The 95748-nt window shown below is 38.3% G+C and carries 104 protein-coding genes, 3 tRNA genes and 1 riboswitch; of the genes, 35 read left to right on the forward strand and 72 right to left on the reverse strand.

The features are described from left to right. On the forward strand, positions 1-399 hold a 399-nt coding region (locus ABS768_RS16395), incomplete at its 5' end, for a T9SS type B sorting domain-containing protein (RefSeq protein WP_408076046.1). A gap of 128 nt (positions 400-527) precedes the next feature. Here ABS768_RS16395 and ABS768_RS16400 read toward each other — a convergent pair. Next, positions 528-1718, reverse strand: a complete 1191-nt coding sequence (locus ABS768_RS16400) for a pyridoxal phosphate-dependent aminotransferase (protein WP_408076047.1) — start codon at positions 1716-1718, stop codon at positions 528-530. A 161-nt stretch (positions 1719-1879) separates the two neighbouring features. After that, on the reverse strand, positions 1880-2308 hold the full coding sequence (locus ABS768_RS16405) for a DUF1573 domain-containing protein (RefSeq protein WP_408076048.1): 429 nt from the start codon (positions 2306-2308) through the stop codon (positions 1880-1882). Between the two features lie 165 nt (positions 2309-2473). Between ABS768_RS16405 and ABS768_RS16410 the strand changes: the two genes are divergently transcribed. Further along, positions 2474-5104, forward strand: coding sequence for a valine--tRNA ligase (locus ABS768_RS16410; RefSeq protein ID WP_408076049.1), 2631 nt, complete (start codon positions 2474-2476; stop codon positions 5102-5104). A gap of 84 nt (positions 5105-5188) precedes the next feature. On the opposite strand, the gene ABS768_RS16415 is transcribed toward ABS768_RS16410, so the two are convergent. The 8 genes from ABS768_RS16415 to rsfS form a co-directional block, all read right to left on the reverse strand. Then, positions 5189-6259 (reverse strand): RHS repeat domain-containing protein, encoded by a 1071-nt coding sequence (locus tag ABS768_RS16415; RefSeq protein ID WP_408076050.1) that lies wholly within the window; start codon positions 6257-6259, stop codon positions 5189-5191. Positions 6260-6382: 123 nt separating this feature from the next. Beyond that, the gene (locus ABS768_RS16420; RefSeq protein ID WP_408076139.1) at positions 6383-7027 is read right to left on the reverse strand and encodes a superoxide dismutase; all 645 of its coding nucleotides are present in this window, start codon (positions 7025-7027) and stop codon (positions 6383-6385) included. Between the two features lie 132 nt (positions 7028-7159). After that, on the reverse strand, positions 7160-7423 hold the full coding sequence (locus tag ABS768_RS16425) for an acyl-CoA-binding protein (RefSeq protein ID WP_035135699.1): 264 nt from the start codon (positions 7421-7423) through the stop codon (positions 7160-7162). Further along, positions 7423-8076 carry a phosphatidylserine decarboxylase family protein gene (locus tag ABS768_RS16430; protein ID WP_408076051.1) on the reverse strand — a complete coding sequence of 218 codons (654 nt, stop codon included), beginning with the start codon at positions 8074-8076 and terminating at the stop codon, positions 7423-7425. Before ABS768_RS16430 ends, ABS768_RS16425 begins: the two co-directional genes overlap by 1 nt. Further along, on the reverse strand, positions 8066-8878 hold the full coding sequence (locus ABS768_RS16435; RefSeq protein ID WP_408076052.1) for a phosphatidate cytidylyltransferase: 813 nt from the start codon (positions 8876-8878) through the stop codon (positions 8066-8068). The genes ABS768_RS16430 and ABS768_RS16435 overlap by 11 nt, the downstream gene beginning before the upstream one ends. A gap of 1 nt (position 8879) precedes the next feature. Next, positions 8880-9482: a lactate utilization protein B/C gene (locus ABS768_RS16440; protein WP_330444057.1), complete on the reverse strand. Its 603-nt coding sequence runs from the start codon at positions 9480-9482 to the stop codon at positions 8880-8882. A 105-nt stretch (positions 9483-9587) separates the two neighbouring features. Next, on the reverse strand, positions 9588-11522 hold the full coding sequence (ftsH, locus tag ABS768_RS16445) for an ATP-dependent zinc metalloprotease FtsH (RefSeq protein WP_408076053.1): 1935 nt from the start codon (positions 11520-11522) through the stop codon (positions 9588-9590). A 12-nt stretch (positions 11523-11534) separates the two neighbouring features. Next, on the reverse strand, positions 11535-11906 hold the full coding sequence (rsfS, locus tag ABS768_RS16450; RefSeq protein ID WP_035135710.1) for a ribosome silencing factor: 372 nt from the start codon (positions 11904-11906) through the stop codon (positions 11535-11537). A 94-nt stretch (positions 11907-12000) separates the two neighbouring features. Between rsfS and ABS768_RS16455 the strand changes: the two genes are divergently transcribed. Then, positions 12001-12729: a biotin--[acetyl-CoA-carboxylase] ligase gene (locus ABS768_RS16455; RefSeq protein ID WP_408076054.1), complete on the forward strand. Its 729-nt coding sequence runs from the start codon at positions 12001-12003 to the stop codon at positions 12727-12729. On the opposite strand, the gene ABS768_RS16460 is transcribed toward ABS768_RS16455, so the two are convergent. The 5 genes from ABS768_RS16460 to pyrE form a co-directional block, all read right to left on the reverse strand. Then, positions 12726-13424: a DUF4241 domain-containing protein gene (locus ABS768_RS16460; protein ID WP_408076055.1), complete on the reverse strand. Its 699-nt coding sequence runs from the start codon at positions 13422-13424 to the stop codon at positions 12726-12728. The genes ABS768_RS16455 and ABS768_RS16460 overlap by 4 nt on opposite strands. Positions 13425-13490: 66 nt before the next feature. Next, positions 13491-14237 (reverse strand): metallophosphoesterase family protein, encoded by a 747-nt coding sequence (locus ABS768_RS16465; protein WP_408076056.1) that lies wholly within the window; start codon positions 14235-14237, stop codon positions 13491-13493. After that, a complete protein-coding gene (locus ABS768_RS16470; RefSeq protein WP_408076057.1) occupies positions 14237-14776 on the reverse strand; it encodes a hypothetical protein in 540 nt (179 codons plus the stop codon). Before ABS768_RS16470 ends, ABS768_RS16465 begins: the two co-directional genes overlap by 1 nt. A gap of 86 nt (positions 14777-14862) precedes the next feature. Continuing rightward, positions 14863-15255, reverse strand: a complete 393-nt coding sequence (locus ABS768_RS16475; RefSeq protein ID WP_408076058.1) for an SRPBCC family protein — start codon at positions 15253-15255, stop codon at positions 14863-14865. Between the two features lie 103 nt (positions 15256-15358). After that, a complete protein-coding gene (gene pyrE / locus ABS768_RS16480; RefSeq protein ID WP_157482476.1) occupies positions 15359-16000 on the reverse strand; it encodes an orotate phosphoribosyltransferase in 642 nt (213 codons plus the stop codon). A gap of 7 nt (positions 16001-16007) precedes the next feature. On the opposite strand from pyrE, the gene ABS768_RS16485 reads away from it, so the two are divergent. Next, positions 16008-16616: an NUDIX hydrolase gene (locus ABS768_RS16485; RefSeq protein ID WP_408076059.1), complete on the forward strand. Its 609-nt coding sequence runs from the start codon at positions 16008-16010 to the stop codon at positions 16614-16616. On the opposite strand, the gene ABS768_RS16490 is transcribed toward ABS768_RS16485, so the two are convergent. The 4 genes from ABS768_RS16490 to ABS768_RS16505 form a co-directional block, all read right to left on the reverse strand. Next, positions 16603-17307 carry a hypothetical protein gene (locus tag ABS768_RS16490; RefSeq protein ID WP_408076060.1) on the reverse strand — a complete coding sequence of 235 codons (705 nt, stop codon included), beginning with the start codon at positions 17305-17307 and terminating at the stop codon, positions 16603-16605. The genes ABS768_RS16485 and ABS768_RS16490 overlap by 14 nt on opposite strands. Before the next feature lie 73 nt (positions 17308-17380). Next, positions 17381-19108 (reverse strand): M14 family metallopeptidase, encoded by a 1728-nt coding sequence (locus ABS768_RS16495; RefSeq protein ID WP_408076061.1) that lies wholly within the window; start codon positions 19106-19108, stop codon positions 17381-17383. A gap of 5 nt (positions 19109-19113) precedes the next feature. Next, positions 19114-19569 carry a pantetheine-phosphate adenylyltransferase gene (gene coaD / locus ABS768_RS16500; RefSeq protein ID WP_408076062.1) on the reverse strand — a complete coding sequence of 152 codons (456 nt, stop codon included), beginning with the start codon at positions 19567-19569 and terminating at the stop codon, positions 19114-19116. A 4-nt stretch (positions 19570-19573) separates the two neighbouring features. Further along, the gene (locus ABS768_RS16505) at positions 19574-20551 is read right to left on the reverse strand and encodes a D-alanine--D-alanine ligase (protein WP_408076063.1); all 978 of its coding nucleotides are present in this window, start codon (positions 20549-20551) and stop codon (positions 19574-19576) included. A gap of 104 nt (positions 20552-20655) precedes the next feature. Between ABS768_RS16505 and ABS768_RS16510 the strand changes: the two genes are divergently transcribed. Together ABS768_RS16510 and ABS768_RS16515 are read left to right on the forward strand one after the other, a co-directional pair. Next, positions 20656-21246, forward strand: coding sequence for a PASTA domain-containing protein (locus tag ABS768_RS16510; protein ID WP_408076064.1), 591 nt, complete (start codon positions 20656-20658; stop codon positions 21244-21246). Between the two features lie 37 nt (positions 21247-21283). Next, positions 21284-22324: an RluA family pseudouridine synthase gene (locus ABS768_RS16515; protein ID WP_408076065.1), complete on the forward strand. Its 1041-nt coding sequence runs from the start codon at positions 21284-21286 to the stop codon at positions 22322-22324. Positions 22325-22522: 198 nt separating this feature from the next. On the opposite strand, the gene ABS768_RS16520 is transcribed toward ABS768_RS16515, so the two are convergent. From ABS768_RS16520 to ABS768_RS16555, 8 genes are all read right to left on the reverse strand, one after another. Next, positions 22523-23053 (reverse strand): YceI family protein, encoded by a 531-nt coding sequence (locus tag ABS768_RS16520; protein WP_408076066.1) that lies wholly within the window; start codon positions 23051-23053, stop codon positions 22523-22525. A gap of 51 nt (positions 23054-23104) precedes the next feature. Beyond that, complete coding sequence (locus tag ABS768_RS16525) at positions 23105-23980, reverse strand: pirin family protein (protein WP_408076067.1); 876 nt, start codon at positions 23978-23980, stop codon at positions 23105-23107. Positions 23981-24100: 120 nt separating this feature from the next. Beyond that, on the reverse strand, positions 24101-24688 hold the full coding sequence (locus ABS768_RS16530; protein WP_408076068.1) for a Crp/Fnr family transcriptional regulator: 588 nt from the start codon (positions 24686-24688) through the stop codon (positions 24101-24103). A gap of 183 nt (positions 24689-24871) precedes the next feature. Next, complete coding sequence (locus tag ABS768_RS16535; protein ID WP_408076069.1) at positions 24872-25249, reverse strand: VOC family protein; 378 nt, start codon at positions 25247-25249, stop codon at positions 24872-24874. Between the two features lie 2 nt (positions 25250-25251). Continuing rightward, positions 25252-25773, reverse strand: coding sequence for a DUF4199 domain-containing protein (locus ABS768_RS16540; RefSeq protein WP_408076070.1), 522 nt, complete (start codon positions 25771-25773; stop codon positions 25252-25254). 121 nt (positions 25774-25894) lie between these two features. Continuing rightward, positions 25895-26371: a response regulator transcription factor gene (locus ABS768_RS16545; protein ID WP_408076071.1), complete on the reverse strand. Its 477-nt coding sequence runs from the start codon at positions 26369-26371 to the stop codon at positions 25895-25897. Between the two features lie 17 nt (positions 26372-26388). Continuing rightward, positions 26389-28602: a redoxin family protein gene (locus tag ABS768_RS16550; RefSeq protein ID WP_408076072.1), complete on the reverse strand. Its 2214-nt coding sequence runs from the start codon at positions 28600-28602 to the stop codon at positions 26389-26391. 26 nt (positions 28603-28628) lie between these two features. Beyond that, complete coding sequence (locus ABS768_RS16555; RefSeq protein WP_408076073.1) at positions 28629-29534, reverse strand: ABC transporter ATP-binding protein; 906 nt, start codon at positions 29532-29534, stop codon at positions 28629-28631. A 113-nt stretch (positions 29535-29647) separates the two neighbouring features. Here ABS768_RS16555 and yaaA point away from each other — a divergent pair, with 113 nt between their 5' ends. Beyond that, positions 29648-30406 (forward strand): peroxide stress protein YaaA, encoded by a 759-nt coding sequence (yaaA, locus tag ABS768_RS16560; protein ID WP_408076074.1) that lies wholly within the window; start codon positions 29648-29650, stop codon positions 30404-30406. Positions 30407-30526: 120 nt separating this feature from the next. Here the strand turns inward: yaaA and ABS768_RS16565 are convergent, their stop codons facing one another. The 5 genes from ABS768_RS16565 to ABS768_RS16585 are packed head-to-tail and all read right to left on the reverse strand — an operon-like array spanning position 30527 to position 35482. Further along, positions 30527-30817 (reverse strand): DUF3861 domain-containing protein, encoded by a 291-nt coding sequence (locus ABS768_RS16565; RefSeq protein ID WP_408076075.1) that lies wholly within the window; start codon positions 30815-30817, stop codon positions 30527-30529. Between the two features lie 20 nt (positions 30818-30837). Next, the gene (locus tag ABS768_RS16570; RefSeq protein WP_408076076.1) at positions 30838-32427 is read right to left on the reverse strand and encodes a DHA2 family efflux MFS transporter permease subunit; all 1590 of its coding nucleotides are present in this window, start codon (positions 32425-32427) and stop codon (positions 30838-30840) included. A 1-nt stretch (position 32428) separates the two neighbouring features. Beyond that, positions 32429-33508, reverse strand: coding sequence for an HlyD family secretion protein (locus ABS768_RS16575; RefSeq protein WP_408076077.1), 1080 nt, complete (start codon positions 33506-33508; stop codon positions 32429-32431). A gap of 11 nt (positions 33509-33519) precedes the next feature. Then, positions 33520-34869 (reverse strand): TolC family protein, encoded by a 1350-nt coding sequence (locus ABS768_RS16580; protein ID WP_408076078.1) that lies wholly within the window; start codon positions 34867-34869, stop codon positions 33520-33522. Continuing rightward, positions 34859-35482 carry a TetR/AcrR family transcriptional regulator gene (locus tag ABS768_RS16585; RefSeq protein ID WP_408076079.1) on the reverse strand — a complete coding sequence of 208 codons (624 nt, stop codon included), beginning with the start codon at positions 35480-35482 and terminating at the stop codon, positions 34859-34861. The genes ABS768_RS16580 and ABS768_RS16585 overlap by 11 nt, the downstream gene beginning before the upstream one ends. A gap of 198 nt (positions 35483-35680) precedes the next feature. Between ABS768_RS16585 and ABS768_RS16590 the strand changes: the two genes are divergently transcribed. The 6 genes from ABS768_RS16590 (at position 35681) to ABS768_RS16615 (ending at position 39792) form a co-directional block, all read left to right on the forward strand. Continuing rightward, complete coding sequence (locus ABS768_RS16590; protein WP_408076080.1) at positions 35681-36679, forward strand: M48 family metalloprotease; 999 nt, start codon at positions 35681-35683, stop codon at positions 36677-36679. 96 nt (positions 36680-36775) lie between these two features. After that, positions 36776-37333 carry a putative glycolipid-binding domain-containing protein gene (locus ABS768_RS16595; protein WP_408076081.1) on the forward strand — a complete coding sequence of 186 codons (558 nt, stop codon included), beginning with the start codon at positions 36776-36778 and terminating at the stop codon, positions 37331-37333. Positions 37334-37389: 56 nt separating this feature from the next. Next, positions 37390-38079, forward strand: a complete 690-nt coding sequence (locus ABS768_RS16600) for an HAD family hydrolase (protein WP_035135767.1) — start codon at positions 37390-37392, stop codon at positions 38077-38079. Positions 38080-38089: 10 nt separating this feature from the next. Then, entirely contained in the window at positions 38090-38650 is a 561-nt protein-coding gene (locus ABS768_RS16605) for a YdeI/OmpD-associated family protein (protein WP_408076082.1), read from the forward strand. Positions 38651-38739: 89 nt separating this feature from the next. Further along, positions 38740-39354: an N-acetylmuramoyl-L-alanine amidase gene (locus ABS768_RS16610; protein ID WP_408076083.1), complete on the forward strand. Its 615-nt coding sequence runs from the start codon at positions 38740-38742 to the stop codon at positions 39352-39354. A gap of 6 nt (positions 39355-39360) precedes the next feature. After that, complete coding sequence (locus ABS768_RS16615; RefSeq protein WP_408076084.1) at positions 39361-39792, forward strand: DUF6526 family protein; 432 nt, start codon at positions 39361-39363, stop codon at positions 39790-39792. Between the two features lie 108 nt (positions 39793-39900). Here ABS768_RS16615 and ABS768_RS16620 read toward each other — a convergent pair whose 3' ends face one another. Together ABS768_RS16620 and ABS768_RS16625 are read right to left on the reverse strand one after the other, a co-directional pair. Next, positions 39901-40137 carry a hypothetical protein gene (locus tag ABS768_RS16620; protein WP_330444093.1) on the reverse strand — a complete coding sequence of 79 codons (237 nt, stop codon included), beginning with the start codon at positions 40135-40137 and terminating at the stop codon, positions 39901-39903. A 36-nt stretch (positions 40138-40173) separates the two neighbouring features. Continuing rightward, positions 40174-40320 (reverse strand): hypothetical protein, encoded by a 147-nt coding sequence (locus ABS768_RS16625; protein ID WP_330444094.1) that lies wholly within the window; start codon positions 40318-40320, stop codon positions 40174-40176. A gap of 304 nt (positions 40321-40624) precedes the next feature. Here ABS768_RS16625 and ABS768_RS16630 point away from each other — a divergent pair, with 304 nt between their 5' ends. Further along, complete coding sequence (locus tag ABS768_RS16630) at positions 40625-41161, forward strand: YceI family protein (RefSeq protein ID WP_408076085.1); 537 nt, start codon at positions 40625-40627, stop codon at positions 41159-41161. Between the two features lie 29 nt (positions 41162-41190). On the opposite strand, the gene ABS768_RS16635 is transcribed toward ABS768_RS16630, so the two are convergent. From ABS768_RS16635 to ABS768_RS16660, 6 genes are all read right to left on the reverse strand, one after another. Further along, positions 41191-41586 (reverse strand): hypothetical protein, encoded by a 396-nt coding sequence (locus ABS768_RS16635; RefSeq protein ID WP_408076086.1) that lies wholly within the window; start codon positions 41584-41586, stop codon positions 41191-41193. A 79-nt stretch (positions 41587-41665) separates the two neighbouring features. Beyond that, the gene (locus ABS768_RS16640; RefSeq protein WP_408076087.1) at positions 41666-42175 is read right to left on the reverse strand and encodes a hypothetical protein; all 510 of its coding nucleotides are present in this window, start codon (positions 42173-42175) and stop codon (positions 41666-41668) included. 1 nt (position 42176) lies between these two features. Next, on the reverse strand, positions 42177-42437 hold the full coding sequence (locus ABS768_RS16645; RefSeq protein WP_408076088.1) for a hypothetical protein: 261 nt from the start codon (positions 42435-42437) through the stop codon (positions 42177-42179). Positions 42438-42537: 100 nt separating this feature from the next. Further along, positions 42538-43317: an ABC transporter ATP-binding protein gene (locus tag ABS768_RS16650; protein WP_408076089.1), complete on the reverse strand. Its 780-nt coding sequence runs from the start codon at positions 43315-43317 to the stop codon at positions 42538-42540. Between the two features lie 12 nt (positions 43318-43329). Next, the gene (locus ABS768_RS16655; RefSeq protein ID WP_408076090.1) at positions 43330-44361 is read right to left on the reverse strand and encodes an iron chelate uptake ABC transporter family permease subunit; all 1032 of its coding nucleotides are present in this window, start codon (positions 44359-44361) and stop codon (positions 43330-43332) included. Positions 44362-44367: 6 nt separating this feature from the next. Then, on the reverse strand, positions 44368-45507 hold the full coding sequence (locus ABS768_RS16660) for an ABC transporter substrate-binding protein (RefSeq protein ID WP_408076091.1): 1140 nt from the start codon (positions 45505-45507) through the stop codon (positions 44368-44370). 48 nt (positions 45508-45555) lie between these two features. Next, positions 45556-45758: riboswitch (cobalamin riboswitch) on the forward strand. 32 nt (positions 45759-45790) lie between these two features. Between ABS768_RS16660 and ABS768_RS16665 the strand changes: the two genes are divergently transcribed. Both ABS768_RS16665 and ABS768_RS16670 read left to right on the forward strand, forming a co-directional pair. Beyond that, complete coding sequence (locus ABS768_RS16665; RefSeq protein WP_408076092.1) at positions 45791-47623, forward strand: TonB-dependent receptor plug domain-containing protein; 1833 nt, start codon at positions 45791-45793, stop codon at positions 47621-47623. Between the two features lie 22 nt (positions 47624-47645). Then, positions 47646-48683 (forward strand): YncE family protein, encoded by a 1038-nt coding sequence (locus ABS768_RS16670; protein ID WP_408076093.1) that lies wholly within the window; start codon positions 47646-47648, stop codon positions 48681-48683. A gap of 75 nt (positions 48684-48758) precedes the next feature. Here the strand turns inward: ABS768_RS16670 and ABS768_RS16675 are convergent, their stop codons facing one another. Beyond that, positions 48759-50222, reverse strand: coding sequence for a S41 family peptidase (locus ABS768_RS16675; RefSeq protein WP_408076094.1), 1464 nt, complete (start codon positions 50220-50222; stop codon positions 48759-48761). A 115-nt stretch (positions 50223-50337) separates the two neighbouring features. Here ABS768_RS16675 and ABS768_RS16680 point away from each other — a divergent pair, with 115 nt between their 5' ends. The 5 genes from ABS768_RS16680 to ABS768_RS16700 are packed head-to-tail and all read left to right on the forward strand — an operon-like array spanning position 50338 to position 52842. Next, a complete protein-coding gene (locus ABS768_RS16680) occupies positions 50338-50853 on the forward strand; it encodes an RNA polymerase sigma factor (protein ID WP_408076095.1) in 516 nt (171 codons plus the stop codon). Continuing rightward, complete coding sequence (locus ABS768_RS16685) at positions 50834-51271, forward strand: hypothetical protein (RefSeq protein WP_408076096.1); 438 nt, start codon at positions 50834-50836, stop codon at positions 51269-51271. Before ABS768_RS16680 ends, ABS768_RS16685 begins: the two co-directional genes overlap by 20 nt. Before the next feature lie 3 nt (positions 51272-51274). Continuing rightward, complete coding sequence (locus tag ABS768_RS16690) at positions 51275-51718, forward strand: DUF4252 domain-containing protein (RefSeq protein WP_408076097.1); 444 nt, start codon at positions 51275-51277, stop codon at positions 51716-51718. A gap of 33 nt (positions 51719-51751) precedes the next feature. Continuing rightward, complete coding sequence (locus tag ABS768_RS16695; RefSeq protein ID WP_408076098.1) at positions 51752-52276, forward strand: DUF4252 domain-containing protein; 525 nt, start codon at positions 51752-51754, stop codon at positions 52274-52276. Between the two features lie 5 nt (positions 52277-52281). Further along, the gene (locus ABS768_RS16700; RefSeq protein WP_408076099.1) at positions 52282-52842 is read left to right on the forward strand and encodes a DUF4252 domain-containing protein; all 561 of its coding nucleotides are present in this window, start codon (positions 52282-52284) and stop codon (positions 52840-52842) included. Between the two features lie 54 nt (positions 52843-52896). Here ABS768_RS16700 and ABS768_RS16705 read toward each other — a convergent pair whose 3' ends face one another. The 8 genes from ABS768_RS16705 to ABS768_RS16740 form a co-directional block, all read right to left on the reverse strand. Further along, on the reverse strand, positions 52897-53340 hold the full coding sequence (locus tag ABS768_RS16705) for a sterol desaturase family protein (protein ID WP_408076100.1): 444 nt from the start codon (positions 53338-53340) through the stop codon (positions 52897-52899). An 11-nt stretch (positions 53341-53351) separates the two neighbouring features. Next, a complete protein-coding gene (locus ABS768_RS16710) occupies positions 53352-54191 on the reverse strand; it encodes a phytoene/squalene synthase family protein (protein WP_408076101.1) in 840 nt (279 codons plus the stop codon). Continuing rightward, a complete protein-coding gene (locus tag ABS768_RS16715) occupies positions 54175-55686 on the reverse strand; it encodes a phytoene desaturase family protein (protein WP_408076102.1) in 1512 nt (503 codons plus the stop codon). The genes ABS768_RS16710 and ABS768_RS16715 overlap by 17 nt, the downstream gene beginning before the upstream one ends. A gap of 55 nt (positions 55687-55741) precedes the next feature. Beyond that, positions 55742-56641, reverse strand: coding sequence for a MerR family transcriptional regulator (locus ABS768_RS16720; protein ID WP_408076103.1), 900 nt, complete (start codon positions 56639-56641; stop codon positions 55742-55744). 411 nt (positions 56642-57052) lie between these two features. Continuing rightward, positions 57053-57721: a hypothetical protein gene (locus tag ABS768_RS16725; protein ID WP_408076104.1), complete on the reverse strand. Its 669-nt coding sequence runs from the start codon at positions 57719-57721 to the stop codon at positions 57053-57055. 117 nt (positions 57722-57838) lie between these two features. Beyond that, positions 57839-59041, reverse strand: coding sequence for a Ca2+-dependent phosphoinositide-specific phospholipase C (locus ABS768_RS16730; RefSeq protein ID WP_408076105.1), 1203 nt, complete (start codon positions 59039-59041; stop codon positions 57839-57841). A gap of 207 nt (positions 59042-59248) precedes the next feature. Next, the gene (locus ABS768_RS16735) at positions 59249-60322 is read right to left on the reverse strand and encodes an NAD(P)H-dependent flavin oxidoreductase (RefSeq protein ID WP_408076106.1); all 1074 of its coding nucleotides are present in this window, start codon (positions 60320-60322) and stop codon (positions 59249-59251) included. 20 nt (positions 60323-60342) lie between these two features. Continuing rightward, positions 60343-60723 carry a nuclear transport factor 2 family protein gene (locus tag ABS768_RS16740; RefSeq protein ID WP_408076107.1) on the reverse strand — a complete coding sequence of 127 codons (381 nt, stop codon included), beginning with the start codon at positions 60721-60723 and terminating at the stop codon, positions 60343-60345. Positions 60724-61022: 299 nt separating this feature from the next. On the opposite strand from ABS768_RS16740, the gene katG reads away from it, so the two are divergent. Beyond that, positions 61023-63296, forward strand: coding sequence for a catalase/peroxidase HPI (gene katG, locus ABS768_RS16745; protein ID WP_408076108.1), 2274 nt, complete (start codon positions 61023-61025; stop codon positions 63294-63296). A 51-nt stretch (positions 63297-63347) separates the two neighbouring features. On the opposite strand, the gene ABS768_RS16750 is transcribed toward katG, so the two are convergent. The 12 genes from ABS768_RS16750 to ABS768_RS16805 all read right to left on the reverse strand — a co-directional run bounded on the left by ABS768_RS16750 (position 63348) and on the right by ABS768_RS16805 (position 72199). After that, positions 63348-64511 carry an FAD-dependent oxidoreductase gene (locus ABS768_RS16750; RefSeq protein ID WP_408076109.1) on the reverse strand — a complete coding sequence of 388 codons (1164 nt, stop codon included), beginning with the start codon at positions 64509-64511 and terminating at the stop codon, positions 63348-63350. A gap of 28 nt (positions 64512-64539) precedes the next feature. Next, on the reverse strand, positions 64540-65298 hold the full coding sequence (locus tag ABS768_RS16755) for a DUF6597 domain-containing transcriptional factor (RefSeq protein WP_408076110.1): 759 nt from the start codon (positions 65296-65298) through the stop codon (positions 64540-64542). A 235-nt stretch (positions 65299-65533) separates the two neighbouring features. After that, complete coding sequence (locus tag ABS768_RS16760) at positions 65534-67099, reverse strand: arylsulfatase (protein ID WP_408076111.1); 1566 nt, start codon at positions 67097-67099, stop codon at positions 65534-65536. Between the two features lie 191 nt (positions 67100-67290). Next, the gene (locus ABS768_RS16765; RefSeq protein WP_408076112.1) at positions 67291-67908 is read right to left on the reverse strand and encodes an alpha-ketoglutarate-dependent dioxygenase AlkB family protein; all 618 of its coding nucleotides are present in this window, start codon (positions 67906-67908) and stop codon (positions 67291-67293) included. Next, a complete protein-coding gene (locus ABS768_RS16770) occupies positions 67895-68140 on the reverse strand; it encodes an Ada metal-binding domain-containing protein (protein ID WP_408076113.1) in 246 nt (81 codons plus the stop codon). Before ABS768_RS16770 ends, ABS768_RS16765 begins: the two co-directional genes overlap by 14 nt. Before the next feature lie 2 nt (positions 68141-68142). Further along, positions 68143-68856 carry a 2OG-Fe(II) oxygenase gene (locus ABS768_RS16775; protein ID WP_408076114.1) on the reverse strand — a complete coding sequence of 238 codons (714 nt, stop codon included), beginning with the start codon at positions 68854-68856 and terminating at the stop codon, positions 68143-68145. An 11-nt stretch (positions 68857-68867) separates the two neighbouring features. Beyond that, complete coding sequence (locus tag ABS768_RS16780; RefSeq protein WP_408076115.1) at positions 68868-69716, reverse strand: bifunctional helix-turn-helix domain-containing protein/methylated-DNA--[protein]-cysteine S-methyltransferase; 849 nt, start codon at positions 69714-69716, stop codon at positions 68868-68870. A gap of 122 nt (positions 69717-69838) precedes the next feature. Beyond that, positions 69839-70513: a hypothetical protein gene (locus tag ABS768_RS16785; RefSeq protein WP_408076116.1), complete on the reverse strand. Its 675-nt coding sequence runs from the start codon at positions 70511-70513 to the stop codon at positions 69839-69841. 4 nt (positions 70514-70517) lie between these two features. Then, positions 70518-71768 carry an AAA family ATPase gene (locus ABS768_RS16790; protein ID WP_408076117.1) on the reverse strand — a complete coding sequence of 417 codons (1251 nt, stop codon included), beginning with the start codon at positions 71766-71768 and terminating at the stop codon, positions 70518-70520. 111 nt (positions 71769-71879) lie between these two features. Next, positions 71880-71961: transfer RNA gene (locus tag ABS768_RS16795), tRNA-Leu, on the reverse strand. Positions 71962-72016: 55 nt separating this feature from the next. Further along, positions 72017-72089: transfer RNA gene (locus ABS768_RS16800), tRNA-Lys, on the reverse strand. 37 nt (positions 72090-72126) lie between these two features. Continuing rightward, positions 72127-72199 (reverse strand) — tRNA-Lys (locus ABS768_RS16805). Positions 72200-72327: 128 nt separating this feature from the next. Between ABS768_RS16805 and ABS768_RS16810 the strand changes: the two genes are divergently transcribed. Beyond that, positions 72328-72843: a shikimate kinase gene (locus tag ABS768_RS16810; protein WP_408076118.1), complete on the forward strand. Its 516-nt coding sequence runs from the start codon at positions 72328-72330 to the stop codon at positions 72841-72843. 2 nt (positions 72844-72845) lie between these two features. Here ABS768_RS16810 and ABS768_RS16815 read toward each other — a convergent pair whose 3' ends face one another. Then, entirely contained in the window at positions 72846-73340 is a 495-nt protein-coding gene (locus tag ABS768_RS16815; protein ID WP_408076119.1) for a phosphoribosyltransferase family protein, read from the reverse strand. A gap of 60 nt (positions 73341-73400) precedes the next feature. Continuing rightward, a complete protein-coding gene (locus ABS768_RS16820; protein WP_408076120.1) occupies positions 73401-73805 on the reverse strand; it encodes an RNA-binding S4 domain-containing protein in 405 nt (134 codons plus the stop codon). A gap of 81 nt (positions 73806-73886) precedes the next feature. On the opposite strand from ABS768_RS16820, the gene ABS768_RS16825 reads away from it, so the two are divergent. Continuing rightward, entirely contained in the window at positions 73887-74786 is a 900-nt protein-coding gene (locus ABS768_RS16825) for an FKBP-type peptidyl-prolyl cis-trans isomerase (protein WP_408076121.1), read from the forward strand. Between the two features lie 164 nt (positions 74787-74950). Here the strand turns inward: ABS768_RS16825 and ABS768_RS16830 are convergent, their stop codons facing one another. Beyond that, complete coding sequence (locus ABS768_RS16830) at positions 74951-75904, reverse strand: transketolase family protein (RefSeq protein ID WP_408076122.1); 954 nt, start codon at positions 75902-75904, stop codon at positions 74951-74953. Between the two features lie 80 nt (positions 75905-75984). Next, positions 75985-76833, reverse strand: coding sequence for a transketolase (locus tag ABS768_RS16835; protein WP_408076123.1), 849 nt, complete (start codon positions 76831-76833; stop codon positions 75985-75987). A 459-nt stretch (positions 76834-77292) separates the two neighbouring features. Between ABS768_RS16835 and tgt the strand changes: the two genes are divergently transcribed. The 6 genes from tgt to ABS768_RS16865 all read left to right on the forward strand — a co-directional run bounded on the left by tgt (position 77293) and on the right by ABS768_RS16865 (position 84720). Beyond that, on the forward strand, positions 77293-78423 hold the full coding sequence (gene tgt / locus ABS768_RS16840; RefSeq protein WP_408076124.1) for a tRNA guanosine(34) transglycosylase Tgt: 1131 nt from the start codon (positions 77293-77295) through the stop codon (positions 78421-78423). Between the two features lie 21 nt (positions 78424-78444). Then, positions 78445-79527 (forward strand): LptF/LptG family permease, encoded by a 1083-nt coding sequence (locus ABS768_RS16845; RefSeq protein WP_408076125.1) that lies wholly within the window; start codon positions 78445-78447, stop codon positions 79525-79527. Continuing rightward, positions 79514-80407 (forward strand): DMT family transporter, encoded by an 894-nt coding sequence (locus ABS768_RS16850; RefSeq protein WP_408076126.1) that lies wholly within the window; start codon positions 79514-79516, stop codon positions 80405-80407. Before ABS768_RS16845 ends, ABS768_RS16850 begins: the two co-directional genes overlap by 14 nt. Before the next feature lie 67 nt (positions 80408-80474). Further along, positions 80475-81428: an acetyl-CoA carboxylase carboxyltransferase subunit alpha gene (locus tag ABS768_RS16855; protein ID WP_408076127.1), complete on the forward strand. Its 954-nt coding sequence runs from the start codon at positions 80475-80477 to the stop codon at positions 81426-81428. A 154-nt stretch (positions 81429-81582) separates the two neighbouring features. After that, entirely contained in the window at positions 81583-83139 is a 1557-nt protein-coding gene (dnaB, locus tag ABS768_RS16860) for a replicative DNA helicase (protein WP_408076128.1), read from the forward strand. A 318-nt stretch (positions 83140-83457) separates the two neighbouring features. Next, complete coding sequence (locus tag ABS768_RS16865) at positions 83458-84720, forward strand: asparagine synthetase B (protein WP_408076129.1); 1263 nt, start codon at positions 83458-83460, stop codon at positions 84718-84720. A 30-nt stretch (positions 84721-84750) separates the two neighbouring features. Here ABS768_RS16865 and ABS768_RS16870 read toward each other — a convergent pair whose 3' ends face one another. From ABS768_RS16870 to thrS, 5 genes are all read right to left on the reverse strand, one after another. Further along, positions 84751-85512 (reverse strand): hypothetical protein, encoded by a 762-nt coding sequence (locus ABS768_RS16870; protein ID WP_408076130.1) that lies wholly within the window; start codon positions 85510-85512, stop codon positions 84751-84753. A 98-nt stretch (positions 85513-85610) separates the two neighbouring features. Then, complete coding sequence (gene rplT, locus ABS768_RS16875; protein WP_035135856.1) at positions 85611-85955, reverse strand: 50S ribosomal protein L20; 345 nt, start codon at positions 85953-85955, stop codon at positions 85611-85613. A gap of 98 nt (positions 85956-86053) precedes the next feature. Further along, the gene (gene rpmI, locus ABS768_RS16880) at positions 86054-86251 is read right to left on the reverse strand and encodes a 50S ribosomal protein L35 (RefSeq protein ID WP_084596089.1); all 198 of its coding nucleotides are present in this window, start codon (positions 86249-86251) and stop codon (positions 86054-86056) included. Between the two features lie 59 nt (positions 86252-86310). After that, entirely contained in the window at positions 86311-86865 is a 555-nt protein-coding gene (infC, locus tag ABS768_RS16885) for a translation initiation factor IF-3 (protein ID WP_408076140.1), read from the reverse strand. Positions 86866-86884: 19 nt separating this feature from the next. Then, positions 86885-88837 (reverse strand): threonine--tRNA ligase, encoded by a 1953-nt coding sequence (gene thrS / locus ABS768_RS16890; protein WP_408076131.1) that lies wholly within the window; start codon positions 88835-88837, stop codon positions 86885-86887. A gap of 219 nt (positions 88838-89056) precedes the next feature. On the opposite strand from thrS, the gene ABS768_RS16895 reads away from it, so the two are divergent. Together ABS768_RS16895 and ABS768_RS16900 are read left to right on the forward strand one after the other, a co-directional pair. Beyond that, the gene (locus ABS768_RS16895; protein WP_408076132.1) at positions 89057-89791 is read left to right on the forward strand and encodes a hypothetical protein; all 735 of its coding nucleotides are present in this window, start codon (positions 89057-89059) and stop codon (positions 89789-89791) included. A gap of 168 nt (positions 89792-89959) precedes the next feature. Continuing rightward, positions 89960-90268, forward strand: a complete 309-nt coding sequence (locus ABS768_RS16900) for a GIY-YIG nuclease family protein (RefSeq protein ID WP_408076133.1) — start codon at positions 89960-89962, stop codon at positions 90266-90268. 170 nt (positions 90269-90438) lie between these two features. On the opposite strand, the gene ABS768_RS16905 is transcribed toward ABS768_RS16900, so the two are convergent. Then, positions 90439-90915 (reverse strand): hypothetical protein, encoded by a 477-nt coding sequence (locus ABS768_RS16905; RefSeq protein ID WP_408076134.1) that lies wholly within the window; start codon positions 90913-90915, stop codon positions 90439-90441. Between the two features lie 141 nt (positions 90916-91056). Between ABS768_RS16905 and ABS768_RS16910 the strand changes: the two genes are divergently transcribed. Further along, positions 91057-91578 (forward strand): hypothetical protein, encoded by a 522-nt coding sequence (locus tag ABS768_RS16910; RefSeq protein ID WP_408076135.1) that lies wholly within the window; start codon positions 91057-91059, stop codon positions 91576-91578. A gap of 15 nt (positions 91579-91593) precedes the next feature. Here ABS768_RS16910 and ABS768_RS16915 read toward each other — a convergent pair whose 3' ends face one another. Beyond that, complete coding sequence (locus ABS768_RS16915) at positions 91594-93582, reverse strand: trehalase family glycosidase (RefSeq protein ID WP_408076136.1); 1989 nt, start codon at positions 93580-93582, stop codon at positions 91594-91596. Between the two features lie 290 nt (positions 93583-93872). Here ABS768_RS16915 and ABS768_RS16920 point away from each other — a divergent pair, with 290 nt between their 5' ends. After that, positions 93873-94355: a hypothetical protein gene (locus ABS768_RS16920; protein ID WP_408076137.1), complete on the forward strand. Its 483-nt coding sequence runs from the start codon at positions 93873-93875 to the stop codon at positions 94353-94355. A gap of 74 nt (positions 94356-94429) precedes the next feature. After that, complete coding sequence (locus ABS768_RS16925; protein ID WP_408076138.1) at positions 94430-95209, forward strand: hypothetical protein; 780 nt, start codon at positions 94430-94432, stop codon at positions 95207-95209. Positions 95210-95748 lie beyond the last annotated feature (539 nt).

The raw sequence follows: 95748 nt of genomic DNA on the forward strand, positions 1-95748 counted from the left end.
ATGTGGCAGAGCAGCAATGTGTTTACCGATGTACCTGCGGGTACCCACACGGTATATGTAAGGGATGTTAAAACGGACTATGCCTGTGATGAGATAGCCATAGAAGGCGTAAGTTTAGTGGACTATCCACATTACTTTACCCCTAACGGTGACGGTTACCACGATACCTGGAACATCATCGGACTGAACCAGCCGGATGCCAAGGTATATATCTTTGACCGTTTTGGTAAGCTGATCAAACAGATCAGTGCTACCGACGATAGTCAGGGTTGGGACGGAACTTACAACGGTAACCCTTTACCTGCTACGGACTACTGGTTTAGTGTAACCTACCGTGAATTGGTAAACGGAGAACCTGTAGAGAAAGAGTTTAAGGCTCATTTCTCACTGAAGAGATAATATCTTTAACAAACTATAAACACAGAAAAGGCAGCCAATTGGCTGCCTTTTTCTTTTGAGTGTAATACATAATTATAGGGTATAAAAAAGGGAGGCTAATGCCTCCCTCTTCTTTACAACTATTATGATTAGCTGTTGTATTGTTTTAGTGCTTCTGCAAGTATTTCTACAGAGCGAACTAAGTCTTCTTTTTTAAGTACGTAAGCGATTCTTATTTCATCTAACCCAACATTAGGAGAAGAGTAGAAACCTGCCGCAGGAGCCACCATTATAGTTTCTCCGTTAAGGTCAAATTTTTCAAGAAGCCATTGTGCAAAATCGTCGGCATTTTTAACAGGAAGTTTTGCTATGCAGTAAAAAGCACCTTTAGGAGTAGCAACCTTTACACCTTTAATCTTATTAAGTTCGGTAATTAAAGTATCTCTACGCCCTTTATATTCTGTAATAACTTCATCAAAATAACTTTGAGGAGTTTCAAGGGCAGCCTCGCTTGCAATCTGAGCAAAAGTAGGAGGGCTTAGCCTTGCCTGAGCAAACTTCATGGCAGTAGCCATTACCTCTTTATTTTTGGAAACAATACATCCTATCCTAGCACCACACATACTGTATCTTTTAGAAACAGAGTCAATCATTATGGCATTTTGTTCAATACCCGGTACATTCATTACAGAGTAATGTTTGTCTCCATCGTAAGTAAACTCACGGTATACTTCATCTGCAATAAGGAAAAGATCGTGCTTCTTAACCAGTTCGGCAAGTTGCTGTATTTCCTCTTGAGTATAAAGGTATCCTGTAGGGTTACCCGGGTTACAAATAAGTATTGCTTTAGTTTTAGGAGTGATAAGTTTTTCAAAATCAGCAATAGGAGGAAGGGCAAAACCTTCGTCTATTGTAGAGATTACCGGTACAACCTTAACTCCCGAAGCAGTAGAGAAACCATTGTAGTTAGCATAGAAAGGCTCTGGGATAATGATCTCGTCACCATCATCCATGGTACTTCCCATAGCAAACAATAATGCCTCAGAACCACCTGTTGTGATAATTATATCGGCTGCATTAACAGATACTCCGTGGTTTTGGTAATAGTCAGCTAGTTTATTTCTGTAGCTTTCAAAACCTGCAGAATGGCTATACTCCAATATTTTAATGGAGTTGTTTTTAATAGCTTCAAGCGCTACATCCGGAGTTTTGATATCCGGCTGGCCAATATTAAGGTGGTATACTTTGTGGCCTTTTTTCTTAGCTCCCTCAGCATAAGGAACTAACTTCCTTATAGGAGACTCAGGCATTAATTGTCCCTTATTTGATACTTTAGGCATTGTATTGAATTTTAATTTTTTTGATGAGCAAATTTGCGACTTTTTTTATAAACTTTATAATATAAAATTCATCTAATTCACAGTTTTGTAATTTATTAAACTAAAACCAATAAAAAAGCCCCGCCAAATGGCAGGGCTTTGCTATATTCTTAATTTGTAGCTTACTGGTTTGGAATTGCTTTTTTCTTTTCCAGTATGTTAACTTCTTCTTTTTTAACTACATTACCTTTAATCTTAAGGGCAACTACTCCGTCAGGGTGGTTAACAGCATTAGACTGTACGGTAATGGTTTTTCTTATCGGGCCCGGGTGCATGTTGTACTTAACCTCTATTTTTCCTGTTTTACCAGGCATAATAGGTTCTTTTGGTTTTGTAGGTACGGTACATCCGCAGGTAGATTTTACATCTTTAATGATAAGAGGGGCATCTCCGGTATTGGTGAATTCAAAAATTCGTAATCCGTCATCGGTTTCTTTACTCACGGTACCATAGTCAATCGTATCCTCTTTGAATTCGATTTTGGCGCCAGACTGAGCATTTGCTGTAATAGCTATAAGCAATACAGCGATTAGTCCTAAAAACTTTTTCATTTGGTGTGTATTTTAGTTTTAGTAATTTTAGTAAAAATAATTAGATTTAAATTAAGAGCAAATATTCACTGCTCTTTTTTTTAATTTGTACTTATATGGTTACTTTTGCATACATTTTACAAAAATCAGACCATAATTTTTTAAATTATTATATTTCAGATAGTTATGACTATACCTGCACAATTTGACGCTAAGGCAGCAGAGAAAAAATGGTACGATTACTGGATGCAAAACAATTATTTTCATTCAGAACCTGATCACAGGACACCGTACACTATAGTAATACCTCCGCCAAATGTTACGGGTGTGCTTCATATGGGGCACATGCTTAACAATACTATACAGGATGTATTAATAAGGAGAGCAAGGCTTAAGGGCTTTAATGCCTGCTGGGTCCCTGGGACCGACCATGCTTCTATTGCTACTGAGGCTAAAGTTGTTGCCAAACTTAAAGAAGAGGGTATAAATAAGAGTGACCTTACCCGCGAGGAGTTCCTTAAACATGCCTGGGACTGGACCGAAAAATATGGTGGCGTAATCCTGGATCAGCTTAAAAAGCTGGGTGCTTCATGCGACTGGGAACGTACTAAGTTTACTATGGATCCGGATATGTCGGCTTCTGTAATCAGGTCGTTTGTAGACCTGTATAATAAAGGCATGATATACAGAGGGTACCGTATGGTAAACTGGGACCCTGAGGCTAAAACAACCCTTTCTGACGAAGAAGTTATTTATGAAGAAAGGCAGGGTAAGCTGTATCATTTAAAATATAAAATTGAAGGTAGCGAGGATTTTGTAGTAATTGCAACAACCCGTCCCGAAACTATTTTAGGTGATACTGCCATATGTATTAACCCTAATGATGAGCGTTATACTCACCTAAAAGGTAAAAAGGCTATTGTGCCTATAGCTAACCGTGTAATTCCTATCATATTTGATGAATATGTTGATATGGAGTTTGGTACAGGATGCCTTAAAGTTACACCTGCTCACGATGTTAACGATAAAGAACTTGGCGAAAGGCATAACCTTGAAATAATTGATATTTTTAATGAGAATGCTACCCTTAACAGTTTCGGACTTCATTATGAAGGTAAGGACAGGTTTGTGGTTAGAGAGATGATTGCTCATGAGCTTCAAACTATTGGTAGCCTTGAGAAGATAGAAAACCACCTTAATAAGGTAGGTACTTCCGAAAGGACTAAGGCTGTTATTGAGCCAAGACTTTCTGACCAGTGGTTCCTAAAAATGGAAGACTTGGTTAAGCCTGCTATCAAGGCGGTTTTAGAGACTGAAGAAGTTAAGCTTTATCCTAAACGTTTTGAAAATACCTACCGTCACTGGATGGAAAACATTCGTGACTGGAATATATCACGCCAGCTATGGTGGGGGCAGCAAATACCTGCTTACTACTATGGTGAAGGCAAAGAAGATTTTGTTGTTGCCGAAACTGCCGATGCTGCTTTAGAGCTGGCTAAACAAAAAACAGGTAACGCAGCACTAACGGTAGCCGACCTGAAACAGGATCCGGATGCACTGGATACATGGTTCTCTTCATGGTTATGGCCTATGGCTGTTTTTGGAGGGGTTATGAATCCGGAAAACGAAGACTTTAAATACTATTACCCTACTAACGATCTTGTTACCGGACCGGATATCCTTTTCTTCTGGGTAGCGAGAATGATTATAGCAGGATATGAGTATGCAGGTGAAAAACCATTTACCAATGTTTATCTTACTGGTCTGGTTAGGGATAGCCAGAGAAGAAAAATGTCTAAGTCGCTGGGTAACTCACCGGATCCGCTTGATTTGATTGAGAAATTTGGTGCCGATGGTGTACGTGTAGGACTACTGTTAAGTGCTTCTGCAGGTAACGACATTCTTTTTGATGAAGAACTTTGTAATCAGGGTAAAGGTTTTACGACTAAGATATGGAATGCTTTCAGGCTTATAAAAGGCTGGGAGGTAAGCGATATAGAGCAGCCAGAGTATGCTAAAAAGGCTATTGAATGGTATGAGGCTAAGTTACAAAAAACATTAGTTGAGATTGAAGACCATTTTGAGAAATACAGAATATCAGATGCGCTTATGGCTATATATAAGCTGGTATGGGATGATTTCTGTTCATGGTTCCTTGAAATGATTAAGCCGGGCTATCAGCAGCCTATAGACAGGGCTACTTTTAATAAGGCTATCGAAATGCTTGAAAACAACCTTAAGCTGCTTCATCCATTTATGCCATTCCTTACAGAGGAAATATGGCAGCATATTGCCGAAAGGACTCCGGAAGATGCACTTATCGTAGCCAAATGGCCGGAAGTTAAAGAGGTAAACGAAAAGCTTATTGCTGACTTTGATCTTGCTGCCGAAGTTATTTCAGGGATAAGAACCATAAGAAAAGATAAGAACATACCTTTTAAAGATACTATTGAGGTTAAGGTGATAAACAATGATAATTCATCAGATTATTTTGATGTTATTGTTGAGAAGCTGGGTAATGTTTCTTCTTTTGAATATGTAACCGAAAAGGTAAACGGAGCTCTTACTTTTAGGGTGAAATCAAACGAATATTTTATTCCGGTATCAGGTAATGTAAATATTGAAGAAGAGATTGCTAAACTGGAAGAGGAACTTAAATATAACAGAGGCTTTCTTAAATCGGTTCAGGCGAAGCTTTCTAACGAGAAGTTTGTAAGTGGTGCACCTGAAAAGGTTGTGGCTATAGAGCGCCAAAAAGAGGCTGATGCTCTTGCTAAAATTGCTACTATAGAGCAAAGTCTTGAAAGCCTTAAATAATTTAAGATATACATCATAAAAAAACGGGAGCTGATAAGCTCCCGTTTTTTTATATACAACCTAAAGTTAAATTAGTACTACTGCTTATGGCAGGTAAGTAATTATCCTCTCTACAACAAAAGTTTCCACACCGTTTATTGATATGGTTTTTTTAGTCCAGTTTCCTTTATCATCATATTCATATCTGTAAAACTTAGAATCTTTAATAGCATTTTTATCATCGGCTACATTAAATTCTGTCATGCTGTTGTGGTCGTCATACGAGTATCCTGCTTTGTATACAATGTTGCCGTCCTGTTTAACAACCATGCCCAGTTTATTGCCATTGTTGTCATAATGGTATTCGGTTACATGTTCAATACCTTCATCACCATCTTTAAGGTATTCAATTATTAAGTTTCCTTTAGTGTCGTAAGTAAATTTTTGAACCCTGCCCAGCTTTTTATCACCATCAATAGTTTCCTTGCTTATAAGCTTATCGCCATCATATTTAGAATTGGTAATGTATTCAATACCTCCGTCTTTATTATAACGTGAAATAGAAGTTACATTTCCGTTCTCATCATACTCATATATGTTTTTAAACTGAATGCTTTCTGTTTTAAGATAAGAATCTTCTTCTTTTACATTACCGTTTTCGTCGTAAATAAAACTAGTCCTGTCCTGTAAAATGTCCTGAGCATTATATTTGGTTACATCAACTACCTTATCTCCTTCAAAACGCTGTAATGTCCTGCTAAGCTGAGTACCATCGGCATTTCTTTTAATTATGTTTGTGTTGTTGCCGTTTTCCCATGTGTAATCGGTTTTAATAAACGGTTTACCTGCCATGTACTGGGTAGTACTTATAAGTTTATCTTTTCCTTCATAAATAGATTCCTCATAAGGAGTATCTCCTTTAATCCATTTTCTTTCCACTACAAGTTTACCTTCGTCATTAAACACAAGGTCGAAATCGTGGCTGTATTTTACCTCGCGTTTATGCTCACCTTTTTCAGATCCGTTAAGGGCATATGACTTCTCACTTATGCTTTCAACATTTCCAAGAAGCTCATAGCTGTCCCAGTCGGCTTTTGATCGGTCTATTACTTTTTTTTCTTCTTTTTGGCAAGAGGCCAGTATTAGTAGTAATGCAAGAGAAAATATACGTTTCATTTTAAGATTGTGTTAAGAGTTTCAAAAGTCTGCTTTTTTTTTCAAAAAGTCAATTGAGGGAATCATTTTTTAAATAAAAAAATCCGCCCATAAGAGCGGATTTAATATTTAGGGCTAAAAATATTATTTAGCTATAGCTGCTTCATATTTTTTTGCAACTGCATCCCAATTAATTACGTTGTAAAAATTAGAGATATAGTCTGGTCTTTTGTTTTGGTAATGTAAGTAGTAAGCATGTTCCCATACATCTATAGCAAGTACCGGAGTACCAGATATACTAACACCCGGCATTAAAGGATTATCCTGATTAGGAGTTTGACCTACAGCAAGTTTGCCTGATGCATCTACATATAACCAAGCCCAACCTGAACCAAACTGAGTTCCGGCTGCCTCGCTAAACTTATCTTTAAAGTTTTCGAATGAACCAAAGTCTTTATTAATAGCTTCTGCTAGAGCACCTGTTGGCTGTCCGCCTGCATTTGGAGCCATTATCTCCCAGTAAAGGTTATGGTTGTAATAACCACCACCATTGTTTCTTAGGGCTTTGTTGTCCATGTCCATGCCTTTAAGAATTTCTTCGATAGATTTGTTTTCTAAATCTGTACCGGCAATAGCTTTGTTTAACTTGTTTGCATATCCCACATGGTGCTTAGAGTAATGGGTTTCCATGGTTTTAGCATCGATATATGGTTCCAGAGCATCGTAAGCATAGCCTAGTTTAACCAGTTGGAATTTACCTTCGGCCTTAACATCGTCAGGATTTCCCATTGCTGGTGCTTCTGCTTTTTCCGGCTCAGGTACCTGCACCTCTTCCAGATTATTTTTTTCTTTGCACGATTGCAGTGAAGCAACCAGTACTAAAGCAGAAAAGAACATCTTTACGTTTTTCATGATAGTAATTTATTTAATTAGAGAATTGATTAAATCGATATAATGCTGCTTGGCTTCGTCTGCGCTTAAGTGCCTTATCTGCATCCATGCATTCATCTTAAAAGCGCTTCTCAAATCGTAGGACTGGTAATAGCTTTTCTTGGCATCGCCAAGAGTTGCCTGTTTATAGTAGGCATAAATTTTTAGCATGACGTCCTGAGGCAAAGCCTGCGTCATATTTGAAGCTTTCTCATAAGCTTCCTGAAACAGAGTATCTAAATTTTTCTCCTGCATTAGGCTTTCTTCGCTATTATGGTTTTACCGCCTATAGCTTTTTGGTTAAGCTCAACATCTATTTCTGTACCTAAAGGTAAGAATAAATCGACTCTCGACCCAAATTTAATAAAGCCTGCATCTGTACCCTGAACCACATGCATACCTTCTTTGGCATAATTTACAATACGTCTTGCCAGGGCACCGGCAATTTGTCTGTATAAAATATCACCAAATATGCTGTTCTCTATTACTACAGTTGTGCGTTCGTTTTCCTCACTCGCTTTAGGATGCCATGCCACAAGGTATTTACCGGCATGGTATTTACTAAACTTTACAAGTCCGTTAACGGCATAACGCGTAACGTGAACGTTAATAGGCGACATGAATATAGATACCTGTAGGCGCTTGTCCTTAAAGTACTCGGGTTCATATACTTCTTCAATAACCACAATTTTACCGTCTACCGGTGCAATAATGGTATGGTCTGCAGCATTTACAGGACGTTTAGGATTTCTGAAAAACTGAAGGATAAGCACTATGAATACCAGTGCAAATACCTGAATAAACTTTAAAAGCCAGTAGTTGACAATAAATTTTTCTGCCAGTAATACAACCGCTACGGTTATAGCCAGCGATCCTAAAATGATTTTAGCTCCTTCTTTATGAAACATAATTGATTATTTGGTAATACAAAAATAAGAAAGGTATCGCAAAAATAATACTATCCAGCCTGTCAAGTATGCCACCGTGTCCCGGCATTATGTTTCCGCTGTCTTTTACGCCTGCTGTCCTTTTAAATTTAGATTCTACTAAGTCGCCTAATGTACCGAATATTACAAGTATGGTACCTCCGGTCATCCAGACTGTTGCCGACTGAAATGTATAAAAGCGACTAAGGATATAACTGCCTATAAGGGCAAAAACCAAACCTCCTAAAAATCCTTCGATGGTTTTTTTAGGCGAAATTTTCTCGTAAAGTTTGTGTTTGCCTATAGCTCTCCCTGTAAGGTAGGCAAAGGTATCGTTAATCCATATTATTATAAATGCACCAATTATAAGGTAAGGGTTGTATTCGATATCAGAAATGAAAGGGTATTTCATTAACAGGGTAAAGGGTATAATAATATAGCCTATAAGTAGTGCTATTTTAGCAGAGTTTTTTAATTGCCCTGTTTGGTTTCCCTGTTTAAATAAATCATAAAGTAAAATTATCCCTATAAAAACTGCACCGCAGTTTAGTATTAAGTTGTTTTGAAAACTTTTAGGAATAAAAAGGGTATATAGCATAAATACTGCTGCCAATAGCAGTGCCTGTATTTTGCTAAATTTTATAAGGTTACAGAATTCTAACACCGAAAGGAACATAAATAGCCCAAATAGTACTATAAAGCTAATTTCGGAATATAGTGTTGAGGCTATTAACAGGATTATATAAACTATGCCTGATAGTGCCCTGGTTAAGCTTTCATTCATTTTACAGATCTTCCAAAAGAAGGAGGTACAGGTTTTTGGCTACACTGCCATAATGCAGGAAATCCTCTTCTTTGGCCTTTTCAAAATATTTAATAGTGGTGATGTTGGTAGGGTATTCCCTGTCGTATTTTCTTTTGATTTCCCTAAGCCCGTCACTCTTGGAATTAAGTATTTGGCTGGTTGTTGCAAAGATTACCATATTGGCAGGAAGCTCGTTTGGTTTTTTCTGTTTTATCTGGTTTGATGAGAACAGAATCGATCCTTCGTCTGCAATAAGGTTTTCACATCCGGCTAATAAGAAACGTGGGTTTTTAGGGGTATCGTAAGAAAGTTTATTTTCTTCCAGTAAGCTGCAAAGTTTTGGTTCAAAACACAAAGCTTCACATTCAAACCAGTCGTTTTCTTCTAAAATGTTCAAAAACTGATCGTGAACTTCAGTTAAATTGTCACAGTATAAAAATTTACCGCCGTTTTTTCTGAAGTTGTGAGTAAACAGTTCATCCGCGGGTACTTGTTTTTCGGGCAAAAACGGACTGGTTTCCATGTTTTTATCCTCGTTTGAATCATTATTGGGGGAACCAAAAATTTTTCTGAAAAGACTCATACCTATTATTTCGCGTTTTTCTGTAGTTTCATTCAAAGATAAAAAAATCTTAATTCAATACAGGTACTGAATTAAGATTTTTACTATAAATTATGAAATTCCGGTTTATGCTTCTGTAACTACTTCTGCATCTGGTCTTCCAAATGGTCTTTTGCCAAAAATATCTTCAAGGTCATCTTTAAAAATAACTTCTTTTTCAATAAGTATATCGGCTAGTTTTAAAAGCTTATCCCTGTTTTCTTCAAGAATTTGTATAGCTCTTTCATACTGCTCTTCTATAAGAACCGAAATCTCTTTGTCTATAACCTTAGCAGTCTCTTCAGAGTAAGGTTTAGAGAAGTTGTATTCGCTTTGTCCTGATGAATCGTAGTAGGTAATATTACCAAGCTTGTCATTAAGTCCGTAAACGGTTACCATGGCTCTTGCCTGCTTAGTTACTTTTTCAAGATCACTTAACGCACCGGTAGATATTTTGTTGAATATTACCTTTTCGGCAGCACGTCCACCCATAGTCGCACACATCTCATCCATCATTTGGTCTGGCCTAACAATAAGTCTTTCTTCAGGAAGGTACCATGCAGCACCAAGGCTTTGTCCGCGGGGTACTATTGTTACCTTAACTAGCGGAGCAGCGTGTTCCAGCATCCAGCTTACAGTAGCATGACCGGCTTCGTGTATAGCGATAGCTCTTTTCTCTTCCGGAGATATGATTTTATTTTTCTTTTCAAGTCCGCCTACAATCCTATCTACAGCATCTAGGAAATCTTGTTTATCTACTGATTTTTTATCTTTTCTGGCTGCGATAAGGGCTGCTTCATTACATACATTAGCAATATCAGCACCAGAGAACCCCGGAGTTTGTTTTGCTAGGAATTCAGTATCAAGGTCTTCTGACTTTTTTAGCGGTTTTAAATGTACCTCAAAAATCTCTTTACGCTCCCTGATATCCGGAAGGTCTACATATATCTGTCTGTCAAAACGTCCTGCACGCATAAGGGCTTTATCCAGTACATCGGCACGGTTAGTGGCTGCTAATACGATTACGTTAGTATTTGAGCCAAAACCATCCATCTCTGTTAGTAACTGGTTAAGCGTGTTCTCACGCTCATCATTAGAGCCGGAGAAGTTGTTTTTACCACGTGCACGTCCTACAGCATCAATCTCATCAATAAATATGATAGCAGGAGATTTCTCTTTAGCCTGTTTGAAAAGGTCTCTTACTCTAGATGCACCTACACCTACAAACATCTCTACGAAGTCTGAACCCGAAAGGGAGAAGAAAGGTACCTTAGCTTCACCTGCAACAGCTTTTGCAAGTAATGTTTTACCTGTTCCCGGAGGTCCTACAAGTAGTGCTCCTTTAGGAATTTTACCACCTATACTGGTGTATTTTTCAGGGTTTCTAAGGAATTCAACAATTTCCTGTATTTCTTCTTTAGCACCTTCAAGTCCGGCAACGTCTTTAAAGGTTACTTTGATGTCATTTTTCTCGTCAAACAGTTTAGCTTTAGATTTCCCTATGTTAAATATCTGTCCGCCGCCACCTGCAGCTCCGCCGCCTGCCATACGACGCATCATGAAAATCCATAAGGCTACAAGTACAACAATAGGAAGAAGGGTAAGGAATAAATCACCCATCATGCTTTCCTCTTCAACAGAGTATTCGCTCAGCTTACCGCTTTGTTCGGCATCATAAAGCTTTTTGTCAAAAATTTCATTTTTAGGCCCCTTGTTTACACTGTACTGAGGTCCTTTTGTATTTAAATTGCCAAAAATATCTTTTTGTACATCCTTGTGTTCATCACTTTTTAGAGCCGATTCTTTAAGGTATATTTTAGCCGAAGAGTTGTTTGTAACAACCTTTTCTATTTCTCCTTTATCAAGATATTCGTAGAATTTTGATATGGAAAGCTTTTCAGGTCCATTTAAAAACGACCCGCCACCTACAAAATTGATGGCAATAAGCATTAAAAAAATTCCGGCATATATAAGCCAGGGGCTTACCTTAAATTTATTCTCTGGTTTATTATCTTTTGACATGAATTTCTTTTATTAGTAGTTGTTTCCTATAGATGTTATCTTGGCATCTCCCCACAGGCTTTCTATGTTGTAGTACTCGCGTATGTGTTTTTGGAAGACATGAACAACAATGTTTACATAATCCATTAGTACCCATTCGCCGTTTTCAGTTCCTTCAACATGCCATGGTTTGTCTTTTAACTCTTTGGAAACTATTTTTTGAACGGAGTTAACAATAGCGTTAACTTGTGTATTGGAGGTACCGTTGCATATTACAAAATAGTCGCATACGGTGTTATCGATTGCTCTTAAATCAAGAATATCTATATCATTTCCTTTAACTTCTTCGATTCCTTTAATGATGTTTGCTAACAATACATCTGTGCTTATATTCTTTTTTGCCATTTAATATTTAATATATTCTACAAAGTTACCATTTTTTGTATTTACTTTTGACTTTGTTAAGTTATTAAAAAAGACTTTATTTTCTATCCTTTTAATGAATATTATCAAACTCAGTGCCATAGCGTCTACTAACGACTATTTAAAATCATTGTCAACCACCCAGTATCTGGAAAACTTTACCATTGTTGTTGCAGAACACCAAACAGCCGGTAAAGGGCAAATGGGTGCAAAATGGGATGTACAGCCCGGTAAAAACCTTACTTTTAGTGTGTTAGTGAAAGATGTACTGCTTGGTATCAATGAAATATTTAACTTAAACGCTGCAGTTGCCGTTAGTATTATTGAAGCTCTTGAAGAAAATAATGTAAAAGAACTTGCTATAAAATGGCCTAACGACATTTTGGCAGGGAATAAGAAAATAGGAGGGGTACTCATAGAGAACAGCATTAAGAACAATGGTGAGATATTTTCGGTTGTGGGTATTGGTTTAAATGTTAATCAAACTGATTTTGAAGGACTTCCCAAAGCATCATCTATAGCGGTGGTTACTGGTTATGAGCAGGACAAAACAGCACTACTTAGGGGTATAGTTGAAAACCTTAAGCGTAATGTTGCTGCACTACTTCACAAAAACGCTGCTCCAATATGGGCTAAATACCATAAAAAGCTTTATAAAAAAGGGGTGCCTATGCCGTTTGAAAAAGACGGACAAAGGTTTATGGGTATCATACAGGATGTGAACAGTAGCGGTAACCTTTTACTATTACTGGAAGACGACACTGTGGCAGAATTTAAGATTAAAGAGCTGCAAATGCTGTATTAATCATAATCTTCCTCCTGGTTGTCTTCAAATTCATTAATAAGGAAATCAATAACCAACTCAATGGTTTCTCCGTTTTCATCAAGTCCCCAATAAGCAGGGTAGTAGCCGTCTCCCCATCCGGAGGCAAACATTATGACATTATTGTCAGACTCCTTGTCAGGACGGTGATCATTCCAGTCACCCAATTCTCTTGAGAATTTATTTTTTGACGAATAGGCCTTAAACTCATCTGCTAATACCTCGTCATAATAATTAGCTTCAGGGTCTTTTTGCTGCAATTCATCCATTTTGGCATTAAGGGAAGCGTTGGTCTCTTCGTCAAGGAAACAAGCAAGTCCAGAGTCTACAGGGAAGCCGAAGAACTCATCATCTGTAAGTTCATTCATTTCCTCTTTAGTAATGTCGTCTGTAATGGCAAGTACCCATTTTGAGGCATCCTTGCTTCTAAATTTAATTTTGGCGTAGGCTATACGGAAATGTTCTTCATCTATTTCGGTAACATATACATAAACGGGGTACTTGTCAGGTAATACCGTGCGTTTAAACGGACGCTGATCGTAGGTGAAAAACGGGTCGGCTGCAATAATTTTTCCGGTAGGCAAATTGAGGTCGCCCACATGAATTTCAACCAACTCATGCATTCCCATATCATCATCCAGATTGTATTCAAATTCAAAGTCGTTTGAGTTTTCCATAATTGGTGAGTTTTTATGGTAAGTTAGTTAAAAACCGTGTGACAAGGCAAAGGTTTTATAAATTTTTTAACCGGATTTTTTTGTGAACCTGTCATAAAAATTAGTTACCAGGCTGGTTTTTATACTGTTTTCCTCAAGAGTAATTATACGATAGGCAAACGAGTTGACATTAACCTCTATTGTAGGGGAGTTCTTTTTTACCTGAAAAGCTACAGAAGGGGTTATATACTGCGTTATTTTCCTGTCAATACGCTTGTCAGGCATATGGTAGTGGCCACAAAACACGGTAACGGGCTGCCTGCTTTCCTGTAAGATTTCGTTAATCATATCGCGGTTTTTAAGCGGATAGGCTGTATCTACTCCTGTAGGGAACCCCAGTACAGGATGATGTATAAAAACGATAATCTTTTTTAGTGTATTTATTTCGGAAGTAAGCCATACCATTTGGGCCTCGCTTATTTCTCCCGATGAGGAGTCCATGTAAATGTATTTATAGAACTCGTCTTCGTGAGTGTAGTAAAGTTCGGTTTCGCTTTGAGAGCGGGTACCGTGGTAGTAAGGAATTACATCTTTAAAAACATCGTGGTTCCCTAACGTAATTTTGAAGCCGGGCTTATAGTCTTCCAGTTTTGAAAACAGCCATTCAAGGTCTTCTTTTACGGCCAAGTCTCCGGTAATAACAAGATCATCAAACTTATCTAAAGCAATGTTTTCCAAAACAGCTTTAAGGTTCTTTTTTGGGTTTGCCCCACGGTCTAAAGCCGAAGGATCCCCAAGGTGTGTATCTGTAATGTGTGTTATTATTTTAGACATTATTCCTGATCGGGTGTTTTTTCATCCGGTTCAAAAACAGGGTCTATTCGTCCCGGAATAACTATTTCGTCACTAAGATTAGGTATAAGCGTTTTCATGGTAGGATGGTTGTATCCTGCTGTGTCCAGGAAATACCAGTTTTTACCCTTGTTTTCAGATATGGCCAATAAACAGCTTTGGGAAGTTAGTTTACCGCCCTTAACCTTCATTTCAATCATTTGTATAAGCGTACACTGCATAGTACCGTCTTCCACCGTTATGATTTTTGAAGGTGCAGAATAGTCTGTTCCTAAAAATGAGACTCCTTCATTTTCAAAACCGTCGAAGCTTCTTTTCAGATTTTTGACCATGTTGTCTTTTCCTCCCATAGCCTTCATAACTTTAGGATGGGTATATGTAGCAAAGGTGTTATAGTCCTTATCAAGGAAAGACTGCCCCATGTCATTAGCCTGCTTTAAAACAGATTGTTCGGGAGTTTGTGCAACAGAAATTGAAACTATGCTTATGGAGAGGAGTAATGTGTATAAAAACTTTTTCATTCAGGATTAATGTTTAGTCCTGATAAAAGTAATAAAAAAAGCCTTTTAGACAACTAAAAGGCTTTTGGTTTTATGCTTTTTCGCAACTACAGCTTGTGCATATTAGCGGCTAATGTTTCAATAAATTTACTGATGGGCCCTTTAACCATCATGGCCATCATGGCGTTAAATTCACCTTCAAACTTTAACTGTACTGCGCTCGAAGCATCAGATACAGCGTCAATATTACCTGTTAGGGTAAAAGGAAGCTTATCGCTTGCAGCACCAAGAACAATTTTGTTTGGGGCTGATTTTTCTTTCATCTTAAGTTTGATTTCAGGCATACCCTTAAGGGCAAAGATGAACGATTCATCTCCTGTTACCTCAAACTTAGCTATGTTTTCGGGCATTAGTTTTTCAAAATTTCTAACATCGCTAAGCGCGTCAAAAATATACTGTGCCGATTTTTCTACTGTTACTTTAGGACTTTCTAAATTCATAGTGGTAGGTTTATGGGTTTTAAGTTTCAGGTTGCCAATTCAACTATTATTGGTTTTGTATTGGGCAATGACTGAAATCTAAAATCTCAATTCTAAAATCTGATTACTGCCCCCAGGTATCAGGGGTTTTTCTCCATTCTTTAAGCGTGTCGTGCTCCTCTTCGGTAATATACTGTTTAGAAACGGCAAGCTCTAAAAGCGTGTCGTAGTTACCAAGAGTGTTTAGCTTAACACCTGCATTAGTAAAGTTTTCTACAGAAACATCAAAGCCATAAGTAAAAATAGCTACCATACCTTTTACGTTTGCACCTGCTTCTTTAAGGGCTTCAACTGCCATAAGGCTGCTTTTTCCGGTACTGATAAGGTCTTCTACAACAACCACGTTCTGTCCTTCCTGAAGGTATCCTTCAATTTGGTTTTGACGACCGTGTTTTTTTGGTTCTGGCCTAACATACACAAACGGAAGCCCCATAACATCGGCAACAAGCATACCTATACCAATAGCTCCTGTTGCAACACCGGCAATAACATCGGGCTTGCCATATTCCTTTTCTATATGTTTTGCAAATTCCTCACGGATGTAGTTTCTAATCTGTGGGAATGACAGCGTAATCCTGTTATCACAATATATTGGAGACTTCCATCCTGAAGCCCATGTAAAAGGATTTTTAGGATTTAATTTAATTGCGTTTATTTGTAAAAGCAATTCTGCTGTTTTTTTAGCGGTATCTGTATTAAAAATCATAGTGCAAATGTATAAAGTTTTTGTTAACGATAAGCCACTTTTTTTAACTAACCAGGTGGAAAAAGAAACCGACTTCAAATTATTTCTTTTAGAGAGTGTTGATATTGAGCAGCTTATTATAAGTATGTTTAATAACAAGGTTAAAAAAGCCTTTTTATATCACCCTGATGAAAAGGAGACTTTAAAGAAGCTTAAAGAGAAAATTCCGGTGGCGAAAGCCGGAGGCGGACTCGTATACAACAAAAAAGGGGAGGTGCTTTTTATTTTCAGGAACGGAAAATGGGACCTGCCTAAGGGCGGAATTGAAAAAGGTGAGGGCATTGAAGATGCTGCTATACGTGAGGTGGAGGAAGAAACCGGCGTAAAAAACCTTAAGATTACCCAAAAACTGCAAAAAACATATCATGTTTTTAAAAGGAATGGTAGCTATAAGCTAAAGGTTACCCATTGGTATGAAATGAAAACTGATTATAAGGGTAAGTTACAGGGACAGGAAAACGAAGGTATTGAAAAGGTTGCATGGCTTAACCCTGAACAGATTAGGGAAGCGCTAACCAACTCATACGAGAACATAAAACTGTTGTTTGAAAACATAAAGGTACCTACGGAAGGATAGCAGGCCCAAGTAGTTTCATCCATAAAGGGAAACCAATAATGCTCCCTGTAAGCCCGGCTACTATAAAAGTGAATCGTTGCTGCTTTGGTATTAATTTTAATACCACAATTAAAAGCAGTACTATAGCTATTGTAGCAGTAATAAGGTTAAGGGACCATGCTGGTAGCCTAAAGTATTCTGATATGTTGGTTTCGTCTCCCTGAGAAGTCCATTCTCCTCTGATAACCAAAAAGTATAGCCCGATAAAAAAGTTGGCTACCTGCCTTGACCAAAAGAAAGCCATAAAAACAAACGACCATTGTAAGAATGTTAGTTTGTTTCCTGTTTTTTTTCGGTTAAACCATAGCAGGAAAAAACCTAAAGTTCCCGTTATTATTGTTTGAATTGGACCACCAAGTGTTACAAGGACATTTGTTTTACGAGCCTTATGCATTAGAACAGAATATTTTTTCATAACAGCCTTGTCTGTTTTGCTTTTTAAAGCCTCTTTGTTTTTAAAATGAAAATCACGAAATGCTTTATAATCTGTATTTTTATATTGCATTGAAGCGTATCTTATTTTTGCTTCATAACCCAGTTTTTTAGCAACCATGTAGTGTCCGGCTTCATGTGTAACAGCACCTATTACGGTAGCAGCAATAAACCCTAAAACGAGATAAATAAATAAACGGAATTGTAAGGTGAAAGTCATGAAACAGTAGTTTCTATAAAAATAAAGAAAAAAGTTTCTTACAAATAAAAAAACAGGCTCAAGGCCTGTTTTTTTATTTTACTTTCCTGTATATAGGGTATTGTAAATGTGATTTTTCGTAGTAAACAGAGTTTCTGTAAATCCAGTCCAGCTGGGCTTCACCACTTTCAGAAAAGGCTTTGTCTTCTGCTTTCTTTTTTTCGAAAGCTGCTTTTAGTGTAGCATCTTCATTTAGTAATTTAGTAGCAGTGTCTTCAAACACATAGGCAGAAAAATATTCCTTTTGCTGTAATATGGCATCAAAAAAGTTCCAGTTAAAATAGGAGTCCGGTGCTTGTGGTTCTAATGTTTCCAGCAGGTATTTAACGCCCGGTTGCTGTGTGTTTATCACAAAGTCGCCTTTATGGAACAGTACCTTTTCGGTAGTTACAGTAACTTGGGTACTGTTATGCGGGTAGTGTCCCTCATAAGCAGTCTTACTTGTTTTGTAATCGGCTATACGATAGCTTTCCACCTCAATTTCGGTATCATTTTCCAGAGGTTGCATTTTGATACCGTTAAGCTGTAAAAGCTCTATAGCGTTCCACCATGTTTTAGGGATAATGTATGCCTCCGGTATTACCACTTCCGTTACCGGATTGTACTCCTGATAATACGGAATGGTCTTTTTAAACGGTTTGGACCTGTCGTAAAATAATCTTGGCTGTCCTGATATTTCACTTGGCTTATAACCACCCTCATACCCTAAAAACTCCAGTTGGGTAACTTTAGTTTTATCCAACTCCCAAAATAGGGTGTACTTCATACCCGGTTTGTAATTGTTCAGGTTATCCGTACGTAGTTTTTTAATCTTTTTATAGTTATGTTCTATATAATCTATAGATGCTACCATATAATCATAAGTAACCTTAACACGCGGAGCATAATCCTTTAGCATATGCGTTTCGGGCATAGACCCTACAGTGTTGAACATGGAGGCATATCCGGTAGAATACCTTGGGTAATCCATAAACTGTTCAAAACCACCATCGGGCTTTTGGTCGTGTATGTTTACGTAAGGAGTAGCTTCGGTTCCCTGTTTTTTCAAATCGGCCAATATAGTAGCCATCATCTCATCTTTGAAAAACTGACCCAGTTCTCCGCCCAGTTTCTGGTGATGGGTAGCTATGTAGGTAAAGGTATATTGGTAGTCGGCACCATTACTAACGTGGTTATCTATAAACACGTCAGGATTCACCTTTTGGAAAATTTCGGCAAAGCTCCTGCTGTTTCGCGTGTCCGATTTCAGGAAATCCCTGTTAAGGTCATAGTTCCGGGCATTCCCCCTAAAGCCATAACTCTCAGGGCCGTTTTGGTTGGCACGGGTATGGGAATTACGGTTAAGTGCACCGCCTATGTTGTACACGGGTATATTAACAATAACCGTGTTTTTAGGAGTTTTTAGTTTCCCTGTGGCGAGGTCACGATACAGCATCATGGTAGCATCAATACCGTCGGGCTCACCGGGATGGATGCCGTTGTTTAAAAGCAGTACTGCCCTGTTTTTATTAATGGTGTTGAAATCAAAGCTTTTCTCGGGGTCAAAAATTACAATATGTAAAGGCTCGCCGCTATCGGTTAACCCCATAGGTAGCATTTGTATGGTTTCAAAGCTTTCGTCAAGCATTTTAAAATAAGCAATGGTTTCGGCATAGGTTGCCGTTTGATTACCGTTTCCTTTTTCATACGGAGTTAAGTACATATTGTTTTTTTGTGCCATAAGCTGAAAACTTATCAGTAAGAGTAAAAGCGATTTCTTCATAATGATTATTTTGTCCTTACAGATTCGGGTACCAAAATGGTGTAGTCTCCGCCATTACGCAGTACGTCCCGAACTATGCTCGAACTGATGTATGATGTTTTTGCCGCCGTAAGCAGGAATACCGTTTCTATTTTAGAAAGCTCCCTGTTAGTATGGGCAATAGCCTTTTCAAACTCAAAGTCGGCAGGGTTTCTAAGTCCCCTTAGTATAAACTGAGCGCCTACTTTATGGCAAAGGTCTATAGTAAGGCCTTCGTAGGTTACAACCTCTACCTTTGGCTGATCTTTAAAAGCCTCTTCAATAAAGCGTTTTCTCTCTTTCAGTGGGAACATGTATTTTTTTTCGGCATTAACCCCTATGGCTACAATAACCTTATCAAAAAGCTTAACGCCTCTTTTAATAATGTCGTAGTGACCTAGGGTAATAGGGTCAAACGACCCCGGAAATACTGCTGTTTTCATATTTTTATTTTTTTGCCAAAGCCTGTTCTATGGCATTATCAAATAGCTGTGGTAAAGTTATGCCTGCCTCGCGTGCCTGTTGTGGCAGTATGCTTTCGGCTGTAAGGCCCGGTACGGTATTCATTTCAAGCAGGTGCGGTTCGTTATTTACGATAATGAATTCGCTACGTGAAAAGCCTTCCATTTTTAATATCTCATACACACGTTTTGCCACGCCGCTTACCTTTTGTGCCATTTCTTCCGAAATGCGGGCAGGAGTTATTTCCTGCGACTTACCAAGGTATTTTGCCTCATAATCAAAAAAGTCATTTTCCGATACTATTTCGGTAATAGGCAGTACCGTAACCACGCCACCGTAGTTAATTACCCCTACAGAAACCTCGGTACCGTCCAGAAAACTTTCAATAATAATCTCGTTATCTTCCTTATATGCGGTCTCTATGGCCGGTAAAAGTTCCTCTTTGGTTTTTACTTTAGATATACCGAAGCTTGAACCCGATCGGTTTGGTTTTACAAAACACGGAAGCCCCACTTTATCAATAATGGCCTGCTCATTTATCTCATCGCCCAGATTAAGGTAATGCGATACGGCAGTTTTAATTCCGTATGGTTTTAAAACCGAGAGCATATCTCTTTTGTTAAAGGTTAATGCCGCCTGATAAGGTTCGCATGAGGTTTGCGGAATGTTTAACAGCTGCAGGTAAGCCTGCATAAGTCCGTCTTCTCCCGGTGTGCCGTGAATAGCATTGAATACCACATCAAACACAATTTTCTTTCCGTTATGTTCAACAGAGAAATCATGTTTGTTAACCAGGTACTCGTTATCATCTTCATCAGCCATTACCCATTTGTCCTTCAGGATGTGCAGGCGGTAGGCATTGTATTTTGTTTTGTCCAGATTTTGGTACACAATATTCCCGCTTTTAAGGGAAATTTGATATTCACTGGAATATCCGCCCATGATAATGGCAACATTTTTCATTCTAACTGCGTTAAATATTAGGTTTTGCTAACACAAAAATATCATTATTTGTGTAAACTTATAAAGTTTAGTATTATTTATATCTTTGCCAAAAATCATAGTAGATGAGCCTTAAAAACTTTTTGACCAGTAAAGCATTTTTAAAGCAGATAATTATAGCCGTTGTAATTACTGTTTTGCTTGTAATTGCCGTTATGAAATGGCTTAATTATTATACCAATCACGATCAGAAAATCCCTGTGCCGGACCTGACCAAACAAACGGTTGATAAGGCAGAAAAAGAGCTTGAGGCGCTTACACTTAACTATGTGATTTTAGATACTGTAGACTACAGGCCTGATTTCCCTCCGTACTCTATTGTACAGCAGGATCCGTTACCTAAGGTAAACGTAAAGGAAAACAGGAAAATATACATTAAGCTTAATGCCGGAGGATATAACGATATTGACCTGCCTGAGCTGGTACAGAAAACAAAACGTTCGGCGGAGTCTATCCTGAAAAGTGTTGGTCTTGAAGTAGGGGAGATAACCTACAAACCATATCTTGCCGAAGATGTAGTACTTGAGGTAAGACAAAAAGGTAAAAGGCTAAGTGCCGGAGATAAGGTCAAAAAGGCATCTAAGGTAGACCTTGTACTGGGTGACGGTAAAACCGGTTACCACATTTCAGATGAAGACAGGGCTAATATGCCATGAACTTCACAAGATAAATAATATACACCAAAAATAAATAATGAGTCAGGTTATAACAGAGCAGGAACCGGAAGATGAGCTATATGAGCACTATCGCTTTGAGGCAGGAAAGGGACAGGCACCGCTTAGAGTAGATAAGTTTTTAATGAACCTTGTGGAAAATGCCACAAGGAACAAAATACAGCAGGCAGCTTCTGCAGGGAATATTTATGTGAACGATGTTCCCGTAAAATCCAATTACAAGGTTAAGGCTAATGATGTGGTTCGCGTATTGCTCGAGCATCCGCCTTACGAATACCTTTTAGAGCCGGAAAACATTCCGCTTAACATAGTGTATGAAGACGACCAATTGCTTATAGTAAATAAGGAGCCCGGTATGGTTGTGCACCCGGGGCACGGTAACTACAGTGGTACGCTGGTAAATGCACTGGCTTACCATTTTGAAAACCTGCCTATGAACAGTAGCGAAAGGCCGGGACTGGTACACCGAATTGACAAGGATACATCGGGGCTTTTGGTTATTGCCAAAACCGAACAGGCGATGTCACACCTAACCAAGCAATTTGCCGATAAGACTTCTGAAAGGGAGTATATCGCACTGGTTTGGGGGAATGTAGCCGAAGATGAGGGAACCATTGAAGGAAATATAGACAGACATTTAAAGGACCGTATGCAAATGGCGGTATATCCTGACGGAGAGCAGGGAAAACACGCTGTAACACATTATAAAGTGCTGGAGCGCCTTGGGTATGTAACCCTTGTATCATGCCGACTGGAAACGGGGCGTACCCACCAGATACGTGTACACATGAAATACATAGGGCACACTTTGTTTAACGATGCCCGTTATGGCGGAGACAAAATACTTAAAGGTACTACGTTTACTAAGTACAAACAGTTTATTGATAACTGTTTTAAAATATTACCAAGACAGGCGCTACACGCCAAGACACTTGGTTTTGAACATCCTACCACAAAAGAGTTTATGCGTTTTAACAGCGAACTACCTGCAGATATGGTAGAATGCCTGGATAAATGGAGAACCTACTCTAAATCGCATACTGCTGACGAAGAGGAATAGTATGGGGTTTGTTAATTTGGTTATTTGTTGATTTACTAACGGATTGTCATTCTGAACGAAGCGATAGCGAAGTGAAGAATCTAAAAATATAAACTCCCAACTATAACGGTTGGGAGTTTTTTATTACAGTAATAAAAAAACCTTCGGTCCCTTTAAAGGGACCGAAGGTTTAAGGAAACATATATAAAAGTAAACTAATTACTGTTTGATAAACTGAAGTTCGATAGCCAGTTTTACTTCTTCACCTACAAGAACACCACCTGCTTCAAGAGTTGAGTTCCAGTTAAGACCCCAGTCTTTACGGTTTATTTTACCTGTAATGGAGAAACCTGTTTTTGTATTTCCCCAAGGGTCTTTAGCTAGTCCGCCAAACTCTACGTCAAGTTTTACCGGTTTGGTAACACCGTGTAAAGTAAGGTCTCCTTTAAGTGTGTATTCTCCTTCATCTTCTTTTGTGAATGAAGTAGCCGAGAAGGTTAACTGCGGGTATTGTGCAGCATCAAAAAAGTCAGCGCTTAAAAGGTGCGCATCTCTGTCGGCACTACCTGTAGTGATTGAGTCAACCTCTCCTGTAAACTCTATTTTAGCATTTTCAAAGTCGTCACCGTTAGTTTCAATGTAAGCATCAAATTTTTGGAAACTACCTGAAACGTTAGTAAACATCATGTGTTTTACTTTAAATCCTATTTCTGAATGTGAAGGGTCTATTACCCATTTTGTTGTAGACATAATTTTTAATATTTAATTGTTATTGATTTTGTATTATTAAGTTACGTAAAATTAAATTGTCATAGGGACTTCCATTAATAATATTTCGGCATCATCGCTCAAAGCCTCAATGGCAATGCTATTGGTGTTCCAAATGCCCAGTCCGTCCCTGTGGTTTAGTGACATATTGTTAAGTTTAAAGTCACCGTTTAGCACAAAAGCATAAACACCGTTGCCTTTTTTCTTAAAGTCATATTTCACAGTTTTGTTTTTGTCAAACTTCCCTAAGTGAAACCACGCATCCTGATGAATCCATACTCCGGCATCATCGGGGTTTGGGGAAAGTATCTGTTGTAGTTTGTTGTGTCTTTCTTCCGCTTTAAGCGTTATCTGGTCGTACCTTGGTGCTACATTCCTTTTGTTAGGATATACCCAAATTTGAAGGAACTTGGTAAGCCTGTCTTTATTTTTGTTGTATTCGCTGTGGTAAATTCCGGTACCGGCACTCATAACCTGTATATCTCCGTTTTTAATAACGGCAGTGTTACCCATACTATCCTTGTGTTCCAAATCGCCTTCAAGCGGAATGGATATAATCTCCATATTATCGTGAGGATGGGTACCAAAACCCATTCCCGGGTCTACACGGTCATCGTTTAAAACCCTTAGTACGCCAAAGTGCATTCTGTCGGGATTATGATAATTGGCAAAACTGAATGTATGGTGGGAGTCCAGCCAACCGTGATTGGCATGCCCGCGGGTATTGGCTTTATGCAGTACGGTACTTTCGTTAATCTTAGCATCCTCGTTAGGCAAATGGTTGTAGCCTATAGGATCTAACGGTTTTATTTCGTCTATATCGTTATTAAGCGTATCTCCAACAGCAGATGAAGCAACGAACATCCCGGTGCCCATCAGTCCTTTTTTTATAAAATCTTTACGGTTCATAGTAGTGGTTGTTTTAATATCACAGTACAAAGTTGCGTAATACTAAAACCCAAAACATTGAACTAGGACAAGAAATACATTTTAACCGAAAGTTATTGGTCTAAAGTTTTAAAGCACTAATTAGTTTTTGGCAATCTTGGCTCTTACCTTGCTAAGGAACTCGGCAGATATGCCCAGATAAGAAGCAATGTAGTGCTGTGCCACACGCTGGGGTAGTGAAGGATAGTGGTCTAAAAACTCAAGGTATTTGTCCATTGCTGTTTTTGCTATGGTATTAAAGAGCCTGTCCTGAGTAACGGCAAGGTTGCGGTACAGTAATATCCTGAAAGCCCTTTCAAAGCGCGGAGCCTGTTTAAAAAGCTCTTCTTTTGTCTCGGGAGAGAAAATAAGCAGCTCACAATCTTCCAGTGTTTCTATAAAGGTATGGCTGGGCCTGTCTTCATAGATACTGAAGGATATATCACTAACCCACGAATTTTCTATGGCAAACTGAAGTATAACCTCGTGTCCGTTAGAGTCAATATAATATTTACGGATGCAGCCCTTAATTACAAAAGCCTCAAAGTTGCACATTTCACCCTCATGCAGCATGATGGTTTTTTTAGGTACTTCCCTGTATTCCAGTAGGGAGTTTAAAATATCCAGCTCTTCCTGGCTAAAGGTTACATAGCGGCTAATGCTCTCGTTAATTTGGGAATACCTATCCATAAATGTGTAGTGTTTACAACAAATATAGATGATTTAGAGGTACAAAAAAAAGAGCTGTCTTAAAAGCGAAATGTAATGTTTTCCATTTTGACCTTGCGGAGAAATCTTTAATCATTATTAGAGATTTTTCGACTTCACTGCGTTTCGCTCAAAATGGCAACACTCCTAAGACAGCACTTTTTTTTAAGCGTCGTCACGCCATTCGTTTTCGGGAGTTGGTTCCCATAGTTCAATTTTATTACCATCGGGATCATATACCCATGCAAATTTCCCCATAGACATTTCTTCACGGTGTTCGTCAATCTTTATACCGTCTGCCTTTAGTGTTTCGAGAAACTCATCCAGTCCATCAACCCTAAAGTTTACCATAAACTGTTGTGGCTCGCTAAAGTATTTGGTATCGGCTTTAAAAGGGGCAAATACTGTAGTACCTGCTTCGGTTTTCCAAACTTCGCCACTGCCTACGGTTTTAATGCCAAAATACTTTTCATACCATTTGCCTAAAGCAACATGGTCTTTTGAACGGAAAAACAATCCGCCTATTCCAGTAACTTTTCCCATAATTATAAAGCTGGTTGTGGTTTCTTTTTAAGTATTGCGGCGGCTAGTAGCGAAAACAGTAATCCTATTGGTAAAATTTCCATGTAAGTATACAGTATTACCATTATAGGATTTTTGTAATTCTCGACTAATATTGCATTTTCAGCTATTTGAGCATTTATTTGTTCTGCTGTTTTTCCTGCCTCTCTCATCTGTTCAACAATCTTATCTCCATACTGTTGGGCAAAATCAGGGAAAAAGTTATATAAGGCTATAAGCCATACAATAACATAAATGGAAGATGTAATTAACGACATAAGTACGCCCATTTTGAATGCACTACCAAATGAAATCACACCTCCAGTCTGTTTGTCCCTGTAGCTTTTAATAGCAACAAAAATTAGGGAGAAAGCAATGAACATTGAGGCAAAGCCAATAATCATGGCATTGGTCATGTTCTCGTGCCCGGTTAGTATAGTAATAATATACCCGATGGTACTTATTACCCCTCCAATTAAACCGTAAGTAAGAATAGTTTTTGTCATACCTGTATTGTTTTTAGTGTTTGTTTATGGTGCAAAAATGGATAATATCACATAAAAAAGCCTCATCCTTTCGGGTGATTTTACTGTCTTTTATAAAATTACGACTTTTGGGTGATATGTGTTAAGGTATGATGCTCAGTGTTTTAGCTTTGTCTACGGCTTGGGTACGCCTTTTTACCTCCATTTTTTCAAAAAGTTTACCCGAATGTGTCTTTATTGTGTTTAGGGAAACAAAAAGCTCGTTAGCAATTTCCTGATTGCTCATTCCTTTTGCCATAAGTTCCAGTACTTCCAGTTCGCGGGAGGTAAGGTTGAGGTTGTCCAGTTCTTTTTGATTACGTTCAAATTGAGGGGAGGGAGTAACATATACTTCTACCTCTTTTTCTATTATAATTGTTTTTGCTTTGGGTTTAAATAGCTTTAGTGCAAGCCATACTCCGAGTGCGGTAAATATAATAGCGATGATGCCAATATAAATATCGAGGGAAGTGCTTAGTACCAAAAAACGAAATTCCAGCCAGCGCAGCAATAAAAGCAGCAACGCAAGGCTGGAACCGTATAGTATAGCACCTTTATGTTTTTTAATTGCCTTGATCATCAGGGCAAAGATAAAAACTATTTTTCTTCTTCAAGGCCTAAGGCATCCCTCAGCATTTTTTCAAAGTTGGCATCTGAAGGGAAAGGAAGCTGTGAGTTAACAAAATTCCCGTCTGGATCAATTAGTATAAAACGAGGTATGCTTTGGGTGTTGTATTCCTTACTGAATTTAGAAATATCATTAATATGTAGCTGTAATACTGATTTAGACCTGTTATTAACCTCTACATACCAGTCTTCTATTCTTCGATCCATACTTACAGCAACAAACTGCACAGGTTCATTTTTGTATTTAATGGCCATTTTCTCAAAGCTAGGGCGCTCCCTTTCACAAGGGCCGCACCAGGTAGCCCAAACATCCATAACTACATATTTACCTTTTAGGTCGTTTAAGGTATATACCTTTTGGTCTTTATCAATAGCTTCAAATTGTGGAGCTGCTTTTCCTGCTTCAAGGCTGGCATAAAGTTTATTGGTGGCATTTAGGTTAGCAACATAATTGTTTTGAGTAAACAAACCACTGTATTTTGCCAGTGTGCTGTTTCTTTCTTCATTGTTAGACGCTTCTTTTACACTTTTGTCTAGTTGCCAGTACAACATTTTATCCCTAAAACTGCCTTTTTCCATTTTTTCTATGGCTTGTAACGTTTTAGTATTTTCATCAACCTCCTCCTTATTTTCGGCAATTATTTGTGTTTTTAAATAAGTAAAATAATCTTCATTACTTAATAACCCTTCATCGTTAAGAGGTACAGTAGCAATCATCTCTTTGATTTCTTCTGTAGGTTCTGTTTTTTCTTCAGGGTATAATGCCTTACGTTTTTTTACAAAATCGTTCCAGTAGTTAAGGTAAGTAATGGTTAACAGCTTTTTATTTTGAAGTTTATAGTCTTCACGCGGAACATAGTTATCAACCGTTTTAAAATTATCCGATTTATTGATGCTTTCTTTCCATTCTGAAATCAGGTGGTCAATAAACTTAGCAGGCTTGTCAAGATTACGGTTTTGGTCTAAGTCATAAGCGACAGAACTCCAAGGTAGGTTTTCCCTTTTATTTTTAATATACTGGTTTTCTGCAATTCGGGTGCCATAGTAATCAATTTCTCCTTTTTCTTTATTAATTCTTAGCTTTACAAAAATACTGTCCTTGTTGCTTAAAATTACATTAGCTATACTTTGACCTATTTTAAGATGATAGATATCAAGGGGGAAATCATTGTTTATTACCTGATGAAATTTACCTTCACTAATATTTATTTCGGCAAGCGTATCGCCCATAAAGTTATCTGCCAGGTATATTTTATCTATAGGTGTAGTACTTTCTATCGTACCGCTAATTACCGTTTTTGAGTAGGGGGACATAGTATTTGAGGTTGTCATATACCAGGTTGCACCGCCAAAAACAATTAGTACTCCTGCTAAAGCTCCTATTCTTGCTGCAGGATTTACAAAAGCTTTTTTTGCACTTTTATATTTATACCACATAAAGCCTATGTACAGTACAATAAAACTGCTTAGTACACTTATAACTTCCGAATAGGTAATCCAATAACCCAAGTCGCTTCCTTTAGGATAAGTTCCTGCTTTTTTTAGGGTTTCCAGCGGGAACCAATCAGGGAATACCTGAAAGTTAACGGCTATCATATATCCTAACAGAAGGAAAAGCCCAATTAGCATAGACCATATAAAGCTAGGTAGTAATACTGATACAGCATATTGTACCGAAGCAAATAGTAAGGCGGCAAGCAACATTCTTACCATAAGCCAAAAGGAAAGCCCAAAATCAAAACTTACACTCACATTATCAGGTATATCAATAAATAAACTAATAAGTACCGAGCCAAGATAGGATGCAGTAATAAAAGCGAGTATAGAAACAAAAGTCACTAAAATTAGCTGAGTGTATTTTGCAAAGTATATGGATGTTTTCTTTAAGGGTTGTGTTTCCATTAGCTGCCAGCCACCGTTTTTATGGTCAAGCTGAGTTAGCCTGCTGGCAGAAATAAGTATTAGCAATGGTAAAAAGAAATCAGTAAAAGATCCTGTTATAATTTCCAGTGTTTTTACATATATGTTATAAGGTAATCCCGGTTTTAGGGTTTCATTCTGAATAATATAGGCTATCGCATATATTAACGGAATAAATGCCCCAAGTATGATGGCGGTAAGGTATATTCCCGTTTTTTTTCTTTTAAGGTGTTCTGCTTTTAGGGCAGTTATAAAATTTTGCATTATTATATGTGTTGGTAAGGTTATAGTTAGTTTACAAGTGCCATGAACCATTCTTCAAGGCCGTCAAGGATTTTAATCTCATAAATCTCGGCACCTTTATTTACAAGTTGTTTTGTAAATGCCGGAATCTCCTCGCGGTTTTGAAGCTCAAGGGAAAACTGAGTATTATTATCCATTTGTACGGTAGGGTTTTCCTTTGTCAGTTCATCATACCAGCGTTGGGCATCTTTTACAGTGATGCGTATTTTACACAATCCTGATTTTTTGGAAAGCTCTTCCATAGTACCTTCAAACTGAATTTTCCCTTTACTGATAATCCCTACATGAGTACACATTTTCTCAATTTCAGCAAGCAGGTGGCTTGATACGAAAATAGTAACCCCTTTTTCCTTATTAAGCCTTACCAGCAGTTTTCGTATATCCTGAATACCGTTAGGATCCAGTCCGTTTACAGGTTCGTCCAGTAATAAAAGTTCCGGTTCGTCCAGTAATGCCATTGCAATGGCCAAACGTTGTTTCATACCTAGGGAGTAAGCCTTAGCTTTTCTTTTAGCATCCCTTTGCAGATCCACCAGTTCCAATACTTCGTTAATCCTGCTTTCAGGAACATTGCGTAGTTTTGCTATGTACTTAAGGTTATCATACCCGCTAAGATGCAGGTATAATGCCGGACTTTCCACAAGCGATCCAACACGGTCAAAAGCTTTGGGTAGCTGCTCATTTAAAGGCTGATTAAAAAGGTAAATGGACTTGTCCTGCTGTGGCAGTATGCCCGTTAGCAGGCGCATGGTAGTTGATTTCCCGGCTCCGTTAGGCCCTAAAAAGCCATATATGGAACCTTTTGGGATGTTTAGAGAAACATTGTCGAGAGCTTTTCTGTTTTTGGAATAATGAAAAGTAAGGTGCTCTGTCCTTATAATGTAATCTGTCATTTTTTTAGTTGGTTAATGGTTTGGCGGAGCATAAAACTACTCCTTTATGTTATACGTATATGTTTTGCCGATAATGTTACAATTACTAACTTTGAAAGATAACAAATTAGTATATGAAAATAGTTATATCTCCCGCAAAATCGCTGGATTTTGATACAAAACTTCCTACAAGAAAACATTCTGATTCTTCCTTTTTATCACAAAGTGAACTGATACATAATGTGTTAAAAGAAAAGTCGCCCGATGAACTTAGTAAGCTAATGAGTATAAGCAAAAAGCTTGCCGATTTGAACTGGCAACGCAATCAGGACTGGCATACGCCTTTTACCACAAAAAATGCAAGACCTGCCGTGTATGCCTTTAACGGAGATGTATACACAGGGCTTGATGCCTATACTATTCCTGTGTCCAAACTAAATAAGCTTCAGGATAGTTTAAGGATATTATCAGGCCTTTACGGACTTTTAAAACCGCTCGACCTGATACAGCCTTACCGACTGGAAATGGGTACTCAAATGCCTGTAGAGGGCAGTAAGAACCTGTATGAGTTTTGGAAAAAGACTATTACACAGGCTCTAAACGATGAACTTAAAGACGACGAATTGTTTATTAACCTGGCAAGTAAAGAATACTTTGATGCCGTAGATACAAAAGCACTTAAAGTCCCTATAATTACTCCGGAGTTTAAGGACTATAAAGACGGTAAATTAAAAATGATAAGCTTTTTTGCCAAAAAGGCTAGGGGGATGATGGTACGCTACATAATAGATAATAACGTTAGATCCCTAAACGGACTTAAAGGTTTTGATTACGAAGGCTATAAGTTTGATGCCAGCCTCTCTAAAGGGAATAAGCTGGTGTTTACAAGGTAACGGTGAAATAAAAACATAAAAAAACTCCGAAGACAGGTCTTCGGAGTTTTTTGTTTGAACACACCAGGCAAAGGTGTAATAACCAAAACAATTTATAAATAATCAAACAATTAACCTTTCTTATGTTGATTTGAGTTTCATCATAAAGGCTTTAAAAGCCGGAGATAGCTCGCTAAACAAAGGGTTTTCCCTGTTTCTTAGCATTACTTCCCCAAACATTTTAAGTCCTATGGCAAACTCGGCTGTTTCACTATCGCTGCTAAAAAGGTTTTTTTCCTGTAGTATTTTTATAATGTTGAAAATGTTATCGTGATTATCAAATTCAACACTAACGGCTTCCTGCAGTTCGTCACCTTTTGGGTTGTGCGTGTGCTCCAGCGTTACTTTATAATGATTATATTTTGAATTCATTTTTTAGCTGTTTTAAAATTTTAGTGCATGGCTTCGCTCATGTCTACCTTGCCTTTACCACGTCTTACAAGCAGTATAAACGGTATACAAAGCAGGAACAGAATACCTAGGTACATAAATACATCCATGTACGACAGTATAGTGGCCTGTCTTGTAACATTAAGGTCCAGTAACTGGTGTGCTTTTGCCAACGCTTCACTGGCAGAAAAACCATTACCCATAAACTTAAGCTGATACTGATGTACACGTTGCTGTACCTCAAAACTGGCTCCGTTTAAGTGGGCTATCAGGTCTACCCTGTGCTGCTGACTGAAACGTGAGATAAAAGTGGTAATAATTGCAATACCAAACGAACCTCCTAACTGACGCATCATACCTGTAAAGGCCGCACCTTCACCAATACTTTTACCCTGTAGGGTAGAAAGCGATAGGGTAGTAATAGGTACGAAAAGTAATCCCAGTCCCATACCTCTTAATATAAGTGGCCAAAACATGTGTTCTGATCCTGTATCGTTTGTAATGATGTTGTGCATCCAAAACGTAAAAAAGAAGAAGATAAGGAATCCTAACGCTACCATGTAAGTTTGTGGAACTCCTTTTTGTATAAGCCTACCAATAATAGGCATCATAAAGGCTGTTGTCAATGAACTTGGTATAAGTAATAAACCGGTTTCGAGTGCCGTCCATCCTAAAACAGACTGGGTATATATAGGTACTATAAATGTAGAGCCATATAAACCGAAACCGAGTATAAAACACATTATCGTACCAATACGCAGGTTACTGTCCTTTAAAACGCTGAGGTTTACAATAGGGAACTTGTATGTCATTTCCCTCCATATAAAGGCAAGTAAACCAAATACGGTTACAACGCTTAGTGTTACTATAGTACCATCGGCAAACCAGTCGTCCTGCTGTCCGTGTTCCAGTACATATTGCAGCGATCCAATAAAGGAGGCAAGGAAAATAATACCCCACCAGTCCACCTGGTTGGCTTTCATCTTTTCGCCATACTTAGGGCTCTTTACATATATCAGGGTAAGCAGGGTTGCAATAATACCCAGTGGTACGTTAATGTAAAATATATAAGGCCATGAGTAGTTATCTACAATGTAACCTCCCAGTGGCGGACCCAATGTAGGCCCCACAATTACTCCCATACCATATATGGCCTGTGCCATACCTCTTTTTTCAGAAGGGTAACTCTCGGTAATAATGGTTTGTGCCGTTACAAGCAGTGCACCACCACCCATACCCTGTATGAACCTGAATAATACAAGTTCCCAGATATTGGTAGCATTACCACATAAAAATGATGCTATGGTGAATACGACAATAGATACGGCAAAATAATTTCGACGGCCAAACTGTTGTGACAGCCAGCTCGTCATTGGTATAATAATTACGTTAGCGATGGCATAAGCGGTAATTACCCAGGCAATATCAGTAAGCGTTGCCCCAAGGCTACCGCGCATTTCATTTAGCGCTACGTTGACAATGGTAGTATCTACAATTTCAAGCAGGGCACACAGTACCGCGGTAATGGTAATAATTACCCGCCTAAAGCCATATTCTACCAGGCTGTCATCCTGTGTTACTGTTGCTGCCATATTATTTTAAGTGTACATCTACTTCAACGTTCATTCCGGGACGAAGCAGGTCTACTTTTTCTTTCTCGTTATTTTCAGTTAAATTGATTTTTACAGGTAGTCTCTGTACTGTTTTTACAAAGTTACCCGTAGCATTATCAGGAGGTAAAAGAGAGAATTTTGCTCCTGTTGCAGGTGAGAATGATGTAATAACACCTTCAAACTCAATATCAGGGTAAGCATCTACCTTAATGCCTACTTTCTGTCCGGCTCTCATTTTGTTAAGCTGAGTTTCTTTAAAGTTGGCAACTACCCATGTTTCGCTGTGATCTGTAATATAAAATAATGCCTGCCCCGGAGCTACAAGTTGCCCCGGTTGTAAATCAACAGCAGATACCTGTCCGTCTACAGAAGCCGTAACCACTGTATACCCCAGGTTAAGTTCGGCGGCATTAAGTGCAGCCTTAGCACGCTCAATGTTGGCAGCAGCAACTTCAGTTTGCTTGTTGGATACATTTGATTTTGAAATAATCGCATTTTTCTGGTAGTTGCTTGCTGCCTGTTGTTGCTCAAGTACTTTCAGTTGGGCTTCAGCCTCCTGCTTAGCAGCCTGAGCCTGCTCAAATTGCTGTTTAGTTATAGAGTGGTTTTTATATAAGTTCTCATAACGTTCAAAGTCGTTATTAGCTCTCCATAATCTTACTTTAGCAGCCTCAATGTTACCTTTTGTAGATTGTAAATTAGCATCAGATACCGATACGTTTGCTGTAGCACTTCCCACATCTGCCTTTGCAACGGCAAGGTTACCTTCGGCAGCCAAAAGAGCGGCTTTAGCTTCTTCCACCTTAACGATGTAATCTTTATCATCTATAACAAAAAGGGTATCACCTTTTTTTACATAATCGTTATCTTTTACATATACCTTAGTGATGTAACCTGTTACTCGGGGTATAATAGGGCTCATGTTTCTTTCTACCTGTGCATCATCGGTAGTTTCGTGAGCAAGGGAGTGTAAATATTTATAAGTACCATATGTAGCACCCACGGCAACAAGTACTATAAGTATGATAAGAAACTTCTTGTTTGTTTTCTTTTTTTCCATGAGGAGGTATATTAATTATTTTGTTGAGTAATGTTGAATGAATTGATTAATTTTCCTGAAACGTTAAGCAGTTCATAGTAACGTTGTGTTATATCTGCTCTGGAGAATGTTTCGTTAAGTTTTGCCTGTAGCTGTTGTACATCGGCCTCTAAAAGGTCGTTAGTATCACTAAGGCCGTTATCATATTTATCTTTTACAATACGGTAATTTTCGTCGGCTTGGGTCACAGCTTCGGTGTATACTCTGTTTTGCTTAATGGCAAGGTTGTAGTTTTCAAGAGATTCCTGCACCTGTACCTTAATCCTGTCGGTAAGCAACTCAACCTGTTGCTTAGTAGCTTCGGCACGGCTTGAAGCCGATTTTACATGTTTGTTGTTTTTAAACAGGTTAGACAGGTCGTATGATACACCCACACCAAAGTTAATGGCATTGGTAACCTGAAAAACATTTTTAATATCAACGGCTGCATATCCTCCTAAAAGTGTAACAGTAGGGTAGTAGTCTGCCTGAGCGACTTTTACGTTAGCCTCGCTTGCCTTTTGTTCCCATCTAAGTGCCTCAAGGTCATTTCGTTGGCTAATGGCCTCTTCGGCAGTAACTGCGGTAACCATCTCTTCAGAATTCTCAAAGTAAGCCGGGTTAGGCTCAACAAGAGTTCCTTCTGGTAACTTTAGCATAGTAATAAGCTGGTAGTTAATAGTTGAAACCGTTTTTTTAGCATCTTCTAACGACAGTTGAATGTTTGATGCCTGCAACTGCGCTTTAAGAAGGTCGTTACGGGCAATAATACCGTTTTGTTCCATAGCTGTAAAGTCGGTAACGCGCTGGTTAGCACTTTTAAGGTTTTCCTCTATAAGTTTAACCGACTCCTGTGCCTTATAAAGGTTAGAATAAAGTACTATGGTTTGCATGGCAATTTGCTCTTTGGTATGGGCAGCATTAAAAGTCTCTGCATTATAAGCATCTTTAGATGCTTCTACACTATTTTTAAGCTTAAAGCCCGAAAATAAAGGCATGCCTACGGTAGCCATACCCAGCATAAGTTGGTCTACTTTTGGAGAACCCGATGCTGTTTCACCATCATTACTGTCGCCGGTAGGTAGTTTTAGTGTAACGTTAGGGTTTGTTAGCCTTTGGTATTGACCCGAAAGTTTTACCTCAGGATAAATGTTGTTCTTTACGCTTTCCATTTCATATTTTGAAGTGGAAACTTTTGTATCGGCAAGATTTGCCTCAGTACTTTGGGTAACTGCCAGGCCTATGGCATCATCAAGGCTTAACTGTTTTTTCTCCTGTGCCTGCAATGTTGCAAACCCCGATATAAACAGTGCAGCTCCCAATAGTAAATTCTTAGTTTTCATGAACTAAAAGGGCTTTAATTGTTTGTTTAATGTGACTCGTTAACTCTTTTTTGATATAATTTTCGTAGGCTTCATCTGTTTTTATTCCCAGTTCTGCCTCAAAAAATGGTCTGTTCATTTGGAAATGCACAAGGGTACCCATAATGGTAGGAGGAATTAGCTCTATGTTTATGTTTGTTTTAAACAGTCCGGTTTCCTGTCCTTCCCTTATTATCTTCCTAAAGGCTGCCATATTTTGCTGCTTCACTTCGGCATACGACTTCATGTCCATCAGTCTTTTCTTTGTAGAAAGTTCAAAGTGCAGAATCTGGTACATGCATTTGTTTTTGTTAATACGCGAAATGTAAAGGTCTATAAGGCGTTCTACCTTTTGAAGCGGAGTAAGGTCTTCTTTAAAAATGTTGTCCAACTGCATTTTCATGTCAGATGTGCGGTGAAGAATAAGTGCTTCAAGCATTTTTTCTTTAGACCCAAAATAATAGGAAATCATAGCAATATTGACTTTTGCAACCTTTGCTATGCTTCTTATTGATGTCCCGTCAAACCCCTCGCTGGCAAACAGGCTCTCTGCTGCCATGAGTATATCTAATTGTTTTTCGTTGTATTCTGTCATTGTTTTGCAATTTCAAAATTCCGGCACAAAGTTAAACGATTGTTTAAATTAAACGTTTGTTTAATTATTGAATTAACATATCATTAACAGAAAACGTTTTAGTACCCGTGGTGTTAAAATTCATACTAACACTCAAAAATATTCCGTTACTATTATGTAGCTGATAACCAAATGTTAAATTTATTTTCTCTCTGGCCTATGAAGATTTTAAAAGCCTTACTACTTATCGTAGCCCTATGTAATGCCGCCGGAGTACATGCACAAAAGGTATTTACATCGGCAAAATATACTCAAATGTGCAGTTATTATGGCGAAAAGGTTACGGGCGATATACATGCCTATAAACCTGATGCAAAAGCCGAAATGGTAATAAAAAACATCATGTCGGTAATTGGGTTAAAAGCCAATTTTGAACTGCGCGCTGCCAATGTACCAAATGCAGCTGCAGTAGTGCTAAAGGGTAAGCGATACATTCTATACAATCCTAAATTCATGTCGAGCATCAATACGGTAAGCGGTAGCGACTGGGCGGCCGTAAGCATACTGGCACATGAAATAGGACACCACCTTAACGGACATACACTTGATAAGGTAGGCAGCAGGCCACAAACCGAACTGGATGCCGATGAGTTTTCGGGCTTTGTACTTAACAAACTGGGAGCAAGCCTTACCGATGCCCAGGCAGTTATGGAAACCATAGCCAGCATAAAGGGTTCGCATACGCATCCGCCAAAAAGAGACAGGTTGGTTGCCATAGCAACAGGCTGGACAAGGGCAAACGGAAACTCTCAGGCTAATACGGCAGCAGTTGCACAGGTGAAAACAACCAGCCCAAAGCCAAAACCGGAAACTAAACCTATAGTAAAAGCACCTACTAAGCCTAAGCAGGTAGAAATAAAAACGCAGCCAACAAGAGCCGATAAAATTCAGCAAAGTGCTAAATACAATAATAATATAGCCAGCGATGCCTACTTTAGTTCAGATCCCAAAGGAGAGTACTACCTAACCAAAAAAGGAAACCTTGTACAGGTGGATAAGGATAAGGTGTATATGGTAGCAAAACTGGTACGTTCTAACAAAGCGGGCTATAAAATGATGCTTACCGATAATGCCGATACCAACCTGTATATAGGTCATGGTGGGGTGTTGATGAACGATTCGGGGAATAAAGTTGGAATTCTAAGGGCAAGGAGGTAATTCTGTGTCTTTTCTCATTGATTATCTGGCTGAAAAATAGTAAATTAGATGCGGTTTTGATACACATGTCAAAACCGCTTTTTAATTTTTACGGTTATGCAGTTGAGTATTTTATGGAAGGGGGTGATGTATGACACAGATGAATACTGTGCCGTAAATTATCATGATGCGAGTATCATGGTACATTCTGAAATTGAAGGCTGGGCGAAAAACAAGCCCGTATATGTTGAATACTGGTTACAGCTTAACAGGGACTGGCAGGTTCAGTCGTTTGAAATAAGTGCCAGTATAGCCGATAATACCTATAAACATGCACTTTCTCTGGATAAAAACGGACACTGGAAGTGTAAAAAGAATTTGCCTCATTTTAATTTTGAGGGCTGTAATTATGTGGATATTTCTATTTCGCCGTTTACCAATACACTTCCGGTAAACGGACTGCAACTTGCCGAGGGCGAAACTACCGAACTGAGTGTTATTTATATTGATGTGCTGCAAAATGAAGTGCGCCGTGAGCGGCAAAAGTATACCCGTTTAGGCAGCAGGCTGTATAGATTTGATAATCTAAAAGACTTTGAGGCGGAGATTATTTTTGATGATAACGGACTGGTAGTGGAGTACCCCGGTATGTTTGAACTTATAAGGGTGAGATAAGTGTGGTGTGATGAGGTTAAAATCTGTAAATTTGTAGAAAACCCTTATCATACGCCATGAAATCCATTAAAGTAATCGCTTTTGACGCCGACGACACCCTGTTTATTAATGAACCCTATTTTGAGGAAACCGAAAAGAAATTTTGCGGTTTGATGGAAAACTACCTATCCCATCAAAGCCTTTCGGCAGCCGTTTTTAAACATCAGGTAGATAATCTTCCGCTTTACGGTTATGGTATAAAAAGTTATATACTGAGCATGATACAAACAGCCATTGAAGTATCAGACGGGACGGTTAGCGTAAAGCACATTCAAAAAATTATAGACCTTGGGAAAGAACTCCTGCAAAAACCTATTGTGTTACTGGATGGGGTAGAAGAGACTCTTAAAGCTTTACAGGGCAAGTACAGGCTGGTTGTGGCTACAAAAGGTGACCTTAAAGATCAACAGCGCAAATTACACGATTCCGGACTGGGGCATTATTTTCACCACATAGAAGTAATGGCCGATAAAAAAGAACTCAATTATAACAAACTGCTTTCAAGGCTTGATATAGAACCACATGAGTTTTTCATGATTGGGAACTCATTAAAGTCAGACGTGCTGCCGGTACTTAATATTGGCGGATATGCCTGTCATGTTCCGTTTAAAACTACCTGGGCACACGAAATGATAGACCACGAAATTGAGCACGATAATTTCTATGAGATTAAAAAGCTTAACGAAATCATACCTATACTTTCTTAATACCGGGCTTATGGAATTACACTTTTTTGAAACTCCGGCCCACTTTAGGGAATGGCTTGAAAAACACCATGAGGTAAAAACCGAACTACTTGTGGGCTATTATAAAAAGGGTACAGGAAAGCCAAGTATCACCTGGCCTGAATCGGTAGATGAGGCTTTATGTTTTGGCTGGATAGACGGGATAAGACGTACAGTAAGTGAAGAAGCTTATTCCATAAGGTTTACGCCACGCCGTCCCAACAGTGTGTGGAGTGCTGTAAACGTTAAGAAGATGGAAGAACAGCTACAGTTAGGAAGGGTTTTTCCTATGGGGATTGCTGCCTATGAAAAGCTTAATGAAGACCGATCTAAAATATATTGCCATGAAAGGAAAGCTCCTGCCGAGTTTAGTGTTGAACATACAAGTATTTTTGAACAGAACGAAAAAGCATGGGCGTTTTTTAACAATCAGCCACCTTACTATAAAAATTTAATGAAACACTGGGTTATATCTGCCAAACAGGAAAAAACCAAAATTTCAAGGCTTGAAAAACTAATGGAAGCCAGTGAAAATGGTATAAGGCTCCGTTAAAAGTATTGTATTTCCTACAGATGTACACAATTTTTTCGTTATTTTTGATGTTGTACTGTATATATAGTAACCATAAAAACCAACTACTTATGAAAAAACACCTTATTAGAAACCTTGCTGCAATGGCAGTAATTGTTTGTTTTGCTTTTGCATTACCGGAAACTGAAACCCAAAAAATCAATGTTGTTATAGATGCTGGTCACGGTGGTAAAGATTTTGGAGCTAAGCATGATGACTTTTTAGAGAAAGATATTGTAGCATCTATCGCCCAAAAAGTAAAGGAGCTTAACGATGATAAAGAAGTGGTAATTCACTTTACCAGAAATAATGATGAGTTTCAGCAACTGACAGACAGGGTTGAAACTATCAATAATATTAAGCCTGATTTGGTTTTATCCCTGCACATTAATATGACCGATAAATCGGATAAATCAGGAATGGAATTTTTTGTTGGTCAGGATGTTGCCCAAAATCAGAAATCAAAGGAATATGCTGCAAAACTATCAGAAGTAATGAGCGACCGATTTGAAGTGACTCCTGTAAAAGAAGCAAGATTTTATATACTTAAAAATACAGAAGCTCCGGGTATATTGTTTGAAATGGGATTCCTTTCAAATGAAAACGACAGGCAATATCTTACATCACAGGATGGACAGAAGGAAATCGCTTCGCGTATTGTAAACTTCCTTAAAGGAATAGAATAAAATAAAATGGAACAGAATTATAAAAACCATGTAAGGTATTATGTCCCACATCATTTTGTATTTTACCCTGTAATGTTATTAGTGATGGGATTTTGTGTGGGGCATTCATTTGATAATGAAAACTGGCTTATATGGGTATTCCTGTTTCTGGCTTTCTTTTCGGTTACCCTATTGTCGTTTATGCTAAGGCAGCACTATGCCTTAACTTTACAGGACAGGATTGTACTACAGGAACTGCGTTACCGCTATTTTGCTACTACAGGGCAGCGCCTTGAACCTTATGAAGATAAGCTAAGCAAAGGGCAGTTGTTTGCCCTGCGTTTTGCCCCCGATGAGGAAATGCCGGCACTGCTGGAAAAAGCAATAGCCGATAACCTCGATTCTAAAGCAATTAAAAAATCAATAAAAAACTGGAAAGCCGATAATCAACGCGTATAATAAAAGAAGCCTGCTAAACAGCAGGCTTCTTTAGAAATAGATAGTTTAGAACCACACAAAAAACTCTCTTATCCTATATCCTATGTTGCAGCCCTTAAGGGCTTTGTATTATTGTTTATTATCAGGGTTGGGCTTTTGCTGTTCCTTCCAGGTCTGTTCGGCTTCGTTATACGTTCTGGAACGTACATCCCTTCCCTGACTTATGTTATGGGCAATAAAAGCCCCACTGTTCATTTGGTCCTTATAATAACTCCTGTCAGCATTACGCCCACCGGCTCTTATAGGTTCGCTTGGCCTGTTTCCCATTTGCCCTGTATATATGTTGTTGCTTTTTTCGGTACTCATAACACTTACATTTAAATATTAATACTGGTTTTAATTTTAATTGTCAGGTTGATTTTCCTTTTTCGAAGCACCCTTTTCGGCATTTTTAAAATTCTTTTTCAACTCAGGAGTTTTCTTCTCGCTCAAATCCTTGCCGCTTGATACTTTAGGTGCCGGAGTTTGATTTTTATCTTTATTACTCATAATATTATTCCTTTAGGTTGATGTATACAAAGTTCAGTCATAACTTATTGATATTGAAGTTAATTAACACTCATTTTTATGCAAAATGTTATAAAAACCTTTAACAAAGTCCTTAACCCCGCTACTGGTAGCCAGTTAGCATTTTGAGAGTTAGCATATATAAAGGAAAGTTTAACAAACAATTCACGCAATGAGTTGTAAAACAGTATACAATAGTGAGTAAATTAGTAGTGTATTATAAGGTATTACTTATAAAAACATCATTTATCACTATTAACCAGTTTTTTTTAAAGCACATATAATTATGAAAACAGCAAAATGGATTCTCGATTTGGCTCACTCCGATATACAGTTTAAAATAAGGCATTTGCTTATTGCTAATGTTACAGGGCATTTCAGGTTATTTTCGGGCACTATGCATGCCGGAAAAGATGATTTTACTGATGCAGACTTTAAGCTGACTATAGACGTATACAGTGTAGACACCAATAATGAACAAAGGGATGAGCATTTGAAGTCGGCCGATTTTTTTAATGCCGATTACTATCCTGAAATGCAGTTCGTCTCAAAATCATTTAACCATATAGATGGCGATAAGTATGATTTAAAAGGGGATCTTACCGTTAAAGATGTTACTAAGGAGATTACGTTTAAGGTATTGTTTGGCGGAGAAGCCAGAGACGGATTTGGTAATATGAGAGCCGGATTTGATATTAGCGGCGAGATTGACCGAAATGATTTTAACATCCATGCCAATGATACTACAGAGGCAGGCGGACTGGTACTGGGAGAGGAAATTCACCTACATGCCAATATACAGTTTATTAAAGAGGAAGAGTAAACAAAAAAGGCAGGTATAACCTGCCTTTTTTAATGTTCTGTATTTCCGCGATCTCTTTTGTTTTCGGGATGTGATGCCGGATAACGGTTTTTTTCAATATCTGAATTGAAATCCCTGTTCTCGGCGGTTTCCTTATCTTCAGTTTCGTTTTTGGTACCACGGTTTTTGTCTACCACTTCACCTTTATCATTCACGGTTTTATCGCTTTGACTAACCGGTACTGCTTTTCCCTCGTTTACATCGCGGGCGCGTTTTTGAAGTTCCTTATTGCCTTCTTCATCTTTTTCGGTTTCAGGATTTAAAAAGCGGCTGCCGGGATTGTAATTATTGGGTAGGTTTTCTCCGCTAAAGCCTTCGTTTTTCTGATGGTTGTCTATCTTTTTTGAACCTAAATCCTTAGGGTTATTTTTTGTTTCCTGTGACATAGCTTTTTGTTTTTTTAGGTTGTTATTATAATATTACTACTAATGAATCATAAAACAAAAAGGTTTAACAAAGCCTTAGCTACTGGTACTTTATAATAAAATTATAGTGTGAGTTCACTATGTCGTTTACTGTTTTTTGCAGGGATTCGTCCAGCATGTTATAACCGTCCTTCAGCTTGCCCGATGAGGTAAAATAATCAGGAAGTTTGTATTCAACCAGTACGTCTCCGTCGGTATAAATATCACCTACTTTAAAGTCAAGAGTGTAGCTGTTAACATGAAAAGTAATGGTCATGGTATAGCGTATTTTGTAAAAGAAAGCCTCGCCACGGTTACGGTAATAAAAGGCGTTTTTCTTATAGGCACTAATGGTTATAGTATTTGCAGTTACATTAGTAACATCCACCGGGCTTTTAAGTCGGTTATATTCATAAGCCCATGTATCGGTCGCTTTTATGAATAACTCAACAGGTATGGAGGGGATACTTACCTCTACAGGATCAAAACCATTTGAGTGTAGTTCCATTAAAGGAGGTTGTGCCTTTATAGTTGTACATATAAATAGTATAAGTAAGGTAATTTTATGCATATTATTTGTCGTTTAAGGCTTTTTCAAACTCTTCCTGTATCCTGCTGTTGGATATAAGCATTGGTTTTTTATCAATGGTTATGGTAATATCATCTCCATCTATACTATAGGAACCCGAGAATTTTCCCAAAGGGGTACTGCCTTCAAAATTTCCGTGCTGGTCGTCTCCGGCAAGATTACCCTTGTCGCCTATAGAACTTTTTATCTTGTTTAGCAGACTTGTTTTATCACCCGGATAGGTTATTGTAAACTGATTAGCCATGATTATTTAGGTATTGGTTTACAGTAAAGTTACAGAATAATAGGCGAGGACTGTGTTTAGCTTTTGTTAAATGCGTAAGAAAAAGCCGAAGTCAAAGTGCTTATTCCTTCACGGTAAAACCACCCTTTTCAGCATCAAAAGTTATGCTGTCATCATTAAATAACCTGTTAAAAACCTTGTTGCTAATTAAATTAGCAGGAGAGTCCTGTATTACTTCCTGTTTAGTCATTACAACAATCTCACTGCTTAACTGCAGGGCAAGGTCTAGGTCATGTGTGGAGTAGAGTATGCATTTATCGGTTTCCTGTGTAAGCTTTTTCAGGAGTCTTAACAGGCTTACCTTATGCAGTAGGTCTAAGTGAGTGGTAGGCTCGTCCAGTACTATAAAAGGCGTGTCCTGTGCCAGGGCACGGGCGATTAGCACCTTTTGTAACTGTCCGTCACTTATTTCATAATACTTTCTGTCTGCGAGATGCTCAAGTTGGGTAAGTTGAAGTGCCCTTTTTACCTGTAGCTTATCTTCTTCGGTAAGTGTGCCTAACCAGTTGGTATAAGGCTGCCTTCCCAGTGCAATAAGTTCATAAACCGTAAGGTTGCTTGGCGGAAGCTTCTCGGTAAGTACCACGCTTAGGTTTTGAGCCAGTTCCTTAGGGTTGTGTTGAGTTAGGTTAATTCCGTTAAGCTGAATAATCCCGCTAATAGGCGGCTGAATTCCGGTTAAGGTACGCAGCAGGGTAGATTTACCTATACCATTGGCACCTATTAATGCGATAAGCGTACCTTTTTTAAGGTTGAGGTTAATATGCTGTGCAATAATAGCTTCCTGTTTTTTTTCAGGATAACCAATACTAAGATTACTTGCCGCTAATACTGTTTCCATCACTTTTTGAATTTAACTGAATACCCCTTTCTTTTTCCTGAACAAAAGCCATATCACTATTGGCGCACCAATTATAGATGTAATACCGTTTATAGGTAATACAAAGCTGCTTCCCGGCCATTGGGTTACCGTATCGCAAATAAGCATTATGGCAGCACCTGCAAGCAGTGTTGCCCAAAATAATACCAGATGGCTACTGGTTTTAAACAGTAGTTTTACAATATGGGGTACGGCAATACCTATAAACGAGATAGGTCCTGTAAATGCCGTAATACAGCCCGTAATAATACTGGTTGCCAGTATGATTGTAAAGCGTGTTTGGCTAAAGTTTATCCCAAGGCTTTTGGCATAACGTTCGCCAAGCAGCATAGCATTAAGCGGTTTAATACAGGTAACGGCTATAGCAAGTCCAAGTAGACTGGCACTCCATAGTATAGTGATGTTTTCCCACGAAAGATTACCTAAACTTCCCAATGCCCAAAACGTATATTTTTGTAGCTGTTCGGCATTACTGAAGTAAGACAGTACACCTACAATGGCCCCTGCAAAACTCCCGAACATTAAACCTACAATTAGTATTGCCATTGTATCTTTTAGCCTTTGTGCTACTATCAATACAGCCAGTAATACCAGTAAACTACCAAGGGTAGAGGCAAGTACGAGTCCGTATGACGATGAGAAAAAACTACCTACGGCAGGTACAATCCCGGCACCTAAAATAACAATGGCTACCATAAGGCTGGCTCCCGAACTCAAGCCTAAAACACTAGGCCCTGCCAATGGATTGCGGAAGAGCGTTTGCATAAGCAATCCGCTTATTGACAGCCCCATGCCCACAATAATTGCAGTTAGCGCTTTAGGAAGCCTGTAGTTGATTATGATATATTCCCATGCCGACTTTGAAGCACCTTTGCCAATAAGGCTGTTAAACACTTCCCTGAGGGGAATACTAACCGATCCCAAACTGATATTAACCAAAAACAGCGCCACAAGGCTAATGCCAAGCAGTATAAAAATAAGTGTATATCGTTTGGTGTACAGCACGGTGGATTAGTTTAATTTTTCAAAAAAGTAAAGTTCGTAATCCGGCAACAGTTCCGGGTGAAATATCTTGATAAGATCTTTTAAAACAAGATCTGGCCTTGTGGCCGAAAGCTCATAATATACATATCCTCCGGTTGGACCTCTTTTAGTACCAAAGGAATATACTTTCTTGTTTTTAAATGACCGGAACTGCCCATAATGCGGGTTGCTTTCAGTCATTTCGTTAAGAGATGTATAGCTGTTTGGTCCAATCCAATATTCGGCATTTTCGGCTTTATCCAATACGGTTTCAAAGGAGAGGCTAAGACTTCCGGTCCCATCTGTATCTTTCCAAAGATAGTCGGCATTGGCATCTTTTAAAAACTGCGCTCCCCAACTTCCTCCCTGTGGCAGGTTCCATTGATCCTGAAACATTGCGCCTGCCATAACAGTAGGTTTTTCGGTAGTGTTTTGTGCTATTTTTTTAGCTTCATTATAATCTTTTACTATCTGTTTAAAAATAATATCGGCTTCTTTTTCCCTGCTGTAAAGTGCCCCGAAAAACTTAATCCATTCGGCTCTTCCAAGCGGGCTTTGCTCGGTCCAGTCACCATTGTATAAAACGGTTAGCCCGCTGTTTTGCAGGGTGTTCATGGATTTGTTGTTACTACTTATACTAAAGCCCACAACAGCATCGGGGGACAGGTCAATCATAATTTCGGTATTCAGTCCTTCGTTTTGACCTACGTCTTTAACCAGTCCCGAATCAATACGTTTTCTTGTCTTTTCGCTTGAAATGAAGTCAGTACCGGGGTAGCCTACTAAAGTGTTTTCCACACCAAGCATTTCCATTGCCGGTATGTGTGTGGTTGAAGTCACCACAATTGATTGCAGCGGTACCTGTACAGTAGTATATTTTTTAAGACTATCGGGCACAACAGCATCTTTTTTCTGCATAACATAAGTGAAGGTTTCCGTAGCATCAGGCCACGGGTTGGTCACTTTTACTATGGTATAACCGGGGTGTTTGTACAACTCCAGTCCGCTGGCGTAAACTATTGAATTCTCTACAGTTTCGGTAGTTTCTTCGTGTGCTTTTTCCTGTTTTTTACAGCCTGTTACTGCCAGTAATAAAAAAAGAAGAATAGGGTAGTGTAAGATTTTCATAACAAATATTAAGCTGCTGCAAATGTATAAATTTCAATATTAATCCTATATTTGCACCCAACTTTAGGTTATAGTGTGCCGGCCGCACACTGTATTAAAAGGGAATCAGGTGCAATACCTGAGCTGTTCCCGCAACTGTAAGCTATATCCCTTTTGGGAGGCTGTTGTTAACTGCGAGCCACTGCCTGTATGGGTGGGAAGGTAAACAACAGTACGCAAGCCAGGAGACCTGCCTTTAGTGTTAACAATTATCGAACCTTCGGGAAAAAAGGTTCTGGAAATTATGACATTTAACAGACTCATCCTTGTATTAACTCTTGTATTGTGCCATCAGCTTTGGGCGCAGCAGGATACTATTGTCCCTTTAAAAGAGGTGATAATATCAGACACGCAATTGCGTGATTTTTCAAATACGCAGCAGGTACTGGTATTAAACGATTCGGTTATCGGGATAAATCAATCATCACTTACTTCATTTTTAAACTACAATACCACCATCTATTTTAAGGAAAACGGACTGGGTATGGTTTCGTCTCCGTCATTCAGGGGAACAACCGCTCAGCAAACTGCTGTGATATGGAACGGTATAAACATAAACTCCCAGTTAACAGGGCAAACTGACTTTAACGTAATAAATACCCGCGACTTTAATGCCATAGATGTTAGGGCAGGAGGCGGAAGTGTTATTTATGGTAGTAGTGCCATAGGCGGGAGTATTCACCTGAACAACGAACTTGAGTATAAAGAAAAATTCACTAACGAGCTTAGGGCAAACTTCGGCAGCTTTAATACACTTGGACTGCATTATGCAGGGACAATGGCTACAAATAAGTTTAGCGCATCCCTTAGCTTTACCAGAAACAGCTCTGATAACGATTATGATTACGTAGGTAAGGAGGGGCATAATCTTAACGGGCAGTATTATAACAACAGTGCCTCGGCTACAGTGGGGTATAAAATCAATCAAAAAAATGTCCTTACCTATTACGGCTACCTGTTTGATGGGGAAAGGCATTTCTCGCTCATATTTCCATCGGAAACAAGAACGAAGTATGATAATTTTGATACAAGGAACATGCTGGAGTGGACAGGCTATTATGGCAGGTTTACCTCAAAACTAAAGGCTGCTTACCTGAGTGAGAAGTACAAGTATTTTGATAATATTTATAAAGACGATTATACCTACGGAAAATCAGAATCTATAATAGGGAAGTACGACCTGCTCTTCCAAATTAACAGTAAAATGAAGCTAAACTCGGTATTGAACTTTACCCAAACCAAAGGGTATGGTTCCAATCTTGAGGGTGCCGAAAGGCATATAGGTTCGGCTAGCGTACTGTTTAGTCATTCGGTTACTGACAAATTAATGTATGAGGCGGGTATAAGAAAAGAGGCTACTAATAATTATGAGAGTCCGTTTTTGTATTCGGCAGGAGCAAAATATCGTTTTTCCGATTTTTACATGCTAAGGGTAAACGGATCTAAAAACTTCAGGATACCTACTTTCCAGGATTTATACTGGCAGGGTAGCGGTAATACCGACCTGAAACCCGAAAGCTCAATACAGGGAGAAATAGGTAATGAGTTTACCGTTAAAAATGCCAGCCTAACCGTAACGGGGTATTATATAAAACTTAAAGATATGCTGCGCTGGCTGCCTACGGGTAGTGTGTGGCGACCACAAAATACCGACAGGGTTAAAACCTATGGTATAGAAACGGTATTTAAATACAATAGGGAATTTAACGGACACAAATTGGGGCTTACCGCAGTTTATGGTTATACCCGTAGCGAAAACGAAGACACCGGTAACCAGCTTATATATGTGCCTTATCATAAAGGATCGGGGACGCTGTCTTACGCATATAATAAACTTACTGCTTACTATCAGTTTTTATATACCGGAGAGGTGTTTACAAGATCGGACAATAACTCGAGGTACAATATAGATGCCTATACTACAGGTAACCTAGGTGCCGAATATACTTTTGGAAAAACGACTACTTATAAACTGGGAGCACAGGTGCTTAATGTTTGGAATGCTGATTATGTTAGTGTAGACAGCAGGCAAATGCCAGGCAGAAACTTTAATTTTTATTTCACTTTAAAACTCTAACTTAAACTTAATAACTATTATTATGAAACTTAAGAATTCATTATTTGCCTTATTGGCCGGTTCTTTATTTTTTGTATCCTGTAGCAGTGACGACGATAACGTATCTGTTGCTTCCGGTGCTTATGAGAACGGAACTTTTGTACTAAACGAAGGTAACAGTAACCCGTCTACAGGTACTGTGTCTTTTATTGGTAACGACGGTACTGTAGAGCAGGATATATTTACTGCTGTAAACCCTGATGCTCCTGCTATAGGTACTTATTTGCAGTCAATGTTCTTTAGTGATGATTATGCATTTATCATTTCGGGTCAGGCAAATAAAGTAACTGTAGTAAACAGAAATACTTTTGAATTTGTTGCAAGTATCGAAACTGATTTCAGTAACCCTCGTTATGGTGCGGTTATTAACGGTAAGGCTTATATTACTAACACATCTAATTATGCAGATCCGGATGATTTCCTAACAGTGATTGATCTTGCAAGCTTTACTACATCTACAGTAGAACTTAACAATTATGCCGAAAGAGTACTTACAGAAAACGGTAAGCTTTACATTACTAACGGATACTACGGCAGCGGAACATCGGTAACTGTATTCAACCCTGCAAACAATACTGTTGAAGCAGTTGTTGAACTTGGTGATTCTCCAAATTCTTTTGACGAAGAAGATGGTGCTTTATATGTAATGGGTGATACTCAAATAAGCAGAATAAACCTGGCAAACAATACAGTTAGCGGTACTATTGAGCTTACTGCTGAGATGTCTGGTGCAAAAAATCTTACAATTTCTGATAATTCTATATACTATACTGTCGGAACTAGCGTTTATAGCTTATCTTTGAACTCAACAACATTGCCTACAGAAGCTTTATTTAGCTATGAGTCAGGTTCTCAATGGGGTGCAATGTATGGGTTTAATGTAAGTGAAGGTAAGGTATACATTGCTGATGGCGGTGACTTTGCTTCAGACAGCGAAATTTATATTTACGGTACTAATGGTACATTAATAAGCACACACGTAGTAGGAGTTGGACCTAACAGTTTCTACTTTAACAATTAAATTACTAGCTAAAATAAAGTAATTTTGTTTATGTTTAAAAAGAAAGGCTTCCCTAGGGAAGCCTTTCGAATTTTATTATGGTAGCTTTTTTATAAGATGACCTAAATTTTGCGGTACCTCTTCAATATACATTTCATCGCCAAATGGCTGCATGGTTTTAGAGGTTTTAAATATTTTATGTTCTCTTGCAGGTTGTTGCGGCATCATTCGTCCGTTAGCTGTAATCTGGCCAATCGCAGTTGCCAGTAATGGTTCGCCAGGGTTTCCTATTGCGCCAAGGTTATCATAATCTTCAGGCATCTCAATATCAGGGGTTATACCTTCCTCATAGTCGCCAAAGTTATTTTTATTTACTATTTTAAGTACCAGAGGCTGCATAGCATAACGGTGACTTGGGTCTACATCATTTTTAGAAAAATCAGCAGAATCATATAATGTAACCGATCCGACATTTTTACCAATGGTAGTAGTACCTATCTGTACTACATCAATATAAGGTTTAAGGCAGTTAATTACCAGTTCACTGGCAGAAGCCGTACTTCCTGTTGTAAGTATATATACCTTATTAAGGTTAAGATGATTAATTCCTGTTCCGTCACTTAACGCTCCGGCAAAGTTATTTACCAGTGCATTTGGGTTATTGTTTTCAAAGTAATCCTGTAGTTTAGGGTTCCACTGTTCTTTAGCCAGTAGCTGTCCTTCAAACTGACCTGTAATCATGCTGGCAAGGTAGGTTGCCGTACGTACCGATCCGCCTCCGTTATAACGCAGGTCAAGCACCAGTTCGTTAACTCCCTGTGCTGCAAGGTTACCAAAAGCAGTATTCAGTTCGTTATCATAGCTGCTAAAAAAACCATTGTACATAAGGTAACCAATAGTTTTACCGCCTTCGTTATATACCACATCGGAAAAATAAACCGGGTTTTCACCATATTGAAATTTGGTAAGGCTAACCTCTTCACCGTTTGGGGTAATAGTCCCGTCATTATAATCGGCAAGATTTAAGGTATAACTTTCGGCAGCTAAAAGACTTCTGTAGTTGGCAGGTGTAAGGGGAGTTCCGTCTACAGCATAAAATATATCGCCACGTTGAATATCTTTAGTAGAAGCATCACTATCGGGTAATATATAACGTACATATCCAAATATGCTGGTTTGTGAAGCATCGGTATACACAAGTCCAAATTCTACTCCGTTACTTTTAGCTACACCCTGTAGGGCAGCTTCCAGTACGTTATAGTCGGGTACTAAAACACTAAACCTGTCGCTTTTGGCAGGGTTTGTTGGATCTACATATAAAAGGCTGTTAAAAAGACTCTCAGGGCTGGAATAGCTTTGTAAAAAGGCATTAAGCTCTCCCTGGTTACCAAACCTGTCGTCTGCAAGGTTTGGGATTTCCGGTTGCCATAAATAATACAGGTTAAGCCCCTTCCATATAAAATCGTTTACCGGAACGGCATTATCGTCCATATCTTCACAGCTTTGCAGGGCAAAAGCAGAAATAAGCAGTAAGCTAAGGGCAATACTTATCTTTTTCATATATAGCAGTTTTAAGTATAAAACGTAAATTTAATATTTTTAATATTATTTGTAACAAAAAACAGGGGTATTCGTCTTCCTATTATAAAACCGCAAACAACGATAGCAAATTATTATGAATCAAACGGAGTTCGTAAATATTATTACTCCTTTTAAAGACCGTGTTTTCAGGCTGGCAAAACGGCTGTTAGTTAGTAACGAAGAAGCCGAAGATGCTACTCAGGAAGTTTTGGTAAGGTTATGGAAAAATAAGGCTAAGCTGGATAACTATTCGAGTGTGGAAGCCCTGGCTATGACAATAACAAAAAACTACTGCCTGGATCAGTTAAAGTCTAAAAGGGCTACCGAATTGCGGTTAGTACACTCAAACTACAGTGACCGTGAACCGGGACTGCAAAAGCAAACCGAAGACCGCGACACATGGGAATGGGCAGAGAAAATAATGAATACGCTCCCCGAACAACAGCGGCTTATTTTGCAAATGCGGGATGTAGAGCAATACGAATTTGAAGAGATTGCCAAAATAATGGAGATGAACGAAACGGCAGTGAGGGTGGCATTATCCAGAGCCAGGAAAGCACTGAGGGACGAATTAACTAAAATGCACAATTATGGAATTAAGAGAAATTGAAATACTTATAGATAAATACTTTGACGCAGAAACCAGTATTGCTGAAGAAAACCAGCTTAAGATGTACTTTTCTTCACACGATGTGGCGCCTCATCTGGAGCAATACAGGCCAATGTTTGGGTATTTTGCCCATGAGAAAAACCAGCGCTTTGAAAAAACGATACCATTAAAAACCAGAAAACGATATGTTGCATGGCTATCGGTTGCTGCAAGCGTGGTGATTTTACTTGGGGTGTTTACCTTTATTGACAGGCAGCCTAATGATAATGACCTTGGTACCTTTGATGATCCCGAAGTGGCTTTAAGGGAAACACAAAAGGCATTAAACTTACTGTCGCAAAATGTAAATAAGGGGGCAAGCACTATAGGATATCTCGAAGAATATGAATCATCAAGAAAAACAATCTTTAAAAAGTAAAAAATGAAAAAGCTTATAGTAACCTTAGTAGTAATGCTGGTACCGGTGCTGTTTTATGCACAGGGAGCATTTGATAAATTTGACGACGTAGACGGTATAGACGTTATTGTTGTTGATAAAAGTATGATAGACCTTGCCGGAGAAATGAAAGTAGGTAAGGATGAACAGAATCTGGTAACTAAATTTACCGAAGGACTAGATAACCTAAAGGTGTATAGTACCGATGTGAAGAAGTATAAAAAACAACTAAAAGCCGCGGTAAAAGACTATCTTAGGGATAATAATATGAAAGCGCTGGTGAGTGTAAAGGATGACGGTGAGGAAGTAAAAGTGTATGCAAAACAAACATCGGGGGCAGATACTTTAGACGAAGTGCTCGTATTTGTTAACGGCGGTGACGATGATGAAACATTAGTTGTTACCTTTACCGGCAAAGTAAAATTGTAATAAAGTACCATAAACTTAATATAATACCACAAAATGAAAAAGCTGATTATAACCTTTGTATTAGTGCTAATGCCTACTTTGTTTTTCGCTCAGTCAATGTTTGACAAGTTTGAGGATGAAGATGAGATAGTATCTATACTGGTTAATAAAAAGATGTTTGAACTTATGAGTGAGGTGAAAGCCGACTCTGGCGATGAGAGTACTAAACAGCTTTTCAGTCTTATAAAAAGGCTGGATAACCTGAAGGTATTCACTACCGAAAATGCTAAGTTCAAAGCTGAAATGAAAAAAACCGTGGATGCTTACCTTAAAAAATACCCATTAGAGGAACTGATGCGTATTAGCGAAGGTGGGCAAACCATTAAGATTTACGTAAAAACCGGAGCAACCTCATCTGAAGTTAAAGAACTGCTTATGTTTATTAACGGAGGAGACGGTGATGATACAGTTTTAATGTCGCTTACAGGTACTTTTGATCTTAAGGAAATATCTTTCCTTACTGATTATATGAAGATACCGGGAGGTGATAAACTAAAAAAAGCTTCAGGTAAAAAATAAAAATTATGAAAACCATCCATTATCTTTTCGGGATCATGCTTGCCCTTATGCTAAGCTTAGTGTCATGTGACTCGGGTCCGTCATTACAAAAGTACTTTGTAGAGAAATCAAACTCTAAAGATTTTCTTGCCTTTGATTTAGGAACCAGTATTATAAAGAGTGATAAATTGAATTTATCACCAAAAGAGACAAAAGCGCTTGATGCAGTTAAAAAGCTCAACATCCTGATTTTTAAAAATGGGAACGAGAATAGCCAACTGTATACAGCCGAAGCTAAAAATGTAAAAGGGCTGCTTAAAACTGGAGGCTATGAAGAACTGATGCGTTTCGGTTCGGGTAAAAGCGGAGGCAGTATAAGTATGCTTGGCGAAAATGATGATATAGATGAGTTTGTAGTTTACCTGCATCAAAACGGAGACAGCTTTGGGGTTATAAGGGTTTTAGGCGACGATATGACTCCCGGTGATGTGTTTACTGTAGTACAGCTAATACAAAAATCAGGACTGGATATAGCGCAGTTGCAACCGGCTCTTGATGCAATGAATATTAATAATAAAGAAGGTTAATTTGATATAAATAATAGTTCTTAAAACGAAAAATCCGCTCTTGTAGCGGATTTTTTATTTTTTGAAATATTTAAACGGAACGATGAGCATTCCAAAACATTCGCCATGTTCTTTCCCTAAATGTTTGTGGTGCATTTTATGTGCTCTCCTTACTGCTTTTGCATAACGGTTATTGGCATTGCGCAAAAACTTAAAGCGCTGGTGTATAAAAATATCATGTACAAAAAAGTAAGCTATACCATAGGCGAGTATACCCAGCCCGATGGCAAGACCAATATCGAGTATCTGGTATTTCCATAAAAGGAAAAAACCAATACTTACCAGTGCATAAAATATAAAAAAGGCATCGTTACGTTCAAACCACGAGTCGTGGTCTTTGCGGTGATGATCCCTGTGCAGGCTCCATAAAAAACCGTGCATAATGTATTTATGGGTAAACCACGCCATAAACTCCATAATGAAAAAGGTTAATATAAATACCAATATGTAAACTAACATGGTTTTGATTTTTATATAAAGTTAAAACGATAATTTAAATAACACTGTGCTAATAAGCCAAACTTTTGATAATTAGGTACCCTTATTCTTCTCGTTTTAATTTCGGGAGATGGGGTAGCTTTTAGTTTTTTGAGTAGTTTTTTGTAATAGGCATAAGCAGTATATACACCAAACTTAGCTTCTACAGGTAGCATTAAAATCCCTTTGTAACCTTCGGCTAGGTCGGCTTCAATTTCCTCTACTATCTGCTTCTTTATATCGTCTGTAATTTCGTTAAGGTTTAGCGAAGGGAAGTAGCTTCTTCCAAGTTCTTCGGTATCAGCCTTAATATCCCTTAAGAAGTTTACCTTTTGGAACGCCGATCCTAATCGCATGGCAGATCCTTTAAGCTCTTCATATCGGGTATCATCATTATTTACGAAAACCTTAAGGCACATAAGCCCCACCACATCTGCAGATCCATAAATGTATTCGTTATATTCGGCAAGTGAACTGTAGTCCTTTTTTACCAAATCCTGTTTCATACTCTTCATAAAAGCATCAATCAGTTCTTTAGGTATGTTGTACTGGTTAGCCGTATGCTGAAACGAATTCAGTACAGGGTTCAGGCTAATTTTGTCACGCAGGGCATTATTGAGGTCTTTTTCAAAAAGATCAAAAAGCTCTTCCTTGTTGTAGTCGTGAAATGTATCTACAATTTCATCGGCAAAGCGCACAAAGCCATAAATATTATAAATATCCTGTCTTATGCGGGGTGACAGCATTTTAACGGCAGAGGAGAACGAAGTACTGTATGACCTTGTTACATTCTTGCTGCAATCAAAGGAAACTTTATCAAATATTGATTTCATAACGTTTGGTAAAAGTTTGTTTGGGTTGTTTGTATAATTGTTTTTCTATGAGTCCCGCTACCAGTTTCCCCGATATTAATGCAGGGGGAACGCCAGGTCCGGGAACGGTGAGCTGTCCCGTAAAAAACAGGTTTTTTACTTTGTTGCTTTTAAGCCCCGGCCTTAAAAAGGCGGTTTGCAACAGGGTATTGGCCAGGCCATATGCATTTCCTTTATAGGAGTTGTAATCGTTTACAAAATCGTTTACACAAAATGATTCTTTAAAAAGTATACTGTCTTTAAGGCTTTGTTGTGTAAGGTTTTCAAGCCTTGTCATTATTTTTTCAAAATATTGCTCTCTTAATTTTGGGGTATCTTCTAATCCCGGTGCAAGCGGAATTAAAAAAGTACCTGCTTCCATTCCCTGCGGAGCTGTGTCGCTATCGGTTTTTGCCGAAAAACTGGCGTAAAACAAAGGCTGCTCGGGCCATTTTGGGTTGTCATAAATATCGGCAGCATGTTGGTCAAACTCCACATCAAAGAACAGGGTATGATGTTCTACATTTTCTACAGGCTTGTTGAAACCAACATAGAATAATAGGGAAGAAGGAGCAAAGGTTTTCCTCTCCCAGTAGCCCTCACTGTATTGCCTGTACTTTTTGTCTAAAAGTGTTTCGGTGTGGTGGTAGTCGGCACCGCTTAATGTGATGTCGCCTGCTATCCTTTCTCCGTTTACAATAATATGTGTGGCACACCCGTCTTCATCCACTTCAATTTTTTCTACATCAGCATTGGTAACAAATTTTACTCCCTGTTCAATAGCCAGTTGTTGCATGGCTTCCACCACGCTAAACATTCCGCCCTTAGGGTACCATGTACCAAGGCCAAAATCGGCATAGTTCATAAAACTGTAAAAGGATGGTGTGTCGCTTGGTTTTGCACCTAAGAACAGTACGGGGAATTCCAGTATTTGTACCAGTTTTTTGTTTTTGAATTCCTTACGGATATCTTTAGAAATGTTGCCGAAAAATTGCCCGAGCTTAGCAATGGTTTGTGGGGTAACCAGCTCTAGTGGGGATAAACCCGGGCGGTATACTAAATCCTTTATGGCAATATCATAGTTACTTTTTGCTTCAGCTATAAATTTGCGCAGTTTCCTGCTGCTGCCGGGTTCTGTTTTATCAAACACACGGCATATTTCGTCAAGATTATCACCAATGGTTATAAAATCATTCATGCCAAAGCAAACGCTATAGGCTGGTGATAGCTTTTTTAACTCATAATAATCTTTAGGACGTTTGCCGAAATCTTCAAAAAAACGCTCAAAAACATCAGGCATCCAGTACCATGTAGGTCCCATATCAAAAGTAAACCCGTCTTTTTTTAACTGACGTGCCCTTCCGCCTATGGTACTGTTTTTTTCATAAACGGTAACATTGCTGCCAGAGCGGGCTAAATAAGAGGCAGCTGCCAAAGAGGAAAATCCTGATCCGATTATGTTTATGGTAGTGTTCATTTGTTTAATAAAAATAGAAAAAGATTAAACATTAACAAAACAAATTTTTGTTAAATTATATGCTGTTGGTAAATTCAGCTATGCTTTCAAACACCTTAATGTTGTTGTTTAAAATATCCTGATCAAGGAATTTTCCGTTCCTGCCAAAAATATACAGTCTGGTGTCGTTATCGTTTACTACCTGCTGTTTAAGGTTGTTTACGTAATTACTTATTTCGTTGTTATCTGGCGCAATAGTGCTATAGGTTATAAACGTAATTTTGTTAAAATAGGTTTTTACATCCCTTAGATTATCTAATGGTACGCTTTCTCCTAAATATACGGTTTTATAGCCGTTAAGTACCAATTCGTAGTTAAGAAACATAAGTCCCAGTTCATGTATTTCGTTTTGAGGCAGGTATAAAACGTAAGTCCTGTCGGTTTTTGAGGGAGGGGTTATTTGTATCTTTTCGGTATTTGAAGCAAGCTTCTGCTTAATCAAATAACTTATAAAATGTTCGTGTGCCGGAGTAATAGTGTTGGTTTGCCACAGATAGCCTATTTCACTAAGTAGTGGTATAAAGAACTCGTGGAATATTTCTCTAAATGACTTTTCCTGTAGTAATGAGTTGTAGGTGTTTAGAAACAGTGCCTGGTCAAAATTCATCATGGACAGTTTAAAGTTGTTCAGTACATGATCTGCAAGATTGTTTTTTGATAAAATCTCTTTAACCAGTACAGGTAACTTTTCGGCTGGCATCTTTGATATAGCCGATATTTTATAGCCAAAGTTGTGTAATGTGGTTATATTGAGTAGTTTCTGTAAGTTCTCAATGTCATAAAAACGTATGTTGGTATCAGTACGCATGGGTTCAAGGATGTTATATCTTTTTTCCCATATACGAATGGTGTGTGCCTTGATACCCGAAAGGTTCTCAAGGTCCTTGATATTGAATACGTTTTTAATTGTGTTCATTGTTTTTATAAAATAGTTAAACAAAATTAGTAAAAATAATTTTAATCTAATCATAAATAAATAAGGGTTACGTATTTTACTTGGTTAGATTTAGTGTTTTCCTGTATTGTAAACCATTTTATAGTATTCGATTTTTGTGCATGTAAACCGACCTACGACGGGTTATGCAATGTTTGTTCTATTATAGCCTGCTTTGGGGACAAAGCGGGTTTTTTTGTGCTCAAAATTTGTGTTACGTATTTTCCGTAATAAAATTCAGTATTTTCCTGTATTGTAAAATTGTAGGGCTAATCTCATCTTTGTATCACAACAAACCAATCGATCAATCTATTAACGCAAGTTTTAGAGATAAAGAAGCCCCGCTAAATCAACGGGGCTTTTTTTATGAACTACAGATAAAGTTTATGAAGTTTAAAATGAAAACTCTTTAGCGCTTACTTGGTTGTCCCACATTACTATACAGTTTTGAGACGGAATAAAATTCAGCTTTTCAGCCTCTGCAGGGGTATAAGTGTATTTACCGTTTTTAAAGGTAATATTTATGTATTGGTGCTCATCCTTCAGTATTTCGGGAGAGAAAAGAATAATATCATTCCAGCCGTTGGTGGTTTTATCGCTCCTGTAAATAGGGGAGTATAAATTTTTAAAAACAGCTATTTCATTCAGGTCATTATCTAAAAGCAGGTAAGTACATCCTTCTGCATTACAAAAATAACTTCCATACAGATGTACAAAATAATCGTCTTTCCCGTCATTGTTAAAATCAGTTTGAAAAAAACTAAATTTTCTGTCGGCTGGTTTTAGTACGTCAAAGTCTTCAAGGTATTTTTGATGTAGAAATGTTTTAATTTTCTGTGCCGATTCCTTGCTTGTTGTTAGTGCAGAATAGTTTTTATTCTCGGAATTACCAAGGGTAGGTTTCAGTATCCCCATAGTGTCTGTAGGAGATTCTTTAGTACCTTTTTCAGTATCAATACTATTATTGTCATTATCGTTTATGGCAGGTTTGCAAGAGTGTAAAAAAAACAGGGATATAATCCCTGTAATGTAAAAAAAATATATTTGTAAGTTGGATGCCATTGCTTGGTTTTGTAAGGATGCAGCAAATATAATATAGTGTCTAATTTATTGAAAAATAAACCGCTATGTTTTCGTTTAAGGGTAAATAAACACGATGAAACAGCTTTTGTTTAGGTGCTATTCCAGTGCAATACCGGTTAGGAAAATTTCGGTATCACCTTGTGAGTCCGATAGTCTCGAAGCCTTTTTTGTAAGGTACTTGCTATTCTTTATGTTTTTAAAATAATAGCCGTTTTCTTCGCCTTCAGCCCTTATGGCAAGCCATAGTTCATCTTCGGTATATCCGGCAAGCGGGATGTAGTTCATCTTGCTGTTAAGGTATTCCTGCGTTTCCTCATTTTTAAGAGCAAATCCTTTTCCGTGCTTTTCAAAAATAAAGGTGCAAACCTCATTTTTAAACCTGCGGCACATTTTACTGGCCTTGTTGGTTCTGTATTCGTTATTGGCCTTATTTTTAAGATATCCCTTTACGGTTATTGCTTTGCGTCTTAAAGGTACAAGGGGAGAGATTTCTGCATCGTCCGATGCATTTAACCTATCGGTAGCTATAACACTAAAGTTATGGGCAATGGCATATTCCCAGGCATCGCTATTGTTTACGTTATATAAACGTGTTATATAATTAGCATCATGATAAAAGCCCAGTTTTTTTTTGAATAGTTCTTTATATGGTTGGTATTGAGAATATATGGTGCTAAAAAAAACAATATTCCCTTTTTCCGGAATCTCCTTTAAAGTAGATATAACACCTTCGCTAAAACAGTATCGTTTTTCAATATCGGTATTGGCATATTTGTCTTTACGGTCAGAATTTCCTGTAAGGCAAAAAATAAATTTTCCCTGCATTTGGGCTAAGGTAGGCCATCCGTAATTTTTTACGTTTTCGGCAAGGCTTAGGCTACCATTTTTAATAAGTTGCCCCGGTTTAAAAATAAGTTCTTTCTTAAAATAACATGTAAGGTAGGTGTCTATTTCATCATGAAAGTTTGCGTCAATACCGTTAAGGCTATTAATGTTAAGATTTATAAGTACAGGATAATGATTTGGTGCGGAATTGTGCCATTCCTGCAGCTTTTTCAAATAAATACTTAATGATGCTCCGTTTATGGTATGGCTTGAAAGGGCAAAAAAGCCCGGTTCTATACTTTTATAAGCAATAAAAGGGGTACTATGCCTCCATGCCACAAATTCAAGACTAAGGCAACCGCAATTGTCGGGTACATTTGGATTAAAAGCCAGTTGTTCCTCCAGTGCTTCTCTGTTTTTACTGCAATTGCTGGAAGCCTTAAAGATGACCTGATTGTACTTTAAGCTTTCCATCGTTAAATATTGGTTGGTTGGTTTATATGGCAAAGTTATGGCTATCCGTAAAGGTTTCCGCGAGTATAATTACCTGTTTTTTTAAACTGCGTAAAAACACCTATTAGTTCTAAAGGTGCGGTTTAACAGGGGTAATAAAAAAAGTCCGCCACATAATTTAGTGACAGACTTTACAGATGTAATTACCTGTTTTTAGTTGTATAGTAATCAGCCTAGTATATCTGTTGTGTCTGCAATAAGGGATTTCATTAGTACATCCGCTTTTCGATGTTTAAGTATGGGGGCTATTTGTCCTCCCCAAAAAAGAACCATATCGTGTTTTTGTTTTTCCAGTGCTGCTTTTCTTAAAAAGGACATAAAAGTTGTTTGCAGGGGGAAAGGGAGTAAATCATTTTCCTTACCTATTAAGTCAAGCCCTAATTTTGTATTGATGCCTCTCCCCAGGCGACCAGTATAGGCACGGGTAAGCATTGTGTATTTTGCGGCATCACTAAATAAGGCTTCTTTATGTGCCGGCAATGCCCCCGATTCTTCACATGCCAAAAAAGCGGTGCCTATTTGTACGGCATCGGCACCCAGGGTAAATGCTGCGGCTATCCCGCTACCTGTGGCAATACCACCGGCTGCAATAACAGGAACATTTACTTTTTCCTTTATGAGTTGTATTAATACAAAAGTACCTGTGGTAGACTGTTCTGCAGGGGCAAGGAATGAAGGGCGGTGACCTCCGGCCTCAAACCCCGAAGCTATTATCATATCTACTCCGCTATTGTTTAATGCAACAGCCTCATCGAGTGTTGTGGCAGCACCTACCAGTTTTATGTCGCGTTTACGACATTGTTCCATTACATCTTCCGACAACAGGCCAAACATAAAACTGAATACTTTAGGCTTTATGTCAAGTATAGCCTGTAACTGATTTTCAAACCTTGATTTAAAAGGGACAGGCTTATCGGGCATTTCAATGCCGGCTTTGTCAAAATAAGATTTAAAGCGTTGTTTGGTATATTCGTAGACTTCGTTGCTTACGGTGCCGTTTACGGCATCGGTGTCTGAAACCCAAAGATTAATGTTATAAGGGTTATTGGTAAGTGACTTAATTTGTTTATCAATGTCGTAAATATCCTGTGGGCTCATAGTGTAGGCACCATACCCTCCAAGACCTCCCATGTTTGAAACAGTGGCTGCCAGTCTTGGTGTAGAGAGTCCGCCACCAAAGGGTCCCTGCATTATTGGATATTTAATGCCAAGTATTTCGGTTACTTTATTATTGTACCACATGGTTTAAGATTTAAAAGTTATTATTCGGTTACATTTGTGAAGGCTTTATTTACTATTACCCATTGATTGTTAAGCCTATGGAAAGTAAGTAAATCGTAGTAATTAAAGGTATACATTTTTACGTTGACTTTTGCCATTGCTATAGTGTTAATCACCTCTATCGATATGATTATTCCTTTAAAGTCTGTGCCCGAATCCTTTGGGCTTACCCTGCTGGCAACTCCCTCTAAGTATTCTTCCAGTGTTTTGGCATAGGGTTGCCCATTTACATCGCCAAACAGCAGTGTGCCGGGATTAAAAAGTTCTTTAAGCAGGTTAATATCCCCTTCATACAATCCTTTAAAATATAGCTGTTGGAGTTTTTCGGCAATAGCCAAACTATCCTGTTTTGTAGTTTCCATGTATTAAAGTTTGGTTACAAAACAAAGTTCGCTATTAAAGAGTGGTAAAGAGGGTGACCTATATCACTTTTAAAATACTAGTTAATTATAGAGATGATTTTCATATAAAATGATAGTCTTAAAAGCAGGGTATCATGTAATTCTATTTTTAAGGGTTTGTAAAATAGTTTTTAACTATTTTAATATAGAATTAATTGATTTTAAACTCCTTTGATTATCTCTCTTAAAATCATAACTTTATATGGTTGAGTAACAACAAAAATTGAACAAAGTATTAACCAATCATAAAGTATTGAATTATGGGAAAAGAAAACGATATCAGTAAATGTCCGTTTCATAACGGCAATATGAAAAGTAATGTTGCCGGAGGGGGGACCCAAAACAACGACTGGTGGCCTAAAAGGCTAAAGGTGAGTTTGCTGCGACAAAACTCATCGCTGTCTGACCCTATGGATAAGGACTTTAACTATGCTGAAGCTTTTAACAGCCTTGACCTAGAGGAAGTGAAAAGGGATTTGCATGCTCTGATGACTGATTCTCAGGACTGGTGGCCTGCCGATTTCGGACATTACGGTCCGTTATTCATCCGTATGGCATGGCACAGTGCGGGGACGTATCGTGTAGGTGATGGTCGTGGTGGTGCAGGTGCCGGGCAACAGCGTTTTGCCCCACTTAATAGTTGGCCTGATAACGTTAGCCTTGATAAGGCACGAAGACTACTTTGGCCTATCAAACAGAAATATGATAAAAAAATATCATGGGCCGATTTAATGATACTTACCGGTAACGTGGCTTTAGAGTCTATGGGCTTTAAAACATTCGGTTTTGCCGGAGGCCGTGAAGACGTTTGGGAACCTGAAGAAGATGTATACTGGGGTAGCGAAACAACCTGGCTTGGCGGAGACATCCGTTACGGGCATGGTTCTGAGGGAGTAGTGGAAGGACATGGCGTAACAGTGTCCGACGATGATGCCGATGGTGACAAACATACTCGCGACCTTGAAAATCCTCTTGCAGCCGTACAAATGGGACTTATATATGTAAATCCTGAAGGGCCTGACGGAAACCCTGATCCTGTGGCAGCAATAAAGGATATTAGAGATACTTTTGGCCGTATGGCAATGAATGATGAGGAAACGGTGGCACTTATTGCCGGAGGACACACCTTTGGTAAAACACACGGTGCCGCATCTGCCGATCACGTAGGTGCCGAACCGGAAGGTGCCGACCTAGAGTTACAGGGACTGGGCTGGAAAAACAGCTACGGTACAGGTAAAGGTGGTGATACCATTACCAGCGGACTGGAAGTGACCTGGACTAAAACGCCTACACAATGGAGTAACAACTTTTTTGAAAACCTGTTTGGCTACGAATGGGAACTGACTAAGAGCCCGGCAGGGGCACACCAATGGGTGGCTAAAAATGCCGATAACATAATACCTGATGCTTTTGATGGAAGTAAAAAACACAGGCCTACAATGCTTACTACCGACCTTTCCCTGAAATTTGACCCGGAATACGAAAGGATATCAAGACGTTTTTATGAAAATCCAGATGAGTTTGCCGATGCTTTTGCAAGAGCATGGTATAAACTAACACATCGTGACATGGGGCCTAAATCCCGTTACCTTGGTCCTGAAGTGCCACAGGAAGAATTGTTATGGCAGGATCCAATCCCTGAAGTGAACCACGAGTTGGTAAACGACAGCGATGTGGCTGCACTAAAGGCAAAAGTACTGGAGTCGGGATTAAGTGTGTCAGAACTTGTATCTACAGCTTGGGCTTCTGCCTCAACCTTCCGCGGATCAGACAAAAGGGGAGGAGCAAACGGTGCACGTATCCGTTTAGCACCTCAAAAAGACTGGTTGGTAAACAACCCTGTACAGTTACAAAAAGTATTGGGTAAACTGGAAGATATTCAAAACAGCTTTAATGCCGCTCAGGGCGGAGGTAAAAAAGTATCACTGGCCGATCTTATTGTTATTGCAGGGGCTGCCGGAGTGGAGAAAGCTGCCAGAGATGCCGGACATAATATTACCGTGCCATTTGCAGCCGGGCGTATGGATGCCTCACAGGAACAAACCGATGTAGAACAGTTTGGTTACCTTGAACCGTTTGCTGATGGTTTCCGTAACTACCGCAAGGGAAAATCACAGGTATCTACCGAAGAGCTTTTAATAGACAGGGCACAACTGCTTACCCTAACAGCGCCTGAACTTACAGTGCTTTTAGGAGGTATGCGTGTACTTAATACTAATTTTGACGGATCGAACTATGGTGTGTTTACCGACAGGCCGGGGCAGTTAACAAATGATTTCTTTGTGAACCTGCTGGATATGAATACCGAATGGAAAGCCACGTCAGACGAAAGGGAAACCTATGTGGGTGGCGACCGTAATACAGGTAAGGCTAAATGGGTAGGTACCCGTGCCGACCTTGTTTTTGGTTCCAATTCAGAACTAAGGGCGGTTGCTGAGGTATATGCCAGTGCCGATGCCAAAGAGAAGTTTGTAAACGACTTTGTTGCTGCCTGGAATAAAATTATGAATGCAGACAGATTTGATTTAGCGTAATTATATTGTTTACTAGTTATTGTAAAAAGCCAGTCGGGAGACTGGCTTTTTTTATTCCATTTCGCTAAACATCTGTACCATTGCATTAGCAGCATCTTTAGAGTGCATGCGCTCTCCATTATCAAGAGACTCCTTCGCTATAACAGATGCTCTTTTGCGCATACCATTCTCGTAGGCTTCTATAGCTTCATGAACAGTAGCATACTCGTTTGAGGTTAGGTATTCGCTAAGCTCTAAAGCATCTTTCATTGCCATGTTTACACCTTCTCCTGCAAACGGAGGCATTACATGCGCAGCATCGCCAAGAAGAGTGAGGTTAGGTTGTGGTTCCCAATACTGGTTTAGCGGCATGCAATAAATAGGGCGGGGTATATACGGAGTATCTATGTTTTTAAACAGTTCAAGCCAACTGCTGTCCCATTCGGTATACTCGTTTTTAAACCATTCCAGTAACTGTTCTTTACTATTACAGTCTATACCATTAGCCTTTGCCCAGTTTTCATCGGTTTTAAGGCTAATGTAAAAGCCAAGGTCTCCGTTGCCTTTAAGTCCCATAAGCAAACACTTTCCGTTACCAAAAGCCATTATCTTGCCGCCATTGGTTAAGTTATAAATATTTGGAGCGCCTTTTTTGGCATTAGGTACACTTACCTCAATCATGGTAATACCTGAATAGAATGCTTTAATATCGGTAAGATAGGGGCGTATTTTTGAGTTGGCACCATCGGCAGCAATAACAATATCGGCATAAGCAGTAGTTCCGTTTTTAAAATGCAGTAACCATCCTTCGTTTTGCTTTTCCATAGCAATAAAATGACAGTCCCATACTACGGTTTCGGGTTGCAGGGAATCCAGCAGTAACATGCGTAACGGACCACGGTCTATCTCAGGGCGGAAGCCTTCATTGTTAAAGTCTTCTCCGGGAGCAGTGTCATGGTCGCTAAACAGTACTTCACCAAGGTGGTTTGTCATGGTAAGTCTGTCGGCACCGGGGCGGTAGGCTTTTTTGAATTCCTCAAGCAGGTTAGCAGCACGCATTGCTGCAATCCCCGAATCCTTATGAAGATCCAGTGGCGAACCCTGCACACGGGCATGCTTGTTAAAATCCCTTTCGTATACTTTTACATTGACTCCTTTAAGTTGCAGGAGCCTTGCCAGTGTTAGTCCGCCGGGACCACCACCTACAATAGCTATTTTTTTGTTGTTTAATTTCATACCATTAATTTTAATTAACGGTACAAAGTTATTTTCGTTTCAGGAGGGATAATAGTACAAATCGGTCGTCTTTGTTTTTAGACAGTTCTTTTGGTACTACGCCCGAGAATTTTTTTATCTCCTTAATGAAGTGGTTCTGGTCGGTAAAGTTAAGTTCGGGGAACAGTTTTCCTTTGGCAACATGTTCCAGTGATTTCCTAAAGCGGAGTATATTACAATACGACTTTAGGGAAAGTCCAAGATACTGATTAAAGTAACGGTTAATTTGCCTGCTGCTCCATGATACACTTTCTGATAATTCCTGTACGCTCATTTCCCCTTTGAATTCGTAGATAAGGTTAAACAGTTTACGTTTCCTTTCGTCAACCTCTTTCGGAATAAGTGTTTTTACCTTATCTGATATCTTTTTATAAAAGGCATCAAAATCGTTGAGGTCATTATCGTTAAAACCCCAAAAGTTGTTAGGGTAGTTTTGGGCACTGTTTAGAAAGTCGGCTATGGAAGTCTGTAAAATATATTCCACCGCCAAAGGTTTAAAGCTAATGGCAAAGTTTAGTGTTTGTGGTGGTACGCTTCGCTGTTCGGCTTCAGTTTCAAGCCCCATGAGTGTTACATGAAATGGCTCGGTAGCTGATCGTGAAAAAAACAGGTCAATGCGTCCGTCGGGCAATACAACAACTTCTCTTGGTTCATTTGCCGGATTATGAAACACCCCAATACTTTCTACAAAGTCGGCTAGCGATTCTTCCGGTTCTATGAATTTACAATAAAAAGTATTGTTGTTCATGGTTTTTTTACTTCTTGAGGTAATATTAAAATTTGTCCTTCTTCAATGTTCCAGTATTTATATACAAGGTCTGTTTTAGGTTCAAAATAAGTGTTATCTATAGTGTATATATTCCCGCTTGATGCTTATTTAAGTGCAGGTATTACTTAGTTTAAAGGCGCAATTTACTTATAAGTATTAAAACAAAAACCGCTTAATAGCGGTTTTTATGTATCAAGAAAACAGATTTACGAAATTAATGACCGCTACTGTTTACATCGGTCATTATTTTGTCCAGCATTCCGCTAAAGTCAATTGATTTGGCTCGTTGTACGGGAGGATAATCGACCATCGAATTTTTAAAATCATTAAGGTTCATCATTATAAAGTCGTTTACAAACTGTTTTGACTGTATAGCCCATGTTTGAGCATCGGTATTCTCATATCTTTCAAACGGATCCATCCTGAGGTTAAACATTAACGGGAATTTAAGTTTGGTGTAAGCACCATAATAATTTTCGGTTGTCTGGAAATTTACTTTCCAGTTCCCCATGCGAATAGCCATTAGGTTAGATTCATAGAAATACAGGAAATTGTTTCGATAACTTTTTTTACTTTCTCCTAACCAGTAGTCAAGATTATTAACGCCATCTATATATTGTTTTTTCTCATTGATAATTTTTTTGCGTACATCTTTAACTCCGGCAGCAGCAGCTAATGATGTAAACAAGTCCATGTGTGTTTGAATACCGTTTAAGTATTGTCCCGGTTTTATGTGTCCGGGCCACATTACCAGTGTTGGTACTCTAAGGCCACCTTCGTAAGTAGTCATTTTATCACCCCTGAAAGGTGTAACGCCCGAATGGAACATGGCTTCCTGTTCAGGTCCGTTATCTGTTGTATAAATAACAATTGTATTTTCAAGTAAGCCATTTTTTTCCATATAGTCAAGAAGTTCACCAACCATCTGGTCGTGTTCCATAACTCCACTACCATACATATCGTCGCCAGATGTATATTCGCGGGCTAAGTATCGTGACTCATTAGAAAGATGTGTGTGCATGTGCATCCTTACAGGGTTTAACCAAACAAAGAAAGGTTTGTTATCGTCACTGGCATCTTTCATGAATTGCTGTGCTCTGCCAAAGAAATCCTTGTCAATTGTTTTCATCCACTCCAAAGTAAGTGGGCCAACGTCTTCGACTGTTTGTTTTCCTATTCTGCCAAATCGCTTATCGGTAGTGCCATCATCTTTTGTTGAAGCGAAAGAATGAATAACACCACGTGGTCCCCAGTTTTTTCTATACTCAGGATCGGTAGGGTAGTCATTGTTCTCTAATTCTTCCGATACGTTTTGATGGTACAGGTTTCCGTAAAATTCGTCAAAACCATGTACTGTAGGGAGATTTTCATTATGGTCGCCCAAGTGGTTTTTTCCAAACTGTCCGCAAACATACCCCTGTGTTTTAAGGACTTCTGCCAGTGTAGGGGATTCTTTTTGCAGACCCAGTTCATCGCCCGGACGTCCTACGGTTGTCATTCCGCTTCTTATAGGATACTGACCCGTTATAAAAGATGCCCTGCCGGCTGTACATGATGGCTGTGCATAATGATCGGTAAATACAATACCCTCGCGGCCTATACGGTCTATATTAGGCGTGGTATATCCCATTGTACCTAAACCATAAATACTGAGGTTTTGCCAACCCATATCGTCAGACATAATAACGAGTATGTTTGGATTTTGACTTTTACTTTTGTTTTGAGCCTGAATATTGAAACAGGTAAAACAAAGCAACAGGTAGAATAAAAGTTTTTTCATGGGTTGGTTTTTTAGTTAAAATTAAGGTTAGATTGTAGAGACTAACTACATGTATACTAATTTAATAAAAAATATAACACGAATTTATTGCCAATTTTTTTATTACGGAATACACATAAATGCAATAAAAAAAACCTTGTACAAATCAATGTACAAGGTTTTCATGTTTTGTGACCAATATCGTATTGCTATCAGATATTTTCCTCTTCAATAGTTCTAAAGGTTAGGTTTACCCGTGGAGTAGTGATTTTTTTAGTAGGAGGTAACCGGTGAAGCCAATGTTCTTGTGTGGTATCTTTCATTACCAATAAGCTACCGTGTTCTAAAAAGAGTTCTATTTTCTCTTTGCTTTCCTTGTGTTTAAAAGCAAATTTTCTTTCTGCTCCAAAACTCAGCGAACCTATCGCTCCGTTTTTCTTTAGGTCTGTTTCTCCGTCGCTATGCCATGCCATGCCTTCATTTCCGTCGTGGTATAGGTTAAGCAGGCAGGAGTTAAACGTTTCCCCTGTTTCCTTTTCCGTCAAAAGTTTTAGTTCCAGTAGCTCTTTTGTCCAGGGCAAAGCATGCTTTGTAGTGTTTGAATAGGTGTACTCAAACGGCTTTTCTCCATACCATGCTACCTTACGTTTGGTTATTATCCTTTTCCCGAAAATTACTGCTTCATCATTTCGCCATTCTACAGTTTCCAAAAGCCTTTTCAGGTAAAAGTCAGCCTGTTCTCTATTTAAAATCCTACCGTAATAATTGACTGTTCCCTCATACGGAAGCCAGTTTTTTTCTTTACCGGTTGTTTGGTCAAATAAGTCCATCTTTCCATTTTTTGTATTCCGTTTTCATGCAATGCCCACAGGGACGGAACTGATTCTCTCTGGCCTCCTGTTCTAAACTGAAGAAAACCCTGTTTTGCTGTTTCATCCGTTTCCCTGACTTGCAGGATAAAAGTCCGTAGATTTTAAGTTTTTTGTTTCCGGCAAAGCTTATTTCCCTGTTCTTAATTTTAGACCTTAAAGATATAGCAGATATTTCAATATGTTGTATCATGATTAGCTAACAGCATCGTGAAAAATAATCCCTAAGCTGTGACGGCTGCCCGATTTTACTTCGCTAACGCCGTGTTTCATATTAACCCTGTAATAGCCCTTGCTTCCTTTTTCGGGTTTAAAGTTTGTGGTAAAAATCAATACATCGCCTTTTTTGGGTTTTAAAACTATCGCTTTAGACTGGGCTCTCGGGATTTGTTGTGTGAGCACAAATTCCCCGCCTGTAAAGTCGGTATCGGGTTCGTCTAATACAAAAACAACCTGAATAGGGAAATAAATATCACCATATAAATCCTGATGTAAAGTATTAAAACCACCTTTGCCATATTTTAAAATCAGTACAGTGGCTTTTTCCTGTCCGTTTTCATGGCATTGCCTAAGCAGCTCTTCGTGATTTGACGGAAAAGACGCATTTATTTTCAATGCTTTAAACCAAGCATTGGCAATAGGAGCGAGGTAAGGGTAAATGTTTGTCCTCACAGTTTGAATAATATCGGGTAACGGATAAGTAAAATACTTGTATTCGCCTAAGCCAAAGCGATACCTGGCCATTGTTACGGTTTTACGGTACAGTTTTGAATTATTGTAATTGCTTTTTAATGATTCGCATTGCTCTCCGGAAAGTAAATTTGGGATAATTGCATAACCGTTTTGGTGCATTGTTTCGGTAATCGTTTTCCAATCGGTGTTCTCTATTTTCTGAATGATATTCTCCATTGGTTTATCTTTTAGATTTGAGAATCAACCTTAGCACCTTCCCAGCCTATAATAGCCGTTTTACGGGTGCTTCCCCACATGTATTCTCCAAAGTTTCCGGTAGACTGTATTACCCTATGGCAGGGGATAAGGTAGGCAACAGGATTGCTGCCAATAGCTGTTCCTACAGCCCTCGATGCATTAGGGTTGCCTATGCTTTCTGCCAACCTGCCATAGGTTGAAAGACCTCCCATTGGAATTTTTAACAGGCTTTCCCATACCTTTAACTGAAAATCAGTACCTTTTAAATGCAGTTTTATTTTGTTTAGTTTGCTCCAGTCATTTTGAAAAATGAACAGTGCATTTTGTTGCATTAAGTCCAGTTTACGCTGAAATGCAGCGTTAGGGAATTTGTTCAGCAGGTTTTTTAATGCCATTTCATCATTCTCTTCAAATGCCATATAACAAATTCCTTTTGGAGTGGAGGCGACTATTAGTGAACCAAACGGACTTTCGGCAAAACTGTAGTTTATTTGCAGGTTTTTACCACCGTTTTTATATTCCATAGGAGTCATCCCCTCTATATTAATAAACAGGTCATGTAGCCTGCTGGTGCTTGAGAGTCCGGTTTCGTGAGCAGTATCAAACAAAGTAGCCTTTTCTTCTTTCAGTATTTTTTTTGCATGCTCAATGCTTATAAACTGAAGGAACTTTTTAGGGCTTGTACCTGCCCAGTCGGTAAACATTCTTTGAAAATGCGACTGACTGATATGTACCTTGTCTGCAATTTCATCCAGACTGGGCTGCGATTTGAAGTTTGCCTTTATATACTCAATCGCTTTTGCAATCCTCTCGTAATTAAGTTGATTTTGTGTTTCCATTTCTCTGAATCTTATACTACAAATTTCTTAATGATTAAGCGGTTATAAAATCCGAAACCTGCTATGTTTGGAGAATACAGGAAAGGTATTAAAAAATAAAACCCGTTACAAAACGGGTTTATTTAGATATCCTCCTCTGATTCAGAGTTGTTTTTATTATAAGCATCTATAGCCAAATTTAAACTATCTATAAATAACGCAAAACTTTCATTATTTTTATAGCAATTTTCAAATGATTTTTTTTCATTAAATTTTTTAGCGATGGTTCTATAGTTGTCTTCATCTTTGGCTGCTATATAAAAACCATGCTCTTTTGTTAGAACAGGATTAAGTTTTGTGATACATCCAGATGTTTTATTACAAATAGCAGTTTTAGTTGGAAAATAAATAGGTAATAGCCAACATTCTATATGATCAATTGCAATTGCAAATATTACTTTTTCAGAACACAGTTCAAAAACTTCTAAGGTAATAAATTCGATTATTTTGTCTTTAACTATTTCAAAGGTACCTTTTATATCTAAACCGTTAAACTGTATAACACAATCTTTAGGAATATCAGCACCTTTTAAAACATCACAATCAATGTGTATTATAATAAGTCCGTCATTATAGGGAAGGGACTCTTTGAAATCATTTGATTTACAATATTCAATGACTAAAGGCCACCCTCCTGGCTCTCCTTTTTTTGGTTGTAAGGGATTTAGAATTATATCTTTGTCATTTAGACGTTTTTGAATAATGGCTTCAATTATGATTTGATCTGTAACGCCTTCAGATATGATTGATATTTCCATTTCTTTAGAAATTTTTAGGTAGTCCTCCAATATATCCTCTTATAAATGCTTCAGATAGTCTGACCGTATTAATACCATCAATTGATTTTGGAGGCTTTATTCTTTTTGCTTTAGTATGACCGTCGGCATTTCTATAAATAACAAATAAACGTTGGTCATCTTTGCTCAAGTCTAGTCCATCCAAAATAGAAGGATTATGTGTCGTTAAAATTACTTGTTTCTCTTTTTGTTTTGACAATGTAACTAACCTTTCAATTAATTCTTTACATAATTTTGGATTTAAAGCATTATCGATATTGTCTATCGCAAAAAATTCAGGCGTCTCATTACTTAAAAAAAGACTAAAATAGAATAGTAAGTAAAGAAATCCTTCATTAGCACTACGTTGGTCGAAATATTCAATAGTATCTTTCAGGAATTTGTCCTTTATATTTAATCTCATTTCAGTAAAGGAAAGATCTGAAGGAACTTCTAGAGATTCAAACCAGTTTATGAGTTTTAAATTGTCACATAATTCTTGGCAAAAAGAATCATTTTCTTTAAATAAACTGACTAAATGCTTAAACAATCCTTCTCCTTTTATACCTATTGGGTATATTTGACCTTCTTCTTCAAAACGTCTTAAAAAGTAATTTTCAGGCGTGTAGATTAAAAAATTTGAAAAATTAAATTTCTCTATTAACTGATGATTATGACTAAATATAAAATCAGATTTAATAAATGGATCCTTGAAGCTTTCAATTTGATTATTATAATAGTCGGTCAATAGATTTTTAAAGACTTCTGTAATTTCATCAGAATTTTTTTCTTTTTTTGATTTTGCTTTTTTAATGAAAATATTTTTAAGTTCTTCGTTTTCCGTAAATAGAGAAAAAAATTCATTAAATTTATAATCAGATAGTTGAATATTTATGTTAGTGTCAATATCATTAATAATCAAGTTTTTGTTCTTATAGTCAATCTTAAAATTAACTGTTTTATCGTCTATATTTGTTAGCGATAATTCAATTTTATTATCTTTATCAAACTTTGAAAATGCTGATTTCATCAGCTTTGGCTCAGTTACTCTAACTCCTCTTGAAACAAGAAATTCTTGATCTAGTTTATTGGAAATCGCTGAACTAGCTAGAGCTATACCTTCAAGAATTGATGTTTTGCCACATCCATTCTCACCTATAAAAACATTTACTCTTCCAAGTTCAATTTTTAAATCTTTTACTGACTTAAAATTTTTTATATTGATTGATTTTAACATCAAATTTTTCTTTAAAATTAATAAAAGTAAATATATTATCTAAGTATAGATTCAAAATTGTAAAAAAGCTTTCAAAACAAGAAAGTTGATTTGAAAGCTTTTAGTTAATTGTGACCATGACTGGATTCGAACCAGCACGCCTTGCAGCACCACCCCCTCAAGATGGCGAGTCTACCAATTCCTCCACATGGCCTTTAGGTATAAAGCAAAAAAAAAAGTTAAGCATAAAAGAACGCTTAACTTTTTTGTGACCCGACTGGGGCTCGAACCCAGGACCCCAACATTAAAAGTGTTGTGCTCTACCAACTGAGCTATCGAGTCATTGCTTTCAGGGATAAATAATTTTGGTCTTTCTTAGTGACCCGACTGGGGCTCGAACCCAGGACCCCAACATTAAAAGTGTTGTGCTCTACCAACTGAGCTATCGAGTCATTATTCATTCCCTGAATGCGGGTGCAAATATACGCATGTATTCTTTATAATTCAAAGCGAAAATGTCATAAATTTGAGTTTTTTTTTATTAATTTATTTAACGCCTTAATTTATAGGGATTTATTATATGAAAAAAATTTTGCTGTCAGGCTACATGGCCTCCGGGAAGTCAACAATTGCTCAGTTATTGTCAAAAGCATCGGGAATTCCCTACAGGGATTTGGATGATATTATAGCAGAAAATGCTCAAAAAAGCGTTTCCGATATATTTTCGGAAGATGGAGAGATAAAATTTCGCAAAATGGAACATGAAGCTCTTAAAGCCGTTCTAAGCGACGATAAAGGTTTAATACTTGCCTTAGGGGGCGGAACGCCTTGTTATGCCAATAACCACGAGTTTTTAAAGTGTGATGATGTTATGTCGATATATTTAAAGGCGAGTATACCCGAACTATTAAAGAGATTAAGAGCAGACGGGAAGGAAAGGCCGTTGTTTGATAAACAACCACCCGAGGAGCAGGAGGAGTTTGTAGCCAAACATTTGTTTGACCGCAGTTATTTTTACCATCAGTCAAAACACGTAATCATGACAGATGGTAAAACAACCGAAAATATAGTTAATGAGATTATGAGCCTGTTTTAAGCTTAGCTTAAATAGGCATACTCTTCATTATCATTAAATACTACATGTATATGTTCCTGTAGTGAGGTAGAAAGCGATAGCCCTTTAAAGTCGGCTTTAACGGGGTATTGCTTGTGGTTACGGTCTACAAGTACCGCGGTTTTAAATTTTTTAAGCGGAACATGAAGAAAATGCTTAACGCCATATATAAGGGTAGTCCCGCTGTTTAATACATCGTCTACCAGTACAAGGGCCTTGTTGGCATATTCTTCGGCAGGGATAGAGGTTATTACTTCTTCAATAGGGTTTTGCTTGTTTATTTTTACCTCACACAGGGTAACTTTAAGATCAGAAATGTCGTCTACCATTTTAGCCAGTTTTTCGGCAAAAATATAGCCGTTAGACGCAATTCCGGCAATAACAATCTCCTGTTCATCTACAAAGGTTTCATATATCTGGTAGGCAATTCTTTTTGTTTTATGTTCTATTTCCTGTTGTGTAAGGATTATATTTTTCATGGATATTGTTTTAGTTCTTCAAAGATAAAAAGTGTTTGGGTATAACGAAGCTTTTAAAAGCTATATTTCGCTATCCTTTCCGGTAATAAAATCGTCGTCAAAATCATCGGCATAATCATCCAGGTCACGCCTGTCTTTTTTGGTAGGGCGTCCCGTACCTTTAGCGCGGTAATAATCTTTAGACAGTTTAAGCAGTTCCAGGTGTTCAAACGCTTCTGCCGGAGTTTCATCCTTACGGTAAATATCCACAAGTTTAGCCCCAACACGGTTTGGCGGAATGTCTAAAACGGTAAGTTTATAGTTTATCTGGTCTTTTCTTACGGTAAGTTTATCGGTAGGGTATACCTCACGCGATGGCTTTGCCTGCTGCCCGTTTATGGTTATATGTCCTTTCTTGCAGGCTTCGGTTGCAATATTGCGGGTTTTATAGTAGCGAATGCACCATAAATATTTATCTATCCTCATACTAAATCCTTAAATTCATTGTTATAAAGCAATACAAAAATAAATGAAAATTGTATCTTGCGCCCATTAAAAAAAATTAAAATGAAGAGATATTTGATGGCTTTAAGCCTGTTGTCTTTAGCTTTTTTAGGTTCATGTAAAAAGGATGACGATACTTCCTTAGCTCCGCCAAGGGATTATGGTGAGCAGTATGTGACCGATAAGGCTGATTTAGAAGATTATCTGAATACCCATTATATAGTTAGTGTTGATGAAGATTTTACTATAGTTATAGATTCTATAACCGAAGATAATCCGCAAACATCTATTTGGGATCAAACAGAATATCCTTTAATGACTAAGGTTGTTACTCTTGATGAGGTAGATCATACTTTATATTACCTTGTACTTAATGAAGGTGTAGGGGAGAACCCAACAAAATACGATCAGGTAAAAGTAGCTTACAGAGGCTGGAGGCTGGATGATGTTCAGTTTGATTACAACCCGTATCCTGAAAGTTTTAATTCGTTATTCGGGCTTATTACCGGATGGCAGGAAATAATTCCTTTGTTTAAAACAGGGGTTTATAATGATATTCCGGGCGACCCAAATCCGGCTAATTTTACCGATTATGGAGCAGGGGTAATGTTCTTGCCGTCTGCTTTTGGTTACTATGCAAATGCTCAGGTTAATATACCTTCATACAGTCCGCTTGTATTTAGTTTTAAACTGTATGATATGAATATTTTTGATTCAGATAACGATGGTATTCCAAACCGTTATGAAATAGACCCTGAAGACGGAGATATTTTAACGTATGATACTGATGAGGATGGTATTCCTAACTATCTTGATGCTGATGATGATAACGATGGTTACCCAACAAAAGATGAGATAACCATACCGGGTACTGATGAGGTATATGATTTTGAAAACATACCTACCTGCAGTAGCGGAATTAAATTACACCTTGATTCTGCCTGCCATCAGGAAATAGATTAAGCTATAAGAAAGATATTTTTAAAAAAAGCCTCTGCATGCAATTGCAGAGGCTTTTTTTATGTGAAGTGTTGTTATTATTTTAAAGTGAAAGTAACGGTAAAAGTGTAGATATAAAAAAAATCCCAACCGAAAGGTTGGGATTTTTAATGTATTGTAAGGGAGAATTACTTTCTCTTTATTACTTTTTCTACAGCAGCAACAATAGCTTCGTTGTTAAGCTTGTACTTGTCCATAAGCTGAGCAGGAGTACCACTTTCACCAAAACTGTCGTTAACGGCAACAAATTCCTGCGGAGCAGGATTGTTTGCAGCAAGCGTGCGTGCAACGCTCTCACCAAGACCACCAAGAATGTTGTGCTCTTCGGCAGTAACCACACATCCTGTTTTAGCAACTGATTTAAGGATAGCTTCCTCATCAAGTGGCTTAATCGTGTGGATATTGATAACCTCTGCAGAGATACCTTTAGTCTCAAGAGCCTCAGCAGCAACAAGTGCTTCCCATACAAGGTGACCTGTAGCAACAATAGTAACATCTGTACCTTCGTTTAGCATAACTGCCTTACCAATTACAAACTCTCCGTTCTCGAGAGTGAAATTTGGTACAGAAGGACGGCCGAAACGTAGGTATACAGGACCGTGGTGCTCTGCAATAGCGATAGTAGCCGCTTTAGTCTGGTTATAATCACAAGTGTTGATTACAGTCATGCCCGGAAGCATTTTCATCAAACCTATGTCTTCAAGTATCTGGTGTGTAGCACCGTCTTCACCTAGTGTTAAACCGGCGTGAGATGCACATATTTTTACGTTTTTGTCTGAATAAGCTACCGCCTGACGGATTTGGTCATAAACCCTACCTGTAGAGAAGTTGGCAAAAGTACCTGTGTAAGGAATTTTACCACCTATTGTCATACCTGCAGCCATACCAATCATATTAGCTTCGGCAATACCTACCTGGAAGAAACGCTCAGGGTGGTTAGCTTTAAAGTCGTCCATTTTAAGCGACCCGATAAGGTCAGCACAAAGGGCAACAACATTTTCGTTTGTTTTACCAAGTTCTGTAAGGCCTGCACCAAAACCAGAACGAGTATCTTTATTTCCTGTATTTGTGTATTTTTTCATTTTGCTAAAATTAGTAGTGAGAATTGAGTAGTGAGAATTCAGAAATCTCAAATCCCATGTCTGTTATCTCAAATCTTCTATTAATAATCTCCTAAAGTTTCAGGGTTTTGAGCTAAAGCTTTTTCAAGTTGCTCGTCGTTAGGAGCTTTACCATGCCATGCATGAGTATGCATCATAAAGTCTACACCGTTACCCATTTCAGTATGAAGCAATACACAAACCGGTTTTCCTTTACCTGTTTTAGCTTTAGCTTCAGTCATTCCGGCTACAACAGCCTCCATGTCATTACCTTTTTCAATATCAAGAACATCCCATCCAAAGGCTTCAAACTTAGCTCTAAGGCTTCCCATGTTAAGAACCTCGTCTGTAGGGCCGTCAATTTGTTTTCCGTTAAGGTCAACCGTAGCGATAATGTTGTCTACTTTGTATGCAGCAGCATACATGATAGCTTCCCAGTTTTGACCTTCCTGTAGCTCACCATCACCGTGAAGGCTGTACACAATGTGATTGTCGTTGTTTAATTTTTTTGTCTGGGCTGCACCTACAGCAACGCTAAGTCCCTGTCCAAGTGATCCGGATGCGATTCTTACACCTTCAAGTCCTTCGTGAGTTGTTGGGTGACCCTGAAGCCTTGAGTTAATGTGACGGAACGTAGCAAGCTCTGATACAGGGAAGTATCCGCTTCTTGCAAGCACGCTGTAAAATACAGGAGAGATGTGTCCGTTAGAAAGGAAAAAGATATCTTCGTTAATTCCATCCATGTCAAAACCTTCCTTACGGTCCATAAGTTCCTGGTAAAGTGCCACCATAAATTCAGCACATCCAAGCGAACCTCCGGGGTGTCCTGAGTTTACCGCATGAACCATTCGAAGGATGTCCCTTCTTACCTGAATCGTTAAATCGTTTAGTTGTTGTGTGTTAGCCTTCATTTTTCTAATAAGTTAAACTGGATGCAAAAGTAATTCTTATTTTTGCTACTGGCAAATTAATTTCACTTACTGAAAAAGCCGCTTCAGTAAACCGTTTTTTCGCTGTTTTTCTCCCCATACCCCTCTTTTCATTTCAATATCATTATCATATTCAATGTCATTGTCAATGTCAGTGTTTTGCATGTGTTTTGCAAAACGTTTGCTGGAGTTTTGATGAAACGTTTCTTTTTGATTGTTAAGGTTTTAGGTTTTTAAAGATGTTTTTTAGTAATTAATTTAAAGTCTTACTCTTAATAGGAATGTTGTTTTTAGTGTAAATTATTGATTACAGGCAGCAGCAAACAGTTAACAATTTTATTTTTTGCAGCCGTTTTGCAGATTTACCTTAGTGACCACCCTGTTTTTCAGTGCAAAAATCTCATATGTATTACCTATCTTTGCGCCTTGTAAAAACGGAATATGAAATTTGATTTAATTACCAAAGATCCTCAGTCTAAAGCTAGGGCCGGTTTAATTACCACCGATCACGGACCAATAGAAACGCCTATTTTTATGCCGGTTGGTACCGTAGCTACCGTAAAAGGAGTGCATCAGCGTGAGCTTAAAAACGATATTAACCCCGATATAATTTTAGGTAACACTTACCACTTGTACCTGCGTCCGCAAACCCCAATACTGGAAAAAGCGGGAGGGCTTCATAAGTTTATGAACTGGGACAGGAATATCCTTACCGATAGTGGAGGGTACCAAGTGTATTCGTTATCGGGTAACCGTAAGATTAAGGAGGAAGGAGTTAAATTCAAATCACACATTGACGGTTCATACCACTTTTTTTCACCCGAAAGCGTAATGGAAATTCAGCGTACCATTGGTGCCGATATTATTATGGCGTTTGACGAGTGTACACCATACCCTTGTGATTACCGTTATGCAAAACGTTCTATGCACATGACGCACCGTTGGCTGGATCGTTGTATTGCTCATCTGGAAAAGGTTCCTGTAAAGTATGGTTACGATCAGGCATTTTTCCCAATTGTACAGGGTAGTACTTACAAGGATTTAAGAGCGCAATCGGCTGAATATATCGCTAATGCGGGTGCTGTAGGTAATGCCATCGGCGGACTGTCTGTAGGGGAGCCGGCAGAGGAAATGTATGCAATGAGCGAGGTGGTGTGTAACATACTTCCGGAAGACAAGCCGCGTTACCTTATGGGGGTAGGTACCCCTATTAATATATTAGAGAATATTGCCCTTGGTATAGATATGTTTGACTGTGTTATGCCTACACGTAATGCCCGTAACGGTATGTTGTTTACGGCAAACGGTACCATTAATATTAAAAATAAGAAATGGGAGGACGATTTTTCTCCTATTGACGAAATGGGCATCACTTTTGTAGATACCGAATACTCTAAAGCGTACTTAAGACATCTTTTTGCCGCAAACGAATTTTTAGGAAAACAAATAGCAACCATACACAATCTTGGTTTCTATATGTGGTTGGTTCGTGAGGCTAGAAAGCATATCTTAGCGGGAGATTTCCGCGAGTGGAAAGAGAAAATGGTAAAACAAATGGGCCAAAGGCTGTAACTATATTCAAAACAAACCGGAGTGAAAATAATAGACTGGTACATTTTAAAAAGATACCTGGCAACGTTTTTTGTGATGTTGCTTATGTTTATTCCTATAGGGATTGTTATAGACGTATCGGAAAAAATAAACAAAATACTGGCTAAAAAAGTACCTTTTGCCGAGGTTGCCGGTTATTATGGTGATTTTACCCTGTATTTTGCCAATATGCTGTTTCCTATATTCCTGTTCCTTTCGGTTATATGGTTTACATCTAAACTGGCTAATAATACCGAGATTATTGCCATATTGGGGTCGGGTATATCGTTTATGCGATTTTTAAGGCCTTATCTTATAGGGGCTACATTTATATCGCTGCTGGCACTGGTTATGGGATTCTTTTTTGTACCAAAGGCCAGTAAAGGTTTTAATGATTTTAGATACACCTACTTAAAGAATAATGCTAAGATTAGGGAAAGTGACCAGGTATATAAGCAGGTTAACGATACCCAAAGTATATATGTAGGAACGTTTAACTATGTTTCTAAAAGAGGAAGCAAATTCAATCTTGAGACTTATAATGGTGATAAGCTTGTTTCTAAGATAAATGCTAATACCATTACATGGAACCCCCAGGATAGTACTTATACCTTATTTGGTTATAATAAAAGGATTGTAGGTGATGGAGCTACTAATGATGTAATTATAAGGGAGCCGCAAAAAGTAATGAAACTGCCTTTTGAACCCGATGAGCTTACCCCAACGGTTTATGTTGCCGAGACTATGACACTTGGCGAACTTAATAAATTCATTGAGAAAGAAAAGAGAAGAGGATCAGCTAACATAGATAGTTATTTGGTTGTAAAATATAAAAAGTATAGTATACCCGTTTCGGCATTTATCCTTACTATTATCGCCGTAGCCGTATCTTCCATGAAGCGAAGGGGAGGTATGGGAGTAAACCTGGCCATGGGAATTGGTTTAGCGTTTTCTTATGTGTTTTTTGATAAAGTTTTTGGTACTATGGGGGAGAAATCAAGTATGTCACCGCTTCTGGCTGTTTGGATCCCAAATGTAACCTTTGGTATTTTAGCTATTTTCCTTTTAAGAAATGCCCGGAGATAAATTAAAAAGTTATTTACACCTTCATTTAATAGTGTTTATATGGGGGTTTACTGCTGTTATCGGAAAACAAATTACGATTGATGCCCTTCCACTGGTGTGGTATAGAATGGGTATAGCAGTATTACTGGTTTTGCTTTATGCAAAAATCACAAAAGTTTCATTAAAAGTACCTGGTAAAACACTGGTAGGTTTCCTGTTTGCAGGGCTTGTAATTGCATTGCACTGGTTTACTTTTTTTAAGGCTATAAAAGTGTCCAATGTTTCGGTTACACTGGCATGTCTTTCTACCGGAGCCTTTTTTACCTCATTATTGGAGCCTCTCCTTTATGGACGAAAGGTAATATGGTATGAGGTAATGTTTGGACTGTTTGTAGTAGCCGGGCTATATATTATATTCAGTTTTGAGGGTGACTACCTGTATGGTATACTACTGGCATTATCATCGGCATTCCTATCGGCAACCTTCTCAGTTATCAATGGTAAATATGCCGTAAAGCATAACGCTACCCAGGTATCGTTTTGGGAATTGCTGGGGGGAGTGTTTTTCCTTACTATATATATGTTGTTTGCCGGTAACTTTACACCTCAGTTTTTCTCCCTTACGGTTGATGACTGGTTATGGTTGTTTGTACTGGCATCTGCATGTACGGCTTATGCATTTATAGCATCAGTTAAGGTAATGAAGTTTTTAAGTCCATATACCGTTATGCTTACTATAAATCTGGAACCTGTTTATGGGATAATTCTTGCGGTTTTAGTGTTTAAGGGGGACGAAAAAATGAGTCCTGCATTTTATTTAGGAGCTGCTATAATTCTTAGCACCGTGATATTCAATGGGGTAATAAAGAATTACCCAAAAAACAAACTTAAAAAAATATAATTCTTTCTTTCTAAAGGTAAAATTCTATCTTTGTAGTTCGAACTATATTAAAAAATCTGCCTGTACTATGGAATACTTAGATTTTGAGCTTCCGATTAAAGAGCTTGAAGATCAGTTGGATAAATGCACACTAATTGGTCAGGAATCGGATGTGGATGTATCTAATACATGTAAGCAAATTGAGAAAAAGTTAGAAGAAACTAAGAAAAGCATATATAAGAACCTAACTGCATGGCAAAGGGTTCAGCTTTCAAGACACCCTAGTCGTCCGTATACTATGGACTACATCAAGGCACTGTCTGACGGAACTTTCCTTGAGCTGTTTGGAGACCGTGGCTTTAAAGATGATAAAGCAATGGTGGGCGGGCTTGCAAAAATAGGCGATCAGTCGTTTATGATAGTAGGTCAGCAAAAAGGTTTCAATACCAAAACAAGGCAATACAGAAACTTTGGTATGGCTAACCCTGAGGGGTATCGTAAAGCGCTTCGCCTTATGAAAATGGCCGAGAAGTTTGGTATTCCTGTAATCACTCTTGTAGATACTCCGGGTGCATACCCAGGGCTTGAAGCAGAGGAAAGAGGACAGGGAGAAGCTATCGCAAGAAATATTTTTGAGATGGTACGCCTTAAAACACCTGTTATTACCGTTATAGTAGGTGAGGGTGCTTCCGGTGGAGCATTAGGTATTGGTGTTGGAGACAAAGTATTCATGCTGGAAAACACATGGTACTCTGTAATTTCGCCAGAATCGTGTTCTTCAATCCTATGGAGGAGCTGGGAGTTTAAGGAGCAGGCAGCTGAGGCATTAAAGCTTACTTCTTTCGACATGAAAAAACAAAAGCTTATTGATGATATTATTCCTGAACCACTTGGAGGTGCTCACTATGACAGAGAAACCACTTTTGAGAGCGTAAAGAAATTCATCTTAAAAGCACATAAAGAACTTAAAGACTTATCAACAGAGGAGCTGATTGAGAAAAGGATGGATAAGTACAGTAAAATGGGGGAGTTTAAAGAATAACCTTGTTTTAACGGCATTATTAATCCGAAGCCTTGCAGCTTCGGATTTTTTTTGAGTTATAAACAATTAATTAACTGTTTATCAACAGTTAATTAACATAAGGTTCTTAACAATTGCTTAACGCAACCATTTTAAATTTAATTACATTAGCATAATGGAAAACATCAGGAACGTAAACCCGGTAAAAGTTGATAAATCATCTATTATCAACTTGGAGAAAGGCAAGCTACCACCGCAGGCGCTGGACCTTGAAGAGGCTGTTTTAGGTGCCATGATGATAGATAAAAAAGGGGTAGACGAGGTAATAGATATTTTACAGCCGGATGCCTTTTATAAAGAGGCTCACAAGTTTATTTTTGAGGCCATAGTCCAACTATTTAACGACACCCAGCCAATTGACTTATTAACAGTTTCTGCTCAGCTTAAAAAGAGCGGAAAACTGGATCAGGTAGGTGGAGACTTTTATCTTATACAGCTAACGCAAAAGATATCGTCTTCTGCTCACATTGAGTTTCACTCAAGGATTATATTACAAAAATTTATTCAGCGAAGCCTTATCAAAATATCGAGCGAAATTATCGAAGAGGCTTATGATGAGACAACAGATATTTTTGACCTGCTTGATCAGGCAGAGTCAAAACTGTATGAAGTAACGCAAGGTAATATTAAGCGTAGTTCTGAAACGGCGCAGAGCCTTGTTATTCAGGCAAAAAAACGTATTGAGGAAATTGCAGGTAAGGAAGGGTTAAGTGGTGTTGCAACAGGTTTCCATGATTTGGATAAGCTTACATCGGGCTGGCAGCCCAGTGACCTTATCATTATCGCGGCAAGGCCGGGTATGGGTAAAACCGCTTTTGTACTTTCTATGGCAAGAAATATTGCTATCGATTTTAACCATGGTGTGGCAGTATTCTCGCTGGAGATGTCCTCGGTACAGCTAATTACCCGTTTGATTTCGAGTGAAACCGGACTGTCGTCTGAAAAGCTGCGTACCGGAAAACTTGAAAAACACGAGTGGGAACAATTAAGTATTAAAGTAAAGGATCTTGAAAAAGCCCCTTTATATATTGATGATACACCATCCCTTTCTATTTTTGACCTTAGGGCAAAAGCAAGGAGGCTTGCCTCGCAGTACGGAATCAGGATGATTATTATTGACTACCTTCAGCTTATGACCGCCGGTGGTGCGGCAGGGAAAAACGGAGGTAACCGTGAGCAGGAAATCTCGACCATTTCCCGTAACCTTAAGGCACTGGCAAAAGAGCTTAATGTTCCGGTAATTGCACTATCACAGCTGTCCCGTGCGGTAGAGACAAGGGGATCGAGCAAGAGGCCGTTACTTTCTGACCTTAGGGAATCGGGTGCGATTGAGCAGGATGCCGATATCGTATCGTTCATTTATCGTCCCGAATATTATAAGATTGACGAATGGGATGATGAAGAAAGATCGCCAACACAGGGACAGGCAGAGTTTATCGTGGCTAAGCACCGTAACGGTGGTTTGGATAACATCAGGCTTAAATTCGTAGGTAGTCTCGGTAAGTTTGATAACCTTGACGATTTCGCTTCGCCGTTTGACGAGCTTCCGTCAAGTATGAATGATAACGATAATGCCGGTATAATCAAAAACCTGCCTTCGGCAAACGAAGCCTTTGGCAGTAACATGAACAGCGGCGGCGGAGCGCATGATGATGACGATGTTCCGTTCTAAATAATAAAGAATAGCAAAGTAACCAATTATAACCCCGCAAGCATATGAATAACGACTTTTTACAAGCCAGTACAGAAGCCGAAAAAGCCCTTTGGGACATTGAAGTACACGAAGCAGAACATGTGGTAGTACTAGAGCCCTAAGGCGTAAAACATTATGTAACCTTAAAAATATAGAAAGCACATCGTTTGGATGTGCTTTTTTTATTTCTTTTTGATACTTTTATAATACCTTAAATTGTAAATCGTTACTCTATGTAAACTCATAGCTGTGTATTACCGCAGCTTTTAGTTTATCTTTGAATAAAATCTATTTAAAATGCTTAAAAAACAATTCATACTCCTATTATTTTTAATGGTCTCGTTTGCGGGCCGCGCTTCCATGATTTTAATACCTATGGATGAAAGTACGCAGCAAAACCATTTAAAGGCATATGGGATAACTTATTGGGTTTTGGAGAAGAATTATAAAGCCAGCTGGCTGCTTAATTACAGAGGAGGCTCATTTTTGCTTCCTGATGCCGAAGAGATAAGACGTGAATGCCAAATTAGGGGAGTGACTTTTGAAGTGATAAGTGACGGCGAGGCTAAGTCCATCCAGGATGAGATTAGCAGTCCGTCTCAAAATATGGAGACCGTTGTTCTTGAGAAAGCACCTAAGATTGCGGTATACACACCTGTAGGGAAGAAACCGTGGGATGATGCCGTAACATTGGTGCTTACTTATGCCGAGATTCCGTTTGAAAAAATTTATGACGAAGAGGTTTTAAATGATGCCTTGCTACTTTATGACTGGCTACACCTGCACCATGAGGATTTTACAGGGCAGTATGGTCGGTTTTTTGGAGCCTATCGCAATGCACCGTGGTATATAGAACAGAAGAAAGAGGCCGAGGAACTGGCAACAAAGCTGGGTTACAGTAAAGTATCTGAAGAGAAACTGGCTGTAGCTAATAAAATAAGGGATTTTGTAATAGGTGGCGGATTTATGTTTGCCATGTGTTCGGCTACCGATAGTTTTGATATTGCCCTTTCGGCAGATGGAGTAGATATTTGTGAGACGATGTTTGACGGTGACCCGAGTGATCCAAACTATCAGGCAAGTATTGACTATAATAAAACAATGGCGTTTAAAGATTTCCATTTGGAGCGTAACCCTGTGGTTTACGAATTCTCAGACATTGATATGACCACCAAGCGAAAGGTACTTATGGATAACGATTATTTTACGTTAATGGAGTATTCGGCAAAGTGGGATCCAATCCCTACAATGCTTTGCCAAAACCATACACAACTCGTAAAAGGCTTTATGGGACAAACCACATCGTTTGATGAAAGTTTAGTAAAATCGAATGTACTTATAATGGGGCAAAATCTTCAAAATGGAGAAGCCCGTTACATACACGGTACTAAAGGAAAGGGAATGTTTACTTTTTATGGAGGGCACGATCCCGAAGATTATCAGCATAGGGTAGGTGATGCACCTACGGTGTTAGACCTGCACCCTAATTCACCGGGCTACAGACTTATTTTGAATAATGTGCTATTCCCGGCTGCAAGGAAAAAGAAACTTAAAACATAATGAAAAGGCCTGCTTATAAGCAGGCCTTTTTTATTCAAAACGAATTTTATCTCTGTTGTTTTCTATATACTGTATATTTTGTTCAAAATATTTGAGCATAGATTTGTTCAGGAATTTTTTCCAGTCGGTATTTTCTTTGCGGTATATGCTTAACCATGCCATTGCATAAGCAACAATCTGTTCCGGTAAATAACCTTTTCTGGACATTTGCCAACCGCTTCCTTTTAAGTTTGAAAAGGTAGAGAAATTAAATCTTGTATTTCCTATAAATATTCCGAAACCATAAGCAACAGCTAATAGATCTGTGAGATATTCATCATTTTCTAAAAGCCACCCTTCATACAGAAGTATATAATGTGAAAGCTCGTGTGACATGGTTGCTATAAGTTCCAGTGGATTTTTAAGCTGTTCTTTTTCTATAGAAATAATAATATCTTCTCCTTTACTTTGATATGTTCCTGTTGCACCCATCCATGTTCCTTGTATGTTATCAGAAGGTGTGCTTAATAGTGTGCCGTCAGCCATTTCTATGGGGGTGTTTGAAAAGAATTCAAGTTTTATACCTTCATGAGGTATGTCCATATATATTTTTGTTTGTTCTAAAATAAACCAGGCATCTTCTTCTGTACCGTCAAACTCTTTATCATAAAATCTTTTAGTTGGTAAAATTGTTTCAATATTCTTATAATAATCAACTTCATTAAAGATAGATTTTATTGCAAGAAGTTTATCTTCTACCCATTCTTTGTCTTCAGGAGTAACAGGGAGTTTATCTTTTTTATTCCAAAACATAATTTGGTCAATATGGTTAATACAAGTAGCAATATAAATAAAAAACCCGCTCATTGAGCGGGTTTTATTATAAGTAAGATAATATATTGTTTACGTAATTATTTAACTTTATTAACGATAGCTGCAAAAGCTTCAGGGTGGTTCATAGCTAGGTCAGCAAGAACTTTACGATTAAGTTCAATACCGTTAGCTTTAACTTTACCCATGAATTGAGAGTAGCTCATTCCGTGTAGTCTTGCACCAGCGTTGATACGCATAATCCAAAGTGAACGGAAGTTTCTCTTCTTTTGTTTTCTGTCACGGTAAGAGTAAGCCATTGCTTTCTCAACCGCGTTTTTAGCTACTGTCCAAACGTTTTTACGTCTTCCAAAGTATCCTTTGGCTTGCTTCAATACTCTTTTTCTTCTAGCTCTTGAAGCAACTGAATTTACTGCTCTTGGCATAATTTTAAATGTTTTTTGTAGTAGGCGCTCCGTTATTAATGGGGAGACTTAAAAGCCATACTCCAGGGTTATTAAATTGTTTTAACCGGACTTATATATTAGATAAGTCTTAATTGCTCTTTCACGCTTCTTTCGTCAACTTTGTGAACAAGAGTTGAGTGAGTAAGAGCCAGCTTGCGCTTTTTAGATTTTTTTGTCAGGATGTGACTTTTGAAAGCGTGCTTTCTTTTGATTTTACCAGAACCTGTAAGCTTAAAACGCTTTTTAGCACTGGATTTAGTTTTCATCTTAGGCATTTTCTTCCTGTATTTAGTTATCTTACTTACTTGTTTTTAAACAAGGCTGTTATACCTTATTATTTCTTTTTCTTAGGAGCGATAAACATAATCATTCTTTTACCTTCAAGAACCGGCATAGACTCTACTTTACCATATTCTTCAAGATCCTGGGCAAGCCTTAAAAGAAGTATTTGTCCCTGCTCTTTGTATATGATGGAACGTCCTTTAAAGAATACAAAAGCTTTTAGTTTTGAACCCTCTTTAAGGAATTTCTCAGCATTTTTCTTTTTAAACTCGTAATCGTGCTCATCGGTTTGAGGACCAAAACGAATTTCCTTCACGGTAATTTGTGAAGATTTTGCTTTAAGCATTTTGTCGCGTTTCTTTTGCTCATAAAGAAACTTTTTATAATCCATGATCTTGCATACAGGAGGTGCAGCATTTGGAGAGATCTCTACCAAATCCAGTTCCATCTCCTCTGCCATTTGCAGAGCTTTAGATGTGTTGTACACACCCTGTTCCACATTATCACCCACCAGCCTGATTTCAGGTACGCGAATGTGATTATTTATCCTGTGGGGATCTTTTTTCTCTACGCGAGGGCTATATCCTCTGTTGTTTCTTATTGCTATGGCTATAAAAATTTAAATGTTAAACTTCAAATGGTTTTAATGTCTTATTTACTTCTTCCTCTACTAGGGCAGCAAATTGTTCTATAGACATTGTTTGGTTCGACTTACCTGCGTCACCGTGACGGCGTACAGATATCGTTCCGTTTTTCTCTTCTTCTTCTCCCACAATCAGCATAAACGGAAGCTTTTGAACCTCGGCTTCACGAATCTTTTTACCAATCGTTTCGTTTCTGTTATCAATTAGGGCGCGAATTTCGTGATTTTCCAGCAAATCTAAAACTTTTTTAGCATAATTTTCATATTTCTCACTAAGAGACAGTATGATAGCCTGCTCCGGCATTAACCAAAGCGGGAAGTTTCCGGCTGTATTTTCAAGTAAAATCGCAATGAATCTTTCCATTGATCCAAATGGCGCACGGTGAATCATTACAGGGCGGTGAAGCTCATTATCAGCACCTTTGTACGTTAGGTCAAAGCGCTCTGGTAGGTTGTAGTCCACCTGGATTGTTCCAAGTTGCCACTGTCTGCCCAGTGCATCTTTCACCATAAAGTCAAGCTTAGGTCCGTAGAAAGCTGCTTCTCCATACTCAACTACAGTGTTAAGACCTTTGTCTTTAGCTGCATTGATGATAGCGTTCTCTGCTTTTTCCCAGTTCTCTTCTGTACCAATGTATTTTTCCCTGTCTTCCTTATCACGAAGTGATATTTGCGCACTGAAGTTTTCAAATCCAAGCGAACCGAATACATAAAGTACAAGGTCGATTACTTTTTTGAATTCTTCATCCAGCTGATCCGGAGTACAGAAAATGTGTGCATCATCCTGAGTAAATCCGCGAACACGTGTTAAACCGTGAAGCTCACCACTTTGCTCATAACGGTACACAGTACCAAACTCAGCATAGCGTTTTGGCAGGTCTTTGTACGACCATGGTTTTGTATTATAGATCTCGCAGTGATGCGGACAGTTCATTGGTTTTAGTAAGAACTCTTCACCCTCGTTTGGAGTGTGGATAGGCTGGAAGCTGTCTGCCCCATATTTTGCATAGTGGCCTGAAGTTACATAAAGTTCCTTTTGACCAATGTGCGGACTCACAACCTGCTCGTATCCTGCTTTCTTCTGTGCTTTTTTAAGAAATTGCTCAAGGCGGTCACGTAGTGCGGCACCTTTAGGTAACCATAACGGTAAACCTTGTCCTACTTTGCTTGAAAAAGCAAAAAGCTCAAGCTCTTTACCCAGTTTCCTGTGGTCACGTCTTTTAGCCTCTTCCAATAGCTCAAGATACTCTGTAAGCTCTTTTTGTTTAGGGAAAGATATACCGTATACACGTGTAAGCTGCTTGTTTTTCTCGTCACCTCTCCAGTAAGCACCGGCAACGCTCATAATTTTTACCGCCTTAATAATGCCAGTGTTTGGGATGTGCCCACCACGACATAAATCGGTAAAGGTAGCATGGTCACAAAAAGTGATAGTACCGTCTTCCAGATTTTCAATAAGCTCAACCTTATACGGATTATTTTCACTTTTATAAAACTCAAGCGCCTCAGCTTTTGAAGCCGAACGCATTTTAAATTCGTGTTTCTCTCTGGAAATGGCAAGCACGCGGTCTTCAATGGCTTTGAAGTCCTTATCGGTAATGGTTTGATCGCCAAAATCTACGTCATAATAAAAACCATTGTCAATAGCCGGACCAATAGTAAGTTTGATGCCCGGGTACATTTCCTGCAAAGCCTGTGCCAAAACGTGAGAAGTAGAGTGCCAAAAAGCCTTTTTACCCTCTTTGTCGTTCCAGGTGTATAATATTAATGAACCGTCGGTCGTCAGTGGGGTTTTAGTTTCAACAGTTGTACCATTAAAGGAAGCCGAGATTACGTTTCTCGCTAATCCTTCACTAATGCTCATGGCAACGTCTATTGGCGTTACCCCTGCGTCAAATTTTTTGACTGAACCGTCCGGTAATGTAATATTTATCATTATTAAAATTTTATTGAATGCAAATATAACGTATTAACTATACAAAGGCAATATGTGAATAAAGGATTTAAAGTGAAAGTTTTGTTTGTTTTAGAGTTGCTTCTCTTTTTGTTAAGGTAATGGTGATTTAGTTATATTTGGATATAGTTTTTTAATAATATGTTTTTATATATACAAAGTATTATAACCAAACGAAGTACTTTAAAATTAAGCTAAATAATGGTAAATGGTTTGAAGATTGATTTTTATCGTGAAGAATCAAATTTGACTGAAAATGACAGTTTGTTTGAATGTTATCTTGAAGAGGTGAAAATCAATGATGATGGCTCGGTTTACTTATCTGTAAAAAAGTTTCACCTTGATTTATCTCAATTATCATTAGATGGTTGGTTTAAGGTCAGGATTTTTTTAAAAGATGATATTTGTGATATTATTTACCTTGAATTTAAAGATATTTTTTTTGAAGACGGTTTGGTGACGGGAATTTCAATAATTCCGGATGAGGACTTTTCTTTGTATCAGATTTACGTCTATAATTTTTTTGTAAGATGGAAAAGAGATGAGCTAATTGACTGGAAAGAATTATCTGCTGAAGCAGAAAAAGAAGGTTGGATTAGGGCGTGTTTTAAATGGACAGGTATAGCAACTTCGATTATCCAAAACGGAGTTTATGTTTTAGATGCCAATTTAGTTAGCAGTAGAACCGATTTTTATTGTTTGCTGGGAGAAGTTTTGTTTGGTTACCGGGGTTATATTGGAGCAGAAGGTAATGCTTTATTAGATTGTTTAATTATTTTATCACATTCAGGTAAGGAACACAACTCTATACTGCAAATTGTAAACAGTAAAAGATTAGAGGAAGTGTTTGAAGTTGAAAAATATGATGATGACAGCGGAATTAAAGTGGTTTATGATGATATGGAAAGGTATGGTTTTAAAATTGAATGTGATTAATAAAAGTTTCCCTGTATTGGGAATTAATTCGGTTCTAATGAATTTACCTGATTCCGTTTCACTTCACTCAAAATGGAACAGGTTTCAGTAAACGGGAGACTAGTTTTTTCCATTTCGACCGAAACGCAGTGGAGTGGAGAAATCTAGACAAAATCAGTACATTTGAAGATGTTTCAAACTCTAGGGCAGCATAATTATTTTGTTTATATTCTTACTAATAAAAGTAAGACTGTTTTATATATAGGTTTTACTACTGATTTAAAAGACAGGTTGCATTTTCATCAAAATCCTGAAGCACATTCAAAATCTTTTACAGCAAGATATAAATGTTTTAACCTCATTTATTGGGAACATTATACTGAAGTTCAGACTGCGATTGACAGAGAGAATCAACTTAAAAAATGGAGTAGAAGTAAAAAAGATGATTTGATAAATAAAGTTAACCCTGATTGGAGATTTTTAAATGAAGAAATTTGAGATTTCTCGATTCCGTTTCACTCCACTCGAAATGGAACAAATTTCTTTTATAGTTTACTTTTCCATTTCGACCGAAACGCAGTGAAGTGGAGAAATCTCTATCATAATTCGATAACAAAAAATCCCACTCATTGAGCGGGATTTTTTTATGTATATGTAATCGTTATATCCTAGTGATGGTCGTGATCTTCATGTTCTTCGGCTTTAAAGTCGGCTCTTATTTCAGGATGGCTTATTTCGCCTCCTGTATGTCCGGTTTCATAACCAAAGTAACCCACAACACCGCTAAACAGTAAGGCTACAATGGCAATACCTTTACCAAACGACTTGTTTTTAAAACTTGCCCAAAGTCCGGCAAGGCTAAGTCCGCCCAGTATATAGCAAAGCATGGCAAGCGTTTCGGCTTTCTCTTCGTGTTCATGAATTAAATGATGATCGGCGCCCAGGTGTTCCACAATTTCTTCGGCACCTTCGCCGGTAGCCATTGCCGGGATAGCAAATAAAGCGGTTAGTACAAAAATAAAGTAAGCAGTACGCTTTACCGCTTCTGAACCCGAAATGAATCCGCCAAGCATAATTACAAATCCTATAGTAGGTGTGATAATAGGCAGGTGGTTTACCACAAGGTGAAATTGAGCATCATTCATAGTAAAAGTTAGTTTTTGTTTTTCTTCAAAGTTAACTTTATTTTTAAATTATAATACACAGGCAATAAAAAGATAATGTTATTTCTTATTAAAACGTTAAAATTAACTAACTTAGTAGGGCAACCTAAAAACCATAACCCTATGAACCGGATTGTTATTTTACTGGCAGTGTTTGCTTTGTATTCCTGCAAGCGGGACACTAAAACGGAATCAGACGCAAACGGGAATGAAGCAACTACTCAAATAGAGCAAACTGTTGCAGAGGGGAGCGTGCATGATGATAACCAGGACTTAAATACCGATGCCGATTCCCCACATACTAAACTCACAATGGCAGCCGAGCAGTTTATACTTGATAAACCTACGGTTATTGTGGTAGCGTTAAACTCCAACCAGATTAATGATTTAAAAAAGGAAATAGGGGAGGATAATTTTTATACTCTAGCCGATGAGAATATGTTGTATCATGATGCGGTAACTTCCCGTATGGATTCGTTAAAAATAGACATAAAGTACACTCAAAAAAATGTGATATACATTAATAAGGGAGAACAAAGGCAGGTAATTGTAAAAGAAGCCGACTTCCCATTGTACGCCTATTTTTATTTTGACGGTAAAAACGTAACCAGAACCGATGCCCTTAAATTAATGGATAAAAAATAGGTTATCCTGTAGTGGTTATTGCTTTTTAGTTTCTCCAAACACCACATCGGGGTTTTCTAAATTGTCCAGTTTTTGGATATACTCCTGTGGCAGTAACGAGAGCCCGTACTGATAGGACGCATTCATCCACCCAAAGCCCGACTTTGTAATGTAAGCAAACTCGGTTCCTACGTTTCCATATTCGGCATATACCTTATGGGTGGTGTTTACCACATCATACTTTTCAGGGATTGTCCCGTTATAGTCAACTGCATTTTGGGTAATGGTCCACAGCCAGCGATATATCAGTTCGCGTGCCTCTTTTTCGTACCCATAATCAATAAGTCCTTTCCATAACAACATTTGGTGCGGAGCCCACCCGTTAGGGTAGTCCCACTGGCGTTGTACCTCGCTGGTTTTATATTTCTCTACCGATTCTTTAGTCGATGCCAGTATACCACCCTTAGCCTTGAGGTCACTCATTAATATAGGTACCATCTTTTCGGCCTGCTCATGGGTGCATAATCCAGCCCATAGGGGAAAGAAATTAGTAGCCGACATATAATCGGTTATTTCTTCCTTCTTAAAGTTGTAGTCAAAAAAGCAGCCTGCTTTTTCATCCCACATGTATTTTTCCATTAGTTCGCGGCGGTCGGCAGCCTTTTCGCTCCAGTAAGCCGATGTATAGGTTTTTCCGTTTACGGTAAAACTGTCTTTAAAATAAGTACCTATTAAAAACTCAAAATCTTTCTCGTATTTATACAACAGGGCATTAATGTCAACACAATTCAGGTCGGCAGCAATATTATCCAGTCGCCAGCTGGTGTCGTGTCCGCTTTCGCGCAAGGTACGGTCGTGCGTAAAATAACGGTCAAGGGTGCTATCTTTTATTACTCCCGCTTTGTATAATTCTTCAAATTCCTCTACCGCAATTTTGTGTCTGTCGGCATATTCCTGCAGTACAGCTTTAAAATGTCCGGGTTCTGTTTCCGGCGGAATTCCTTTTCCGCTAGCATAAAAACGGTTAAGTCCTGTGGCAGGGGTGTACCTTTTGCTATGCATCCATACGTTTTCATACTCTGTTATGGCAGTGGCAAGGCATTCCTCCAGCCATTTTTTATCTTTAGGATGCATGGCGGCATACACCTCTCTTATATAAGACGAAAGGAACGGCGGTTGCGTACGCGTTAAATAATAGGAGCGATTGGCGTTTAGTATTTTACCGTAATGCCTTATCTGATAGCAAAAATTATCTACCATACCTTTGGCAAGGTCCAGCCTGTGGTCAATAATAAGGCCTACGCCCTCAAAGTAACTGTCCCAGCCGTACATTTCGTTAAAACGTCCGCCGGGAACCACAAACGGAACCCCCTTGTTGTTCTCTATTTTAAGTGCTAAAATACCGGGCATGTTGTTAATAGACTCTACATATTCCGGAGTAATATTTTCCGGAAGTACAACCACCTCCAGTTTCGGCATCCTTTTTTGCAGGTTATGGAAATAGGCAATCCCTACCTGATCATCATACGGAACATAAATGCGCCTGCGTTCATCATGCATTTTATCATCGTCCATAATTCGGTTAATCCCTTTTTCGTCAATAGTACGGGTCAGGTCGTCCCAAAATTGGGTTTTTATGCGGCGTGATATGCGTTCGGCAGGTGGTTCCTGTATTTGTCTAAGGGTAATAAGGGCCGTGTCCTGTGCATTTTCGTTTGCAATGGCAAGTTCCTGTAACAGGTTAGACAGGTAGTAGGTATTCCTTATAATAACGGTATCTCCTTTAGTGCTTACTAAAAAGTAATCCTTGTTTGGGGCATCGTCTTTGGTTATTTTCTTATCGCCGTCGGTGTCATATCCGGCAAGTAGTTCCTGCATGGTTCTGTTTACCGGAAGGTCAAACACGGTTTGGCTTTCAACAAATTTATCGTTACAACTCATAAAAGTACCAGATATACTTATGGCCACACCTATACCTATATATATAAGAGTACGTGTAGCATTTGGTTTATTACTGTGGCTCATTTTTAAAAGTATTTAAAAGTGAGAAAGCCTAAAAATAGTAAATTCTTACAGCTTTTAAAATTGTAAGACATTGCTTAACATAATATTAGTATGTGTTTGCAATTAAAGGGGTTTATATTGCAAAATCCTAAAAATAACAGGGTTAAAATTATCAGAAGCGAAATGCTGGGGGAGTGCCGGTAAAACATTTTCCCGCTTTCGCCTGTATCCTTTCACTGCGTTACAGGGATGCCGGCTCTATCGGGGCTAAAGTATAAAGGCTATTTGTTATATTTGGTGAAATGATAAAAATGACCACCCTTATTCATATGTCTGTAAAAGATTACATAGTGCTTACTATGATAATTGCCTGTCTGTTGGTTTATGTATTGATGAAGCGAGCTGATAGGCGGTATTCACTTTTACAAAAAATTCTGAAATCAGAATATGAAGACCGTTTAATAGAGGAAGGGGTTAAAATAACAGTTCCCTTTGATAGATGTAAGATAAGTACAAAGAAAAGCTACAGTACAAAACCGGCTTCAAGTGGATATAGGGCACAGGCTCTCAATTCGCTTTTAGATTCCCGTAATGCCGAAGTAACAACCCAACATACATCCAGTACCATTGAGATAAAGCTTAAAATTAATGGTTCAACAAAAACTTTAAAAAGTGGTAGCCTACCCATTGATAAGGAAACCCTGCTTATTAAGTTGTATATAAAAAAGGAAATAGATGTTTATTATGATGTGAATACACGTGATTATTTAATAGATCTCCATTTTCTGGATTAATACCTATTATATATTAGGTGTAATTTAACCCCCTTTATATTATATTTTAAAATCAGTAAAAGTAAATCAATTCTATGTCCTACGGTAAAACACTCTTGTTATATATCATTTTTGCTTTCTCTTTTAATAGTATCGGTGCTCAGGAAGCTGGTAGGGGTAGTAAGTATTTCTTTTTGGATTATATTGTTACTCAAAACGGAGATACTATATATGGGGCTGTAAAAGAGGAATTACTTAAAATCTATCTCCTAAAAATGGACGAGGATAAAGTGGGGTCATTTACCAGATATGAGGCCGATAAGCTGAAAGGCTATCGCTATAATGGTTACGTCACTACTAATAAAGAGCCGAAAGATGGTATTTATACCGGATTGAACGCTAAAAAAGATTCTTCGGGAGGTAGCAAAGACGATTATCTTGTAAAAAATAACGACACTATATATGGAGATGTATATAATCCTTTTCTGGGGCCCCGTTATATTATTTCTAAGCAGGGTAAGAAAATAAAGTTTAAAGGCGAAGTTGGTTTGGTGTATAAAACAGGTCAGTATATATATGAGTACAGGGATAAACCTAAAGTAGAAACGCTGGATTCAAAAGAAGATTGGCTGTTGTTACTATATAAAGGTAAAGATTTAAAGTTGTACGGATATGCTACCGGTCATCAGGGCACCTGTTATTTTATAGAAAAGGATAAGGAAATGCATCTTTTAAGGATGGATGAAGACTGGCTTGAACTGCTTGGTAGGATATTTATTGATAAACCGGATGTACTTAACCATTTTAAATCAGGTTTTTTGGATTTTGAAAATATATACCTGGCAGTGCGGTATTACGATGAGCATTCCAATTAAGTAATCATTACACTATATATAGAGTAGGGTGTCCTTCTTATGCATAATATAAAGTATTGAGAAGTCTCTACTATACCATATAAAGTAGAGCTGTTTTTGTCTGTTTTCTATTATCTCCTGTTTTACTCAAAAAAACTTCCACCTTCAAAAGTCACCTTTTCAGCCAGTTATGATATAAGGTTAAAAAAAGATTAAAAAAATGGTATTAAAAGTTTGCGGGGGTGGAAAAGAAAGCTACTTTTGCACCCGCATTACAGGCAAACGTTCATTTACAGTTACTGCTATCAAACGACATTTTTAAGGAGTGTTTTACTGATAAAAATAATCAGAAAAAAGTTTGGTAAAAGTTTGTGAGAAAGAAAAAGTTTTCTACTTTTGCACCCGCAATAACGGCGAAGTTCTTTGGTAGTGTAAATGTTCTGAAACCCTTTTAAATAAAGGGAGTTGCTTTAAAAAGGCTTTGAAAAAAAAGTTCAGAAAATATTTGCAGAAAAGAAAAACTTTACTAGTTTTGCACCCGCTAATACAGCGACGTACAT

The organism is Flavobacterium rhizophilum, from assembly GCF_046000485.1.
GTDB classification, from domain to species: Bacteria; Bacteroidota; Bacteroidia; order Flavobacteriales; family Flavobacteriaceae; genus Flavobacterium; species Flavobacterium rhizophilum.

Bases quoted from the DNA above. Each gene is read 5' to 3' on its own strand.
- ABS768_RS16515 (WP_408076065.1), top strand. From the start codon at position 21,284: ATGAGTCAGGTTATAACAGAGCAGGAACCGGAAGATGAGCTATATGAG.
- ABS768_RS16725 (WP_408076104.1), bottom strand. From the start codon at position 57,721: ATGGCATCCAACTTACAAATATATTTTTTTTACATTACAGGGATTATA.
- ABS768_RS16865 (WP_408076129.1), top strand. From the start codon at position 83,458: ATGCTTAAAAAACAATTCATACTCCTATTATTTTTAATGGTCTCGTTT.
- ABS768_RS16570 (WP_408076076.1), bottom strand. From the start codon at position 32,427: ATGGCAGCAACAGTAACACAGGATGACAGCCTGGTAGAATATGGCTTT.
- ABS768_RS16900 (WP_408076133.1), top strand. From the start codon at position 89,960: ATGTTTCAAACTCTAGGGCAGCATAATTATTTTGTTTATATTCTTACT.
- ABS768_RS16595 (WP_408076081.1), top strand. From the start codon at position 36,776: ATGCAGTTGAGTATTTTATGGAAGGGGGTGATGTATGACACAGATGAA.
- ABS768_RS16760 (WP_408076111.1), bottom strand. From the start codon at position 67,099: ATGAAAAAACTTTTATTCTACCTGTTGCTTTGTTTTACCTGTTTCAAT.
- ABS768_RS16895 (WP_408076132.1), top strand. From the start codon at position 89,057: ATGGTAAATGGTTTGAAGATTGATTTTTATCGTGAAGAATCAAATTTG.
- ABS768_RS16575 (WP_408076077.1), bottom strand. From the start codon at position 33,508: ATGGAAAAAAAGAAAACAAACAAGAAGTTTCTTATCATACTTATAGTA.
- ABS768_RS16925 (WP_408076138.1), top strand. From the start codon at position 94,430: ATGTCCTACGGTAAAACACTCTTGTTATATATCATTTTTGCTTTCTCT.
- ABS768_RS16825 (WP_408076121.1), top strand. From the start codon at position 73,887: ATGAAGAGATATTTGATGGCTTTAAGCCTGTTGTCTTTAGCTTTTTTA.
- ABS768_RS16910 (WP_408076135.1), top strand. From the start codon at position 91,057: ATGAACCGGATTGTTATTTTACTGGCAGTGTTTGCTTTGTATTCCTGC.
- ABS768_RS16820 (WP_408076120.1), bottom strand. From the start codon at position 73,805: ATGAGGATAGATAAATATTTATGGTGCATTCGCTACTATAAAACCCGC.
- ABS768_RS16730 (WP_408076105.1), bottom strand. From the start codon at position 59,041: ATGGAAAGCTTAAAGTACAATCAGGTCATCTTTAAGGCTTCCAGCAAT.
- ABS768_RS16405 (WP_408076048.1), bottom strand. From the start codon at position 2,308: ATGAAAAAGTTTTTAGGACTAATCGCTGTATTGCTTATAGCTATTACA.
- ABS768_RS16915 (WP_408076136.1), bottom strand. From the start codon at position 93,582: ATGAGCCACAGTAATAAACCAAATGCTACACGTACTCTTATATATATA.
- ABS768_RS16830 (WP_408076122.1), bottom strand. From the start codon at position 75,904: ATGAAAAAATACACAAATACAGGAAATAAAGATACTCGTTCTGGTTTT.
- ABS768_RS16475 (WP_408076058.1), bottom strand. From the start codon at position 15,255: ATGAATTTAGAAAGTCCTAAAGTAACAGTAGAAAAATCGGCACAGTAT.
- ABS768_RS16495 (WP_408076061.1), bottom strand. From the start codon at position 19,108: ATGAAGAAATCGCTTTTACTCTTACTGATAAGTTTTCAGCTTATGGCA.
- ABS768_RS16645 (WP_408076088.1), bottom strand. From the start codon at position 42,437: ATGGCTAATCAGTTTACAATAACCTATCCGGGTGATAAAACAAGTCTG.
- ABS768_RS16770 (WP_408076113.1), bottom strand. From the start codon at position 68,140: ATGATACAACATATTGAAATATCTGCTATATCTTTAAGGTCTAAAATT.
- ABS768_RS16465 (WP_408076056.1), bottom strand. From the start codon at position 14,237: ATGTCTAAAATAATAACACACATTACAGATACACACCTTGGGGATCCT.
- coaD (WP_408076062.1), bottom strand. From the start codon at position 19,569: ATGAAAACAGCAGTATTTCCGGGGTCGTTTGACCCTATTACCCTAGGT.
- ABS768_RS16420 (WP_408076139.1), bottom strand. From the start codon at position 7,027: ATGGGAAATCCTGACGATGTTAAGGCCGAAGGTAAATTCCAACTGGTT.
- tgt (WP_408076124.1), top strand. From the start codon at position 77,293: ATGAAATTTGATTTAATTACCAAAGATCCTCAGTCTAAAGCTAGGGCC.
- ABS768_RS16755 (WP_408076110.1), bottom strand. From the start codon at position 65,298: ATGAACAACAATACTTTTTATTGTAAATTCATAGAACCGGAAGAATCG.
- ABS768_RS16410 (WP_408076049.1), top strand. From the start codon at position 2,474: ATGACTATACCTGCACAATTTGACGCTAAGGCAGCAGAGAAAAAATGG.
- ABS768_RS16535 (WP_408076069.1), bottom strand. From the start codon at position 25,249: ATGGGAAAAGTTACTGGAATAGGCGGATTGTTTTTCCGTTCAAAAGAC.
- ABS768_RS16665 (WP_408076092.1), top strand. From the start codon at position 45,791: ATGACATTTAACAGACTCATCCTTGTATTAACTCTTGTATTGTGCCAT.
- ABS768_RS16785 (WP_408076116.1), bottom strand. From the start codon at position 70,513: ATGGAAATATCAATCATATCTGAAGGCGTTACAGATCAAATCATAATT.
- ABS768_RS16485 (WP_408076059.1), top strand. From the start codon at position 16,008: ATGTATAAAGTTTTTGTTAACGATAAGCCACTTTTTTTAACTAACCAG.
- ABS768_RS16580 (WP_408076078.1), bottom strand. From the start codon at position 34,869: ATGAAAACTAAGAATTTACTATTGGGAGCTGCACTGTTTATATCGGGG.
- ABS768_RS16705 (WP_408076100.1), bottom strand. From the start codon at position 53,340: ATGTTAGTTTACATATTGGTATTTATATTAACCTTTTTCATTATGGAG.
- ABS768_RS16750 (WP_408076109.1), bottom strand. From the start codon at position 64,511: ATGAAATTAAACAACAAAAAAATAGCTATTGTAGGTGGTGGTCCCGGC.
- ABS768_RS16610 (WP_408076083.1), top strand. From the start codon at position 38,740: ATGAAAAAACACCTTATTAGAAACCTTGCTGCAATGGCAGTAATTGTT.
- rplT (WP_035135856.1), bottom strand. From the start codon at position 85,955: ATGCCAAGAGCAGTAAATTCAGTTGCTTCAAGAGCTAGAAGAAAAAGA.
- ABS768_RS16735 (WP_408076106.1), bottom strand. From the start codon at position 60,322: ATGTGGTACAATAATAAAGTAACCGAAATACTTGGCATTAAATATCCA.
- ABS768_RS16810 (WP_408076118.1), top strand. From the start codon at position 72,328: ATGAAAAAAATTTTGCTGTCAGGCTACATGGCCTCCGGGAAGTCAACA.
- ABS768_RS16605 (WP_408076082.1), top strand. From the start codon at position 38,090: ATGGAATTACACTTTTTTGAAACTCCGGCCCACTTTAGGGAATGGCTT.
- ABS768_RS16920 (WP_408076137.1), top strand. From the start codon at position 93,873: ATGACCACCCTTATTCATATGTCTGTAAAAGATTACATAGTGCTTACT.
- ABS768_RS16540 (WP_408076070.1), bottom strand. From the start codon at position 25,773: ATGACAAAAACTATTCTTACTTACGGTTTAATTGGAGGGGTAATAAGT.
- ABS768_RS16400 (WP_408076047.1), bottom strand. From the start codon at position 1,718: ATGCCTAAAGTATCAAATAAGGGACAATTAATGCCTGAGTCTCCTATA.
- ABS768_RS16620 (WP_330444093.1), bottom strand. From the start codon at position 40,137: ATGAGTACCGAAAAAAGCAACAACATATATACAGGGCAAATGGGAAAC.
- ABS768_RS16630 (WP_408076085.1), top strand. From the start codon at position 40,625: ATGAAAACAGCAAAATGGATTCTCGATTTGGCTCACTCCGATATACAG.
- ABS768_RS16650 (WP_408076089.1), bottom strand. From the start codon at position 43,317: ATGGAAACAGTATTAGCGGCAAGTAATCTTAGTATTGGTTATCCTGAA.
- ABS768_RS16505 (WP_408076063.1), bottom strand. From the start codon at position 20,551: ATGAAAAATGTTGCCATTATCATGGGCGGATATTCCAGTGAATATCAA.
- ABS768_RS16775 (WP_408076114.1), bottom strand. From the start codon at position 68,856: ATGGAGAATATCATTCAGAAAATAGAGAACACCGATTGGAAAACGATT.
- ABS768_RS16585 (WP_408076079.1), bottom strand. From the start codon at position 35,482: ATGACAGAATACAACGAAAAACAATTAGATATACTCATGGCAGCAGAG.
- ABS768_RS16550 (WP_408076072.1), bottom strand. From the start codon at position 28,602: ATGCAAAATTTTATAACTGCCCTAAAAGCAGAACACCTTAAAAGAAAA.
- ABS768_RS16635 (WP_408076086.1), bottom strand. From the start codon at position 41,586: ATGTCACAGGAAACAAAAAATAACCCTAAGGATTTAGGTTCAAAAAAG.
- ABS768_RS16490 (WP_408076060.1), bottom strand. From the start codon at position 17,307: ATGACTTTCACCTTACAATTCCGTTTATTTATTTATCTCGTTTTAGGG.
- ABS768_RS16870 (WP_408076130.1), bottom strand. From the start codon at position 85,512: ATGTTTTGGAATAAAAAAGATAAACTCCCTGTTACTCCTGAAGACAAA.
- ABS768_RS16740 (WP_408076107.1), bottom strand. From the start codon at position 60,723: ATGGAAACTACAAAACAGGATAGTTTGGCTATTGCCGAAAAACTCCAA.
- dnaB (WP_408076128.1), top strand. From the start codon at position 81,583: ATGGAAAACATCAGGAACGTAAACCCGGTAAAAGTTGATAAATCATCT.
- ABS768_RS16430 (WP_408076051.1), bottom strand. From the start codon at position 8,076: ATGTTTCATAAAGAAGGAGCTAAAATCATTTTAGGATCGCTGGCTATA.
- pyrE (WP_157482476.1), bottom strand. From the start codon at position 16,000: ATGATTTTTAATACAGATACCGCTAAAAAAACAGCAGAATTGCTTTTA.
- ABS768_RS16545 (WP_408076071.1), bottom strand. From the start codon at position 26,371: ATGATCAAGGCAATTAAAAAACATAAAGGTGCTATACTATACGGTTCC.
- ABS768_RS16690 (WP_408076097.1), top strand. From the start codon at position 51,275: ATGAAAAAGCTTATAGTAACCTTAGTAGTAATGCTGGTACCGGTGCTG.
- ABS768_RS16555 (WP_408076073.1), bottom strand. From the start codon at position 29,534: ATGACAGATTACATTATAAGGACAGAGCACCTTACTTTTCATTATTCC.
- ABS768_RS16680 (WP_408076095.1), top strand. From the start codon at position 50,338: ATGAATCAAACGGAGTTCGTAAATATTATTACTCCTTTTAAAGACCGT.
- ABS768_RS16510 (WP_408076064.1), top strand. From the start codon at position 20,656: ATGAGCCTTAAAAACTTTTTGACCAGTAAAGCATTTTTAAAGCAGATA.
- ABS768_RS16695 (WP_408076098.1), top strand. From the start codon at position 51,752: ATGAAAAAGCTGATTATAACCTTTGTATTAGTGCTAATGCCTACTTTG.
- ABS768_RS16905 (WP_408076134.1), bottom strand. From the start codon at position 90,915: ATGAATGATGCTCAATTTCACCTTGTGGTAAACCACCTGCCTATTATC.
- ABS768_RS16615 (WP_408076084.1), top strand. From the start codon at position 39,361: ATGGAACAGAATTATAAAAACCATGTAAGGTATTATGTCCCACATCAT.
- ABS768_RS16640 (WP_408076087.1), bottom strand. From the start codon at position 42,175: ATGCATAAAATTACCTTACTTATACTATTTATATGTACAACTATAAAG.
- ABS768_RS16600 (WP_035135767.1), top strand. From the start codon at position 37,390: ATGAAATCCATTAAAGTAATCGCTTTTGACGCCGACGACACCCTGTTT.
- ABS768_RS16835 (WP_408076123.1), bottom strand. From the start codon at position 76,833: ATGAAGGCTAACACACAACAACTAAACGATTTAACGATTCAGGTAAGA.
- ABS768_RS16455 (WP_408076054.1), top strand. From the start codon at position 12,001: ATGAATATTATCAAACTCAGTGCCATAGCGTCTACTAACGACTATTTA.
- ABS768_RS16525 (WP_408076067.1), bottom strand. From the start codon at position 23,980: ATGAACCGTAAAGATTTTATAAAAAAAGGACTGATGGGCACCGGGATG.
- ABS768_RS16710 (WP_408076101.1), bottom strand. From the start codon at position 54,191: ATGAAATCAATATTTGATAAAGTTTCCTTTGATTGCAGCAAGAATGTA.
- ABS768_RS16625 (WP_330444094.1), bottom strand. From the start codon at position 40,320: ATGAGTAATAAAGATAAAAATCAAACTCCGGCACCTAAAGTATCAAGC.
- ABS768_RS16675 (WP_408076094.1), bottom strand. From the start codon at position 50,222: ATGAAAAAGATAAGTATTGCCCTTAGCTTACTGCTTATTTCTGCTTTT.
- katG (WP_408076108.1), top strand. From the start codon at position 61,023: ATGGGAAAAGAAAACGATATCAGTAAATGTCCGTTTCATAACGGCAAT.
- ABS768_RS16425 (WP_035135699.1), bottom strand. From the start codon at position 7,423: ATGCAGGAGAAAAATTTAGATACTCTGTTTCAGGAAGCTTATGAGAAA.
- ABS768_RS16850 (WP_408076126.1), top strand. From the start codon at position 79,514: ATGCCCGGAGATAAATTAAAAAGTTATTTACACCTTCATTTAATAGTG.
- rsfS (WP_035135710.1), bottom strand. From the start codon at position 11,906: ATGGCAAAAAAGAATATAAGCACAGATGTATTGTTAGCAAACATCATT.
- ABS768_RS16815 (WP_408076119.1), bottom strand. From the start codon at position 73,340: ATGAAAAATATAATCCTTACACAACAGGAAATAGAACATAAAACAAAA.
- ABS768_RS16780 (WP_408076115.1), bottom strand. From the start codon at position 69,716: ATGGAAACACAAAATCAACTTAATTACGAGAGGATTGCAAAAGCGATT.
- ABS768_RS16660 (WP_408076091.1), bottom strand. From the start codon at position 45,507: ATGAAAATCTTACACTACCCTATTCTTCTTTTTTTATTACTGGCAGTA.
- ABS768_RS16565 (WP_408076075.1), bottom strand. From the start codon at position 30,817: ATGAATTCAAAATATAATCATTATAAAGTAACGCTGGAGCACACGCAC.
- yaaA (WP_408076074.1), top strand. From the start codon at position 29,648: ATGAAAATAGTTATATCTCCCGCAAAATCGCTGGATTTTGATACAAAA.
- ABS768_RS16435 (WP_408076052.1), bottom strand. From the start codon at position 8,878: ATGAATGAAAGCTTAACCAGGGCACTATCAGGCATAGTTTATATAATC.
- rpmI (WP_084596089.1), bottom strand. From the start codon at position 86,251: ATGCCTAAGATGAAAACTAAATCCAGTGCTAAAAAGCGTTTTAAGCTT.
- ABS768_RS16765 (WP_408076112.1), bottom strand. From the start codon at position 67,908: ATGGACTTATTTGACCAAACAACCGGTAAAGAAAAAAACTGGCTTCCG.
- ABS768_RS16530 (WP_408076068.1), bottom strand. From the start codon at position 24,688: ATGGATAGGTATTCCCAAATTAACGAGAGCATTAGCCGCTATGTAACC.
- ABS768_RS16715 (WP_408076102.1), bottom strand. From the start codon at position 55,686: ATGAACACTACCATAAACATAATCGGATCAGGATTTTCCTCTTTGGCA.
- ABS768_RS16520 (WP_408076066.1), bottom strand. From the start codon at position 23,053: ATGTCTACAACAAAATGGGTAATAGACCCTTCACATTCAGAAATAGGA.
- thrS (WP_408076131.1), bottom strand. From the start codon at position 88,837: ATGATAAATATTACATTACCGGACGGTTCAGTCAAAAAATTTGACGCA.
- ABS768_RS16855 (WP_408076127.1), top strand. From the start codon at position 80,475: ATGGAATACTTAGATTTTGAGCTTCCGATTAAAGAGCTTGAAGATCAG.
- ftsH (WP_408076053.1), bottom strand. From the start codon at position 11,522: ATGTCAAAAGATAATAAACCAGAGAATAAATTTAAGGTAAGCCCCTGG.
- ABS768_RS16440 (WP_330444057.1), bottom strand. From the start codon at position 9,482: ATGAGTCTTTTCAGAAAAATTTTTGGTTCCCCCAATAATGATTCAAAC.
- ABS768_RS16470 (WP_408076057.1), bottom strand. From the start codon at position 14,776: ATGAAAAAGTTTTTATACACATTACTCCTCTCCATAAGCATAGTTTCA.
- ABS768_RS16720 (WP_408076103.1), bottom strand. From the start codon at position 56,641: ATGAACACAATTAAAAACGTATTCAATATCAAGGACCTTGAGAACCTT.
- ABS768_RS16700 (WP_408076099.1), top strand. From the start codon at position 52,282: ATGAAAACCATCCATTATCTTTTCGGGATCATGCTTGCCCTTATGCTA.
- ABS768_RS16685 (WP_408076096.1), top strand. From the start codon at position 50,834: ATGGAATTAAGAGAAATTGAAATACTTATAGATAAATACTTTGACGCA.
- ABS768_RS16460 (WP_408076055.1), bottom strand. From the start codon at position 13,424: ATGGAAAACTCAAACGACTTTGAATTTGAATACAATCTGGATGATGAT.
- ABS768_RS16670 (WP_408076093.1), top strand. From the start codon at position 47,646: ATGAAACTTAAGAATTCATTATTTGCCTTATTGGCCGGTTCTTTATTT.
- ABS768_RS16590 (WP_408076080.1), top strand. From the start codon at position 35,681: ATGAAGATTTTAAAAGCCTTACTACTTATCGTAGCCCTATGTAATGCC.
- ABS768_RS16790 (WP_408076117.1), bottom strand. From the start codon at position 71,768: ATGTTAAAATCAATCAATATAAAAAATTTTAAGTCAGTAAAAGATTTA.
- ABS768_RS16415 (WP_408076050.1), bottom strand. From the start codon at position 6,259: ATGAAACGTATATTTTCTCTTGCATTACTACTAATACTGGCCTCTTGC.